This is a genomic window from Flavobacterium sp. HJ-32-4 (assembly GCF_022532105.1).
Taxonomy (GTDB): domain Bacteria; phylum Bacteroidota; class Bacteroidia; order Flavobacteriales; family Flavobacteriaceae; genus Flavobacterium.
In genome coordinates, this window is record NZ_CP092832.1 from 2,953,658 (window position 1) to 3,069,000 (window position 115,343).

The window sequence follows — 115,343 nt, forward strand, 5'->3', positions numbered from 1 at the left end:
GGGCGACAAAATAATCACCATTTATGAAACGAATCCTTTTTCTACTCGCGCTGTCTGCTACCCTCTTCTCTTTCAGGGCGTGGCTCAAGAATGAATTTACCATCACCGGAACCGCGACGGGTATAGCCGATGGAAAGAAAGTATACCTGCAGTTGCAGCAGCCGGAAAAAGGAACGGTCAGGATTGATTCGGCAAAGGTAACAGGAGGAAAATTCACGCTGAAAGGCGTGGCGACCGAACCTTCCATCCATTTTGTAGAAGTCGAAGGGATACAGGGGAAAGTGGCGTTCGTGCTGGAAGAAGGCGCGATCGAACTCACCCTCTACAAAGACAGTATAGGGAAAAGCCGCGTGGGTGGAACCAAAAGCAATGTGGAATTGCAGAAGTTCAACTCGACGGCGATGAAAATCCAGCGGAAAGCGATGGAGTTCCAGCAGGCGAACAATACCGTCTTCCAGGAAGCGCAATCGAAGAACGATACGGCGACGGTGAACGGACTCATTCGGAAATTCAACGGTTTCCAGCAGGAAATGATTACCCTTTCGACGACGTATCCGGCAAAAAACCCGACGTCTTTTTTGTCGCTGTTGCTTATTGACAACATGTTCAATAACCCCACCGTTGACATTGCGAAGATCAAAAGCGACTTTGCACTGCTCGATGCCAAATTGAAGAACACGAAACAAGGGCAGGCATTGCAAAAACGGATCAATGACTATCATTCGGTAAACGTGGGCGACCTCGCACCGGCCTTTTCGGCAGTTTCGCCAGATGGCAAACAAGTCTCGCTGAAGGAGTCGCTCGGTAAAGTCACGTTGGTGGACTTCTGGGCCTCGTGGTGTGGCCCTTGCCGGCGGGAGAACCCGAATGTCGTGAAGCTGTATGCTGATTACCATGCCAAAGGACTCAACATTATCAGCATCTCACTGGATCGTCCGGGACAGGACGCTGCGTGGAAAGGTGCCATCGAAAAAGACGGCCTCACCTGGACACATGTGTCAAACCTGATGTTTTGGGACGACCCGATTGCGAAAGACTACCATGTTCAGAGTATTCCGGCCACCTTCCTTTTGGACGAAAAAGGCACCATTATCGCGGTCAACCTGCGGGGCGAAGAGCTGCGTGCAAAGGTCGCGTCGCTGCTGGATAAGTAAATACCACACCTTTTTAATACGAAAATCCCCGTTTGGGGATTTTTTTATGCTTCATTGTGAAGCCATTAGAAAATAACTGGCATAAAAGCGCGATTTCCATTGGTGGAGACGGCTGCACTTTCTATATTTGCAGCCGTCGTTCGATACGGGAAGATACTCAAGCGGCCAACGAGGACGGACTGTAAATCCGTTGGGAAACCTTCGCAGGTTCGAATCCTGCTCTTCCCACAAACATAAAGCCTTTAAAAATGTCTGAGCTCGCTCAAGCATTTTTAAAGGCTTTATGTTTGGGTACATTTTCCCTACCAGGATCACGAAGTAATCCTGCCAATTGAAAGGAAAATGTACTTACAAATCCATCTGGGTTGGAGAGCTCCGAGTGAAAACTATTTTGCACATTTTCCCTACCAGGATCACGACCTAATCCTGCCAATTGAAAGGAAAATGTACTTACAAATCCATCTGGGTTGGAAAGCTCCGAGTGAAAACTATTTTGCACATTTTCCTTACCAGGATCACGCAGTAATCCTGCCAGTTGAAAGGAAAATGTACTTACAAATCCATCTAGGTTCGAAAGCTCCCCTAGCGAAAACTGTTTTGTACATTTTCCCTTACCAGGATCACGACCTAATCCTGCCAGTTGAAAGGAAAATGTACTTACAAATCCATCCAGGTTCGAAAGCTCCCCTAGCGAAAACTGTTTTATACATTTTCCCCTACCAGGATCACGACCTAATCCTGCCAATTAAAAGGAAAATGTACTTACAAATCCATCTAGCTTCGAAAGCTCTTCTGGGAAAACCGTTTTCGTACATTTTCCCCTTGGAGTGGAAGGTTCAGGGCTGAGGGTTTAAGATTCGATCATCCACTTTGCATCCCTCGAAGGATTGCCCACGCACCGCGCACCCGCTACATCGATTTCGAAAGCCGTGACTACGATTGGCGCCCTACCCGATGGAAGATTTAACAATAATTTCAAGCTTTCGTAGTAGGAATGCTCCGATGGAGTAGGTACTTTTGCCACACTATGACACACATTCGCCATAACATGACCCGCACCGCTTGCCGCATGACCTGCTGCATGTCACACCCGTGGTATGAAATGGCTTTTGGATAGGAAATGTAAATTTCAACATTCGATATAAAGCCTTTCATATTTGAAAGGCTTTTTTTATTTCACCCTAATTTTAAATACGATGAAAACGCAAGCACGTAGAAGTTTCGAAACAACCTGTATCCGAATGAACTGTTGTCATATGATGACCCGCGTCCATCGTTGCCGGAAGGTATCTTCTTAATTATCTCGTCTTATAATTACCAAGGTCCTTCCTCAACATCGAGCAAGGGCCTTTTTTATTTCATCTAAATAATTGTAATCATGTCTTTTCTTCAAAATAAAACCACCTTACTTGTTATTCTCGCTTTCGCGGGCATCTACGTCATCTGGGGCTCTACCTTTCTTGCCATCTCGTATGGCCTTGAGGGTTTTCCGCCCTTTATTCTCTCGGGCCTCCGATTCCTGATAGCCGGACTCCTTTTGCTGCTTTGGCGTAAAAGCAAAAAAGAATCGATTGGAACAGCCGTCGACTGGAAGAAAAATGCCATCACGGGCATCCTGATCCTTACCGGCGGAACCGGCCTCGTCGCCTGGGGCGAACAATATGTGACGTCTACGGAGGCCGCCATCGCCATCGCAACCGGCCCCTTCTGGTTCATCGCGCTCGACCGGCCGAACTGGAAGACCTATTTTTCCAACAAATGGATTACCCGGGGGTTGCTGATCGGGTTCGGAGGACTCGTGCTGTTCCTCCAGGGGAGTGTGCAACCGGGCGAAAACGAAACCAGCGGCGACCTGAAACTGCTGGCATTCTTCATCCTCGCGCTGAGTTCCATCTCGTGGGTCGTCGGCTCGCTGTATTCGAAGAACCACCCAGCGGGCAATTCGAGGTTCATGAATATCGCGCAACAGTTGATAATTGCCGGAACCGCCAGTCTTATCGTGGCCTTCTTCCGCGGCGAATGGGGGCTGCTCGACCTATCGAAGATACCCGTCTCTTCTCTTCTCGGCTTGCTGTTCCTGGTGTTGTTCGGTTCGATTGCCGCCTATGTATCGTACATCTGGCTATTGTCGGTTAAAGATCCGGTATTGGTAAGCACCCACACCTATATCAATCCGATCGTGGCGGTTATCATTGGATGGATGGTAGCCGGAGAAACCATCTCTTCGGCACAGTTCGCCGGATTGGGCATTATTCTATCAGGCGTGGCGCTCACCAATTTGTCGCGATACCCGTTTGAAAAACGTACGCAGGTCAAAATCCGCAGGTTCAACCAAGTGGTAGCACGAATCGTAAACCCATACAAATACATCACGTCTTAAATCATGCCAAGAAAATCAATTGCCTTATTGAAGCGCGAGGCCTCACAGACAGGCCAGGGAACGCTGAAGCGGAGCTTAGGAGCCGTTAACCTCGTAGCGATCGGCGTCGGTGTCATCATCGGCGCGGGATTGTTTTCTTTAACCGGTATTGCCGCCGCCAATAATGCGGGCCCGGCGGTGACACTATCGTTTGTCATTGCCGCGGTGGGCTGTGCCTTCAGCGCCTTGTGTTATGCCGAATTCGCCGCGATGGTGCCTGTTTCGGGTAGTGCCTATACCTATGCCTATGCCACATTGGGCGAACTGTTTGCCTGGATCATCGGCTGGGACCTGGTGTTGGAATATTCCGTAGGTGCCGCCACCGTTGGCATCAGTTGGTCGCAATACCTGGTGAAATTCCTCGATACCTTCCACATTCACCTGCCGCCCCAGTTGGTGCAATCGCCTTTTGAGTCGGTGACGTTGCAGGATGGTTCCGTCGTTAGTGGCATTGTCAACCTGCCCGCGATGCTCATCATTTTCCTGGTCACTTCGATCATCATTCGTGGAACCAAATCGTCGGCGCTCTTCAACGTGATCGTCGTAACACTTAAAGTAGGCGTTGTCCTGGCGTTTATCGGACTCGGATGGCAGTACATCGACCCGGCGAATTACCAGCCCTACATTCCGGACAACACAGGCACCTTTGGTGCGTTCGGCTGGAGTGGCATATTGCGGGGCGCCGGAGTGGTATTCTTCGTATTCATCGGGTTTGATATCGTGGCCACGATGGCGCAGGAAACCAAGAACCCGCAACGCAACATGCCCATCGGGATTTTGGGATCGCTTTTGGTATGTACGGTTTTGTTTGTGCTGTTTGGGTATGTGATGACCGGACTGGCGAATTACACAGAGTTCAAGGATAGTGCTGCCCCGGTGGCAGTTGCCATCGCCCACACGCCTTATCAATGGCTGTCGGTGGCGGTGATTCTTGCGATCTTAATCGGGTATACCTCGGTTATATTGGTCGACTTACTGGGACAATCGAGGGTGTTTTATGCCATGAGTAAAGACGGACTCTTGCCCGGCGTATTTTCAAAACTGCATCCGAAATTCCAAACGCCTTCTACGTCGAACGTGGTGTTGTGCCTTTTCATCAGCGCGTTCGCGGGGTTTGTGCCGATTAGCGTGGTGGGTGAAATGACAAGCATCGGTACCTTGTTGGCCTTTGTGATGGTATGCCTCGGTATATTGATCCTTCGGAAACGCCAGCCGGATGCGGAACGCCCTTTCAAGACACCCTTTGTTCCCCTGGTTCCCATTTTAGGTATCGCTACGTGCCTGGTCATGATGTTTGCGTTGCCGCTCGACACCTGGATCCGGTTGATTGTGTGGTTGCTGATTGGGTTCGTGATTTACTTCCTGTATGGACGAAAAAACAGCAAACTGCGACAGCAAGCCGAAGAGATGGAGCCGTGAAGTCACGACGGAACGTCCCGCTGCGAAGGAGTTGCGCGAGGGATCGCAGCGACTGTCTGAGCTCTTTTTGACGAGGTACGAGGCAAAAAAGCGAGTGCGGAGAGCCCGACCCGCAGGGGCGCGCACTTGTGAGTCGCAGTCGCAGTCGCAGTCTCAGTGACGGTCGCGGTGCAGTCGAAGTCGAAGTCACAGTTGCAGTCGCAGTGACGGACGCGGTGGCGATCCGTGGTACTTCGTTGTGTTACCTTCCGCGGCGACGGTTTCGTTCGGTTTTCAGGAGCATGAGCTCGCGGGAGGTTTGTCCGGCAACGGAGGTATTTTCTTCGGCGCGTCGGATCAGGTAAGGCATTACGTCACGAACGGGGCCGAATGGCAGGTATTTGGCGACGTTGTAGCCGGCTGCCGCAAGGTTGAAGCTGATGTTGTCGCTCATGCCGTAGAGTTGCCCGAACCAGATGCGTGGGTCTTTTTGGTCGATGCCATGCTGCGCCATGAGTGTCATGAGGCGGTACGAACTGTCTTCATTATGGGTGCCGGCGAAGATGGCCATGCGGTCAAGGTGCGTGACCATATAGGCGATGGCCTCGTCGTAGTTTTCGTCGGTGGCCTCTTTCGACGCGCAGATCGGCGTCGGATAGCCCAGTTCTTCGGCACGTTTGTGTTCTTTTTCCATGTAGGCGCCGCGCACGATCTTCATTCCGATATGGAATCCGTCCGCCTGCGCGCGTTGGTGCAGCGAACGGAGGTAGTCCATCCGGTCGTGGCGGTACATCTGTAAGGTGTTGAATACGATGGCGCGGTCGCGGTTGTAGGCGCGCATCATGGTTTCGACGAGGGCGTCGGCGGCGTCCTGCATCCAGGATTCTTCGGCGTCGATCAGCAGCGGCACGTTTTTATCATGTGCGGCCTTACAAACCGTATGGAAACGCGCTTCCACCCTGCTCCATTCGGCTTGTTCCCGCGGGTCAAGGGTTTCGTTTCGCCCAAGTTTTTCATACAGTTCGAAACGGCCAAAACCGGTGGGTTTGAAGACCGCGAACGGGATGGCCTGCTTTTCTTCGGCGAATTCGATGGTTTTGAGCGTCATGGCGAGGGCCGCGTCGAACTGGGCCTCTTCTTCCTTTCCTTCGACGGAGTAGTCGAGTACGGACGATACGCCGCCCTGGGCATACATCCGGTCGACCACCGGAAGGCAATCGGCCTCGGTTACGCCGCCACAAAAGTGGTCGAATACCGTCGCCCGGATCAACGATTCGACCGGCAGGTGTGCTTTGATGGCGAAGTTCGTCACCGCCGTCCCGATGCGCACCAGCGGCTCGCTGGCAATGAGTTTAAAGAGAAAATACGCCCGTTCGAGTTCGGTGTCGCTCTTGAGGGCAAAGGCGGTTTTGGTATCGTCGAAAATCCGGTGCATAAAAAACGATTTGGGCACAAAGATACAGCGAGGAGGGGCAGCACGAAAACGTTTTTTTAGGAAAAAATGAGGCAGCTCCCGACTGATTTTATTCGCCAAATACCACAATTTGAAATCGCAAACTCGCAATTGGCGACTATTCACCCGCAAATGGGCTCCATCTACCATTTTTAAGAATTATTCAACCTAAATTTCGGTTGTCTGGCACGGCACCGGACGGGGTTTGGTGCGCTACTGCGCGCGGTTATCCTTCCCGATGAAAACGTCTGGGTTTTTATACGGTATTCTGTTGTGCCGTCGGTAAAAAACACCGAATTTTGCAACCATTTCCATTCTATGCATCCCATACAGGCCAACGGCTACGACATACATTTCGGAGAGAGCGGCTACGAGGCGCTGAACCAGTTGCTGCGTAACAGCCATTTCACTACGCTGTTTGTGCTGGTCGACTCGAATACCAACGAGCACTGCCTCCCCTATTTCCTGTCGCTGGTCGAAACCGAACTGGCCATTGAAATCATTGAATTCGATGCGGGTGAGGATGTAAAGAACATCGACAGTTGCATTGAAATATGGAACGTGCTGACCGAATTGGGAGCCGACCGGAAAAGCCTCATACTAAACGTAGGCGGTGGGGTGGTGACCGACATGGGCGGCTTTGCGGCGGCGACCTTCAAAAGGGGTATTCCGTTTGTGAACGTGCCGACATCGTTACTGGCGATGGTAGATGCCTCGGTAGGCGGTAAAACCGGTATCGACCTGGGGCCGTTGAAAAACCAGATCGGGGTCGTTGCGACGCCTGCGATGGTGCTGATCGACACGGTCTTCCTGGATACGCTGCCCCAGCGCGAGATGCTGGCCGGACTGGCGGAAATGCTCAAGCACGGACTCATTGCGGATAAGTCGTATTGGGAGAAGTTCCTCGACCTCAAAAACCTCGATTCAGCCGATTTGGGCGGCCTGATCTATGAATCAATCGTCATCAAAAACCAAATCGTGTTGCAGGATCCGGGGGAACAAAACGTCCGGAAGGCGCTGAACTTCGGTCACACGCTGGGTCATGCCATCGAGAGCCTTTTCCTTGAAAATCCGGATCGCGGTCTTGTGTTGCACGGAGAAGCCGTGGCGGCCGGCATGCTAATGGAGAGCCACCTTTCGATGTCGATGCGGCTGTTGTCGGCAGAGGAATATTTCCAGATACGGTATGTGATAAAAGAGCTCTATGAAGATGTGCCGCTGGATGAAAACGACCTGGAACGGCTCATCGGGTTCATGGCCCACGACAAAAAAAGCGAGTTGGGAACGCCCCGCTTCACATTGCTGCGGGGAATCGGGCATTTTGAAATCAACCAAGTAGTTGACAACGAAAGAATTACAAATGCGATCAAGAGCTATCGCCCTTAGCGTTTTTTTAATGAGAGAGGTTAGTCTTACACATGCTATTTTTTTTACTTTTGCGGAATGAACAAACCCACTACCAGTGACCACACAGGCCGACGGGAAGGCGCTAACCGTAACTTCCCTCCCGGCAGCCGATGGCACTTCGTACCGGCAGGTCAACATGCCCTGGAGGTGCTTCCGGCGTTGTTCCATGAAAAGCTGCCGATCATTTACGCGAATATCCGGGTGTGATACCATACGATTAAACTTTTTCGACCCCTAAAAAATTTAATCCCACACTTTTACGCGAAATGAACACCAAATATATCGACCTTATCAACCAGACGTATTATTTCCCACAAGAGGAATTTTCGCTCAATAAGGACAACCATCTTCTCTTCCACGGCATCGACCTTATGAAACTGGTCGAACAGTATGGATCGCCGTTGAAATTCACCTACCTGCCCCAGATTTCGGCCAACATCAAGCGCGCCAAGAACTGGTTCCGGAACGCGATGGAGAAGAACAACTACGACGGCAAATACTATTATTGTTACTGCACGAAAAGTTCGCACTTCAGCTATGTGATGCACGAAGCGCTGAAGAACAACATCCATATCGAGACCTCATCGGCTTTCGACATCAATATTGTCGAGAACCTGTTGGAAACGGGTAAACTCGACAAAAAGGCCTTTATCCTTTGCAACGGTTTTAAGCGCGATGCGTATATCTCGAACATCGCCCGCCTGATCAACAACGGCCACAAGAATACCATTCCGATCATCGACAATTACGAAGAACTCGATTTGCTGACGGCGGAAATCAAAGGGAAATTCAAGATCGGCATCCGGATTGCGGCGGAAGAGGAACCGAAATTCGAGTTCTATACGTCGCGACTTGGGATCGGGTATAAAAACATCGTATCGTTCTATAAGCGCCAAATCCAGGAAAACAAAAACCTGGAGTTGAAGATGCTGCACTTTTTCATCAATACGGGCATCAACGACACAGCGTATTACTGGAACGAGTTGGTGAAGTGTATCAAGGTGTACATCCAACTTAAGAAGGAATGTCCGAGCCTTGACAGCCTCAACATCGGCGGTGGTTTCCCGATCAAGAACTCGCTGGCATTCGAATACGACTACCAGTATATGATCGACGAGATCATCAACCAAATCAAGATTGCCTGCGACGAAGCGGAAGTCGACGTGCCCAATATCTTCACCGAATTCGGTTCGTTTACGGTGGGTGAAAGCGGGGGCGCGATCTACCAGGTGCTGTACCAGAAGCAACAAAACGACCGGGAGGCGTGGAACATGATCGATTCGTCTTTCATCACTACCCTACCTGACACCTGGGCGATCAACAAACGCTTTATCATGCTGGCGATCAACCGTTGGAACGATCTGTATGAGCGGGTACTTTTGGGCGGCCTCACCTGTGACAGCGACGACTATTACAACTCGGAGCAGAACATGAACGCCATTTACCTGCCAAAATACAACCGGGAGAAGCCGCTTTATATCGGATTTTTCAACACCGGTGCCTACCAGGAAACAATCGGCGGATATGGCGGGTTGCACCACTGCCTGATTCCGCAGCCGAAGCACATCCTGATCGATCGGGATAAAAACGGCATCCTGGCCACGGAAGTGTTCTCGGAGCAACAGACATCCGATGATGTCATGAAGATCCTCGGATACGATAAAAAATGATAGATTTTCTAATGAGAATGTAAAATGCCCTGCACCCGGCGCAGTAACTTGTGCGCGGTTGTAAGGCCCAACCACCTAATATAACACACAATGAGTAAAGGACCTATCAGCCAGTTCATGCAGAAATATTACCTGCATTTCAATGCGGCCGCATTGGTAGACGCAGCGAAAGCCTACGAACAACAGTTGGAGGATGGCGCGAAGATGATGGTGACGCTGGCCGGCGCCATGAGTACGGCAGAATTGGGAAAAATATTCGCGGAAATGATCCGTCGCGACAAAGTGCAGATTATTTCCTGTACCGGCGCGAACCTCGAGGAAGACATCATGAACCTCGTGGCGCATTCGCATTACGAGCGGGTTCCGAATTACCGCGACCTGACGCCGCAACAGGAGTGGGACTTGCTTGAACGTGGACTCAACCGAGTGACCGATACCTGTATTCCAGAGCACGAGGCGTTCCGCAGGCTGCAGCAGCACATTTATAAGATATGGAAAGACGCCGACGACAAAGGTGAGCGGTATTTCCCGCATGAATTCATGTATAAAATGTTGTTGTCGGGCGTGCTGGAAGAGTATTATGAGATCGACCTGAAGGATTCGTGGATGTATGCCGCCGCCGAGAAAAACCTGCCGATTGTCGTGCCAGGATGGGAAGACAGTACGATGGGTAACATCTTCGCTTCCTACGTCATCAAAGGCGAACTGAAAGCGTCGACGATGAAGTCGGGTATCGAATACATGACGTTCCTGGCCGACTGGTACACCAAAAACAGTTCGAACGGCGTGGGCTTCTTCCAGATTGGAGGCGGCATCGCAGGCGACTTCCCGATCTGTGTGGTGCCGATGCTTTACCAGGATATGGAAATGCACGATGTGCCTTTCTGGAGCTATTTCTGCCAGATCTCCGATTCGACCACCAGCTACGGTTCCTATTCCGGTGCGGTACCGAATGAGAAGATCACCTGGGGGAAACTCGATATCAATACCCCAAAATTCATTATTGAATCGGATGCCACGATTGTAGCACCGTTGCTATTTGCTTATTTATTGGATTTATAATATAATTGCTGTATGAAAAGAGTAATTGTCGACTACGCGAAATTGACCAACGAGATCCTGAATCTCCTGATTGAGAAATTTCCCGATGGGTACGATGATTCCAACATCATCCGGTTCCGGAACGCCAAAAACGAGCTTGTAGAAGCCGTGGAAGTGCGCACGGAGGACACGATTTATTTGGTAAAAGTCAGCACGAAGCTCGCCACACGACTGGAGAACTTCGATGAGGATGAAATCGAGGATGTAGCGGAACCAATCGATACCATGAAGGAAATCGCCATTGAGGATGACGATGCGCCGTCGACGGAGGAAGAAGAGGAAGAAGATGACATCGACAAACCCGAATTCGATGACGAAGACGATGAGGACGGTGAGCGCGAACCTTCGGATAGTGACGAAGACGACGAGGAAGAAGACTATTGATTTCCGTTAGGAATACAAATAAAAAGTCCGGTTTGACCGGACTTTTTTTATTCGCGTACCTCCAGCAGGTTCCGCAGGAAGGTCTCTGATTTCTTTGCTTCCAGGTGGAAGGGCACATTGCAAATCAACGCCCCCGCCACGAGCATCACAAACGGGATGACTATCGCCGGCGAAACGTCCGGACCGCCGTCGTCCGTTGCTCCCGTAACGCCTACGATTGTTCCGACACAGGCTAAAAACACGAAGCCCATCCAAATTCCCATAAAAACCTGCACAATGGGAGCCATCTTCATGGTGACCTGGATCCGGCTACCCGAGCCCTCGCTTCGACATGTACCCTTGATAACAGGTAAAAACGAGTTCCGATATCCAATCACGCGACTGACGGTAAAACCTCCTGAAAAAACCATACCGGTATAGGCGGGCGGGCCACCGTTTACATCGGGGCGTACGGATCGCTCCATCCGTTCGGTAATCTCAGTTGTCGACAAAGAGCTGCGCCACTCGAAGCGGCGAATAGGCAACCACTTCATACCCGTTAGGAAAGATAGCGCTCGCGGTAGACTTTCTGGTGGTGCTTCTGGTGTCCCAATATCATGAAGCCCAAGGCCGCGGTTGTCACCGGATGGCCCGAAGCGGTGCCCCGGCGTTGCATCCGTTCCTCGCCGAAGCTGCGGAACAGGGACAGCGTCGCAAACCGAACTTCCGAAAACTCAGAAAGCAATTCGTTGATCGTGCGTTTGTGCGCCATGGCATCGTCAGCGTAGTCGTTTTCATCGAACCCGGCTAAGGGAGTCGTGTCGCCGCGACCGATACGCAATGCGCGATAGGCGAATACCCGCTCGGCATCGATCAGGTGTTGGATGATGTCTTTAATCGACCATTTCCCCGGCGCATAACGGTAATCGATAAGTTCCATCGGAATCTCACGCACCATACGGATAAAGGCGTGCAGGCTGATTTCCAGTTCTTCGAATAAATCGACGTTTTCGTCTATGGCGTCGATGTACGGACGGTAATACGGAGCGTAATCATTGAGGTGCAGGACCGTTTTTTTCATGTTTGTTTTGTTTAAGATCAGGCAGAGTTACGGGCGGCATTCGTATTCCCGAACAGCGAGCGTGTCACGAGCTTTTCATACACTGCCACCAGATCGTCATCACTATCGCCGTTTAACTCCTTTAACCGCAGTAGGGCATACTGCTGGATAGTCAGCAGCGGCCGCACGATTTTCTCACGAACGGCAATCGACGCCTTTCCATCCGGATAGTTTTCCATCAGTTCGGAATGACCGGCAATCTTCAGCAACACCCGCTTGGTTTCGTTGAACTCGGCTTCTATGATTCGCCAGAAATCCCCGAACTCCGGATCATCGGCGATATAGGCCGTCAATGGCAGGAAGGACTTCGCGAGTGACATCATACTGTTCTCGAGCAAGGTACGAAAAAAGAGGGAGGAGTGGTACAGGTCCTGCACCTCCTGCCAGCGTCCCGACGTTTCATACGCCTTCAGGGCCGTACCCACGCCAAAAAACCCGGGTACGTTGTGTTTGAGCTGGCTCCACGAACCGACAAAAGGAATTGCCCGTAAATCGGAAAGTTTCAGTTGGTCGGAGGCCGTTCGCTTCGAAGGTCGGCTACCGATATTCGTGCGGGAATAAAACCGCAGCGTACTCATCCTTTCCAGATACGGAATGAATTTCGGATGGTTTTTGAAATCAATATACTTCTCATACCCCAGTTGGGCCAGGTCGTCGAGCAACGCCTTATCCCGTTCTGACAGCGCATTATCGCCCTTTTGGAAGATATGGTTGGCCACGCCGGCGCTCAATAGGTTTTCCAGGTTGTAGCGACAGGAATCCACCGTCCCAAAATTCGAACTGATGGTTTGCCCCTGCACGGTGACCTGTATCTCCCGGCTTTCGATCTCGGGTCCGAGCGAGGCGTAGAATTTACTGGTTTTTCCTCCTCCGCGAGCCGGCGGACCGCCGCGTCCGTCGAAAAAGATGACCTGTATGCCATAGCGGCGCGACACTTCGGTAATGGCCTCTTTGGCGCGGTAGATACTCCAGTTGGCTCGCAGGTAACCGCCGTCTTTGGTACCATCGGAAAAGCCCAACATGACCGTCTGCTCGTTCTTGCGACGACTGAGATGCGTGCGGTAATGAGGCGTTTTATACAACCGTTCCATGACTTCCGGCGCACGGGCCAGGTCGTCAACCGATTCGAACAGCGGGACGATATCTACGGGGGGGTCGTTCCATCCGCATAAACCAAAGAACGCATAGGTTTCGAGCACATGCAGCGCGCCTTCGTTGTTGCTGATGATATACCGGTTGGCGCCTTTCTCGCCATTGTTCTCCTGTATGCGCCGCATCGCCTGCACCGAATCGAGCGTGATGCGGGAAGTTTCATCCATTATGTCATTCCAGTCCAATGTCTTTGTTAGGCTCGCAAGGGCGGCAATACGATCGGCTTCCGGAAGGTCAAGGTAGCCTTCGGGAAGCAAATCCGGGTATTGGTTTACGAGGGCCTGAAACACCGCATCGTGGATTTTGCTGTTCTGGCGGATGTCCAGCGTGGCGAAGTGGAAACCAAACAGCCGGATTTTGTTGAGTACGGAATGGATATCGTCCAGGTAGAGCGACTGGTGTTCGCGGATGACGATGTCGCGGATGACCTCCAGTTTCTCCGTCAATTCCGATTGGGTAATGAACAGTTCGCCTTTTGAGTAGAAGACTGATCGGTAGAGCTTCTCTTCAATTTCGGCCACCAAATCGCTGACGTGCCGGAAGGTGAGCTTGCGCTTGAGTTTGCGGATTTCGTTGTAATAGGCTTTGAGGATGCACGTTCGAAGCCGATCGGCCACTTTCAACGTGATTTCCGTGGTGACGAACGGGTTGCCGTCGCGGTCGCCGCCGGGCCAAAAACCCAACTGTATGACCGGGTTTTCCACACTTTCATTGCCAAAGACATTTTTGTGGATGTAGTCAATCATGTCGCCCGCGGTTGGATAGAAGACATTTTCAAGATACCATGTCAGGCTGACGGCCTCGTCGTACGGCGTCGGCTTTTCTTTTTTGATGAACGGGGTCTTGCCCAATTGCGCCAATAACTCCTTGATGGATAATAGGTCGTCATGGCGAATGGCTTTGGTAAGCTCTGTCATGATGCCCAATACCGAGCCGGGATAAAACTGGGTGGGATGCGCCGTCAATACAGGGCGTACGTTGAATTCCGACAGAAAAGCGCGCAGTTCCGGCAGTCGTTCCGTTGCTTCGGCCGTTTCCTTGATATCACGCAGCGAGCCTTTCCCCTCGAGGTTGTTGACACTGTCGAAGGCGGCATCTTCAATGGCATCGAAGAGCACCACCTGCCGCTCGACGTATTGGATGAAGCGGAACATCAGGTCGATCTTTTCCTGTTCGGTCGGTTGTTCCAGGTATTTGGCCGCAAACCGTTCGAAGATCTCTTTGGGATTAAGACGCTCCTGGTAGCCCTGCTCGCAAATATCGCTGAACAACGGCAACAGCGTACCGGTGTTGTCGATGGCATCGAACGGAAGGGTAATGAAGACGCTATTGTAGATATGGTAACGTGACAACACGTTTTGGTTGAAGCGTTCGAGCTTCGTGGGCGTATACATGGCAATGGGAATTTGTCCTAAGATAATAAAAAAACCCCGGCGTCAATTCCGGGGTTTTTACATATTTTTAAGCGTCGCTTACATGTTCTTGAAAATGGTATGCATCAGGCGTTTTTTGTCGTTGATGCTCTCTTCCAGTGAAATCATCGTCTCGGTGCGATAGACGCCTTCGATGTCGTCGATCATGAAGATGACATCCTTGGCATGTTTGGTGTCTTTCGCGCGGATCTTACAGAAAATGTTGAATTTACCGGTGGTTACATGGGCCACGGTAACGAACGGAATCTCGTTGATGCGCTCCAGGACGAATTTAGTCTGGGAAGTGTTATTAAGGAATACACCTACGTAAGCGATGAAGGAATACCCCAGTTTCTCGTAATCCAGTGTAAGGGAAGAACCCATGATGATGCCGGCGTCTTCCATTTTCTTCACGCGCACGTGCACCGTACCCGCGGAAATTAGGAGTTTCTTGGCGATATCCGTAAACGGTACCCTTGTATTGTCGATCAGCATGTCGAGGATCTGATGATCGACTTCATCTAAACGGAATTTGCTCATAACCAGTTTGTTTTTGACTTCGTTTATGTTCGTGCGTGTTATCCAATGCTTCCGTTCACGAAGTCAAGGTCGCCGATCCGAAAATCAGCCTTCTGGCCTACCTGTAAGGGCTGGCCTCCAGGTGTGGTGAGCAACGCACCCTGCGCGTCAAACTCGATGTGCCCGTGATACCCTTCAAGATTGTCGATTTTAACGATAAAAGCCTCAAAAACTACTTTATCTTCAATCAATCTCTCCGTGAACTGAGCAGCAAAAGTGGCGATTATTTCTGAATTATCATAATTAATAGCGACATTTTTGTATACAAAATCAAAAAAAACGGTCTTATTTTGAGGAATATCTACATATTTCTCCAAAACCCCCTCTACTATATCGATTTCGTGAATTGTTTGAATTGACGTCAATAATGCTAAAAAAATGCATTTTCGTGTTTTTTCTCGTTCGTAGTCTCCGGGAAAATGTCCGGCTTCCACCAATATCGTCGGCGTTCCCAGGTGCTGGAAGGTATCGCCTGCACAGTTCAGGTTGAAACCATCGTCGAACCGACCGATCTGTCCCGGAATGACGGCCTGCAAAGCGTCTGTCATCTTATTAATAATCGCCATTGCCTTCAGGCGGCATTCGTTAACCGAGCGTGCCTCGTCGAAGGCTGGGGCCAAAAACGATACCGTGGCGGGCTTTCCGCTATCGCCCGCACCAAAGATTGTGCGTTGGTCGTGTAGGTTAAAACACCAGTCGGGCGTGAACTCATCGTAGATTTTCCGCAGCAAGGTCGATTCCGGTTGGGTACACGTCTGCATGTCGCGATTGAGATCAACGCCGTTCGCATTTTCGCGGGTATACCGGCGCCCACCATCCGGATTGAGTAGGGGGACGAAACAAAAAGTATAATGTGAACGCGCCTCGACGGCCGAGGCCTCGTCTGAGGTGAGCCAGTTCAGGATATCGAACACCGCCTTGGTAGTGGTGCTTTCGTTGCCGTGCATCTGTGACCATAATAAGACGCGAACGGGTCCGTGCCCGACGACACACACCGATATCGGTTCTCCTTCCACCGAATGTCCCGCTACCTGAACCTTGGCCTTCCGTTGCAAGGCTTCCAATAGCGGCGTGATATGCGAGAGGGTAAGGTAGCGGCCCGAGAGCGCCGCCTCTTTATAGGTAGTAAAAAACGAGTGACTCATAGCGATACTATAGGTCCAAAGGTAGGCCGTTTTGTGTGTAGGTTGGTAAACAGTGAGTAATAATTACATTTGTAAACAACCTAAACATCCATTACTGTCATAATTATATAATTGATTTTTAATACATTCATATTCAGTATATAAAATACGTATATGTGAAGTTTGACAACATGTAAAAAACCATTAATTTATGTGTTTACATATGTAAATATCAATCGCCGAACTTAGTTGTTTACGATTGTAACCTCTACATTTGTAACATGTCGCAGGATCCTGATTTCGTTGCCCGGCTCGCCACACTCATGGCTCATTACCACCTCTCCGCCTCCGCCCTGGCCGACGCGATCGGCGTGCAGCGTTCGGGTATCTCGCATTTGGTTTCGGGGCGAAATAAACCCGGACTCGACTTTATCCTTAAACTCAGTGAACGCTTTCCGGAGGTGAACCTGTATTGGTTGTTGAAAGGAGAAGGGCCTTTTCTCAGAGAAGATGCCCAAAATACACCCACTACTATCCCCACTCCTGCCGTACCCACGCCCACAACAGCATTGGCGCCACAACCGACAGCCGATTCTCTCGCTGCATCCGACGAACTCCTCGTTTTATATCCTGACGGCACCTACCAACGCTACCGCCCTAAATAAGAAAACCCCGGTCGACTGACCAGGGCTTTCCGAACCAATAAAACAAACACAAAAATCTGCGTGTTTGTTTTCAATTATCGTGCCGCAAATCCTTCTTTTCAAAAGATTTAGACAACTTTAACTAATGCTCACGACGAGGTGCCGATCGCGCTTAAATAAGCGGAAATCCGGCATCGGGAAGCTTGCCTCTCACCCCTGCGTAGAGCGACTGCAAACGTGTCATATCCGCCTTTATGTCATCTGTAAGTGTCACATACGAAAACAACCGCACTTCCTTTTTTCGATAGTCAAACGCAATCGGCAGTATCGGAACGCCTGCGGCCTGGGCGATATAGTAAAACCCCGTCTTCCATTCATTTACTTTCTTTCGCGTGCCTTCCGGCGCGATGGCCAGGCGGAACACGTCGCGCTCGCGGAAAATCGCAGCAATCGCATCAACTGAGTTGCGGTTTCCGCTTCGATCGAGCGGCGCCCCACCCATCCAGCGGAAATAGAACCCGAACGGAAATCGAAACAGTTCTTTCTTCGCGACATAATGCATCTCAAGACCAATGATCCCGCGGGCGAATAGCCCGATGTAGAAATCGTGCCAACTGGTGTGGGGTGCGACGATCATGACGCATTTCCGCACGGCTGGATCGATGTCACCGGTTATACGCCAGCCCATCAGCCGGCAAAAAATCAATTTGTAGAAAGCGCGTTTCATCTGTAGCGGTTTGCGCAAATGTAGGATTATTGATGTACTTTTGCCGCCTATGTCTCGCTGGAAACGCCTCCTAAGCCACTTCTTCCCTCTCACCATTCACCGTCAGGCTTCGGCAATCAGCGGGTCGTTGGAGATTACGTGGGCCAATGGCCAGCTCGTACTCGATTCCCAAAACACCAATTATTCCTATGGTAGCCTGCAACGGGTGTTACGACTCGGACTCGAAGACATCGGTTTCGACACCATCCGCAAAATGGAGCACATCCTGGTGCTTGGGGTAGCCGGCGGTAGCGTCATCCATACCCTGACGGAAGAGGTGGGTTTCACGGGACGTATCACGGGAGTCGAAATCGACCAGGAAGTGCTGCAACTCGCCGAAAGGTATTTTGACCTCGGACGGATTCCGACGCTCGAACTGGTTTGCGATGATGCCTTTGAGTATGTACTGAAGACCAAACTGCTTTACGACTGCATTATCATCGATATTTTCCGCGATACAGACATGCCTAATTTTCTCTTCGAGCATTTCTTCATACAACGGATTGGAAGTATCACAAAGTCAAATGGTTTCATTATGTTCAATACGATGATATTGACATCTGTTGACAACGACCGGAACCGCGCCTATGCCCCTCAATGGGGAGAAGGGTTTACTGTCAAAAGCCTGCCCCGTCTGGAGCAGCACAATGAATTATTTGTGGTACGGAAAGAGACGTCCGGTACGTTTTAAAGCATCTGCCGGGCCCGCTCGAGGTCTTCGGGTGTATCGATACCAATACCTACATGGGTTGTTTCCACCATTCGGATACGGCGGCCAAATTCGAGGTAACGCAATTGTTCGAGCTTTTCGGCAGCTTCGAGTCCTTTCATGGGTAATTGGGCAAAATCCATCAACGCCTGTTTGCGAAAGGCATATACCCCAATATGACGGTAATACTCGGCCGTAGCACCGGGATCGCGCAGGAACGGAATTACGGAACGCGAGAAATAAAGGGCAAACCCGTTCTGGTCGGTGACCACCTTCACATTGTTGGGGTTATGGATATCCTCGGCGTCGGTAATCTTCAACATCAGGGAACCCACGTCGACCGTTTTGGCCTCATCGTTCCGGAATATGTCAATCAAAGCAGCCAACGGCGCAGCGTCGATAAAAGGTTCGTCTCCCTGCACGTTCACGACCACATCGACCTCCATATCGGCTACGGCTTCGGCAATGCGGTCACTCCCCGACTCGTGTTCCTTCCGGCTCATGACCGCCTTTCCGCCATGCGAGACAATCTCGTCGAAGATCAAACGCGAATCGGTCACCACGAACACTTCGTCAAAAAGACCCGTGGCTGCCGCGGCTTCGTAGGTGCGACGGATGACCGTCTTCCCTCCCAAATCCTGCATGAGCTTGGCCGGAAAGCGGGTGGAGGCGTAACGGGCGGGGATGACAGCGATGGTTTTCATATGGTTAGGAGTTCAGGGTTCATAGTTCATAGTTCACGGTTTACGGTTTACGGTTGAGAGTCAAAAAGCAAACGGTAAGCCGTTAAGCACAAAGTAGAAATAACGTGCAAGATACGAGCCTACAGGAATTTTCACAAGTCCGCAATGCGTCGCTGGGCGGAGTAAGATTCCGCCCCTCCTCTAATGAATAAGTTTCGAGCGTGAACCCTCAACCCTGAACCCTGAACTCTAAACCCTCAACCACCTCCAAAAAACTCCTCCCCAAACCCAATCAGATACAACCTGCGCTGGGCGCGTGTGACGGCCGTGTAGAGCCACCGCAGGTAATCGGCGTTGGGTCCTTCAGGCAGGTAGGGCTGTTCGATGAATACCGTGTCCCACTGGCCACCCTGGGCTTTGTGGCACGTGATCGCATACGAGAACTTAACCTGCAACGCGTTGAAATAGGGGTTTTGCTTTACTTTCTGGAGCTTGCGGTACTGTGCGCGTTCGTCTTCGTAATCTTCCAACACGGCCTGATACAGGCGGTTCGACTCATCGTAGGTCAGGGCCGGCGACTCGCTGCGGGTTGTATCGAGTAACAGGATGGTTTCGAGTGGCAGTTGGTCGGGATAATCGATCATCCGCACCTTGACCTTCGCGAAGGTGAAGCCGTAGAGTTCCTGTATGCGAAAAATCTCCAACACCTCTATGATGTCGCCATTCGCGATGAAGCCCGCCTGAGATTCGGCCGGAAGCCAGAAGTAGTTGTTTTTGACGACCATGAGGTAGTCACCCGTCGACAGTTCGCTTTCCTTGTCGAGAATGCGCATCCGGATTTGCTGGTTGTATTGGTTTGCGCGCTTGTTTGACCGGACGATGAAAGCCGTGTCTTCGATACTGTATTGCCCGTAGGCCTGCGTGATGGCATCCTGTATGTCGTAGCCATCGGTCAGCCGGATGACGTCCTTAAAACCGGAGAGTTGGAAACGTAATTCCTCATAGAATTCGGCTTCCAGTTGTTCGCGGAATTCCGTCGCGTTGTACAGAATCCCCGAGTCTTGAGCCTGCCGCATCACCTCATCGAGTTCGATGTGCTTTACGTCCATTCCATAACTCCGCTGTAACGAACGGATATCGAGTGCCGGTGACACCTCCATCCCCACCGGGGGCAACTGGGCCGTATCGCCCAATAACAAGAGCTTGCAACCGTCACCTGTGTAAACATATTCGACCAGGTCGTCGAGCAGGGAACCGCTGTTTTCGGTCCCAGCGTCGGAGATCATCGATGCCTCGTCGACGAAGAAAATGGTATTGACATGCGTGTTCGGCATCAGGGTAAACCGTACGCCCCCACTCGCGCCCTTCTTCGGGTAATAGATTTTTCGGTGAATGGTCTGCGCCGGTTGGCCCGAGTAATTCGCGATGACCTTAGCCGCACGACCCGTAGGGGCCAGTAGCACAAACCGTCGCCGGATGTGGGGCAGTGCTTCCACAAGGGCCGACACCAGTGTCGTTTTACCTGTTCCGGCGTAGCCTTTCAGTACGAAAATCTCCTCGCGGTCGGACGTAGCGAACTCCGCCATCATCTGGAAAAACAGGTCTTGTTTCACCGTCGGTTCAAAGGGGAACGTCTGTCGTAGCAGCCGGTAAAAATCACGGGATAGCATGGTGCAAAGGTGGGGTTTAATTTTGAAGATCGGAAGTCGGGGTTGGGAAGTAAAGAAGTTGGGGAGTTGGGAAGATGGGAAGTCCGAAAGTCAGGAAGTCGGGAAGACGGAAAGTTTAACGCCTTCCGCCAGGCTACCGCTGATGTTCAACGTTTCTTCCGCTGTGGTCTGAGCGATCCATTTTTTAACAAAATGTGTGGTTTTTCCGTACGGTCAGTTCCGCGGTTTTCGTTAAGGGATGCAGCCGCCCCTCCCCAATCCCAAGGTAGAGGTTCCCGCGGACATGGAGGTGTGGGAAAACCGCATATTTTGTTAAAAGTAGTTGGGGAGTTGGGAAGATCGGAAGATGGGAAGTAGAAAGGTCCAGAAGTCCGGAAGTCCGAAAGACGGGACGAAATGAAGTTCGGAAGATCGGGAGTTGGCGCGTGGGAAACGTCCATAGAATCGGACGCTGCAACTAAAAACTGTAACTGCGACGGTGACTGTGACTGCGACTTTACTACCTTTGCCCCATGTCTGACATCACCACCAAGACGTACCGGAAACTCGCGCTTCGTGTAGGCAACGACGGTTTTTCGTTTGCGGTGACCGATACCCTTTCGCGCCGGGTGACGGCCTTCGAGCGTGTCGATTTTCCTGCCTCAGCGGCTATTGGATCGCCTGAGAAAACCGAAGGCCATTATTGGGACGCGTTTGTGCGCCATCCGGAGTTGGTACGCCCGTATGACGAAGTGGTCGTACTGCATGATAATCCGTTGAATACCTTCGTGCCCGAACCGCTGTTCGACGAAGAAGCGGCCGCGGGGTACCTGCAATACGGCACCCGGGTGTTCGCGACCGATACCTTCGCCCATGACCTATTGCAGCCACAGGGCATGGTGAATGTCTACATCCCCTACGCGCATATTAACAACTACCTGCTCGATCAATTTGAGTCGTTCGACTACCGCCATTCGGCCAGTGTGCTCGTGCCGCGGTTGTTGGATTTGTCGCGTAATGACTACAGCCGGCAGGTATTCGCACACTTTTCAGAGGCCTTGGTCGAAATTGTCGTGGCACAGAACGGACAGTTGCTGTTTTACAACGTCTTCGACTTTGTCTCTCCCGAAGACTTTCTGTACTACCTTCTGTTCGCAGCCGAGCAGTTGTCGCTGAACCCCGAAGAATTCCAGCTACGTTTATTGGGCGATGTGACCGATGCCTCTCCCCTGTTTTCCATCGCCTACCGCTATGTACGGAATGTATCATTGCTCGACACTTCGCCCCTGTCTGATCTGACCGGCGTGGACGCTGCAGCGGCCCGTCGTCACTTTATCGTATTCCAGGCATGAGGATCATTTCCGGAAAATACCGCGGGCGACGGCTGACTGTGCCGAAAAACCTTCCGGTGCGGCCGACGACCGATATGAACCGGGAGACCCTGTTCAATATCCTTAATAATTATTACGATTTCCCCGGCTTGCGTGTACTCGACCTGTTTGCGGGCACCGGGGGCGTCAGCTATGAATTTGCCTCAAGGGGTGCCGAAATCATCACAGCAGTGGACCAAAACGCTGGCTGTGCGCGTTTCATCCGGCAAACGGCTTCCGAACTGGATGTGCCGATTGAGGTGGTGCAGGGCGACGCGTTTAAATTCCTTGAAAAAAGCCGACTGGAATACGATGTGATCTTTGCCGATCCGTTTTACGACCTCGCGCAGGACGACTTTGAGAAAATCCACCGCCTCATTTTTGAAAACGGACTGCTGTCGGCGGAAGGGATGTTCATCCTCGAACATTCCAAACAAACCTCGCTTGAACACCTCGACCATTTTTCCTTCAGTCGGAAGTATGGGAGTACCGTGTTTTCGTTCTTCGAATTCGAGGAAGAAGAGGAACTGAGTAATGGAGCAACTGAGTAACTGAGAAGTTGAGGCAGGTACTAGATAGGGTCGCTGGAACCCATGTCTAATCACCAACCACCAATAACCAACAACCAACTCCCATCTCCTATCCCCTAACTCAAAAAAAAAAAGCAGGCCTGTAAGCCGGATTCTGTACCCTTTCGGGCCCTTATCATTTATCTAGGCGAGCGGTTACCCGAACGCTCCATCCTCCTACCCTCCGGCTCGGACGGGCCGCCCTTAGCGCCGGTATACTTGGAGTTTCACCGCATAGAGTTTACCTGATTTCACTACAGCCGAACTGTACATCCTTTCTGTTGCACTTGTCCTTGCCCCGTTGCCGGGGCCGACGGGCGTTACCCGCTATGCTGCCCTTTGGTGTCCGGACTTTCCTCCAGCCGAAGCTGGCGATAAGGCGGCCTGCGGCGCAAAGATAGGAGTTTGAGAGGAAATGAACAGTGACCGATTAACAATAGGAGTAGCGAATTAGATAATGAGATGATTAGAAAATTAGATAATGGGTTGAAGACCATGTAAGGAGTCCGGATTATAGAATGAATTAATTAGAAAATCTGACGAGACCGAACTGGTTGACTGCTCCAACTGAGACTCAGACTTTGACTGCGACTGAGACTGAGACTGAGACTGAGACTCCGACTCCGACTACCACAACTCCTCACCCATCACCCATCAACCATCAACCATGAACCATGAACTATGAACTATCAACCCTCAACTCAACTACCCCTTTACAATTCTTTCCCAAAATTCTATAACCCCTTCCCCCACGCCTATCCGTAATTTTTCACTATCAAATTTACATACCCATGGACTCACAAATGTATCATTATGCCACGGTTTCGACGGCATTGAAAGAACTGAACGACAAAGGTTTCACTACCGATTTCAACCTCGAAGAGGAACGCATCAAAAACAACCCCGACGGATTTGAAATCGTACATATCTACCGCTACGAGGGCGAAAGCGACCCCGGCGACGAAGCTACCGTATATGGGATTAAGTCGAGCGAAGGTGAACTCGGCGTTTTTGTCGCCGGTGACCTTTCGATGGGCGAAAAAAGTGCCTCACGCGTGCTGCATGAACTCACCATCCGGGGACGGGAGAACCGTCCGCAACAAGAGGGTGCATGAACCGTCGGCCATCCCAACTTCTGAAAATCGGACGCGATGGGGTGCTGACAGCGCGTACGGTCGGACTCCGCTACGCCGGTTGTGGTGACCAGGGCATCTTTCGCAAGGGAACGCCCGGTGCCTTTCATTATGTCGACCACGACGGCCGCCGGATACGCGATACCGCCACCCTCGAACGCATCCGGCGACTGGTACTCCCTCCAGCCTGGCGGGACGTTTGGATCTCGCCCTTTGAGAACGGCCACCTGCAGGCGACGGGTATCGATTTGCGCGGCCGCAAACAATACCGCTACCATTCCGACTGGAACGCCGTCCGCAACGAATCGAAGTTTTTTCGGATCAGCCAGTTTGCCTCCTGCCTGCCTGCCCTGCGCGACCAGGTCGAACGCGACCTGAAGCGACACGGCATGCCTTATGAGAAAGTAGTGGCACTTGTAGTGAAACTCATGGAAACCACCCACATCCGCATTGGCAACAAAGCCTATAAACGGTTGTATGGCTCGTTCGGACTGACCACCCTTCACGACCGCCACGTGCGCACCGACGGCTCCGACATGACCTTCGCCTTCAACGGCAAAAAAGGCGTAAAGCACGAGATTGCACTCGACGACCCGCGGCTGATGCGACTGGTGGTAAAGTGCCGCGAAATTCCCGGACACGAACTGTTCCAATATTACGACCACGAAGGCCGACACCACTCAATCGGGTCGGCTGACGTGAACAACTATTTGAAACAAGTGACGGGCGAGGACTTCACCGCCAAGGACTTCCGTCTTTGGGCCGGTACCGTGCGGGCTCTGGAAGCCTTCCTCGAATGCGAGCCTCCCGCTTCTGAAGCCGATTGCAAGCGGAAAGTAGCCACCGTGCTCGAGCAGGTCGCCCGAAAGTTAGGAAATACGCGTACCGTTTGCCGGAAATACTACGTACACCCTACGGTAATCGCGTCATTCGAAAGCGGATCCATCGGGAAATACCGGCCAACGGCGCATACCGGACGCCTGGCACCTACCGAACGGGCGTTAGTTAAACTTCTGGATAACGAAGAAACCGCAGGTCGGAAAAAAAAAGAGAACATTCCTGGCAGCCATCGTCAACTACCACGACGCGTCTCAGACGCAGGCATCAATAGGGTGTAATCTCAATGTTGAGCCTCAGGTTCTGCGTACTGTCAGCAGCGTCCTCCTCTAAAAAAACGCTGAATGAATTAGCCGTAACATTATGGATAACGACAGGCCCCCACAAATTGTTATCCAAACCCGCCTGCGTAAAGTCGTTGGAGGCGGTAGAATTACTTTGCAGCTCTACATTGATAAACTGGGAAGCGGAAAGTCCAAGGTTGTGCGTCACCAAAACATCATTCCATTTGGGAGAGGGGCTGCTTAACGTTGCCGAAACCGCGAATCCGTCAACGGTCAAAGGTGTTATTACAGACAACGGTCGGATATCCCCTACCACTACACTCATTATATAGGTGGGGTTAAACGGCTGCCAGCTTGTACCATCGAAACAATAATAGCCGGGTATCTTTATAGCGGCTGTCTGACTCGTCGTTGTACTTATAATCGTTGTGACATACACCATAGCACCGGTTTGGGCGCTCGTATAGGTAAGTGCATTAAGTTCCGTTAGCGTCTTTCGGGGAACCATAATGCCATCTAAAGACGTACTTACGGCAGGGCTACCCACGACGTCAAGTGTAGCCTGTGGCGTACTTGTGTTAATTCCGGTTTGGGCTGTGGCAAAAAGTGTGCTGAATAGAAAACAAACAAGATACTTCATCTTAATAGGTACTTATTTCAAATACTATGGTTACGTTTTGTGGGGAACCTGCCGAATCTCGCGAAATAAAAGAAAAAGAGTTAGGCGTAATATTATAGGGAACCAAGTGCAAAAAATCGTTATCGCTGTTGTATTGCGCCATGTTAGAGTTTACATTGCTATACAGGCTCAGGCTGATAAACTGGTTACTTGTCAAATTCAGGTTGTGTGTGACCGTGTATATAACGTAGCTGGCTAAAACCTGTTTCGAGACCTGCGCCACCACACCTCCTACATTCGCACTAGGCGCTGTGTAGGTAACGGAAGGCGATCCCCCGAAAATATCACCATACAGCCCCCGACCATAATAGGTACGTCGTGAGTTCACTTTAATCCACTTGACGCCATTGAACCTGTAATAGGATACACTGTTTACCTCCACGGTTTGTGCGCTGGTCGTGGTCGGCACTGCCGTAACATACACTAAGGCTCCGGCTTGGGAGGCCGTGTAGGTTTTGGCAGCCAGTTGATTACCTGTGAGCCTGGGTGGGATAACGCCATCCAGATAACCGGCACCGACAGTGTTCACCTCAAGCGTCGTTAGTGGAGTAGCCGTACCAATCCCTACCTGACCATATCCTGTAATGACAAATAATAGCAACAAAAAACCAATAGAAAACCGCATGGACTTCAATAATTAGTTATTTTAAAGACGAAAGTGAGGTTCTGAACCGGTGCCGCAAAAGCCCATTCCTGCAAGATGAATCGAAACGAATTCGGGGTTACATCGTATACCACGATTTCCTTTATAGCCTGGGAATTATCTGCATCGTTTTGTGTGCCATAGCATACTGCGCTTACATTAACGCGCTGACTGCCTTGTAAATTAAGGTTGTGAACTATACTGACTTCAAAGTCCGCTCCACGCTGCGTTCTGGTAGCGGACACCACACAGCCGGTTATACCTGTAATCGACTGCGTGCCCGTAATCGGAACGATATCACCGTATGTGACACTACCGTAATAATTTTCATGGAAAGCCACCCAGCGGGTGCCGTTAAAAAAATACAATCCCGGCCTTTTGACTTCTCTGGTTTGAGTGGTTGTAGTGGTAGGCGCAGCGGTAACATATATCATAGCACCTACATTTTGGCTTGCGTAAGTTTTCGCCGTTAATTGATTTCCTGTCACGCGCGGAGGAATCAATCCGTCCATAATTGATGGCGTAGAGGCACTTCCAACAATATCAAGTGTACTGGCAGGATTGGTGGTTCCGATGCCCACCTGTGCGTGTGACGTAATTGAGAGTAACAGCAAAGGCACCAGTAAAAAGCCGAACCAGCGAGCCCTTTTAGTGGTAATCACAAATACTTTATCGTCCATACCGACTAGTAATTAACGTTTTTAAAAATGCGCTATCAAACGGCATAAATGCCATATATGTACCTGATTTATAATTATTTAAACAGACTCTATGGCGTGGTAAAATTAAGGCAGCTACAGACGTCGAACTAAAGAAAAGGGTACTTTGTCTGAATTCGGTTACTTTGGTGGCATAAGTGGTAGAAAAAATGGCGTATCCTGACAACTCCATTATTAGGTTGTCGACAGTCACGGAAGTGTAAGTCCTAAAAATCGCGTGAAAGATAAAAGCACACGCAAAAACCATATCCAAAATACTATCTTTGTGCCTCAATGGAACAGTTCATCGTATCAGCCCGGAAATACCGCCCGCAGACCTTCAAGGACGTGGTCGGACAACAGGCTATTACGAACACCCTACTGAACGCCATCGAAACCAACCACTTGGGTTCGGCCCTATTGTTTACGGGGCCACGGGGCGTCGGAAAAACCACCTGTGCGCGGATTCTGGCCCGGAAGATCAACCAACCGGGGTATGACGATCCGAACGAAGATTTCACCTTCAATGTATTCGAACTCGATGCCGCGTCGAACAACTCAGTCGACGACATCCGGAACCTGATCGACCAGGTACGCATCCCGCCGCAGACCGGACAATATAAAGTATACATCATCGACGAGGTGCACATGCTGTCGTCGGCCGCCTTCAACGCCTTTCTCAAAACACTGGAGGAACCGCCGAAACATGCCATCTTCATCCTGGCGACGACCGAGAAACACAAAATCCTGCCGACCATTTTGTCGCGCTGCCAGATCTTCGACTTCCGCCGTATCACCGTGCAGGATGCCAAAGAACACCTGGCGGATGTGGCGAAAAGCCAGGGCGTGACCTTCGAAGACGATGCCCTGCACATCATCGCCCAAAAGGCTGACGGTGCCATGCGCGATGCCCTCTCGATTTTTGACCGGGTGGTATCGTATTGCGGCAACCACTTAACGCGACAGGCGGTAGCGGAGAACCTCAACGTACTCGACTACGAAACCTATGTGCGGGTCACCGACCTTATCCTGGCCAACCGTATTCCTGACCTGCTGCTCGCCTATAACGACGTGCTGGCACGCGGGTTTGACGGACACCATTTCATCGCCGGACTCGCCTCGCATTTCCGCGACCTGTTGGTGTGCCAGACACCTTCTACCCTGCCGTTACTCGAAGCGGGTGAAGCGGCCCAACGCCTTTACGCGGCCCAATGCCAGAAAGCCGATGCACGCACCTGGCTGACCTTCATCGATATCGCGAATGATTGCGATCTCAAATACAAAACCTCACAAAACCAGCGCCTGCTGGTAGAACTTTGCCTCATGCAACTTGCCTCGGTCACTTTTGACGGAGAAAAAAAAAAGTTGACGGGTATATAATTCCGGCGGAAAGGCTGGGAGAAGTTGGCAAAGAAGAAGTCGAAAGTCGAAAGTCTGAAGTCGAAAGTGGCGTAGCTGTTTCCCTTGACGTAGATGTTCATTTTGAATTGAATGGCCCGGCATTGGAAGGAGTTGGCAGTGGACAGTTGGCAGTGGGCAGCGAAGAAGTGGGCAGTGACGTCGCTACTTCAATTGACGTAAATGTTCATTTTGAGGTAGATGGTCCAGCCACGGTGGAAGAAGTGGGCAGTGTACAGTCGGCAGTAGACCGTGAAGAAAATACCTCAGTTGACGTGGAAGTCCATTTTGAAGTGGACGGTCCGGCGACGATAGAAGAAGTGGGCAGTCGGAAGTCGGAAGTAGACAGTGAAGAAAGTACTTCCCTTGACGTGGATGGTTCTATTGAAACGGAGCTTCCGGAGGTGACGGGGAATGCTGCAAGGCCGGTAGCGCCAGTAAAACCGGAAATGGGCGCAGGGCCGACGGGTGAGGCGCGGATTTCGGCCTACTCGTTATCCGGACTCAAAGCGCGGAAGGAGTTGGAGAAACAACAGGCCGCGCGGCCGAGTTCCGACCAGCAGTTACCGACCGAGCCGTTCAACGAGACCGACCTCATGCTGCAATGGAACAAGTATGCCCAACGCCTGAGCGACAAAGGCCAAAAGATTATGGAATCACTGATGCTCATCAGTGACCCGAAACTCGACGGGGCGCGCATCATCCACGAATTGCCGAACGGCAGTGCCGCCGGGGAGTTCGAAGACGGCAAACTCGAATTATTGGGGTATTTGCGGGGGAAACTCCACAACCACGACATCACCATCGACGTCATCGTCAACGAAAAGATGGACAACCGCCGGGCCTTCACCGCCCAGGACAAATACAACCGCCTGAACGAAATCAACCCGAATCTGGATTTGTTGAGAAGGACTTTTGATTTGGATTTGCAGTAGAAGGAGTTAGGAGCGAGGGGCGAGTAGCAAGGAGCAAGAAGCAAAACCCACACTCCTGCCGTTCAACCAAACGACCAAAACATCAAGCGGGTGCGAAGCCAACCCAAAACTCAACACACTACCCCCAAAGATGCGGGCGTCTCGCCGGTACCTTTTCCTCGACTGAATTCCCAATCCGCAGCCATTGGAAAAATAAATCATACAGCATTTTACTGTAATTACTAACTTCCAACCGCAAAACCACTACCCTCCCTCCCATGACCATTCATTACACTTTAGAAGAAAACGACTTTATTACGTATCAGTTATACGTCGCTTCCGTTTCGAAACGTATGCAAGCAAAACGCAGCAGATCGAAGGTACGTGTATCACTCATATACCTTGCAGGCGGTCTCTGGTTAGCTGTCCTGGGCGTGTTGGTGATGGGCACCGTTTTCATGACAGCGGCAGTGGGTTGGTTTTTCCTCTACCCTATTTGGGAGCGTCGCCATTATCTCCGTCATTACACGGCATATGTAAAGGAGCATTTTGCGCCGCGTGTCGGGAAAGAAATCTCCCTTGAAATCACCGACGATTTTATGTATACGAAGACGGCCACCAGCGAGAGTAAAGTCCATACGTCAGAAATCGAACAACTGACGGAAATCCCCACGTTGTTCATCCTGCAATTAAAAGGGGGCCAAGCCTTTCTGCTCCCGAAATACAAAATGGCAGATAGGGAGGCCGTATCCGCACGACTGAAGTCGCTCGCCGGGCATTTGGGAGTGGAATACGTAGGTGTAGATAAATGGGAGTGGAAGTAGAAAATAATGAACAATGTACGATGTACGATGAACAATGAGCGGTTATCCCCAAATTATCAATTGTCAATTATCAATTATCAATTCCCCAAAAAGACCAAACGTCCAGCCCGTACAAACCCAACTCAAAACCCAAAACCCCTCTAGCGTAATTCTGACAAAACAAACAAACAAGGCATTGAAAATGAACTATATTTGCTAACCTTGTTGTTCGTTTCTTTTCTCCGGCATCATGTTGGAAAACAGCAAAACCGACTGCACATACCCAACAAAATAATAGGCCGAACAAAATGAAACATTTCGCCGCTCTCCTCCTGCTTTTTGCCCTGACATGCCACGGCCAAATCATCAACATACCCGACCCCGCGTTCAAGGCGAAACTCCTGGCAGCCGTTCCCGGGAATGGCATCGCCAAAAACGTCAATGGCAACTATATGACCATCGACGTCAACCAGGACGGTGAGATACAGCAATCGGAGGCCAACCAGGTGTATAAACTCTATGTGGTGAATTCGACCATCACCAGTCTGGAAGGCATACAGCAGTTCCACTCGCTACAATGGCTGGAATGTTATAACAATGCGATCACCACACTCGACCTGACCACGATGGAAACCCTTGAGTGGGTGGATTGTTCGAGCAACGTGTTGACGTATGTGCATATGCCCTACACTCTCTCCTACCTGAATTGCGCGTTCAACCAACTGACCACCATCGATGTCAGCAATACGCATTGGATTACCGACTTGGTATGCTCGTTCAACCCGCAGTTGCAGTCGATCTTTATTAAGAATGGCACCTACTGTGCCGTAACGCTTGTGGGAGACGATAACTTACAGTATATCTGTGCCGATCCGGACGAGTTTTATGCCCTTAACACCAACCTCGCCAATGCGGGTATTACGGGCTGCGAAGTGAACGCGTATTGCAGTTTCACGCCCGGCGGCAGTTTCGGCACGTTGGGCGGCACCGTTACTTTCGATGCGGATGGCAACGGCTGTGACGCGACCGACCCCGTACAGGCCAATGTTCGGTTGAACATCACCGATTTCACCACGCCTTTTTCGACCTACACCGGATTCGACGGAGCGTATGCGTTCTACGGAAGTCCGGGTTATTATGGTATTTCGGCGGCTGTTGAACACCCCGACTTTTTTACGGTATCTCCGCCTTCCGTCACCCTTCCTTTTATCCCTTCCAACACCCTCAACACGCAGGATTTCTGCATTACCGCCAACGGCACCCATTATGACCTTGAAACCGTCATCGTTCCCCTCACGCCGGCTATGCCCGGATTTTCAGCCAAGTACCTGCTCACCTACCGGAACAAGGGCAATCAGGTGATGTCATTGACCGATGGCATTGCGTTCACATTCGACGAGACGCGCATGGACTTCCTGTCGGCCAACATTTCGCCGAGTCTGCAAAGCGCCGGGACCTTGCATTGGAGTTATGACAACCTGATGCCGTTTGAGACCCGTAGTATATTGTTGACGATGCATGTCAATGCCCCAACCGACCCCAATCCGGTGAATTTGAATGACCAACTGCCTTTTTCCGCCAGCGTCGCGCCGCAGGACGTTGACGAGACGGCCGACGACAACCTGTTTTCGTTAAACCAAACCGTGGTCGGCTCGTTTGACCCGAATGACATCACCTGCCTGGAAGGCGACTATGTGAGTCCGGCGAAAATAGGCGACTACCTGCACTACAACATCAATTTTGAAAATACCGGCACGGCGGCGGCGCAGAACATCGTAGTGAAGGACGTGATCGACCTAACGAAATTTGATATGTCGAGCCTGCAGGTATTGTATGCCTCGCATACGATGACACCGCGGATTGCCAACGACAAGGTGGAGTTTATCTTTGAAAACATCCAGTTGGGCGCGGGTGAACATGGCAACGTGACCTTTAAAATCAAAACCAAAAACACCCTGGTAACGGGCAATTCCGTAGCGCAGAACGCCGGTATTTATTTTGATTACAATTTCCCGGTCATCACCAACACCGCGACCACGACCTTCCAAACGTTGGGTATTACGGATGTAAACCGTAGGCCGTTACGCATTTGGCCCAACCCATCCAAAGACATTTTCCACCTGGAAGCCCCTTCCGAACTCTCGTCTCTGGAAGTATTTGATGTGCAGGGCAGGCTACTAACGCATCGCACGCTGAACGGCACATCTGCGAGCGTTGATATGAAGGGCTTCTCTAAGGGAGTGTACGTGTTGAGGGTGATGTCGGCAGGTGGCGTTCAGTCGCAAAAGGTGGTGTTGGAGTAACAATGTACGATGAACAGGGAACAGGGAACAATGAGCGGTTAACGTTCAATTATGAATTGATAATTGATAATTGATAATTAGGTTAAAACAGCATAGCCATGCGCTGTGTCCGTTCATCAAAAAGATGCTATCACATCTCCAACTGATCAAAAGGGATTTAACTTGGTTGAAGACTATGAAACCAACAACCGTTCACTGTAAACCGTAAACGGTAAACCGTCAACCGTCAACCGTCAACTGTCAACTGTCAACTGTCAACCGTCAGACAAACGTCCATCCCGTACAAATCCAACTTAAAACCCGACACTCCTTAACAAAATACGTGGTTTTCCCGTAAAATGGTGTCGTCGGGAATACGTATTTTGCATTTGGGGAGGGGCGGATGCGGCCCTTACGAAAAGCCGAAAACCTGGCATTACGGGAAACCCGCACTAATTGTTAAAGTTTAACGTTAGAACAGCATCGGTCTCCGCTTTTGGGCGTCGCTTACTCTCCACATTACCAAAACGGATTTCACTCCGTTGGAGGCTATGAAGCTAGCAACCGTTCACTGTAAACTGTAAACCGTCAACCATCAACCGTCAACCAACAGACAAAACGTCTAGCGAGTAAAAACCAACTCAAAACTCAAAACTCAACACTCAAAACTTCAAACTTCCTCCTTGAAATATCCCCTCTCCCTCCTCCTCGCCTGCCTCACGCTCTTCGCCTGCCAGGAGCGCCCTGCCACAACGGCTCAGGCAGAACCGACCGCCACGACGTGTGCGGACGAACGACCTCCGTACAAAACATTCGTGAAGTCGGTACACAAATGGAAAAACGCCACCTACCAGGCAAAATCCGACTATCTTTTTCAGTTGGTGAACGACGACATTTATTGTTACTGGAAGGGCACGCCGTGGGATTTCTATGGGATGTCCCGACAGCCACAACAGGGGCAGATTGCCTGTGGCTATTTCGTAACCAATACCCTGTCGGACCTCGGGTTCCGGATCGAGCGCAGCCGGTTGGCACAGGTGGTGTCGGGCCAGATGATACGGGAATTGTGTACAAATATCAAAACGTTCAACCGCTTCGACCAACTTGAAACCTTCCTGAAATCACAACCGGACCGATCTGTTTTCATCATCGGACTCGATTTCCACACAGGATACATCGTCAAAGATGGGGAAAGCTATTTCCTTCATTCGAATTACATCGGAAGGGAAGGTGTCATCAAAGAGCCCATCCGGACGTCACGGGCTCTGGTGCACAACAAGTTCTTTATGATTGGCAGCCTTAGCCAAAATAAGGCGTTCGTTAACCGATGGTTTGAGGGATTAGGTGAATGAACAAGGAACGTTGTACAATGAACAGTGAACAAATAGTTGTTAACCGTGTATCGGTAACTGTACACTGTCAACTCTCAACCTCACCCCCCAAGCCTAACTTCCTATTTTCGCACTCTGAAAATGTACGGAAAAACCGTACTGTCATCCTAACGCGCTTTCCTACCTTCGAAGCAGGTGTGAGAGGATAATCTTCACCACTTCCTTATACCTTCCTCACTCGTTAAAAAGTGGTGAGAAGTTTCTTTTTTGTTACACTATTAGTTAACTTTGCAATGAAGCAAGTCCGGCAGATTATTTTCTACCAAGGCCATTTTCATGCATTTTACCATGCACAAAACAGAAAAGTCCAACGAAAAATCGATGAAGTTCTCTTTATGATTTCAATTTTGGAACGAGTACCATCCAAGTTCCTTGAACACCTAACCGGAACAGACGGCCTTTTTGAAATCAGAATTGAATGGAGTGGTTCTATATTCAGGGTTTTCTGTTGTTTTGACGAAGGCAGGTTGGTGGTGCTGTTCAATGGATTTCAAAAGAAAACCCAAAAAACACCGAAAACGGAAATTGATAAAGCCGAAAAACTGAAGGTAGCCTACTTTAAAGAAAAATATGATGGAAAAGCAACGTAACAGCACCACCACGTTTGAATCGCATCTAGACGCGCAGTATGGTAAGCCCGGATCCGTTGACAGGATGAACTTTGAAATAAAAGCCAAGGCGTTCGCGATCGGCGAACTTATTAAAGAGGAACGACGACTCGCACGCCTAACGCAACAGGAGCTTGCCGACAAAACCGGCACGAAAAAGAGTTTTATCTCCCGAATCGAGAATGGTCATACCGACATACAACTTTCCACTTTATATCGTTTACTCGAAATCGGACTTGGCAAGAAGGTGTTGATTTCGATTGTGTAGAAAAAGGAACCTCTCTTTCTAATCACTTTTTGCATGACACTCAACTGGCGCTCTTTTGCGAAACAAATAACCGGAACCTACATTGAGGGTTCATACGGCCGTTCCGACCGGGTAGAGCTACCGTATAGAAGTTGGACGATTCGATTCGATCATTACACCCATCACGCTCTTGCAGGAGGCGCTTCATATGAAAGTACGGTGACTCGCATTTGTGCCGAGGTCATGTCGCGCGATGGATTTCGCTTCCACCTACACAAACAGGATGTCTTGTCAACACTCGCTACTTTTTTCGGAGCCCAGGACTTGCAGGTTGGCGACTCCGACTTCGATGCTTACTATGTCATTAAAACCAACCATGAGCGCAAGATACGACAGTTGCTGACCACAGAAATCCGACAGGGTATACGGAGACTAAATTTGAAAAACCTCCAGACCAGTAGTCAAAAGGGCGTCTGGGAAGACGAACTGCCCGAAGGCCACTTCGACCTCGCCATCTATCTGGATGAAACTCCAACCAACATGGGATGTCTACTGAATATCGGTCTATTACTAGGCGACCTTCTCAACCGGTTATACGATATGGGGGCTATTGAAGGTAGCGTAGATTAGACATAGCGCATATTAACATTCAGTTCATGGAAACCGCGGTTTGAAGGCGGTGATTTCAGTATCTTTCCCATTCAAAAAGTATAACAATGCCTGCATCCGAAATTATCTCTTCCCGCCTTCTCCCCTTTCCCGTCGCGAAGGTATACGAAGCCTTTTCGAATCCTGAATTGCTGCAAAGATGGTGGGGCCCCGAAGGCTTTTCCAATACGATACATGAATTCGATCTCCGTCCGGGCGGACGCTGGCGGCTTACCATGCACGGACCTGACAAGGGTCATTATGAAAACGCCTCGACGTTTACCCTGGTGGAAGCCCCGTCACGGGTAGCATGGACCCGCCAATCACAGCCGTTATTCGACATGGAGATCCTGTTTACGGAAATAGATGTAGATAGGTCGACCATCACCTTTAGAATGTGTTTCGAAACCGAAGAAGCCTGCGCCAAAATCCGGCCGTTCGGCACGCCGAAGAACGAGGAAAATTTCGACCGGTTGGAAGCGCTGCTCCGCAATCTGTAATTTTTGTAAGAAAAAAGAACTTCCTGTGTTTGATAGGGTATATTTGTTATATTTACGAAACGATAGTAAACTATTCCCTAACCAAAACAAACACACATGATTGATCGTAAATTTTTCTTTGACAGTATTAAGCCCACGCTGTTTGCCGGGAAGTTCAACCAGAAACAAGTAGACGGTATGTCGGCCATCCTCGATGAATGGGATGCCAAGCACGCCACTTCCGACATCCGCTGGCTGGCGTATATGCTGGCCACGACCTACCATGAAACCGGACATACCATGCAACCGATCGAAGAATGGGGTAAAGGAAAAACCTATGCGTATGGCAGCCGCGTAAAAATGGCGAAAGACAAAGCCGGAAACCGTATTCCGTATACCGACACCACAGAAATCTTCTACGGACGCGGTTTCGTGCAACTCACCTGGTACGAAAACTACGATAAGGCAGGTAAGAAACTCGGACAGAACTTCCTGCACAATGCGGCAGGCGTGATGGACCTCAAAAACGCCACCAAAATCCTGTTCCTCGGAATGACGGAAGGTTGGTTCACCGCCAAGAAATTGTCGGACTATTTCAACGCCACGACGGAAGACTGGAAAAACGCCCGTAAAATCATTAACGGTCTCGACAAAGCCGAACAAATACAAGGTAATGCACTGGCATTCAAAGCCGCGATTCGAAAAGCGGCATAATAAAGTAAACGTAAAGGGAAGGTCGGTTTTTGCCGGCCTTTTTTTTTGAAGAAGTCCCTGAGCGCAGGAGCACCTTAGCACCCCAGCCTAACTCCTAACTCCTAACTCCTAATTCCTTTCCCCTTTCTCCCGCTCCCTCAACATCCGTTCAATCCGTTTATCCGGAATCAGCCACATAATCGCCACACTCACATAGAGTAATCCCGCCACTAACGGAATACCAATGTAAACCATCAGGATGGCAGTGAGGTAGATGATAACAGACGCCGTGCCTTTGAGATCATTACCTACCGCTTTCTTCAATAGGGAATTAGGCCCCTGGTCGGCAATAATCGTCTTTTCAAGTATGTAGTAGGCGACTCCCGACATCAGTAGCGTGAAACCGTAAAAAATGAGCGTGAAGTCATCAAAGTGTTTCTCGCCCATCCAGGCGGTCGAGAAGGGAACCAATGACAACCAGAACAATAAGTGTAGGTTGGCCCACAGGATGGCCCCATTGACACGGGTCATACTGTGGAGCATGTGGTGGTGGTTGTTCCAGTAAATCCCGATATAAATAAAACTGAGGATATAGCTCAGGAACACGTGGTAATGGCCGAGTAGGTTTTCCAACGTGGCATCACCCGGTACTTTTATTTCGAGTACCATAATCGTCAGGATGATGGCCAATACCCCATCGCTGAAGGCTTCGAGACGTCCTTTGTTCATCGGCTATTGAGATTTAAACATATACTCCATTCCTACATGCCTGGCAACATCCAATCAGATGCGACCGTAATACATCGCCTTTACGATACCATCCGAAAGTCCGATCTTCGGCACATAAATCTGCCGCGCCCCACTCCATTTCATCGCGTTCAGGTACACCTTAAGCGCCGGTATGATCACATCAGCCCGGTCGGCGTTGAGTCCGAGTTCATAGATCCGCTGCTCGTACGTCATCGCGTTCAATTGCGAGAACTGCGCATTGAGCCAGAGATATGATAAAGGCTTGTCTTGCAGTTTGCCCGACATCTTGAAGATCTTGTTGATGTTGCCGCCCGACCCGATCATCGTCACCGGTTCATGATCGACAACTGCCGCACGTATCCACTTTTCGATTTCCTGCCATACTACATCCGTCACCATATTGTGCAGCAATCGCACGGTGCCCACCTTAAACGAACGCGAGGCCACGATACTGCCGTTGGCAAAGAGCGAAAATTCGGTGCTGCCACCGCCCACGTCTACATACAGATACGATTGGTCGGTCTTGACCAAATGGTGCAGGTCGGTGGAAGCGATGATGGCTGCTTCGGTCTTGCCGTCGATGATCTTGATCTCGATATCGGCCTCACGCCGGATGCGGTCTACCACTTCCTGCCCGTTATACGCCTCACGCATGGCCGAGGTCGCACAGGCCATATAGCGCTCAACTTTATGCACCTTCATCAACAGTTTATACGCTTTCATGGCATCGATCATCCGGTCGATGGTCTCGTCACTGATCTCGCCCACCGTGAACGAGTCCTGCCCGAGGCGAATCGGCACCCGCACCAGCGAGCTTTTCGAGAATTGGGTTTCCTTTCCTTCCTCTTCAATGATGTTGGCGACCAAAAGTCGCATAGCGTTCGAGCCAATGTCGATGGCCGCGTATTTCCGGATGTTGAGCATGTATGGTGTTTCCTATTTTTCGATGGTATCCTGCGGAGCCTTCGCCGCCTTTTGGGCTTCATACTCTTCCAGCAGGTGTTGGTAATAGCGGTAGGTTTCGAGTTGCGCACGGAACACCGCATTGCTGCCCCGTGGCCGGTATTTGTTGTCGAGTTTATCCGAATGGAGACGTGCCTTTACGTTTCCTTTCCAACCCGTATCGAAATTACCGATGAGTTCTTTCTTGATGATCGGGTCGTAAATCGGACAGGTAACCTCTACCCTTCCGTCGAGGTTGCGCGTCAGGAAGTCGGCCGATGAAATAAATACTTCCGGATCGCCGCCGTTGGCAAAGATGAACACCCGCGAATGCTCGAGGTAGTTGTCAACGATACTGATCGCTTCGATATTCTCACTCATGCCCTTCACACCCGGAATCAGCGAACATATCCCGCGTATCTGCAACTGTATCTTCACTCCAGCCCGACTCGCCTCATACAGCTTGTCAATCATTTTGATATCGCCCAGGCTGTTCATCTTCAGCTTCATATAGGCGGGTTTGCCCAGCTTGGCAAACATGATTTCCTTCTCGATCAGTCGATAGATACGCGTGCGGGTGTAATGCGGCGACACGATCAGGTGCTTATAACGGTGGAGACGGTAGTTCACTTCAAAGAAATCAAACACTTTCGACACGTCTTTCAGGATTGACTGATGGGCCGTAAACAGCGTCACATCCGTATAGACCCGCGCGGTCGATTCGTTGAAATTTCCGGTCGAGATAAAACCGTAACGCCGCACTTTTCCTTTCTCCATCCGCTCGATCATACAGACCTTACTGTGCACTTTCAGTCCCTTGATACCAAATATCAACTGGATGCCTTCCTGCTGCATCTGCTCGGAATACGAGATGTTGGTCGCCTCGTCAAAACGGGCCTGTAGCTCGATCTGCACCACCACTTTCTTCCCGTTCTTCGCCGCGTTGATGAGGGAACTGATGACCTGTGAATTCTTTGCCAGTCGGTACAAGGTGATTTTGATGGATACCACCTGCGGATCGAGTGCGGCCTCCCGAAGGAATTTGATCAGGTAGGAAAACGACTGATACGGCGCGTTCATGATATAGTCGCGTTCGCGGATGCGCTGCAGGATGCTTCCTTCGAGCGTGAGTCCGGGAACGGGCAACGGCGGATTGGCCTTATATAACAGGTCATAGCGCCCGAGGTTCGGGAAATCCATATAATCGCGGCGGTTGTGGTAGCGTCCGCCCGGGATGATACTATCGGTCGATTCGATGTGCATCTTCTGCAGGAAAAAATGCAGCGTATCCTTGTCCATCGATTGGTCGTATACAAACCGCACCACATCCCCGATCCGGCGTTCCTTGACGCTGTCGGCGATCTTTTCCATCATGCTCTTGCTCAGGTCACTGTCGATCTCGAGCTGCGCATCGCGCGTGATCTTGATCATGTGGGCCGAGATGCTTTCATACTCGAAGATGTTGAAGATACTGTCGAGGTGGTAGCGGATGACGTCATCCAACAACATCACGAACTGCTTGCCGTCGGCCGGTGGCAATACGACAAAGCGGTTGATGGTGGTTGGAATTTCGATGACGGCATATCGCACTTCCGCTTTCGTCTTGCGGAAACCCAGCAACGACGGTTTTTCGGTCGCTTTCAACACCATTTTGACGGCCAGATAACCGGAAGTGTCTTTCAACAACGGAAATTCGGCCAGGTCGTTGAGGATGATGGTAACGAGCGCCGGACTCACCTTCTGTATGAAAAATTCGCGGATGAAGGCTTCCTGCTCTTCCGACAACTCGGTCTCGTCGACCATGAAGATGTTCTCTTTCTCGAGTTCGCGCTCGATGACGCTCAGGATGCGAAGACTCTCTGATTGCTGCCGGATGGCGGTCGTCGTGATGTCTTTCAAAAGTTGGAAGGAAGTCGAGCCGCCGAGGAGTTTCTCTCCGGCAATGCCCGAAATGGCAAGGCGGCGTACGGCCGAATACCGCACCCGGAAAAACTCGTCGGAATTATTGGAAAAGATGCCCAGAAAACGAAGGCGGTCTAACAGGGGCACGTTTTCGTCTCCGGCCTCCTGTAATACCCGGGCGTTAAAAGCCAACCAGCTTTTTTCCCGGTCGATGTACTGATTCTCAGGTATCATGTGATGTCGTGTTCTTTGGGGAAAATAGTCGTAATAGTGCGCCCTTTACGAAGCAGGCCCCAGTCGGTGATGGGCAGTTCAAGGTGCACGAAACCGGCGGTCGGGACGTTGACGATCAACCGGTCGCCGAAGGTATTGACCAGGTCGGTGATCGCTTCGTTATGTCCGAAAACCAGTAAGCTCTCTACCTCATCCGGACATTCGGAAATGGCGCTTTCCAACTCGCTGTCGTCAAAGGTATAAAGGTCTTCTTTTACCTGTATGCGTTTTTCCTCCCACCCCAACGTTGCGGCAAAGAGACGGGCTGTGGTGAGCGCACGGCGGGCCGGACTGCTCCATACAACCGTTCCCTCCGGGATGCGGTCGCGCACTAAGGCCGCCATACCGTATACCGTACGTTTGCCACGGTCGTTCAACGGACGCTCGCGGTCGGATTGCCCGGCGCTCCAGTCGGATTTCGCATGACGGATTAAGAGCAGTTGTTTCATTGCAACAGGTTTCGGCCCCTAAAATTAGGGTTTTCTGTTGGAAGGACGAGGATGTTTTTAGTGGAATTACCCTTATGGGGACAGACGACCCGATGTCCAACCGGATGCGGCGCGCACATACCGGATGCGGTCGTGCAGGCGATTCGGGCGGCCCTGCCAGAACTCGATTGAAACCGGACGCACCAAATACCCGCCCCAATGCTCAGGCCGCGGCACAGTCTTGCCTTCGTATTCGGCTTCCAGTTGGGAAAGACGCTCTTCCAACACCTGCCTCCCCGGTACCGCTTCACTTTGTCGCGACGCCCAGGCACCCAATTGGCTGCCAAACGGACGCGAGGCAAAATAGGCTTCCGAATCGGCGGCAGGCAATTTTTCAGCCGTTCCTTTAATGATCACCTGCCGCTCCTGCTGCTGCCAGAAGAACGAAAGGCTTACGTTGGGGTTCTGTGCGATATCCTGTCCTTTGTCGGACGCATAGTTGGTGAAGAAAACGAACCCGTCCGGATTGAATTCTTTTAATAACACGATCCGCCCTGAAGGATGCCCGTCTTGTGATACGGTTGACAACGTCATGGCATTCGCTTCACCTGCCCGCGCGGCATCGGCCTCGTCAAACCACGCCTCAAACAACGGCATGGGATCAGACGGCAGGCGGTCTTCGATCAGTTCGAACTGGTCGTAGGATTTCCGGTAGTCCCGAAGATCTTTCATGGTAATGGGATTTTAGTGTAAAGATAGTTGACAATGAACAATGGACAATTAACGATGAACAATGTACGATGAACCATGAAGAGTGGACGGCTAATAATGGATAATTTTATTTTCCGCACGCGAAACAATTATAGCTGGTGAATGTGACTTAGTGATCAAAGAAATAATCTATTTAGAAATGAACAACAACCAGTTATGAAGCGGTAACTCATACTATCTTGCTAGCTATATGGTTAGAGCAGTGGTTTTGAATTTTCCATTCCGAAAATGATTCGATTCGGCTCTTTAGGCTATCCTTCGATTGTATTTCGTTCCATCTTTTCGTCAGTTCACTGCTTCTAGGTGGCGATGTCTTATCCCAACTTATTTTACCATATCTTAGGAAATATAATGCATTTTCCTCGTCGGAGTTATCTGAGAGTATGCTAGCTATCCAAAGGCACGCATATCCCACATTTAAAATAGTATTTATGTGATCCTCGTTCATCAATAGTTTTAGCGAATAGTAGTAAAATACCAAGGCCTTTTCCCGCTCTCCCAAATACTCTAGACATTTCCCGATATTTCCATAATAGGCTCCACCAAATTCCTTGATTAACTGATGCTCAACCAGTGAGTCTATATTTTGTCCATTCGAAAAGTAATGCAGAGCTTTATGGACACTTTCATTTACTTTAGAATCTCTATGTGCAAGAGCCAGATTATGTCGCAAACTATAGCTATCGGCTAGACTTGACTCTTCGAGTAGTGCCACGCCCTCTTCGCCCATTTCAATGGCTTCACTGAATCTTCCCTGATACCAATATGAATAAACCTTTTCGCTACAGTATGCGAGATAATGTACGCTTTTTCCAGGAATTAGCTTCTTGTACTTTTCAAGTAAAATTTCTGCCTCAGAAAAGTTACCCATTTGAGTCAAATTTGAAGTAAGCCTGTTTAATTGTGAATGAAAATATGGATACTCATCTGATATGGCCGCCTCCCAGTTCAGAGAGTCAAATAAACGGTGAGCGACCCTTGCGTATTCTTCCGAGTATCCAGCGCTCAAAATAGAGTACGAAACTTCTTCTAAAGCGACCAGCGCGGGCTTTAAATCTCCCTGATTAATTTGAAGCTCAATTTTTAAAGTCCAATTTTGAAACTCTTGTAGAGAAAGTTTCGAATTAAGCCTTGGTTTTAGAATGTAAATAAACTGATCATAATATTTAACAAAAAGCGTTATAAATCTAACTCGTTCCGTTTTTGGATACTTAGTCAAAACAAACTCCTTAACTAAGGGGTGGAGTTCTATTTCTCCATCTTTTAAAGTTTCAATTAAATGAAGGTTTTTTAAAGTTCTAATAGATCTATGGAATTGATTAGGCTTTATTTCACTGTCTAAAATAACTTTCAAATTCTCCTCAGTTTCTGGCCGAACGGTTTCGGCAATTCCTCGAATAACATTTTTCTGCTTGTCATTCAGTGTCTGCCATACTGCGGTGAGAATTTTCTCAGAAAGAATTGAAGAAAAGTTATCCTCCTTAAATGTTGTTTTCCCCTCAATTTCCGTCATAAATTCGTTAACTGTATTTATGCCCCTTACAGCTTGGCCTGCTATAAGATTTAGCCAAAGAGGATGCCCTTTAGTAAGTTTATGCGCTCGATGTGCTAGATTTTCCAAACTGTCTTTACCAACTCCAATTTGATAATGCTTAAATAGACTAACACACTCGCTTTCTGATATGCCTGTTAGCTTTATCTGATAAAAATCTATGGTTGCCTCTCTTATGAAGGGCCGGCAGGTGAAAATAAATCGTGACTTGTGGTTCCGGCTGACAATCTGTTCATAAAAATACCCGAAACTTCCGCTTGGAACGAAAGAGACCAAATCAATATAATTGTCAATATTATCAAAAACGAAAATGATTTTTCTCTCTCCTAATACATGGAAAAATGTGTCTACTAAATCATTGTTATTAAGAGATTCAAAATTGATTTTAATTTCCGGCTCTAATCGTTTTATAATAGAAATAAGCTTGGTTTGAAAACGATTTGCCTCCTCTTTGAAATCTCGCCAGTCAGCGAACTCATAGGTTTCGGTATCAAAATAATTTCTAATATAGTGGGAAGCTAGCGCCGATTTTCCCTGCCCCCCAATACCCGTGATGAAAACAATTTTAAAAAAGGAAGTATCAATACTTTTCAGCTCTTTTTCTCGCCCAACCCAAAACTTATTAACTGGTGGAGAGTCATAATCGTTAGCTGAAGAGATACTCAAGATATTCAAATCAGACTTTGATTCTATGTCTTTTTTTATCTCGACCTGCGTCTCCACTGCATTTTTCCTTTCGGCAATTAGAGTATCTAAGAATGGTTCAAGTTCGCCGTAATCTTCTATAAATAAAGGATTTATTTTTTTTGGCCACTGCCTTCCCGTATCTGTTGTTATAATATAATGCTCGGGATTAAATCCAGAATATAATTTTTCTATAAACTCAAAAACGAAAGATATGTAAGGATCCGTCATTCCAAATCCAATGAAAAGGATTGACTTATCGGAAATTATCTTCTTTAATTCAAAAGTTGAGGACTTTTCCCCATCAGAGTACAACTTTTCATACTCTTTGGAAAACAAAACAAACTTATCGGGCTCTTGAATATCGCCGTGGATTTTAAAAATGTAGCTTTCGTAGTGTGAAAGATTTGCTACTTTGTATTTGTTGGAATAGGGGATTACTTCAAAACTCGGCAGTGCTTTCTCGATAAGATTATCATAGTTCGTCGTGATTAGATTGCTAGATAACTGCCCTATCTGGTGATGAACTCGCAAAGGCGTGCAACTGTCATACGATCTTAAGGTTTTCTCAACAATCGCAATTGCATCGTCTCGGTAATCGCTAATTTTCTGAAGAACTTCAATCGGTGTAAGGACTTCATCAATTAGAGCACTTTTAAACTTTTCACTTTTAGGCTCTTTTGAGGATATCCCGTCAAGAATAGTTTCCACTAGGCCATTCCAATTCGGAATTCCTGCATTAATAGAAAGTCCGGCGCCGACAAAAATTACGATCTCTTTTTGATTGATTTTATTAATTAAATCTTGTTTTATAGTTTTCATATTGATATGTCGTATCCTGGTAATTTAAGTGGCTTACTATTTACCAAACCTACGAAACCTTCGTCAAACCACCTAACGTTTCTCTATTATCCGAGAACTACTTTGTCTAGAGCAATTCGAATGCAACTTTCTCTATTGACATTTCTACTAAATCCAGCTTATGAAACTTTCTGCAGAAAAAATGAATTAACTCTTTAACTCGAAGATCTTTTGGAAGGAAATAGTATGTAATGCGAATCAAGTATTGAATGCAAAACGCTACCAGGAAAACTTCTGACTACCAATCAAACACCTTCCCGTCATCCGCCAACTGCGTATTGGGAAAAACTTCGGAGGCTTCTTCCCTAAACCGCTCGATGTTGTCATAGCGAGTAGAATAATGGCCAAGGATCAGTTGCCCGACACCTGCTTTCTGGGCAATCGCAGCGGCTTGCTTTGCGGTGCTGTGCATGGTGCGTTCCGCCAGCGCCGCCTCGGTTTCGAGGAAGGTGGCTTCATGGTAGAGCACATCAACGTCGCGTATGAGTTCCACGAAGGTTTCGGTATACACCGTATCGGAACAATAGGCGTAGGCCTTGGGCGGTACCGGATCAAACGTAAGCGCCACGTTCGGCACCACCGTTCCGTCGTCGAGCGTCACATCCTTGCCATCCTTGACATTCTGTAAATAGGCCGTATGTACGCCGTATCGTTGCACCGCCTCGGGGTTGATCCTGCGGTCGCCGATTTTTTCCCTGAAGAGGAAGCCGTTGGTGTAGACGCGATGCTGTAACGGAATCGTCGTGACGGTCACCTTCTCATCCTCAAAAATCAATTGGGATTCTTTGGTGTCGAGTTCATGAAAATACAGCCCGAATCCGGTATACGAATCGGCATACCGCAATTGCAAAAGGATGATTTCCTTAATGCCCTTAGGCCCATACACATGCAGGTCAGCGGTGCGGTTGAGCAGTGTCATCGATGAGATAAGTCCGACCAACCCAAAAAAATGGTCGCCGTGCAGGTGGGAAATGAAGATATGGTCGATACGCGAAAACTTGATCTTATTCCGGCGCAATTGCACCTGCGTACCCTCTGCACAGTCAATCAGGAAGAGACGGTTCTTGATTTCCAACACCTGTGAAGTCGGATTGCTGAACGTACGCGGCGTGGCGGCATAACACCCCAGGATCGTCAGTTGCATCAGAAACCGAGGTCGCGTTCGATTTCCTCCATCTCGATCAGGTCGTGCGCTTCCTGCCGCGTCGGAACCACATGCAACTGCGCGGGCGTTTTGTTGAAATCGACGTCGGGAATCACCACGACAAACGTCTTCTTTGCCTTTCGGTGCGCTTTCGCCAGGGGCAGGAAGGCTTTGAGTTCTGACACGCGAATGTCACTCCGGTCGGTGAGGTCGACCACTAGATGCTGCTTGTCAAAGGACGGGTATTCCTGCGTCAGTTGGTTGAGGAAGTCTTCAAGCGGTTCCCCTGTGTTGTATAAGATAGTGATAGGGCCTTCGGTTTCGAAACGCATGCCGTGAACTTTTAAGTCTAGTGTATTTTGGAGGCCAACAGGTAAATGACGGCCATCCGGATCGCGACGCCGTTCTCCACCTGCTCAAGAATCACCGATTGGTGCGAATCCGCCACATCCGATGTAATTTCCACACCTCGGTTGATCGGTCCGGGGTGCATGACCACGATTTCTTTGTTTAATGAATCGAGCAACGCCTTGTCGAGTCCGTATTGCTGGCTATACTCGCGTGTTGACGGGAAATAGCTCACATCCATCCGCTCGTTCTGCACCCGCAGCATGTTGGCTACGTCGCACCATTCGAGCGCTTTGCGAAGGTTCGGCTCGACGGCTACGCCCAGGCTTTCGATATAACGCGGGATGAGGGTCTTCGGACCACATACTTTCACCTCGGCACCCAGCATCCGCAGGGCGAAGATATTGGAGAGTGCCACGCGGGAGTGCAGGATGTCACCGACGATGACGACCTTCTTCCCTCCTACCTCACCCAGTTTCTCACGGATGGTATAGCTGTCGAGCAACGCCTGGGTCGGATGTTCATGCGCTCCGTCGCCGGCGTTGACGATGCTGGCTTTTACGTGTTGGGAAAGGAAGTGGGCGGCACCGGCACTCGAGTGGCGCATCACCACCATATCGACTTTCATCGACAGGATGTTGTTGACGGTATCGATGAGCGTTTCGCCTTTTTTCACTGAGGACTGCGCCGCCGAGAAACTGATTACGTCGGCCGAGAGGCGCTTTTGGGCGAGTTCGAACGAGAGTTTCGTGCGGGTACTGTTCTCGAAGAAGATGTTGGCGATGGTAATGTCGCGCAACGACGGTACTTTCTTGATCGGCCGGTTGATGACTTCTTTGAATTGGTCGGCAGTCTCAAAAATCAGGTCGATGTCGGATTTCTGGAGGTATTTGATCCCAAGCAGGTGCTGTACACTGAGTTCGGCCATTATGTCGTTGCAGTTGTTTTGTTGTTGACCAGGTATACCGCGTCTTCACCGTCTTTTGACGTCCAGCAGACACGTACTTTCTCATCGTTGATCGCATCGACCTGTCGCCCTCTGTAATCGGGTTGGATAGGAAGGTCGCGACTGAAACGGCGGTCGATCAGCACCAGTAATTCGATAGACGACGGGCGTCCGAATGACTGTATCGCCGTGAGGGCGGCCCGGATGCTGCGACCGGTATACAACACATCGTCGATGAAAATCACGTTCTTGTCCTCGACCAGGAAATCGATTCGGGTCTGGTTGGCCTCGAGCGGTTTCTCGTTTCGGCGAAAATCATCGCGGAAAAAGGTGATGTCGAGATAACCCAGTGCCGGCGCTTTTACACCATAATCACTTTCAAGAAGGGACTTGAGTCGTTCCGCCAGGAAAACGCCACGGGGTTGGATGCCGATCAGGACGCTATTGGAAAAATCAAGGTGTTTTTCGCGCAACTGGCAGGCCAAACGATGCAGTATGATATGGATCTCTTTCGAGCTGAGCAGGAGTTTCTGGCTCATACGACGCGTGTTTGGAGCGTAAAAGTACACAAAAAACGGCAGTCTGGAAAATAGATTTACCAACCCCGACGTTTTCATACCCGGGCGATTTTGCTATATTTGTTTAGGCCCTCCCAAATCCTCCCCTGCATGCTCCCCAAACGCTCGTATTCGATTACCCAACTCACGGTCGCCACCACCCTGTTACTTGTCGTTTCCGTGTTCTCGTATGTGAGCATCTATCGGATGCAGGAGTCACTCCGACAAATCAACCGATCTACTGTGGTAAAGCTCGAACTGCAACGGTTGCTGTCGGATTTCGCCAATGCCGCCACCGCCCACCGGAGTTACGTTTACAGTGGCGACCCCACATTCTACCGGCACTACCGCGAAGGCGTTGACACCATCCGGCAGCAACTGCGTAAAATCAAGACGTTAGTGCACGACTATCCCGACCAGAAACACAATATGTATGTTCTGGAAGCCTTCAGTGAACGCCGCATCGCCTACCTCGAAAGCCAGACTAAAAAACGGCAGGACATCCTGACGGAAAAGCAGTGGCGGCCGACCCGGCAATACTTCCTGCTGGTTAAAGGACAGACCGACCTCATGACAGCGGAGGAAGACCGCATGATGACGGAACGGATGGAGATGTTGAAACGACAGGAAAAACTGCTGCCGTTGTATGTGGTGTTGTTGGTAGTCGGATCGCTGATGACACTCGTTATCGGTGTCTATCTGCTTACAAAGGAAACGAAGCGATCGCGACGGCTGAAATCGCAATTGGAGGAGACGTCGGAAGAACTTGAACGCAGTCATCGGGAGTTGCAGATCGGACACATCAACCGCGGCCTGCTGAAAGAAGTAGCCGAAAAATTCTCCGATTACAAGCTCTACAATGAGTTTTTCCAGCTATTGGCACAGTATATATCGGATGTCGTAAAGGTTGACAGCGTGTTGATCGGAAAACTGATGAAAGACGACGGCGAGCCGCACATTCGGACGATCGCGGTATGCGTGCAGGGGCAAAAAGTCGATAACTTCACCTTCCAACTCAAAGGATCGCCTTCGGAAGTCGCGCTAAGGGACGGGCATTTCGTTTGCGAAAGCGGGTGTCAGACGGCCTTCCCTGATTCGTTGGTGTTGAAAATGCTTGAAGCCGAATCGTATGTAGGCGTGGCCTTGTATGCGATGGACGGCCAACCTGTGGGGATCATTTCGGCTATGCAATACGAACCGATTACCCAGTCCGATACCGTCCTTTCGATTTTACAGATTGCAGCCAAACGGGCGGAGCTGGAGCTATTGCGACTCGAAAACGAAGAGAAACTCTCACAGCAGAACGAATCGCTGGAACAGACCAACCGCTGGCTCTCGAAACTGAACAAAGAACTGGAAGCCTTCACCTATATTTCGAGCCACGATCTGCAGGAGCCTTTGCGGAAGATACAAATCTTCATTTCGCGTATCCTTGATAATGAAATGGACAGCCTGTCGGACAACGCGAAGAATTATATGATCCGAACGCAGGAAGCCGCCAACCGACTCCAGCGCCTGGTGCAAGACCTCCTCGCCTATTCCCGCCTCAAATCCGGATCGGTACCCACCGAAAGGCATAGCCTCAGGGAACTGGTCGACAGCCTGCGGAACGAACTGCATGAAGAACTTGAATCAAGGGGGGCACAGTTAATTGTAAGCGGTGCCGACGACATCCTCGTAGTGGAATCGCAATTCAAGCAGTTGCTGAATAACCTCATCTATAATTCGTTGAAGTTTTCGTCACCAGAACGTAGGCCCATTATCGAGATCCATAACAGTTTAATGAGCGGAAAGGAAGTGCCCGAAGAAGGCACAGATCCGAAGCGCCGGTACCATTGTATCAGCGTATCGGATAATGGTATCGGCTTCGATCCGCAATACCGCAAACGGATTTTTGAGTTGTTCCAGCGTGTGCATGAGGAAAGCAAGTTCAAGGGAACCGGCATCGGCCTGTCGATCGTGAAGAAAATCGTCGACAACCACAACGGTATCGTGACGGCCGACAGCACGGAAGGACTGGGCACGACGTTCACTATCTACCTCCCCGCCGAAAACGTGTAAACCTTGCTTTTGATCGTGTAAGACAAGCGGTAGTAGTATTGCGAACTTTATCGTAAAAACCTACCGATATGAACAAGCGTTATTTTTCCCTTGCATGTCTTTTGGCCGCTGTGCCACTTATCTCTGGCTGTGAACTGGCCGAAGGCATCTTCAAAGCCGGCGTTTGGGTCGGCGTTCTCGTAGTCGTGGGCATCATTGCCTTAATCGTTTGGATTATTGGGAAAGCGCGGTCGTGAAGTTTTGAGTGTTGGGTTTTGGGTTTTGGGTTTTGGGTTAGACTATTCTTGTGTTTAACGTTGCAACTTGCGCGAGGGCGCTGGGAAGCAATAGGTCAATTGCCTGGATAAAGCCTAGATAAAGCGTATATAAGGCGTATATAAAGCGTATATAAAGCGTTGATGGTGACAAATTGTAGTCGGGACTTCTTCGCGCTTTACACGCCGGGTACCTTACTTTCTATTTCAGGTTAGCTCGATAGAAGTAGGAAGTGATCAACTATAGAAAGGTGTTCGAACACACCACGCTACTTGGTTTTTGTGAATCCGACCTGAGAAAGTTCGGATCTTGATAAATCTACAGACGCTGACAAAAAACGTTTTTCGAACTCAGATTCATAACGCTTCCCACTAATTGCGTAACCGCGCATCAGCCTCGATCAAAGAAGACATTTCCAGCCAGGAACCGATCCACTCAAAACCCAAAACCCAAAACCCAAAACTCAACACTTCACGAGTACATTTTCTTCCGCAACTCCTGGATTTTCTCATCCTCGAAGTAATCGTCGAACGTCATGTAGCGGTCGATGACGCCTGATGGTGTCAGTTCCACCACGCGGTTACCCACCGTTTGGGCGAATTCGTGGTCATGGGTGGTGAAGATCACGGATCCTTTAAAGTTCTTGAGGGAATTGTTGAAAGCGGTAATCGATTCCAGGTCAAGGTGGTTCGTCGGTTCATCGAGCATGAGGATGTTCGCGCGCTGCATCATCATCCGCGACAGCATACAACGTACTTTCTCTCCTCCTGACAACACGCGGGCTGTTTTCAGCGCTTCTTCTCCCGAGAAGATCATCTTCCCGAGGAAACCGCGGATGTATACCTCATCGCGTTCTTCTTCTGTCTTGGCCCATTGGCGCAACCAGTCAACCAGTGTGAGGTCGTTGTCGAAGAAACTATGGTTGTCGACCGGCAAATAGGCCTGTGTCGTGGTAATGCCCCACTCGTACTTTCCGGCATCCGCGGCCTGGTTGCCGTTGATGATTTCATAGAACGCGCTGGTGGCACGGGAATCTTTTGAAAACAAGACGATTTTATCACCTTTCGCCATATTCAGGTCGACGTTGCGGAACAGCACTTCGCCTTCTACCGATGCGGCAAGTCCGGAGATATTCAGGATCTGGTCGCCCGCTTCGCGCTCCTGGTCAAAGATGATGGCCGGATAGCGACGGCTCGACGGTTTGATTTCGTCGACTTTCAGCTTTTCGATCATCTTCTTACGAGAAGTCGCCTGTTTTGATTTCGCTACGTTGGCCGAGAAACGGCGGATGAACTCTTCAAGTTCCGCTTTCTTCTCCTCTGCCTTCTTATTCTGTTGGGCCCGCTGGCGCGCCGCTAACTGCGACGATTCGTACCAGAAGGTATAGTTGCCTGAATAGTGGTTGATTTTTCCAAAGTCGATGTCGGAGATGTGCGTACACACGGCATCCAGAAAGTGACGGTCGTGGGATACGACGATCACGGTATTATCGTAATTCGCCAGGAAGTTCTCCAACCAGCCGATGGTTTCAAAGTCGAGGTCGTTCGTCGGTTCGTCCATGATCAACACATCCGGATTGCCGAAAAGCGCCTGTGCAAGGAGCACGCGTACTTTGAGTTTTCCGTCGAGATCGCCCATCATCGTGTAATGGTACTCTTCCGAAATACCAAGGTTGGAAAGCATGGCTGCGGCATCGGAATCGGCATTCCATCCGTTCATTTCCTCAAAAATCACCTGCAGCTCACCCACACGATCCGAATCCTTGTCGGAGAAATCCGGTTTCATGTAAATCTCGTCCATTTCCTTTTTAACGGCGAAGAGCGTTTTGTTGCCCATCATCACCGTTTCAAGTACGGTATGCTCGTCGAACATATTGTGGTTCTGGTTCAGTACCGACATCCGCTTACCCGGTTCAAGGAACACGTTTCCGGACGTCGGATCGAAATCCCCGGCCAGGATTTTAAGGAAGGTCGATTTACCGGCGCCGTTCGCCCCGATTACGCCGTAACAGTTGCCTTGCGTGAAGGTAGTATTGACTTCATCGAACAGGATACGTTTGCCGAATTGGACCGAAAGATTGTTAACTGTGAGCATCGTTTTTGTGGATTGTGAAAAACAGGATGCAAAAGTAGTGTTTTTTAACCGAAACGCCCACCAGACGCCTGACGGGTTGCCTGGCCCCTATAGTTTTAACGCGTTTTTAACAAGCGTATCCCATCCATTCGGATACATTTGTCTACAATCGTGAGACGATGCGCTATCAAAAGGTACTGAAACTACTATCCCCCTGCTGCTTACTACTTGCCCTGACGTCATGCAACAAACAGTTTGATAATGACGACTATACGGCCTGGTTTGGCGGCGAGGTTACCAATCCGGCCAACCGTTACGTGCTGTTCTGCAAAGACGGTGACGTGTTGGACAGCATCCCGCTGAAACCGGACAATACCTTCCTTTTCAAGTTTGATTCGTTGGCACCCGGACTTTACAGTTTCCGGCACGATCCGGAGTACCAGTATGTGTATTTCGACAAGAACGACAGCCTGATGGTGCGGATCAACGCGCAGGATTTCGATGAATCAATTGTTTTCTGCGGACGCGGTGAGGAAAAGAACAACTTCCTCATGGAATTATACCTGAAGAACGACCACGACCGCCAGCACCTGTTCGATGTATTTGCGTGGGAGGAACCGAAGTTTCGCAAGTATGTCGATTCGGCCTATGCAAGCAAGAAAAAGTTCTACGAACAACACAAGCAGAAAATCGGGTGGAGTGAGGATTTTGATACCTATGCCCTTGCCGGACTCGACTTTCCGCATTATTCTCAATACGAAATCTATCCGATCGTACAGAAAAAACGGCTGGCAAAAGACATGGAAGGTAAGCTTCCCAAGGATTATTACCACTACCGCCGGCAGATCGATTTCAACAATCCGAAACTCACCGCCTATTCGCCTTTCGTGAACTACCTCACCTATATGTTGAACAATGTGGCGATGGTGCACGAAAAACAACAACCGGATCCGCTTGATATCAGTGTGACGAAACTGACGATTGCCGATACGCTCTTCCGGAACCAGAAAATAAAAAATACGGTGTTGAACAACATCGCGTTCATGTATTTGCTCGAAGACCAGAACATGACCAACAACAAACGGTTTCTGGATAAGTATTACCAACTGTCGACCGACAAGAGCCAGCACAACGAAATACTGCGCATCGGCAAGGCCATACAAGCCTTGAATCCCGGGGGAAAACTGCCGCCTGTATCGCTGGTGGATGCTGAGGGCAAGGCCGTCGATATCAACACCGTCATCAAACGTCCGACGGTGCTGTTCTTCTGGACCAAGAACCGGGAGTCGCACTTATTGGCCGCCCACAAAAAAGCGTTGGAGTTGAAGAAGAAATTCCCTGCCTATGACTTCATCGCCGTCAATGTCGACAACGATCAGGGAAAATGGACGCAAAGCCTCCTGAACTACAAATTCGACGGCATCACCGAACTGCGCGCGACCGACTTTCACGACCTAAAAGACAAATGGGTCATCACCAAAATCCACCGCACGATGATCATCAGGGGTGATGGCACTATTGACAATGCGTTTGTGAGTTTGTTTGATGCGTATTTTGAGCAGAAGCTGAAGTAATTAGCGAATTAGCGAATGTGGGAATTAGCGAATTGCGCTTATGGGAAAGTACTTTCTTCTTTCAGTTTAAACGCCGTCTAGATTGCTATTTATAGTTCTTCGCCACTTACTGTCACTTCGCAATTAAGTGTCATAGAGATCGTGAACACGGTCTATCTCCTAATCAGGAAAATCACGCAGCTCGAACCGTCACTGTTGGCATTGCTTCGCTAGTAGGCTATCGCCTCGCAGCTCTAATTTACACATCTGCTCATCACCTTCTTCCAACAAAAAACCCGACAAAACGCCGGGTTCTTATTTCTGGTGCAGAAACTTTCATTCGCTAATTAGCTAATTCCCACATTCGCTAATTATTCCCCTTTTGGTAATCCGCAATAAACTGCGCCAAACCAATATCCGTAAGCGGATGTTTGAGTAGGCCCAGCATCGCAGAAAGCGGACCGGTCATGACGTCAGCACCGATTTTGGCGCAGTTGACGATGTGCATCGTGTGGCGTACGGAAGCGGCCAATATCTGGGTTTCGAAGCCGTAGTTGTCATAGATCTCGCGAATCTCTTCGATAAGCATCAGGCCGTCGGTCGACACGTCGTCGAGGCGTCCGATGAACGGAGACACGTAGGTGGCACCCGCTTTGGCCGCCAGTAAGGCTTGTCCGGCGGAGAACACCAGGGTTACGTTGGTTTTGATGCCTTTCTCAGAGAAATACTTGCATGCCTTGATACCGTCTTTGGTCAGCGGCAGTTTCACCACGATTTGTTCGTGCAGGTCAGCCAGCTCTTCTCCTTCGCGTATCATGCCATCGAAATCGGTGGCAATAACCTCGGCACTTACGTCGCCGTCGACGATGTTGCAGATGTCGACATAGTGTTTGAGGATGTTGTTCTTTCCGGTGATGCCTTCCTTTGCCATCAGCGAAGGGTTGGTCGTCACGCCGTCGAGCACGCCGAGTGCCTGTGCCTCGCGGATATCGTTCAGGTTTGCGGTGTCAATGAAAAATTTCATGGTATCTGGATTATGTTGTTTCAGAAGGACTACCCGCGCAATACGCAGGTTACCGGCGCGAAATTACGCTTTTTTGCGGCCTGTTGGAAGTTCTAGTTGGTAATGTTTCATCAGCATACGCTCGTACATCCTGTCGGGAAGCAGTCGTTTCAACACAATCGAAAACCGCGACAGGAACGGCCCGACTTTATAGTGTACGGCAGGCTGGCGCGTCTCCATGATTTTCTCGATGGTATGCGCCACCATGATCGGGTCATTTCCGCCGCTCACGTGTTGGTTGACGAGCGCCACCGTGCGACCATAGGTTTCGGCATAGGCGGAATCCGGCTGAAGCGCCGTGTTGTAGCGTCGGGAGGCGATGTCTGTGGCGAATTCTCCCGGGGCCAGGTTGCATACCTCGATACCAAAAGGCTTCACCTCCATCCGAAGCGCTTCCGAAATAAGTTCGAAGGCCCCTTTGGAAGCCGAGTACGGTCCGCGGAACGGGAGTCCCATATAACCTGCAATCGAGGTGATATTGATGATGAGTCCGGAACGCTTGTTTCGCATATGCGGCAGCACCGCCTTTATCACGTCAATAGGCCCGAAAAGATTGGTTTCGAAATGCGCACGAAGGGCGTCCGACGGAATTTCTTCCAATGGCCCGAGGATGCCGACTCCGGCGTTGTTGACCAACACATCGATGCGTCCGGCTTTTTCGATGACCGACGCCACACAGGCGGCAATTGTTTCGGGCCGGTTCAGGTCGAGTGGCACTAATGGGAAACGAGAATCGGTAATCGACGAGGGCTGGCGGCTGGTGCCGTAGACCGTGTGCCCGCGTGATGTGAGGTAATCGCCAACGGCTTTACCCAATCCGGAGGAAGCTCCGGTGATGAGAATGACTTTCATGGGTGTAAAATTAGGGAATTAGCGGCACGAGGCGAAAGCCTATTGGCGAAGCAATGAGATAATGGGCGGATTCGGCTCCTTCCGGGCAAATCAAAGTTCGGAGAAGTTTTGGTTGCCTTTTAAAAAATCGAAGTTAGAAAAACCGGCTTGAGGTGAAAGACACGTTTTCTGTAACAAAGATGTAATATATTTGAAATAAGTCCGTCTAACCCCTTCAAAAAACGCAACGATGCACAAACCGGTAGTAAGTGATGGCCTTGGAAATGAGATCCGCTTGTCGCGGGTTTCACAATTCGACGGATCCGCCACCTTCAAGGCTTTTTCCGCCAAGTACGTGGTGCAGGGATCAGAGTGGTACCAAATCGACGGGCGCCGGTATGAAGTGCGGGAAGGCGACTACATTATAGGGAATACCACCTCCAACGCGCATATCCTGATTGACAGTCCGAAGCCCGTATCCGGCGTATGCATCGACATCGATACCCAAAAATTACAGGAAATCATCGCCTACCAATACGGCGATAACGACAATTTCCGCTCGTTCCTGTTTGAGCAGGAAGGGATGGTCAACCGCTACAAAGCCCATCACACCCATCTGGGGTATGTCATCCAACAAATCGAACGGCACTTTGATGCACTGAGCGACGGTACACGGCTGTTGGGCGACGACATTTTTTACTCGATCGGGGAATGCATCGTCAAAGACCATGCACAATTGTTCCGTCAGTTCTGCAGTCTTGAGAGTGTTCGAAACGAAACCTCCCGCCGGCTGTTTGACTTTATCCGGGACGCCCGTCATTTCATCGACCATCATTTTACGGAAGACATCGGAATCGCTGCGATTGCGTCCGAGGCTAAACTTTCCGAATACCATTTCATACGGCTTTTCAAGAAAGTATGGAATGTGACGCCCTACCAATACGTTTTGCGTTGCCGACTTGAATTCGCGCATGCCCTTCTTCTTGACGGTATTTCCGCATCGGAAGCGGCGCATCGCTCAGGGTTTGCCGACAAATGCGCGTTCAGCAAAGCCTTCCGTAACAAGTTTGGCGTGCCGCCCTCCGCAATTCGCAATTTTTGACAACCTTTTCGTTTGAAGGGCCCGTACTTTTGAAGAAAAAAGATGAAAACGCCCTTCAACCGCTATCTGCACATCGCATTTGTCTTGATGGGATGGTTCTTTCTTTTGTATCGGGAAGAACCTGGCACGGCCCTCATCTATTTCGGACTTGCGCTGGCCTTCGATCCGTTTAACCCCGAGCAAACGTGGAAAGACCGGCCGTTTTGGCAGAAAGCCGTTTTGATTGCTGAGCTCATCGTCGTACTTATAAGTGGTATCCTCGAATGGCAGTCTTTATGAGAAAATCAGTTAGTCCCTTCCGTCTTACGTGCCGACATGCCGTGATTGCGCTGGCCTTACTCTGCACCACACTCAATCACGCCCAGACCTTGCCTCGAAAAGGCTGGTTCGGCGCGCGCATCGTACCCGATCCGGCGGGCATCCGGATAACAGAAGTGGTAGGAGGTACCTCCGCCAACGCAAAACTGCAAAAAGATGACATCGTCACGGCCATTGCCGGTCGTCCGGTTACCTCCCCGCAGGACGTGGTCGATACCATGGCGCGTTCCGGTGAAGGCGATAAAATCACCCTGGCCCTCCTCCGCGGAGGCAAGAAAACGACCGTATCCGCCAAAGTCGCCGGTCGCCCGCGCTCTACCGATCCGGCGGCCGAGGTGCTCTACGACCGTGTGGCGTTCAAGGGTGGTTACCTTAGCGTGATCATCAACAAACCAGCGGGGAACGGAACCTTTCCTGCCGTACTTTTTGTACCCGGATATACCTGCAGTTCGATTGACGGGCTTCCGGCCGACCATCCCTATGAACGCGTTGCCCGCGCCTTTAGCGCCGCCGGTTTTGTAGTGGTGCGGGTAGAGAAAAGTGGTCTGGGCGACAGCCGCGACACGCCTGATTGCCGGATGACCACACTTACCGACGAAGTGGAAAGTTTCAAAGCCGGGTTTGAAAAAATGAAGTCCCTCCCCTACGTGAACGCAGGCCAGCTCTTTATTTTCGGTCATTCGATGGGAGGCATTATAGCGCCCGCCATCAGCGCATCAGAAAATGTCAAAGGAGTAATCGTATATGGCACGACGGCGAAAAGCTGGTTCGAATACCAACTTGAGATGAACCGCCTTCAATTGAAACTCGCACATACCCCACCGCTGGAATACGAGTCCAAATGTCGAATTCAGGGTGAAATCGCCTACGACTACTTCATCGCGAAAAAACCACTGGAATCCATTGCGGCCGATCCGGCTAAGGCGGAGGTATTGAAAACCGACTGGCAGTATGACGGAAATAGCATGATTTTCGAGCGCAACCAGGAATACTGGCGGCAGATACAGGATTACCCGTTGCTCGAAAACTGGAAGAATACCAAAGCCCAGGTACTGGTGCTGTTTGGTGAATCTGACTTCCAGGCATTTTCGAAAGCCGACCACGAACAGATCGTTGACCTAGTCAATCATTACCATCCCGGCGGCGCGACCCTGGTCACCTTTCCGGAAACCGATCATTATCTGGCCCGTTCGGGGAGCATGCAGCAGGCGTTTGACCTGTTTAGCGGCGGACACATTAAGGAATTGTTCGAGGCCTTCAACCCTGAAGTGACACGAACATCCGTCGAATGGGCGCAAAAAATCCTCCGGTAATGTAACGGAACGATCCGAACCTACACTTCTTTAAAACGAAACACCATCAGCACTACACCTATGAAAACCATCGCCATTATCGTATTCCAATTGTTAGGCTTCCTGTCAGCCCAGGCACAAACCTGGCAAAAACTCACTACTGAACCTTATCAGGGCAAGCAGGACGACATCAGCTTCGTAGACCGCAACACCGGTTGGTATGTCAACGGATATGGCCGTATCTACCATACCACCGACGGCGGCCAGACCTGGACGAAGCAGTTGGAGCAAAAAGGATCCTTTTTCCGTACCATTGTATTTCTTGACAAAAATGTCGGGTTCGTCGGCACGGTCGGCACCGACTACTTCCCGAATGTTACGGATACCATTCCATTGTATGGCACCCGCGACGGAGGCGTTACCTGGAAACCGGTTCCGTATAAAGGCCCGTATGTGAAGGGATTGTGTGCTTTTGATGTTGTAAAGGAACAATACATCAACCACGGTAAGATTGATTACAAATACCATATTTATGGCGTCGGACGCGTTGGAAGTCCGGCCAACATCATGATTTCACACGACGGTGGAGAAACCTGGACCTCGCGTAGTATGCAATCCGATTGCAAGATGTTATTTGACATCCGGATGCTCGATAAAAACACCGGTTTTGCGTGCGCGGCGACAAGCGAAGACATCTCCCAATCGAATGCCCTTATCCTGAAAACGACCGATGGCGGGGCGACCTGGCGCAAAGTATTCCAATCGGCCCGCCCGTTTGAAACCACCTGGAAGGTGTCATTCCCGACCGCCAAAGTAGGATACGTGACCATCCAATCCTATAATCCCGAACCAAGTGTCGCACAACAACGCGTAGCTAAAACCACCGACGGCGGCGAAACCTGGACCGAAATTGATTTGGTGCAGGATGCCGGTGCACGCGAATTTGGTATCGGTTTCATCGATGAAAAACACGGCTACGTGGGTACGATGAACAGCGGCTTCGAAACGACTGATGGCGGCACCACGTGGACGAAGATCGACTTAGGAAGAGCGTGCAACAAAATCCGAATTTACACCGACGCTGATAAAAAAGTGTACGGTTATGCGATTGGGGTGAACGTGTTTAAGTTGCCGTAGGGAGGGTTGAGGGTTGATAGTTGATAGTTGACAGTTGACAGTTGACGGTTGACGGTTGACAGTTCACAGTTGACGGTTGACGGTTGACAGTTCACAGTTGACGGCCTTCCATCTGGCAGAAAATCCATGTCTGTGGCGTGCTGTAATGTCTGGTAATGGACATGGAATAGTCCATTGACTTGTACTCTATTCAAACTTTAACAATTGGTACGGACTTCCCGTAACGGTAGGTCGGCGGCATTTCATAAGGGACGCATCCGCCCCTCCCCTAACGCAAAATACCCTTTCCCGACGACATGGCAATACGGGAAATCCGCACATTTTGTCAATGGTTAGGACGAGTTGGGGACAGTTGGGGGTTGAGGGTTGACAGTTGATTGTTGATTGTTGATTGTTGATAGTTGACGGCCTTCCATCTGACAGAAAATCCATGTCCGTGGCGTGCTGTAATGTCGGGTGGATAAGGGGCATGGAATAGCCCATTGACTCGTACCAAATGCAAACTTTAACAATTAGTATGGATTTCCCGTAACCGTAAGTCGGCGGCTTTTCGTAAGGGACGCATCCGCCCCTCCCCTAACGTAAAATACCCTTTCCCGATGACATGACAGTACGGGAAATCCGCCTATTTTGTTAAAAGAGTAGAGAGGAATAAAGTGAGAAGTACGTGCCTTTTCTGAAACTTACGGGGCAAAAAAAATCTCCCCGAAGGAAGACAAAAAAAAGAAAAAAATGGCAAGCTTACTGCATCGCACCGCTACAACCACATACCCTTGCTATGTTCCCATCCTGGGGGATTCTGCAGGAGCTGGTCGTGCAGGACTTGCCGTTGCAAATATACGATTAATTCGTATTTTCGCAAGCGCCCGGGCCCAGAATTGACGCGGCCTGTGCTTTTTTCGAAATACATCCGACATGAAGACATCCAAACTGTTCGCGTTCACCTCGTTATGCCTGTTGGCGGTTTCCTGTGGCAAAGACGATCCGTTTGCCATCGATGAAAGTAACTTGCAGGCCTATTACAAAAACGGCGACAAACTCACTCTAGCAGTCGCCAATCCAGGGCAACGTGACATTGACAGTGTGGCCTGGTTTCTGGATGGAAAACGGGTAGCAGCGGGTGAAAAACTGGCATTTACCCTGTCGAATCTTCCCCTGGGCTATCGCGAGGTGACGGCAAAAGTCTATGCCGGCGACGTCAAACCAGAAGAGACGTCAAGCCGGGTGGAAATCGTAGCCTCCACTGAACCTGCGCCCCTCAGCTACACCGTGGTCAATACGTATCCGCATGATGTGGAGGCCTTTACGGAAGGACTGGAATTCTACCGCGATACGCTCATTGAAAGTACCGGACAAAAGGGCAAATCCTGGATCCGGAAATACGACTATAAAACGGGGAAAGTATTCCGCCAGCGGGACCTGTCAGGCGAGTATTTTGGTGAAGGCATCACTGTCATCGGAGGGAAACTCTACCAGTTGACCTGGCAGGAAAAAACCGGATTCATCTACAATGCCGATACCTGGAAACTTGAGAAGAAGTTCACCTACGACCAGAATATCGAAGGATGGGGTATGACCCACAATGATACCCATATCTTCCAATCCGACGGAACGGAGAAAATATGGAAAGTGGACCCGGCCACACAAAAAACACCTCTCCTTCGTTAATGTATACGCCGGAACCCGCAAGATCAAAGCCGTGAACGAACTCGAGTACGCCAATGGCAAAATCTACGGAAACGTCTGGCAGAAAGACCTTGTAGCCGTTATCGATCCGGCGACCGGAGTCGTTGAAAAAGTACTCGACTTCTCCAAACTCCGCAAGGGACTCAAATCCAGCACGGCCGAGGTATTGAACGGCATTGCCTACAATCCCAAAACGAAAACTTTCTTCATCACCGGCAAGAACTGGGATAAACTATTTGAGGTACGGCTTGCCGATTAAACGAAGCTACCTTACTCCACCACCTGCACGCCGAAACCACTAACGAGGCCGGCAAGTCCGTTACGCGAAAACAACGCCCGTTGCACCTTCGTACGCCCCGGATGCAACGTGTAGTTCCGGCTGCTGCTGAAATCACAACGCCGCGCGTCGGCTTTTTCGAATTCCGCCCGATACAGGTCGCATTGGTCGAATACCACATTCTGTAGGTCACATGCCATAAAGTCAACCGCCACCAGGCTGCATCGGGTGAAGGTTGCGGCATTCATCCGCAGGCCATAAAACTTGGCAAAGTCGAGGATGCAGTCGGTAAAGTGGACTTCAAAGATAAGCTTGTCCGACATCGCAAAATTACATCCCCCAAAACTGCACTCCTCAAAAAAAACGGTTCGATAGGCCGTGTGGTTCAGTTGTGCTCCGTCGAAACGGCAGTGTCGGAAGGTGCACGAAATGAAGGTCAATCCAATGCAATTAGTTGCGGTGAAATCGCAATCGGTAAAGACACACTCCTCGAATTCCGTGAGATTCAGGTCATCGCGACCGTACACAACACCCGAAAAAAACTTATCAAAAACATACGTCGTCATCGTCGGCAAAGTAGCGACATTATTTTCGATTTCCCCGTCTTTTCACCGCCTTATCGTTGTAGCCGCCGACACAACCGGGTGTTTTTTTTGATGAGATTGAAACTATCGTATCAATTCCAATACCCGTTTTCCGTTATTTTTACGCTCATGAGAACGGTTTTCTTTCTAATCACCTGCCTGTTGGGGGTTACCACTTTACACGCACAAACAAACCTTGAGACTGGCGGACGCGTGGCGCCCTTATCCGACAAGGGTATTCGACTAATCGGGGCGGCCTCCTTTGTTGCCTTCGAATTTGAAGGCACTGACTGCCAACTGACGCTCGCGTCGGTTGACGACTATCCCCACCACAATTACGTCAGCCTCGAACTCGACGGAACCTATCTGGGCCGCATCCGCATTGAACCCGGACGCCCTGCCCCCTATTCGGTTGCGGTCACTAAATCCGGTCGGCACCGACTGGTGGTCTACAAAGCGACCGAAGCCCAAAACGGGTTTGTCGATTTTCTGGGTACTACCGCAAAGATTGTAGCGCCGGGCAAAGCCAAAAAGCGCAAACGCATCGAATTCATTGGCGACAGCATTACCTGTGGCATGGGGAACGACGAAAGTGCGCTTCCGTGTGGGTCGGGAGAATGGTACGACCAACACAATGCCTATTGGTCGTATGCCCCAATCACCGCCCGCGCACTCCATGCCGACTTCCTGCTGAGCTCCGTGTCGGGAATGGGAATGTACCGCAACTGGAATACCGAAAATTCCGAATCGGAAATCATGCCCGAAGTCTACGGGAAATTAGCCTTACGTGAATCCGACACCCGTCCCTTCGACGCGACTTTCCAGCCGGATGTTGTGACTATTTGCCTCGGCACCAATGACCTCTCGGCCGGTGACGGGAAAAAGCCCCGCACACCGTTCGACGCCAAACAATTTACCGACAATTACATCGCCTTCATAAAGATGCTGCAACAACGCTACCCGAAGGCCCAGATCGTGTTGTTGTCGAGCCCCATGCTCAACGGCGAGCGCCACGCCACACTCATGGCTGCCCTTGATACCATACAGGCTGCCTTTCCAACCGGTACGCTTCGCCGCTTCACCTTCCAGCCGATGGAACCGAAGGGTTGTGGGTACCATCCAAGCAAGGAAGACGATCAAAAAATGGCGTCCGAACTGACACCTTTCCTAAAAAAACTACTGGATGAAAAGTAGGATCCTACCCCTCCTGACCTTTTTCGGCATCAGCCTGTTCGGACGCGCAAACGTATCACTGCCGTCGGTATTTTCCGATGGGATGGTGCTCCAGCGGAACAGCGAAGTGACCTTTTGGGGATACGCCAATCCGTCGGAAGAAATCGTCGTCACTACCTCGTGGGACGGCGCCGAATACAAGACCAAAGGAACGGCAATGGCCCACTTCTCGCTTACCTTAAAGACAGGCACTGCCGGTGGCCCCTACACCATCCGTATCAAAGGGTGGAACGAGCGCGTCATCCAGGATGTCTGGCTCGGTGAAGTCTGGCTGTGCTCGGGCCAATCGAATATGGAAATGACGCCGTCGTGGGGACTTGTCGATCGCGAAGCGGAAGTCGCACAAGCCAACGACCCGTTGATTCACATCGCGACTATTACCAAAAAAGCATCGCGCTTTCCTCAGGAAGACGTGCCGGTTACGTGGCAATCCATCACTCCGGAAGTCATGAAAAACAGCAGTTCGGTGGCGTACTTTTTTGCGAAACGACTGCGCGAAGAAATGCCCGACGTCCCGATTGGGCTGATCGTATCGGCCTGGGGCGGGAGTCCGGCTGAGATCTGGATTCCGGAAACCACCATCGCATCCGATGACTACCTAAAGCAGGCAGCCGCCGCGCTGACCGATAACCAATGGAGTCCACACCTGCCTGGTAACGCCTACAATGCCATGATCCATCCGTTGATACCCTATCGAATCGCGGGTGCACTTTGGTACCAGGGCGAATCAAACACGGGCGCGGCCCATTATGAAACGACACTTTTGGCCTTGATTTCCTCATGGCGTGCTGCCTGGGGCTACACGTTTCCCTTCTATTTCGTCCAGATTGCGCCTTACAAATACGAAAACAATGAGTTCGGGGCAGGCATCGTCCGGAACGCCCAGCGAAAAGTACTTTCGATGACCGAAAAAGTCGGGATGGTCGTGATCTCCGACGTATCGACCATCGACGACATCCATCCCCAAAATAAAAAACCGGTTGGGCGCCGACTGGCCGGACTGGCACTGGCGGATGTCTACGGCATCCAAAAAGGGGAAAACCAGGGACCACTCTATGAGGGATGGCATGCCGACGGTCGAAAAGCAATCGTTCAATTCCGCCATGCCGACGGTCTCCATTTTACCTCTAAAAAAACCACCCTTTTTGAAATAGCAGGTGCCGACGGCGTCTTCCACACCGCCGAAGCCCGCATTTCAGGCAACCAGGTCATCCTGTCGTGTCGTGATGTTACATCCCCTACCCGTGTACGCTATGCCCTGCGTAGCGACGCCGTCTCCGATTTGTTCAACTCCGCCGGGCTACCGGCCTCGACCTTCCAAACCGAATAACGATGAAAAAACCACTAGCAGCCGTGGCGCTCGCCACCTTTTTGTCCCCTATGATGAACGCGCAAACCAAACCGCACCTTGACCCGAAAAAGCCCATTGAAGAACGCATCACCCTGTTGATGCAGCAAATGACCCTTGAGGAAAAAATCGGCCAGATGAACCAATACAACGGTTTCTGGGATGTCACCGGTCCGGCTCCGCAAGGCGGTTCTGCCGAAAAGAAATACGAACACCTTCGCAAAGGATGGGTGGGTTCGATGTTGAACGTCCGCGGTGTCGAAAACGTCAGGGCCGTGCAGAAAATCGCCGTCGAGCAAACGCGGCTGGGTATTCCGTTGATCATTGGTTTTGACGTCATCCACGGATACAAAACCCTTAGTCCCATTCCCCTTGCCGAAGCGGCCAGTTGGGATCTCGACGCGATTCGCCGTTCCGCCAGTGTAGCTGCCGATGAAGCGTCTGCCGCCGGTATCGACTGGACATTTGGCCCGATGGTCGACATCTCGCGTGATGCCCGTTGGGGACGCGTGATGGAAGGCGCCGGGGAAGACCCGTACCTCGGAAGTAAAGTCGCCGCTGCCCGCGTGAAAGGATTCCAGGGAACGGATCTCACGTCACCCAGTTCCATCGCGGCCTGTGCCAAACACTTCGCGGCGTATGGATTTGCAGAAGGCGGTCGCGATTACAATACCGTCGATATCGGAAACGCTACCTTATACAACGTCGTATTGCCGCCGTTCGAAGCGGCACGAAATGCAGGCGTCCGTACGATGATGAATGCCTTCAACCTCCTGAACGGCATCCCGGCCACGGGCAACCACCTCCTGCAGCGCGACATCCTGAAAGGAAAATGGAAATTCGACGGATTTGTCGTCTCCGACTGGGCCTCAATAGGTGAGATGGTCACCCACGGCTACGCGGCTAACCTCGCGGAAGCGGCAGAAAAAGCGGCAGAAGCCGGATCTGATATGGACATGGAAGCCTCGGCTTATGTCACACACCTGGCACAATTGGTGCGGGAGGGCAAAGTGCAGGAATCGGTGATCGACGATGCCGTGCGGCGCATCCTGCGGGTGAAGTTTGAACTCGGACTGTTCGACAATCCCTACCGTCGCTGCGACGAAGCGCGCGAAAAGACCATCGGCAGCAAAGCACATCACGAGGCCGTTCTGGACATGGCGCGCAAATCGATTGTATTGTTGCGCAACGAAGGACAACTCCTGCCCCTTCCCAAACAAGGCAAAAAGATTGCCCTGATCGGGGCATTGGCCGCCGACGACAACAGTCCGCTGGGTAGCTGGCGAATCGCGTCTGACGACCACACCGCCGTGTCGGTGCTGGCTGGCATGAAGCGTTACGACGGCAACAAACTGGTGTATGAAAAAGGAGCCGACCTGGTCAAAGGCGAAACCGCTTTTACGAAAGAGTTGGTCTTCAACACGACCGATCGTTCGGGCTTCCCTTCCGCATTGAAAGCCGCAAAAGAGGCGGATGTAGTGGTAATGGTGCTGGGCGAACACGGGTTCCAGAGTGGCGAAGGGCGCAGCCGCACCGAATTAGGACTTCCGGGCCTGCAACAGGAATTGCTGGAAGAAGTATACAAAGTCAACCCGAATATCGTATTGGTACTGAACAACGGACGTCCGCTGGCGTTGCCGTGGGCTGCGGAACACATTCCCGCTATTGTAGAGGCCTGGCATTTGGGTACCGAAACCGGAAACGCCGTTGCCGAGGTATTGTACGGTGACTATAACCCGGGCGGAAAACTGCCGATGTCGTTCCCGCGCAATGTGGGGCAAGTCCCGATGTATTACGGGCAATTCAACACCGGACGGCCAGTCAACACCGACCAGAACGTCTTTTGGTCACACTACACCGATACCGAGAAAACCCCACTATTCGTCTTCGGCCACGGACTGAGCTACACCCAGTTCAGCTACCAAAAACTGGAGGTCGGACGCCAGCAGAAGAAAGGGCAACCGGTGAACGTATCGGTAACGGTAACCAACACGGGTAAACGCGCCGGACGTGAAGTCGTGCAATTATACATCCGTGACGTTGCCGCGAGCTTAACACGCCCGGTAAAGGAATTGAAAGGATTTGAGTTGGTCGACCTGCAGCCGGGCGAATCCAAAACGGTTCGTTTTGTGCTGACCGATAAAGAACTCGGTTTCTACGACAACAATGGAAATTACCTGGTGGAACCGGGCGTTTTCAACGTATTTGTAGGGGGTAGTTCCGCGACGAGCCTCGAATCAGCGTTCACACTCGAATAACCGTCTTACCTCTTTCGAAGCGCCTCGTTCCGGGTACGAATCAGGTCGAGCGTAGTGGCATCCGATGAAAAGACCGAGTTGAGTCCCTGTGGCTCCTGGGGCGGGTCGGCCGTATAGGCATCCCCTTTGTTCCATTTGCCTTTTTCATTGGCTGCCCTGCCTTCACCGCCATAGCCCCAGAAATTCACGCCCGCCAGCGCTTCGTGATTTGCCACACTGCGCTGAAGTCGGGTGAAGAACAGGTCATAGAATGTATTACGGCTTTCGACAGACGCATCTGCAGTGAGCGCTTCACCACGGCGCGGCAGACCGAATTCTTCCACCACGATCGGACGTTTGAGTTTTTCGGCTGACGCGATGTGACGCTCGAGGTATTCCGTCGCGTTCGCGACAGCCACCGGAAGGGTTTCCTGCTCCTTTGCATGGTCGAACCAACCCCAGTTTTTAGGCCAGATGTGCATCGTCAGGTAATCGATACGCGGATTCTGGTGGGTGCGCTCAAAAGCTGCCTGGTCGGCATTCGACCCGGCACTTCCCTCCGACCCGGTTGAAATCAGGTGGTTCGGATCGAGTTGGTCGATGAGATCCACCGTGGCATTCAACCATTCCGTAAAGGCCTTTTCATTCTCTACCGTAAAGATCCGGGGCTCATTGGCCACTTGCCACGCCATGATGGCCGGGTCTTCGGTATACTTCTTCTTCGTGTAGGCATTCTTTCGGCCAATGATGAAGCGGATGTGCTTCTCCAACGCGTCCTTACAAGGCGCGCAACTGTGGAACTGGGTCACATACGTCATAAACCCCGGCCACGTACCCCCGTTTAGATTCGGATTCGGAATCGGGCCATACCCATTCCATTCGAGGTATTGCGACATACCGCCCGACCATTCCCAATTGTTCGTAAGGTACAGCACCGCCGTCATGCCCCGTTTTCCCATTTCGGATAAGAGGTAGTCGAGTCCGTCGAGCAATGCGTCGTCATAAGTGCCCTGCTTCGGCTGCAGCGGTTCCCGGACGGTAAAGTCATAGCCTCCTCCATCGGCTCCCACCAAAATCCGAAGGTTGTCGATGCCGTTTGCTTTCATTTGGTCGAGTTCCCGGGTCAGGCGTTTGCGGTCGCCGTATTTTTTCGATCCCAGGATGGCGCCGTACCAATAGTTCGCGCCGATGTAATAGTAGGGTTTTCCGTTCTTGGTAAAGTGCGTACCGTCGACGCCTACAAAGGCCTTACGATCAACGTGCTGCGCCGTCATCACAGCCGCACACAGCAATAAAGGGAGGAGTTTTTTCATGTTATGGGAAAGTATACATAGAAGGAAGTTCAGAGGCCAAAATCGACCGCGACTTGTTGGTAAAGGTAACAAAATCAGTAGTATTGGTTTGACCGGACGGCGGCACGTAATACCCGTCCTGGTTGTTCGACCAAAACATCACATACGCAATCCGGACGTTGTTGTCGGTCAGGGCCGGATACAGGACGTCGGTAAACCAACCGGTCACCGGCGGCACAGAAGCCGTGACGCGGTAGCCTGTTTCGGTCAGCGCCGCCACCTTCACCCGTGATTCGGCCAACTGGGTGAGATACTGCAATTTCGCATTCGCCCGTCCGGACCCGGTAAGCCCCTGGTTGTTGAAATCGCCGTAGTTGTCCATGCCCAGGATATCCACATAGTCATCACCGGGATACCGCGACAAATAGCCGGTTTCGTTGGTGTAGGAGTTGTCTGGCGAGAACGCATATAATACGTTGTGTACATTCTTTGTATCGCGAAGATAGGTCACCGTGAACCGGAAGATGGTCTTGTATTCTTCCGCCGTGCAATAAGCCGCTCCCCACCAAAACCAATTGCCGTCAAATTCGTGGAAGGGACGGAATATAATAGGGATGGGTTTCCCGTTGCTGTCTTTGAGCGATGACAATACCTCAGCCACTTTATCCAACTTCGATTTGAACCACTCGTGATGGCTTCCGCCGGGAAGGATGCTTCGAAACGCGGTCGCCCGATCCGCTTCCGGCATGTCGTTCGCATAAAAGCTCGTTTCCTGGTTGGGCTCCCGAAGGTGCCAGCACAACGTATTGATCATCCCCTGGGCATAGGCCGCGCGGATATCGTCTTTGATGCTCTGCTCCTGTTGATGATACCAGTTACCCGAGGTACCGTCGTTGTTTTTGTCGGTGATGAACATGAAGTCGGAACCGAGCATTGCCGGATCGCTTCCGGTCGCTTTCTTCATATCGGATTGCGCCGCGTTGTCCTGGAAATACGTATAAAACGCATCGTGCTGGCCGACCGCAAAACGGGTCTTCGACAGCAGCCGCAAGTTGTAGAAAAGGGCCGCCGTTTCCGTTGTAGCGTTGGGGTCAACGAGGTAATCCGCTACATTTTGTGGAGTTACGACATCGGTTGGGGTCGGCGTTCCGTTGTTGTTATCGTCACTTGAGCCGGATGACGAACACGCCACGCAGACCGCCAGGGCCGCGCCAAGTAAAAAAGTGGTTTTCATAGCGTATAGTAGGGCCCTCGGGCCGATTGATTTCAGCGTCTATAACCGGCGCAATAACTCGATACAGGCACGTCCGTTGTGATACGGACACTTCCAAAAGCCGGCTTTGTCTTTTTCGATGGGCGAACCGTCGGCATACACCCCCCAGCGCCACTCCCCGTTCTGGTAATCAAAGAGCGTCGACTGCGTAAATGTCCAGTTTCGGTAGATGATGTCGAGGTAGTCTGACTTTTGCGTCAGCTCCCAGGCTTTGTGGAAACCCAGCCATAACTCGGCCTGGGGCCACCAATGCTTCTCGGCAATCAGACGGTTGTCAGCAGGGTCGTATTCGTACCAGAGTCCACCGTCAACATCAAGGCCTTCGCACGTAGCATCCGCCATGCGCACACAGTGGCGTTGGTAGCGTTTTATGAGCGCGTCATCCCCCATCTCTTCCGCACAGTCGAGCAGCAGCCAGGCCGCCTCGATGTCGTGTCCGTACGAAATCACATCCTTCTTCTCAACCCATTCTTCGTTGAAGAACAGCCGGAGGTGCCCGGTCGTTTCGTCTATGAAATAGCGGTCGATGGTCTGTAGCAAGTCCATTAGGTGGTCGCGTAGCTCTTTGTGGGGTGCCACCTTATACAAACAGGCATACGCCTCTGCGATGTGCAGGTGCGTATTCATGGTTTTCTTCTCATTGGCGTCCTTATCGCTCAGGCGCTGGTCTTCGATAGGTGCCCAGTCGCGGGTGAAGGCTTCGTAGTAGCCACCACGCTCGGTATCGCGACAATTTTCATCAAGGGTCCTCCACAACCCAACGGCATCCCCAAGGGCTGCCACATCGCCGAAGGCCGCGTAGTATTCCGCGCAGGCGTATAAGGCAAAGGCGAGCGCATAGACCTGTTTCTTGGTTTCTTTGGGTTGGCCGGTATAATCGAGGCTCCAATACACGCCGCCATACACCGGATCTAAAAAATACCGATGCAGGTACTGGTACGCGCGTTGGGCCTGTTCTTTCAGGCTGTCAGACGGACGAAGGCGATAGGCCGCCGAGAAGGTCCAAAGGATACGGGCATTCAACACCGCGCCCTTATCCGACTCCGGCTGCGGACGGTCTTGCCAGTCGATCGCACCCAAAAAGCCTCCGTTTGCGTAATCGGGCATCCGCTCCAGCCAAAAGCCAAGAATCCGGTCGAGTTCAACCGACAGCGCGTCGCGAAAACCCTGTTCGGTCATGGGCGGAGGGATTTGTTTCGCTCGACCATGTCGATAATGGTCTGCACCGATCCGGAGGAGGTAAAGGTATCCACTGGCGTGTTCATGACATAATCAACCAATTTGTCGAGGGTCGACACCGCCACGTGCATACGGGTATCCGACGACGCATAGTAAATGTACACCGTGCCGTCGTCATCGGCGATCCAGCCGTTTGAGAACACCACGTTCGATACGTCTCCGATGCGCTCTTCGTCGTGTGGTGCGATGAAATGCCCTGCGGGAACATGCGTCACACGTGAAATATCGTCAAGCGCCGTCATAAACATATAACAGGTATACCGGAGGCCGGCCGCTGTATTGCGCACGCCGTGGGCCAGGTGCAACCACCCCTTTTCGGTTTTAATCGGTGCGGGACCCAGGCCGTTTTTCAATTCATAAATGGTATGGTAGTTCTTTCCGAAGATGATCGATTCGTCTTCTACTACCGGATGCTTCATATCGGTGATATAGCCCAATCCAATACCACCGCCGGATCCCACATCGATGAAACCATCTTGCGGGCGGGTGTATACGGCGTACTTCCCATTGACAAACTCAGGGTGGAGCACGACATTGCGTTGTTGGCCGGCGTTACTCACCAGATCAGGAAGGCGTTCCCAGGTTTTGAGGTCTTTGGTGCGCACGATGCCGGCATTGGCTACGGCAGCACTGGTGTCAGACTTGGGTGCCTGTGGATCTTTGCGTTCCGTACAAAACACCCCGTAGATCCAGCCGTCTTCATGGGCGGTAAGGCGCATATCGTAGACATTGGTATCCGGGTTCTCGGTTTGTGGCAGTACGCAGGGCGTTTCCCAAAAGACGAAATTGTCGATGCCGTTCGGACTCTCCGCGATAGCGATGAACGATTTACGGTCGTTCCCTTCCACACGTACGGCCAACAGGTAGCGGTCGTTCCATTTCAGGGCGCCGGCATTGAAGGTGGCATTGATCCCGATGCGCTCAAGCCCAAACGGATTGGTGTGTGCGTTCAGGTCATAGCGCCACTCCAGCGGTGTGTGTTCCGCCGTAAGGATCGGGTATATATAACGGTCATAGATGCCGTTGCCCCCTTCCGCCGGTTGGTTAGGACGGGTAAGCAACGCCTGGTGCCGTTTTTTTAGCAGTTCGTAGTTAGCTATTCTCTCGATAGGTTGGGTTTGGTACATGATACTCTATTTGCTTTAATCAAAAATCGGATAGTCGCTTCCACCAGGTTTTTCGCATGGTTAGTACGATGACCAACAGTAAGGCTATCACTACAATAAGTTCGGTCCATTTAGACAGTATGAGGTACATCGGCAGGAGTGTCAGCAGGATTTGGCCCGTAATACCGAGCGCCACATTGAACATGTTGATCCGGAAGTTCGGATTCGCCACGATGTCGGGCTGCGTTTGGCGCGCCATGTCACGCACCGGTTTCCAGAGTCCCCACGGACGTACGGTGGTATAAAACGACACCAGTGTCTCCGAATCGGTAGGCGGTGCGGCATACGATCCTACTACGCAGGCGGTCAACTGGATGACAATGAATACGGGGAAGAAATACAATAGGCGGGTGCCGTCGAAATAGTCGGTTACGCCCGACACCGAAAGCGCCGGCGGGATGGCACTGGCAATGATACCGGCCAGCATACCCCAATAAAATCCGTTGGCATTGAAGCGCCACCAATACCATTTCAGTACGTTGGCACATACAAAACCGCCATACAATCCGGCTGTGATGATATTGAAAATCATGTTTACATCGCGGATCAGCAGTCCGAGTCCGACACCCAGCACCACCATAACAATCCCCGAAATGTATCCCATGTTGATCACGCTGCGGCGACTGGCATCCGGCCGGAAGAATTTGAGGTAGATATCATTTACGATATAGGCCTGACCGGCATTCAGCGTGCCGGAGAAGTTGCTCATGAAGGCCCCGAGGAACCCAGCGAGTACGAGTCCGACCAATCCCAACGGCAAATACGTATTGATAACCGCCGGCATGATGTTTTCGAAATTGACGCCATCGGCCGTGCGGTGTAGCGGCAGTTCTTTGAAGTAAAGGATCCCCAGTATACAAAGTCCCATCGTCATGAAATACCGTATGGGCAGTAGGATGATGGAAATGAAACCGCTCATTTTACTGGCTTCCTCCGGTGATTTTGTACTGAGGATTTTCTGGCAATCGTAGTTCGGCGCCGGACCCGCAAGGCTTTTCAACACGCCGGAGAAGAACATCATCCCCACAATGGCACCGAAGAAATGGTAACCGTCTTTTTCGAGTTTCGTGCCCGCTTCGGCCAGCAACCCTGACCAGTCGAGGCCGAGTTCACTGCCGAAAAACGGACTGTCCCATCCGAGTGGCAGGCGATCGGTCAGCACCACACCCGAATCGGCCAGGTGCGTCATGGCGATTACGCCCACGAACAACGAACAGACGATCATGATCATATACTTGATGAAATCCGCCAATACGATACCGTGCATACCGCCGACGATACTATAGAACATCGCGACGACACAAATACTGACGCCATAAAACTGGGCAGTCGTGCTTTTGGCAGCGATCAGGGCGGTTTCATAGGCCGGTGTACCCGGCGTCAAATGCTCAAGTCCGGCATCGAGGAACGGAAAGACGTGCTTCACCGATTCATAGGGGATGAAAATCTCGAGGAACTCCCCTACTCCTACAAACGCATACGCCATATAACCAATGCATAGCATCAGCGCGAATACCACGACGATCGCATGGCTCTGGCGTACCCCGCGACCGCTCAGTCCGAAGCGCGTGCCCAGCCATTCCGCACCAGTCGTCGCATTGCTTCTACGCAGCCATTTACTGAGAAAGACCATGAGAAATACCTGGTTGAAGACGGGCCACATCCATGGAATCCAGACACTTTTGAAACCGTATAGGAACGCCATACTCACGAGGAGCATCGTGCCCGAGATGTCAAACATGTCGCTGGCGTCGCTCAGTCCGAGCATATACCACGGCAACTTTTTGCCGCCCATCAGGTAGTTGTCTTTGCTTTTCCGCGCGCGGTTCTTCATGAACAGGCCAATGGCGATCATGAGCAGGAAGTAGGCGGCGATGATACAAAGGTCGAGGGTAGATAACTTCATCTTTAGTGTTTTTGGTAGAGCTTGGCCGCTGCGGCGTCTTTTTCAAACCAGGTGCGTTCGAGTGCCCGGAAGGCTTTGAAATCGGCTTCAGAAGCCTGTCCTCGGTAGGGCGCGTAATAGTGCATCCGCGGCGGGTTCATATACTCGTTCCAGCCGTGGTTGCGCCACACCAGTACATACGAAACCGGATAGTCGCCGATGGCCTCCATGAGGGTGCCCGTCCACCAGGCAGCATCAGGAACGGCTTCAAAACCCGTTTCCGCCAGCGCCATGGGAAGGTCTTCTTCTTTGGCGACATTCGACATCATGTCCAGTTGTTTTCGTACGACGTCTATAAACGCCTGCCGGCTGTTGGGACCTTCCATCTGGTAATGGTCGAAACTCAGCATATCCGCATAGGTACGGCCTGGATAGTAACGCCGAAACAATTCTTCTGAGTCGAAATTGCTGGTATTGTAGACGTATAACAGTTGGTGTACGCCTTTCTTGCGCAGGTAGTCAAAGGTGAATTTCCAAAGTTGTTGGAACTCTTCCGGCGAGCCGTTGTTGCGGCACCACCAGAACCAGTCGCCTGTCAATTCATGGAACGGGCGAAACAAAATAGGGATCGGACGACCGTTCTTATCGTTCAGCGTTTTCAGGTAATCGGCCGCATTATCCAGCCATGACACGTAGGTGGCATGTGCCGAACCTCCGGGAAGTGCCGACGCCAGTGAACCTTTGGTCGTATCCCAGGCGTTACCGCCGGTGAGCGGGTTGTTCATGTGCCAGCTGATGGTGATCACCCCACCCCTTTTGTGCGCGTCGATGATATACTGCCGCATGAGGTTGAACGGAATACCGTCGAGGTTTTTATCGGATTTTTTTTCGAGTCCGCCCAAATCCCAGCCATACACAGCCGGATAGTCGCCACATGCGTCTTTGACATCGCTTCGTCCGGCCTCATATTTCCAGGTGACCCCATAGGCAAGATCGTCCTGGTGCCCGAACATCAGGTGTTGCGTTTGGGCGCGGAGGTTCCCGCAAAGGATGACCGTTTCCGGCGTTGCATCCGCATCGGCCGTGCGGGTCGGTGATACCTGGGCGGTGGCGCACGATACCGGGCCAAGGCAGACGAGCAGTGCCGCAGCGGGCACGGCAAACCGTATGAAATGTCTAAAAATTGTGCGCATAAATAGTTGATTCTTAAAAAGGATGAAGGAGTTTTTACGAATTGTGCATCCTTTTTCCAAAGATACAGGCAGTACGGAAAGCGCCCTCAATATTATTTTGTCAATATAATATCATATTATTGCAGCCTAAACCAACCCCATCATGAGCCACTTTTACCGCGAAATCGCCCCATTATCGGCGGGCGACAGTTTTCTTGTATTTGACCGGGTGAAAGACAACTTCGATTTTCCGGTGCATTACCATCCCGAATATGAGATCAATTTCATCCATAACGGCCGCGGCGTCAAAAGGATCGTAGGCGACCACGTAGAGGAAATCGGCGATTATGAACTGGTGTTGATCGGGCCGAACCTGTATCATGGCTGGGAACTGCACCAATGTAAAAATAAACAGATACACGAGATCACCATACAATTCCACAACGATCTCTTCCATGATACGCTATTGTCACGTCGGATCATGAATCCGATACGCGACATGTTTCTGCGGTCGAACCACGGCATCCTGTTTTCGACTAAAACCACCCAGGACCTGGCAGCGCGTTTGGTAAAAATCTCCAAATTGGATGGCATCGATTACTTCCTTGAAATCATTTCCATCCTGTATGACATGGCGAATTCGCGCAACCAGCGCCTGCTATCAACCTACACAGTGGATTACGATACCTTCGAGGAATTCGACAAGATGAAGCTGGTGTATGAGTACGTCCAGAAACGCTTTTCAGAGAAACTCACCCTTGACGAAGTGGCCGCCGCGGCGAACATGAGTACGATTTCCTTCAACCGGTTCATCAAAAAACGGACGGGGAAAACCTTTGTCGACTACGTCAACAACATCCGGATCGGATATGCCGCCCGCTGGCTGGCAGAAAAAGACCTTAGCATCTCGGAAATCGCATTCCGGTCGGGCTTTAACAATATCGCGAATTTCAACCGGAATTTCAAGACCATCAAGAACTGCACACCGAGCCAATACCGCGAAAATTTCTCAGGACTCAAGCGGATTTTGTAGCGGAAATCGGCCTTTTTTCAGTTCCATTGCGGATTTTTAAATTCCAATACCCATAATAAAATAAGACTCCTGTTGGCAATCTGCTAATATATAGGTGTATTATTTGCTTTTTTCCGATCCGCAATCGTTATCAGGTCAAAATTTCATCATCAATTGATAGAAAAGTATTAACCTGTTTTGGGAGGCTGTTATAGTTTTGTTAAGGCAGGGAGGTTCTCTTTTTCGAGAGGCACCTGTCTGACTCAAACTTAATTTAACCACCAACAAATTATGAGAAAATTACAAACGCATTTTTCCGGAAGCAATGTCGTCCGACGGATGCTTTTCCTGTTGCTTCTTTTGGGTTCCGCGGGTACGTGGGCGCAAAAAACGGTAACGGGGACGGTTTCCGATCCGGACGGACTGACGCTGCCGGGTGTTACCGTGTCTGTTAAGGGCACTAACGAGGCCGTCGTGACCGATATCGATGGTCGTTACAGCATCAATGCGGCTGGCGACGCCACATTGGTCTTCTCCTTCGTGGGATTCGTCTCGCAGGAAGTCGCCGTCAATAACCAAAGCAAAGTAGACGTAAAGCTAAAAAGCAGTGTCGAAAGCCTTGACGAGGTTGTCGTAATTGGTTACGGCACCCAGAAAAAAGACGACGTGAACAGCGCCGTTTCGAGCGTCAAAGCCAAAGACATCGAAAATCTCAAGCAAACCACTGTTGACCAAATGCTTCAGGGCAAGGCGGCCGGTGTGACGCTGACCAACAACTCCGGACAACCGGGTAGTTCTGTATCTATCAAAATCCGCGGTGCCACGTCGATTACGGGAACCAACGAACCCCTTTACATCATTGACGGTGTGCCGGTTTCAGGTGACGCGACGGGCAAATCGATGAGCGGCCGCCCGATCGCCGGAAACGACTTTTCGTCAAACGGACAGGCGGGTAACAACGCCGTATCACCGCTTTCTATGCTGAACCCGAACGACATCGCGTCGATTGACATCCTCAAAGATGCCTCCGCTACCGCTATCTACGGGTCACGGGGTGCGAATGGGGTCATCATCATCACGACAAAATCGGGTAAGAAAGGAAATGGCAAAATCTCGTATGAGGGCTATACCTCCGCCGCTGCCATTTACAAAAAGCTCGATGTGCTAAACCTGCCACAGTATGCGGCACAACAAACCGCGTTGGCTACGATCTACAACCAGCCAGGCGCCATCCGCGATGAGTTCCTACACCCGGAATTGCTGGGGCCAGGTACCGATTGGCAGGATGAAGTGTACCGTACGGCGGTGACACAAAGCCACAACATCTCTTTTTCTGGCGCTACTGACCAGGTATATTACTACCTATCAGGCGGTTTTATGGATCAGGAAGGTGTGGTACTCGGGTCGGGCTATAAGCGCTACACGATGCGTACCAACGTAGATGGTAAAGTAAAAGAATGGCTTCGTGCGGGCGCCAACGTCAGCACCGGTATCACCAACGAACAACTGACCGTAAATCAAAGCTACAGCGGTTTGATCAGCGGTACGTTATTGCAGGCGCCGGATATCCCGGTACGTAATGCTGACGGAAGTTTCGCAGGCCCGCTGTCAAACGACCAGAACGCGACTTACTTCAACCCGGTGGCTGAAGCACTCGTGCGGGATAACAAACTCGTACGCAAGAACTTCCTTGGTAACCTGTATGCTGAAGCTACCCTCTTCAAAGGGCTCAAATACCGCGTCGAATTGGGTGCCAACACCGAATTCACTGACCAGCAGGATTTCCTTCCGACCTATTTCTGGGGCGTACAAACGCACACCGCGACCGAATTATGGAAACGCGGCTCGAACTGGTACTCTATTAACCTCAAGAACCTCCTCAGCTATGACCGCACGATCAAAAAACACAAGTTTACCGTGCTTTTGGGACAGGAGGCGAACGACAGCCACTGGGAAGGACTTAACGTCTATTCGGTAGGCGCGCAGGTCAACAACCCGGCCACTGTAAATCTTGGTTCGGATATCATCGTCACACAGAATGATTACTACAAAGGAAGCGCTTCCCTCTACTCACTCTTCGGACGGGTATTATACGACTTCGACGACCGTTTCAGCTTCTCGGCTTCCTACCGTGCTGACCGCTCGTCAAAATTCGACCCGGTAGCCGGTAAAAACCAGTGGGGCTACTTCCCGGCTGCTGCCGTTTCCTGGAAGCTTTCGAATGAGAAATTCATGGAAAGCACCAAGAAATACATCGACAACATCAAATTCCGTGTCGGCTACGGTGCCACCGGTAACCAGCAAATTCCGAACAACCGCTACACCGCGTTATTGCAGCCCGGTACATCCGGACTTGGGCCAGGCTACACCATCCAGAACATGCCGAACCCGAACCTTACGTGGGAATCGATGAAACAAACCAACATCGGACTCGATTTTACTATGCTTGACTCAAGGCTGAGTGCGAATATCGATTACTACATCAAAAAATCGGAAGGATTCCTCTTCCGCGTGCCGCTGCCAAGTTACCTGACGGGTCCTGGTTCGTACTATGGTGGTATCGATGCGCCTTACTCGAACATCGGTTCCATGGAGAACAAAGGTGTTGACATCACGCTGACGTATGCTACGAAGGGTACATCGTCCCTTTCATGGAATTCAACCTTCGTATTCTCCCACTACAAAAACGAATTGGTCGGCTTGCAGGACGGATTGATCCTGACCGAATCCATCAACACTAACGGATACATCCCGGTTGACGTTACCAACACCAAAGTAGGCCAACCAATTGGTATGTTCTACGGCTATGTGGCAGAAGGTATCTTCAACAGCCTCGACGAGCTGAATGCGGCTCCGATCCAGTTCGACCAATCGGTAGGCACCGGAGCAGGACAAACGTATCTTGGTGACATCAAATACAAAGACGTGAATGGTGACGGCGTTGTCAACGGTGCTGACCGTACGATTATCGGTAACCCACACCCTGACTTCACCTTCGGTTTCACCAACACCTTCAAATACAAAAACTTCGACCTGTCGGTATTCGTCCAAGGGTCTGTCGGCAACGACATCATGAACCTAACCTGGAGAAACGGCACCACCAACGCCCAGTTGTATGTTAACCAGTTGACCGACGCACTGAATTACTGGACGCCGGAAAACACCAATACCAACATCCCACGTCCGATTGGATCAACGTCTAACCCTAACATTTTGATCTCCAGCCGTTATGTAGAAGACGGATCGTATGCCCGTATCCAAAACCTGACACTGGGCTATACCCTACCGTCCGAACTGGCTTCTAAAATCAAAATGACGAGAGTCCGTGTGTATGGCAGCGCCCAAAACCTCCATACGTTCACCAAATACCGCGGCTACGATCCTGAAATCGGTTCGTTCAACCAGAACATCCTGTTGTCAGGTATTGATAACGGACGTTATCCACAGCCACGCGTATTTTCATTGGGCATCAACGTAGAATTCTAAAAAATTGAAAATGAAACAGAAAATAGTAACATTAGGAAAGCTTTGTTTAGGGCTCACCGTACTGGCATTGTCCATGGCTTCCTGCGAGTCTGATTTTACGAATCGCCCGCCTGAGGATGCCATCAGCCTTGACTCGTACTACAGCACCAATGAACAGGTAGCCTCCGCCACCAACGTTCTCTACTCGAGATCGTGGTTTTTATTCCAGACAAAATTCCTCTATGCGGTAAGCGAAGTCGGATCAGGCAACATGTACAGCGGCTCGTCCGACGTAAGTGCCATGGTGAACTTCTCGCTCAACGGCAGCGACCCGGAATTGAAAAACGGCTGGGATGCACTGTGGGGCAACATCGCACAGGCGAACGCCATCATCAACTTCCTTGAGGCCCGTACGGGTCCGGCAGTTGATCCGGAAGTACTCCAGAACACCATCGGAGAGGCGTATTTCCTCCGCGCGACGGCCTACTTCTATCTGGTGCGTCTGTGGGGACCTGTGCCGATCATCGAGAACAACCTCGACTACATCAACCAACCGCAATTGAGCACCAACCGCATCGAAGACATCTACACGCTGATCGAACGCGACTACCTCGCTGCTATCGACCGTCTATATGAGAAAAACCGTGGCAGTAACTATTCCGCTAATGGTCACGTATCAAAAGGATCGGCCAAGGCAATGCTGGCAAAAGTGTATCTCTATGAGAAGAAATACACCGAAGCCCGCCAAATGGCCGAAGACGTCATCAACAGCGGCGAGTTTAAGCTGTTAGGCGGTGCGCAATTGCCGGGTAAATCGTATTACGACCTGTTCACCTATCCGAACAACAACAACGAAGAGTCAATCTTCGCCCTGCAATGGCAATGGGACGGCACCTATGGTTCCGGCAATATCTGCAACACGCAATTCGGTATTTCCAGTGCCAACCTGACCACGTCAAACTGCTCGTATGGAGGCGTATTCGGTCCGTCACAAGACGTACTCAACCTATACAGCGATGGTGATGTACGGAAACACGCTACTCTGATGATTCCAGGCGACACCTACCCGGATATCAAAGTCCTCGTCAATGGCGGCCAAACAGCCCAGGTAGGCTTTACCGTGCCACCTGCCGACCAGATTGGAGGCCAGATGGCGGGTGCTGCTATCAAAAAGTACTGTATCGGTATCGAAAACGGCAACCTGACCGGCCCGACGCAAATCGGTGGTAACGGCGCAATGTCAAACAATACCTATATCATGCGCTATGCCGACCTTCTCCTAATCCATGCGGAAGCGGTTTTGGCCGGTGGTGCCAGCACATCGGATGCATCTGCCCTGGCTTCGTTCAACGCCGTACGCAACCGTGCCGGTCTTTCCAGCGTCTCGACTATAACATTCGATGACATCTTCCTTGAAAGAAGAAAAGAGCTTTGCTTCGAAGGTGATTTTTGGTTCGATCTCGGCCGTCTGCCGCGTGCACAGGCGATTGCCTTCATGGCTGCCCAAAACCGTGGTAACATGTTCGCTGCGCAGTATTTTACGCCAGACGAATCTGACTTCTACCTGGACTATCCAGATGCCGAAGTCGCCAAAAATCCTAAGCTTATGGAGGATCCGGTTCCTTATGAATTCAACTAAATAAATTGAATATGAAAAGAAAAACAATGATGAAAACGTTCGTCTACTTCCTCCTCGCAGGCAGCATGGCGATGGTGGGTACTTCCTGCTCCTCTGACAGTGAGGGCAGCGGTGGCGCACCAATGATTGAGAGTGTGGCGGCTGCGGCCGATGCCAACCTTGAACCGGTAACCGTCGGGTATGCCGCCAATATGTATGTCATACATGGCTCAGGCTTCGCTACGACGCAAAAGATCTATTTCAACGACACGGACACGTACTTTAATCCCGTTTTGGTGACTGACACGGATATCTTCGTGACGATCGATCGTGACACCCCATATGCCGATGTATCGAACAAGCTCCGTGTGGTCACTAAAAACGGAGAAGCCGAATTCGACTTTGTGGTCGCACCACCGGCACCGGGCGTACACAGTTTCAACCCGATTAATGCCGCCGACGGACAGGAAATTACCATCTACGGATCGTATTTCCTCAATCCGGTGGTAATGGTGGGGAACAACCAGGCACAGGTCGTATCGAGTACCCTGACGGAAATCCACGCGATCCTACCGGCGGGTTCACAGAACAAGAAGGTAACCGTGACCACCATTTCCGGCTCTGCTGAATACGGAACTGCTGTAGGTACTGCCATCTACGACGACGTTTTCTACAGCCCATGGAACATCGAAAGCTGGAACAACCACGAGTATGTGACCAACTTCGCACAGGCCGCGCAGGGCACCACCTTCATCAAGAAATCGATCGAAGGATGGGGCAACATCCAGGGGAACTGGAACTGGAACGACCAATTGTCGAACTACACCGGTATCCATTTCTTCCTTCGTTCGGATGACGCCGGAAAACTGGTATGGATTGTAAATGGCAACGGATGGGGTAACGCGGACCATGCGATCACCACGTCGAAAGACTGGAAAGAGGTGCGCTTAACGTGGGCACAGCTCGGAAACCCGGCCGCCCTTCAGAACATTTCGTTCCAAGAGTTTACAGGAAGTACACATAATTACTACATCGACAACATCGGCTTCACCGTCGACTAAGCGTTAGTATTGGTTGAGTTAGTTATTGAACGCATTCCCCGGATGGCTCCGGGGAATGTTTCATTAGATACCCTATGAAAAAAATCCTTTTAGCTACTACCCTGCTTGGCCTGACCGCCTACGCACAAACCGTCACCAAATTTGAAGGCCTGGCCCAGACGCCGCCCATGGGCTGGAATTCCTGGAACACCTTCGAAACACATATCAGCGAATCACTGGTCAAAGAAATGGCCGACCAACTCGTGGCTTCCGGCATGCGCGACGCCGGTTATACCTACATCGTGCTCGACGACGGCTGGATGGCACGGGAACGCGACGCCGACGGCAACCTCGTACCCGACCCGGAAAAATTCCCGTCGGGAATGAAGTCGTTGATCGACTACGTACACGCCAAAGGCCTGAAATTCGGACTCTACAACTGCGCGGGTACCAAAACCTGTGCGGGCTATCCGGGCACACGCGGATACGAATACCAGGACGCCCGATTCTACGCCAAACTCGGCATCGATTACCTCAAGTACGATTGGTGTAATACCAAAGGCATCTCGGCCCGTGAAGCCTATGCTACCATGAGCGACGCCCTGAAAACAGCCGGGCGTCCCATCGTATTCAGCCTGTGTGAATGGGGCGACAACCAACCATGGGAATGGGCCACGCCTATCGGCAACCTTTGGCGGATATCGGGTGATATCTATCCCTGCTTCGACTGCGAGTTCAAACACCCCGAAAACTGGTCGTCATGGGGCGTGATGCGGATTGTGGAAATGCGAAAAGACATCCGTAAATACGCGGGGCCCGACCACTGGAACGACTTCGACATGATGGAAGTCGGCAACGGGATGACACTAGCCGAAGACCGCAGCCACTTTACCCTGTGGTGCATGCTCGCCTCGCCGTTGATGGCCGGAAACGACCTTCGGGCCATGACCCCCGCCACACGCGACATCCTCACGAATACCGAACTCATCGCCGTCAACCAGGACCGGTTGGGTATACAGGGATTTCGGGCGGAAACCGATAACGGACTCGAAGTATGGGTAAAACCCCTATCGGATGGATGGGCGTTTACGTTCCTCAACCGTTCCGATACGCCCCGTACCCTGAACTATGATTGGACGAAACATACGATTATCGATCCAGACTTCGGCACTACCTTTGACGGTAAAACAGTATACACCATCCGCGACCTCTGGGCACACCGCGACAAAGGTACCACCCGGAAACCGCTCTCAATTACGCTGGCACCACATGATGTTACCACCCTTAAACTCTACAAAAAATGAAGAACTGGATTTTTTTCCTCCTATTACCACTCGTTGGGTTGGCGCAAACATCCCCACCCTACGGCGCGTTACATGTTGAAGGCACGCAACTCACGGGTGAAAACGGGCAACCCGCTGTCTTGCGCGGCACCAGCTTTGGTTGGCATTGCTTCTGGCCGCGTTTTTACGAATCGGCTACCGTATCGTGGCTGAAGAAAGACTTCGGGGCCACGGTGGTGCGTGCCGCCCTCGGTGTTGAACAGGGAAATGAAAAATCGTATTTGGCCAACCCTGAATTGGGCATGAAATGCATCGAAAATGTGATCGATGGTGCCTTAAAATCGGGCATCTATGTAATCGTCGACTGGCACAGCCATAACATCAACCAAGCGGAAGCAGAAGCGTTCTTCGACCTCATCTCGAAAAAATACGGGAAGCATCCCCATATCATCTACGAGGTGTTCAACGAGCCGGATGAGGAAACCTGGCCGGAGATAAAGAAGTATGCCGAAGCCGTGATCGCCGTGATCCGGAAGAACGATCCCGACAACATCATCCTGGTGGGTTCACCCCGTTGGGACCAGGAAGTACAGCTCCCCGCCGCTGACCCGATCAAAGGCTATTCCAACCTGATGTATACCATGCACTTCTATGCCGCTACCCACGGAAAATGGCTGCGCGACCGAACGGATCAGGCCCTATCGGCCGGACTCCCCATCTTCGTGTCAGAATGTGCCGGTATGGAAGCAACGGGCGACGGCCCCCTCGACACCACCGCATGGAACGACTATGTCGAATGGATGGAAAGCCGCAAAATCAGTTGGGTAATCTGGTCGGTGTCCGACAAAGACGAAACGTGTTCGATACTGCGTCCGTCAGCCTCCTCCACCGGAAAATGGCGGGAAATGGACATCAAGCCATGGGGCCTGTTGGCACGTGAGTCGATCAAAAAGTACAGCGGAAAACAACCGTAGGTGAATGTCGGGTGTAAAAGGAATCCCGTATTTTAGCATTGTCAAAAACTTCTGGCAGTGGCAAACATCAAATCGATCTATTCGATAAAAGACCTTGAAAACCTTTCGGGCGTAAAGGCCCACACCATACGAATCTGGGAACGGCGCTACCATTTGCTGGCCCCGATGCGCACCGAGAACAACATCCGGTATTACGATACCCACAACTTCCAGAAGCTCCTGAATGTCGTAGTCTTGCTTCGGTACGGTTTCAAAATATCCAAATTGTCGAAACTCACCGAAGCAGAACTACAGGCACGGGTCAACGAAATCCGTTCCCATAAATACGACCGCGACCACGTGGCCCACCAGTTCAAGCTGGCCATGATGACCTTCGACCAGCAACTGTTCATGGAAACCTATGATTCGTTGGTGCCCGATCGGTCGTTCCGTGAGATTTTCTTCGATTATTTCCTCCCCTTGTTCGATGACATCGGGGTGTTGTGGCAAACCAAGACCATCACGCCGGCCCATGAACATTTCATCAGCTACCTGGTGCGATTGAAGATACTGGCCAATACGAACGCGTCTATGGCAAACCCTGCTTCGCCTTCCGGACAGGTCTATGCCCTCTTCCTGCCCCATGGGGAAATACACGAACTGGGACTGCTGTATCTGAACTACGAACTGCTGTCCCGCGGGCATCATACCATCTACCTCGGCGAAAACCTGCCGGTTGATACGCTCGAAGGATTCAAGACCTTGTTTGACCAGGTTACCTACATCAGCTATACTACCGTAGCCCCGTCACCCGATGCCCTTGACGACTACATCCACGAAATGGCCACCAGTGTGCTGACCTCGAAGGACGCGTTTTGGCTTGTGGGTGGCCGGTTGTCTGACAAAACACCTCCTTCACCACACATCCGGTTTTTTGGGTCGCTGCGCGAGATTGTTGAGGCCCTGCCTGATTAATTGAAAATAAAAAAGGGAGACTCTCGTCTCCCCTTTCCTTGGCATAACCAAACCAAAACACATATTAAAGACTAGGCAATAGTACTTTATCCACTACATGTATCACACCATTTGAAGCCTGAACATCGGTCGCAGTAATGTTGCTGACACGATTACTGGCATCGGTAATTTTGGCACCACCCGTCAGGCCGATGGTGAAAGACTGACCTTGATAGGTTGTAACTGACATGTTATTTGTCAAAGAGGTAGACAGCACATTTGCACCCGCTACTACGTGGTATTTCAAGGTGTTCTCGAGGGTAGACTGAGAGATGTTAGCCAATCCGGCCACGTTCAACTCACCCAACAGATTGGTGAAGGCCGTGTTGGTAGGGGCAAAAACGGTAAACGGACTGTTAGCAGTTCCCGACAGGATGCCGGCAAAGTCAGGCTGGTCGTTGCGGGTCAGCGCCTGAACCAGTACCGAAAAGTTCGGGTTGGCAATCGCATGGTTCACGATGGTAGGCAGATCCAATACGTTGTCAACAATATGGATTACGCCGTTTTTAGCATCGATGTCCTCTGTAACAACAGTACCACCACCGTTAGAGGCACCACCGTTCAACACCACACCATTAGCAGTGTTTACGAACATGCTCAGTGTATTGGTTGTTGAAGCACCGCCTTTCGCAAGGGTTTTTACGTAGCCTGTAGTCAACTGGCCGGAAGTTACCTCGCCAGCGATCACGTGGTTGAGGAGGATTTCTTTCAGCGCTGCCTCTGGCACTGCCTCCAGTGAAGCAAACCCTTTGGCCTGAAGAAAGGCATTGAACTTGTCGTTGGTGGGTGCGAACACCGTGTATTTTGTTGTTCCGTCGAGTGTAGCGTCAAGTCCGGTGCGTTGTAGCGCGCTTACCAGTACACTCAGGTTGGCATTGCCTGCCGCAATTTCTGTGATGGTTTTGTTGGAGGTGCTGTTGTTGTCGTCGTCACTACTGCACGATCCCAGGGTTACAAGGCAAACTAGTAAAGCAATTTTTTTCAAGTGTGTTTTCATAGCTATTGGTTTTTTTTGTTGCTGTAAAAGTACCAACGAAATCGATTTGTTTAACGCTTTTACAAAAAGATTAAACAAAGTTCAACCAATATTTTTTGGGCTACAAACCCCATACACACCGCAATTAACTGTAAAAGTGATACTTACACAAATAAAAATGTTCAACCTAATTTGAACTTAGGTTGGACAAAATTGTGTTAAGGACAGATCGCTGGATCGGACGCGTGCCCGTGCGCAACTAGGCGAGACCTTTTTTACTGTTTAAGGAAGATGTATCCGCCTTTCTCTGCGCCCCACACCTGTTTGCCTTCGATGTCGAAGCCCTGGTCCCACGAGACGATCTTACCCGGCGATACGGTAACGGTGGATTTGGCGAAGCTGGCGCCGCGGAGTTCACTCGGACAAGTTTTGTCGCCGGTCTTTCCGGAATAGGTTCCTTTATCTGTTTTGTCTAATACCACCTCACAGCCCGCTTTCAACTCGATACCGTCCAATGGCAGGGCGTCAAGGGCTTCCGGCGTTTTCCAGCTACCGATCCATTTTTTCTCGTCTTTCAGCGTATACACCTCGCTCACATACTGCCCATTCCGCATCGAAAGGCGGTAAATGCGCACACGATACGGCTTGTCCTGCCGATTGGCCAACGCCTGCTCTACATATAAATAGTGACCGCGGTCTTTCCAGATCGGCACCATACGGAGGGAAATGTTGTAGTAATTGGCACTGTCGGCCTTCGCCTGTAGTTCAGACGAATAGGTGCCCGCCATCGCCCGCTGCAAGTCATCTAGCAGTTTGGTTTCTTTCTGGGCAAAAGAGGAAAACGATAACAGGAACAGACAAATAAGGGTGGCAAGGCGTTTCATGAATGTTTTTTTGCAAAGGTAGGAAGTTCCCCGATTCACCGGCACGCGGATTTAGCGTTTGCTGAACCCCTCAAAACCATAATTTCTGCGATATTGGCATCGCATCGGGTTTGCGGCAATAACGTCGATACGTAACCCTATCATAAGAACCTGATGCGCTGCTATATGACCGATTGCGCACTTATCCTACCCCCTCAATTATTTCGGCAACTTCCGTTTGCACCGATGCCGGTTTACCTCGTGGAAGAAGCCCTGTTCTTTCGCCAGTTCCGCTTCCATAAACAAAAAATTGCCTTCCACCGCGCCAGCATGAAAGCCTATGCCGATTACCTGGAGGCCAAAGGCTACGAGGTGCACTACATCGCTTCGACGGACGCAGAATCGGATATTCGCCTGTTATTGCAGCGGATTTGTGGGGATGTTGGAATGACGCTCCACTGCTACGACCCCGTCGACGACTGGATACAACGGCGGATTGAAAAGAACGCATCGTCGGTGGTATGGTACCGAAATCCGTCCTTCCTGCTTGACAAAGCCGACCTTCACGAGTACTTTGGTCGCGACCTGAAATCCTTCCACATGGCGGATTTCTATGCCCTGCAACGAAAAAAGTTCCGGATCTTGATGGACGGCAGCAAACCCATAGGCGGCAAATGGAGCTTTGATGCCGACAATCGGAAGCGCTATCCGGCGAAAGCCACCCCCCCACCGGTGCGGTATCCGGATGCCGATGCCTATTACCGGGAAGCCGTCGCCTACACGCTCAATCATTTCAGTGAAAACCCGGGCGCCCTGCCCGATACCCCGCTTTATCCCACGAATTTCAAAGACGCCGACCGCTGGCTCGACGATTTTCTCGAAAACCGCTTCCACGGGTTTGGTCCGTATGAAGACAGTATCGTCGCCAATGAGTCCATCCTGCACCATAGCGTATTGTCGCCTTTGCTCAACGCCGGATTGCTTGAACCCGGTCACGTACTGGAACGCATCCTTGCTTTCGCGGAACAGCACGACGTTCCATTAAACTCAACCGAAGGACTCGTTCGTCAACTCCTCGGCTGGCGCGAATTTGTGCGCGGGGTATACGAATACCGCGGACGCCAACAACGCACCTCGAACCGTCTCGGCCACACACGGGCGCTGCCCGCCTCCTTCTACGACGGCACCACGGGCATCCCACCTATCGACCAAACCATCCGGAAGCTGCTCAAAACCGGCTACGTGCACCACATCGAGCGGCTGATGGTGTTGTCGAGCTTCATGAACCTCTGTGGATTCCACCCCACCGCCGTCTACCAATGGTTTATGGAACTGTTCATCGATGCCTACGACTGGGTGATGGTGCCGAACGTCTATGGCATGGCGCTGTTTGCCGATGGTGGGATGATGAGCACAAAACCCTACGTAAGCGGCAGCAACTACATCCGGAAAATGAGCGACTACAAAACGGGTGACTGGGAAACTACCTGGGACGCACTGTTCTGGACTTTCATGGACCGCCACCGTCCGGTCTTTGGGAAAAACCCACGGTTAAGTGTGTTGATGTCGCATTGGGATAATATGGACCCCGAACGGAAGGCGATGTTAGTGGAGCAAGCGGAGGTTTTTTTGAGTAGGCAGGTTTAGTCGCAGTCGCAGTTTCAGTAGCCGTCACAGTCGCGGTCGCGGTTAACAATCAGTGAGAGGCGACACACTACGATCACAGGTATCCACTTTTTCCCGAAATTAGCATCCGATATACCCCTTTACGCCTACCGCGAGGAAGGAAGATATCCGATAAGACGGCCTCCCCATGTACGAACCCTTTCAATCCGATTACCACCGCCTCGGCGACCTGCTCGAAGCCGTGAAAAAACAGAGTCTGCAGTACCTGAGTGCATTACCCGACCGCCCTACCCGGGCCGGGGCACCGCCGCCAACTGAACCCGCTGCTTTACCCCTTGACGGACTTGGGGGCGAAGCGGCACTGCAACGGTTCAATGCGCGATGGGAGTCGCAGATGGTAGCCTCTTCCGGTCCGCGCTATTGGGGCTTTGTCACAGGCGGATCCACACCGGCTGCGCTTGCCGGCGACATGCTGACCTCCGTATACGACCAAAATACCCAAAGTGTCAACGGCCACGGCGACGTATCGGCCGCACTGGAACGGGAAACCATCGACCTGCTGCGCGACCTGTGGGGACTCCCCGCCCACTTTTTCGGAGGCTTCGTAACGGGTGCCACGATGTCGAACTTCACCTCACTGGCCGTCGCCCGTCAGTGGTGGGGCTGCCAAAAAGGGATTGACATCGCCAAAGACGGCATGACCGACGGTATACGCATTTTTTCCGCATCGGCGCATTCCTCCGTCATCAAATCGCTGTCAATGCTTGGCATCGGAAGCCGCAACCTCATCAAAGTCGCTACCCTGCCCGACAACCGCGAAGCGATGGACCTGCACGATCTAGACATCCAGCTCGCCCGACTCGCGCCCAACGAACCCTTTATTATCATCGCCAGTGCCGGTACCGTCAATAGTGTCGACTACGATGATTTCACGGGTATCGCCGCCCTTCGCAAACGCTACCCCAACGGTTGGCTGCACATCGACGCCGCCTTTGGGGCCTTTGCCGCCTGTTCACCCGCGCACCGGCACTACCTGGCGGGTTGGGAAACCGCCGACAGCATCACCGTCGATTGCCACAAATGGCTGAACGTGCCCTACGATAGCGCCGTCTTCCTGATCGACGACAAACACCGGATGCACCAAGTCGAAACCTTCCAGAACTCGAACGCTCCCTACCTCGGCGACCCGATGGAGACCTTCAACTACCTCAATTTCCTGCCCGAGAACTCGCGCCGCCTCCGTGCCCTACCTGCCTGGTTCTCCTTACAGGCCTACGGAAAAAGCGGTTACGAAGCGCTGGTAACCCGTTCGATCGCAAACGCCCAACAACTCGCGGCGCTGGTTGAGCAGAGTCCGTATTTTGAACTCCTGGCACCGGTGTGGCTCAACAACCTCGTCTTTACCCTACAACCCCAGAACGGCTGGACGGCCGACCGTTTTCTGCACGCCCTTACCCAAACCGGACGCGTCTTTATGACGCCCACCATCTGGAACGGCACCAAAGCCCTCCGGGCCTCGTTTGTCAATTGGATGACCCGACCGGAAGACGTAGAAGAAGCCTTTACCCTGATGGAACGACTGGCGGCGCATCCGATGCCGGAAGATGTATAACACCCACTTTAGACACCGTCCCGATGAAACTGCTTACCCTCTTTCTCACGATTTTTTCGCTTACCGCCGCCCAAGCCCAAACGCGGTTTCCCGACCGCTGCATCGGCGTCTGGAAAGGCACCATGACCATCCAGAACCAGGCGGGGAAGACCGTTGACAGTGTGCCGGTGGTGTTCACTGTCGCGAAACTGACAGCCGATACGTGGACGTGGAAAATGGAGTACAAATCGGAGAAATACCCCATCGTCAAAGATTACAAACTCGTAGCCGACCCGAAACAGGAGAACGTCTACCGCACCGACGAGAGCGACGGCATTGCCATCCGCGAACAGGTGTTCGGATCGCGGCTGATGTCGTTTTTCGAAACCGACAACATCCTGCTCACCGCCACCTACGAACTTCGCGACACCATGCTCTACTTTGAAGTGGTAGCCGCCAACAAAGGCGCTGTTGAAACGCATAACGGCGTGGGCAGCTATGCTATTACGAATGTGCAGCGTGTGGAGTTACGGAGAGAATAGTGCCTGAGGGCCTGAGCTCCTGAGTCCCTGAGTCCCTGAGCGACCAGCGACCAACCACCGACTACTTCTGTAAGTCCCTGAGCGCCTTAGTACCTGAGTTCCTTAGCGTCCAGCGACCAACTACCAACTACCAACTACTAACTACCAAAATCATCCATCACCTGGCCCAAATCGTCCATTTCCTATGCTAAGCTGCTGCCCCAACTTTGTGCTGTCAATAATGACATAACCTTAAACCATACAAAATGGCACAATTTCAGGTTCCCGGCAGAGGAGATGTATCTGCAAACAACCAGGCAATTTTTGACTCCCTTGAAAAAGGACTGGGCATGGTACCCAACCTTTACGCCGTGATGGCCCTTTCCGAAACGGCGCTTGGTAACTACCTGGCTTTCCAGAATGCCAAAACGTCGTTTACCAATAAAGAAAAGCAGGCGGTCAACCTTGTCGTTAGCCAGGTCAATGAGTGTCACTACTGTCAGTCGGCCCACACCCTGCTGGGTAAAATGAACGGACTTACGGAAGAGCAGACCATCGAGATCCGGAAAGGCGGCGCGTCGTTCGACCCTAAGTTGGATGCCCTGGTGACACTCGCAAAAGACATCACCGCCCACAAAGGGTTCGCATCCGCTGAACACATCGACGCCTTCCTGGCCGCGGGTTATACCAAAGGCCAGGTCATCGAACTGGTATTCCTCGTAGCCGAAAAGACCGCTATGAACTACGTGCACGCCCTTACGCAGGTGGCCATCGACTTTCCCCTTGCCCAAACCATCTAAATCCCCGGAGGCCGCTACGGTGGCCTCTTTTTTTATATCATGGAACACAAACGATTTCCCCTGCCGCCGTTTACATTCGAAACCGCCCTACAGAAAGTGCAGGCCGCTGAAGATGCCTGGAATACGAAAGACCCCGACCTCGTAAGCAAAGCCTATACGGAAAACACCGAATGGCGTAACCGCACCGAGTTTATCAACGGGCGGGAAGAAGTAAAGCGCTTCCTTACCCAAAAATGGGAAAAGGAACTCGACTATGTCCTGAAAAAAGAGCTATGGGGTTTCCGGGAAAACCGGATGGCGGTTCGTTTCGAATACGAATGGCACGATCACGTCGGACAATGGTACCGCAGCTACGGAAACGAGTTGTGGGAGTTCGATGAAAACGGCTACATGCAAAAACGCTATGCCAGCATCAACGACCTGCCGATACAGGAAAGCGAGCGACAACTAAAACACTACCTTTAGGCCATGGCAGAGAAGCGTGTTTTTACCCTGGTGGATCCCCACAACGGAAACCTGGCATTCAAAGTATCGTGGTTCGATGACAACCGGTATTTTGACCATATCCAGCGGAACAACTACTACACCCTGATTTGGCTGACAGAAGGCACCGGGCAGGTAAAGGCAGATTTTTCAGAATACCCTTTTGCTTCCGACTATCTCTTCGCCTTCTCGCCGTACCAACCTTTTATGGTGGCCGCTACCGGCCCGGTAAAAGGCATCAGCCTGCACTTCCACCCCGATTTCTTCTGCATCCACAAACACCACGCAGAGGTGGCCTGTAATGGCGTACTGTTCAATAACATCTACCAATCGCCTTTTGTGCAGGTAGACGAACCCGCTGCGGAAACCCTTAACATGCTTGCCGACCGCATGGCAGCAGAAATGGCGCAGCCCGCGTTGGCCCACCATGAGGTGCTGGTGTCCTATCTCAAGATCTTCCTGGTTACGGCGTCGCGACTAAAGGCGGCCCAGCCCCTGCAGGCGAATGAAAGGGCCGGGGCGCCAAAAGAGTCCGCTATTGTGCAAAATCTAAAAGAAGCGATTGAAAAACACTTCAAAACCAAGCATGCTCCCCGCGACTACGCTGAGATGCTCAACCTGTCGGCCGGCGCACTCGCACGCATCACCAAAACGCACTTTAATAAAACGCTGACCGATCTTATCGCCGAACGCATCGTCATCGAGGCCAAACGGGAACTCTATCTGACCAACAAAGCCATCAAACAGATCGCCTATGACCTGGGCTACCAGGACGAATACTACTTCAGCCGTTTCTTCAAGACCAATGCCGATGTCTCGCCCCAGATGTACCGGGAAACCGTGGGCGCCGGACGGGCAGAGAAAAAAGAGACGGGGCGGGCGTGAGTGACTTGGTCCCTTAGCACCTGAGTCCCTGAGCGCCTGAGCGTCAGACGACTAACTACTAACTACTGACTACTTCTGTAAGTCCCTGAGCACCTGAGTCCGTTAGCGTGCTCCGACCAACAACCAACTTACGAACCAAAGTTCCGTAGCCCTTATACTACTGACCACTGACTACTGACTACTGACCACCAACTACTTCTACTCAAAAAACCGCTCCCGCACGATTTTCCCCTTCTCCCAATCCTGGATCGCGACTTCGACTACCTTAAACGGATGTCCGTCTACGTCAAAATCAAACGACCATACTACGAAACTCCGGTTGTCTTTCACCACCCGGCCCACGCACGAAAAATCGCGTACGTTCGAGATCTTGGATGTAAACGCCCGGCCATTGGCGACATTTTCATGCCAGCCTTTTACAGGAACTCCGTCGAGGTCGGTTTTCTCGATCTGTGGGTCATAGAATTTTTCGAAGGCCTGTTCCCAGTTGCCTTCAAGCGCCAGGGCGATCAGTTCGTCGACCGAAGCCGTAATGTGTGCTGTACTCATGGTGTTATTGAATTTAAAGGATTATACAAATCGGGCGCCGCCGTCAATATGAACGACTTCACCATTCACCGAAGGGTTCGACATCAGGAACACCACCGCCGACGCCACTTCTTCCGCCGTGGCAATTTTTCCTGTCGGGATTTTGGAAGCGACTTCTGTTAAAACCGCCGTCTTGTTGTCGCCCAATACCGCATCCCAGAGCGGCGTATCGGTATAGCCGGGCGAGATGGCATTGAAACGGAGGTGTGGAAATTCGGGCACCAACACCTTCGCCAATTGTTCCGCAGACGCCGTACCCAAACCGGATACCCACGCCCCGGCAATAGGACGATCGGTCGAAATACCGCCCGTAAACACAAACGAACCACCGGGGTTCATTTTCGCGAGGGCCGCGCGCACCACCCGCAGACTTCCGGTAAAGCGGGTGTGAAAACGCAGAAGATGGTCGTCGAGGGCACCTTCGGTAAGGGCGCCCAATCCGGTTGTGCCCGCTGCCACATACACATGATCGATCGCCTCGAGTTGTTGGAAGAACGCGTTTACGTCCGCCTCGCTATCGACGTCCAACGCCCACCCCCTGACGCCGGGTCCTATTTCCTGCGCCACCCGTTCGGCCTTTTGGGCGTCACGACTGGTGAGGATGACCTCGTTTCCTGATTCGAACGCCAGCGCAGCCACGCTTTTACCAATGCCGGAGCTGCCTCCGATCACCACAATTTTCTGTTGGGTTAGTTTCATTTTACACTAAATTTTGTCATTATGCGGGAACAAAATTGCGGATTCCTATCTTTGCCTACAAAAGATAGGGTACCTACAATAAAGTGCGTGTAAAATGCGAAAGAAGACCTCCTCCAATTTCCTGAATGAACAATCGATCACGATCAATTGTCCGATTATGGCCACCCTGAAAATGGTGGGAGGTCGTTGGAAGCTGCACCTCCTCTGGAGCATGAAAGACAAGCCTATGCGTTATAAGGAACTGCACCGCGCCGTTCCGGATATCTCAGAAAAAATGCTGACCCAGCAGTTGGGTGCCCTGGTCAGGGAGGGATGGGTTATTAAAAAGGATTATAAGGAGATTCCGCCCCGAACCGAGTATTCCCTGTCGGAACTGGGCGCGTCGTTTGTACCCGTCCTGCAACAGATATACGAGTGGGGCCTATCCCATGACATTGTGGAGCTGGCGAACGCCGCCTATACAGAGGAGGTCACGGACTGATCGCCCGAGTATCCGTTTAAGTTTCTACATCCTATGACCGCTTCCCGTGTAACGCGATACACCGTGTTGTGAAGCGAGAGCCGCCTTTATCCTGAAAGACCTTGTGGGGTTGGGTGTATCGTTGCAGGTATTGGTGTCGGCATATAGAGAGTTGTTTTATGGGGTGGATTGATGTGCAGTATCTCGTTCAAAACCCAGCTCCGGCAAAACAATCAGCGTATCCTCGTCCATCCCTTCTTTTCGCCAATGTAAAATGGCATTAATCGACGCGGTTTTGAGTGTGTAGCCCCGTTCCTGTTGCTTTCGGATTTTCTCCTGGCAATGGGCGGAAAAGCTTAAAACGGGGACGCCATTCAGCGTTACGCAGTTTTTCTCCCTGACGACGAGTTTGTCGCCGGTTCGCAACTGTTCGATTGTAGACTGCTTATCAAGAAAAAAATCCAGCCATAAGTCTTTGTGTGTCGTCATCATACCCATCTCAAAGGGTTCCTCATACACGCTGGCGTCATGTATGTAGTCACAGTCGGTCGAGCCTATACTTTGCAGGATATCAGAATTCAAATGCACAGTAAGGGTCTTTTTTGCACGGGTGATTGCCACGTATAACTGTCGGTTACTTTCGCCTGTTTCGCCAGGGAAATCGACGATTGCCACAAACACATTGTCGAACTCCTTGCCCTTTGACTTGTGTATCGTGGAAACAAAAATGGTTTTCTTGTCCGGCGCGCTAAAATCTTCCAGTTTTGATTCACGGACGAAGGTATCGAAATCCGATTTATACTTCCTTTTACTGTAGATAACTTCAAAATCATGGATCATCGCCTCACAAATCGTAAAAAGCGGACTCATTTTGAATCGGTCGCTAAGGTGTTGCTTTGCCTTTTCCCATGTTTCGTCTGAGATAAAAGGCGTATCGGTTCCCTCACATACCAAATCCCGGAAAAATCGAACTTCTCTTAGGTCAAAGAATCGGAATGAGTCGTATTCCTGTATAAGGCGTGCGTTCATTCCTTCTTTGATCAGGAGTCCCGCCAACTGGGCAGCCTGAGCATTTGTATTGGTTAATACGGCAGTCGTTCCGGTTAGGCGAGAATGTATGATGTCGTGTACGACCGCGATCGCTATGGCGCGCCCTGGATGCCGGACGATTGTCACTTTTCCCGCTTCCTCTGACATGGCAACCCCAGGTCGGCTTTTCAACCGATTTGGTAATCGCTGTGCAAAACGTTCAGCAAAGGCTACCAGCGACGGTGCACTCCTGTAGTTTTGGTACAACTCATGTTTGCTGGCACCCGGCAACGTAGAAAAGGCCTTAAGGTACTCGGCGCTTGCCCTTCGGAAACCAAAAATTTCCTGGTCATCGTCGCCAACGGCAATGAGTCGCATTTCCTCATTTCTTTCCATTAACGATAAAATGAGCTCATACTCATCTTTGTTCATGTCCTGCGCTTCATCAATCACCAGTACCGTCCGCGTGACGCGGCTGGCTTCTACCTCATCAGCCTTTATTTTTCTGATGGCCTGTTGCACGACATTTTCCGAGCCTTCAAGGCTTCCCATTTTTCCCAACAGGTCGAAGCAGTAGGAATGAAAGGTTTTAATTTCCACAAAATGGGCCGCATTTCCAATCAACTCCAGCAGTCGTTTTTTGAATTCGGTGGCTGCGGCACGCGAAAACGTCAGCATCAGAAGTTGTTCATGCTTGACATCTTCCATGAGGAGGAGTGACGCCAATTTATGGACCAAGACTTTCGTCTTACCGCTTCCCGGACCGGCAAAGACTGTTATGTACTGCGATTCATCCTTGATAATGGCCTCCTGAACAGACGAAAGCGTACCGAATAGTTGGCGGTATTTCGAGGGCGTCATTTTCAGACGGAGGTCTTTGGCACGGGCGCCCGGAAAATATTGTCTTACGAAGTTCTGATAGTTGAGCGAAAAGTAATCGTTGACGAATTGCAGAGCCTCGTTTTCATTTTCCGCCATTTTTCTCGCATATTCGCCCACAATGTGAATTTGCTGGGCTTTGTTATCATAGTAACGATCGAGTTTTTGATAGTCGTCACGCGTATACGACTTCTTGTTATTCGTCTCAAGTCGTTCGAGTGAAAGCCGATTGTAAATAACCATAAATCCACCTTCAATCTTCAATGCGCCTATTCTTGACAAATAAAACAAGGTATCCTCTATGTCTGCAGTGGTTATCTCGCGGATAAACAACTGCCCGCCGGATTCATATGCCCGCTTTAGTTCTACGACTGAAAATTCCACCAGCACCTCTTCCTGACCCGACTGCGTATTGTCGGCGTTGGCACGCTCGTGAAGAAAAGCGATAAGAAACTGCGCCAGTTCATGTCGAAGGGACAGTTTTGATTTGAACTCGTCGATTGTCGTCAGGAAGCGCAAGCGCACGTAGTGTTTTGAGTATCCGTGCGGTCTTCGTTCGATCCATTTCTTTATGGCCCAAAGGTTTAATATGCTCTTGATGGCTGGTATTCCAACACCTTCACATCCATTGTTCTGAGCCGCTTCATTCAGGTGTTTGATATTGATATCCTGCTCATCTTCGCCTATTTGCGATAGAAGATATCGCTCCAATCGCGCAAAATCAGCGACGATGCTTGCTGACCGGGCGCCTTTATCCCCCCTTCGGACAAAAGCGGTAAGGTCTTTAAAGTCGGAAAGGATACCTTCTTCCCGTAACAAAGTAACAATCCGGATTACCTCTTCTTTTGGGATGCCCAGGTGATCGGAAATATAATCTATGCGTGATTCGGCGCCCTCGTCAGTAAGATGCCGTCGGCTTCGGCTTGAGAACAGTTTTTTGAGGATTCGCACCGCAGGCTCCTTTTGCTGCGTATCGAACCGCTGGGATGCCGTGATTCGGTCAATCGCTTCCTGCACACTTTTCGCTCTTATGCTGTTGGCAAACAGTCGCGTCCGGTTTTGCTTTCGGCGAATATACCCCGCGTCTTCCAAAGCAGCCACCGCTGTGGTAACACGTGTTTCTATTTCTTTGTCGACCTCCTCCCAGCCAGCCTGTCGTGCGATTTCCAATGCCGAGTGCGAACCGGTGGGCCGGTAACGCATCAGGTCTTTTACCGCTTTCCAGACCTGCTGGATCTCACGAATGGTGAGGCGTGTCTGGTTCAAAAGGATAAAATGCTTCGAAAGGTCGTCCTCGTTGTACAAGACATGGCAGTCCGCCACCATGTTTTCGTCCCTGCCCGCACGACCCGCCTCTTGAATATAGTTTTCGAGTGAGTCGGAGATTTCAAAATGTACGACAAGCCCGACGTCCTTCTTATCCACTCCCATTCCGAATGCGGAAGTGGCAACCATGATGTCTATATTTCCATTGATAAACCGCTCCTGGTTTTCCTTTTTTTCTTTTGCCTCCAATTTACCGTGGTACGCACGTGCCAGGAAACCGTCTTTGACCAGTTTTTCGGCCAATTGTTCTGCTTTTCGGGTGCGGGAGACATAAACAATTGTCGGACAATTCTTTGATTCGATTAGGTTGCGTAATGCCTGGTACTTCTCATCCTCATCGATTTTCTCTGACACCCTATAGGTGAGGTTCTTTCGCCCTACGGGTGATTCATACAAAAACAAATCAAGCTGAAGCGTCTTTTTGAAGTAGTCCCGGATGTCGTCGATCACATTCTGTTTTGCCGTCGCGGTGAAACAGGAAACCGGTATCGGTTCAGCACTGTTCTTTTTCTCCTGCAGCGACTTTATGAAAGGCCCTATATACAGATAGTCGACCCTGAAATCTTGTCCCCAGGACGAAAAACAATGTGCCTCATCGATGACAAATCGGGCGATCCTACGATCCAAGAGCAATCGTTCCATAGATACCGATCGCAACGACTCGGGCGAGACATACAATAAGCATGCATCACCGTTTTCGACCCTTTCATACGACTTCGCTCTTTCAACAGGATCCAAAAGTCCGTTTATTGTCACGGCAGAGGTAATACCTACCTTCTCCAGATTGTCAACCTGGTCTTTCATCAGCGATTGCAGTGGCGATATAACAACGGTCAGCGCGTTGACGTTTTCGCCTTCCATCAGGGCGGGCAATTGAAAGGTTACCGACTTCCCTCCCCCGGTTGGAAATATCGCCAAGATGGACTGGCCGTCGACCGCTGCCTTAACAGCCTTCTCCTGCAACGGAACACCGTCATATGAGCGGAAATGGTCAAAGTTAAAATGCCGTTTCAATGCCCTGTGAACATCGAGCTTGTCATTGCAATACAAACATCCCGATAAACAGGGCCTATTTCTCAGTCGTGTCAGTACGCTGGTGACATCGGGATAATTCTTCAAAACCCATGGAGCTGTGATGACACGTTTGGAAGTTTCATCTGATAAGGCGTTAATCAGTGAAAGGCTGTATGCCGTCGCAATCGGAGCACGAAACACGAAAGTAGACGGATCAACATTCGCACACAGTTTTCCGTCGAAATGGTCTTGAATAAGCGGTATGACAGTTGTCGCATCGGTTTGGAAGTTCAGATACCGAAAAAAGGACTGAAACTCGGGCTGCTTTCGCAGAAGCAGAAAGTAAATTTGTTGAAGCCGCACATCCAGGCTACGGAAATTCGCTACCTGTTCTTCGAAAAGCGACCTGGACTTGATTGCGTCATTCAATGGGTTGTTTCGTTCTTCGTCCTGTAGTTTCTCGTCTTTGGAAAGTGCGTGGGAGCGCTTTCTGGGAAAAAAAAGCGGAGACAGATAGAGTGTGTCAATATACTCCTCTATGCCCGCAGCGTCCAGCGTATTTTTTATGTATTGCATGTCGTGATGCACGAGGTTATGCCCACAGACGAACTTTATACCGCGCAAAAAATGTTGAAATTCCGTAGGGGATGATGTATGCACAAAACCACCGTCCGTTTTGATTCCCCCGAGATCCAAAATGACACCCGTGCGGGAGTCGATTTCCGTATCAACAAAAGCAACAGGAGGCAAAGTGTTTAGATTCATTGCACCTTATTTTGTGCAATGTAATAAAATATCGCTTTGGAGGTATGTATGTGGTATTAGGAAGAGACATTCTTCCGCAGAAATGCCAAAATATCCTGATTCTCCAATACCTCCTTCTCCGCTCCCTTCATCCCCACCAAAAACAACGCCTCCGCCAGTTGCTGCGACGTGACGCTATACCGGCGCCCCAGTAATCGGATAACCGGATACAACAATCGCATGAGGGTGTAGGCGAAATTGGGTTCCTTGCGCGGTTCGGTCGGGTAGATATAACCCGGCCGCAGCGTGAAGAATTGCAGGTTCAGGGCGGCGATCTGGTTTTCCGCCATGCCTTTATACAGCCCAAACGGCGTACGGCTCTTCTCGGATCGGTCGGCACCGGCACCGCTCAGCAGGCATACCCGTGCCCCCGGACTACCCGCCTCCAGCGCTTTCGCAAACGCCACGGCATAGTCGACGGTGATGGTCTTCAGTAGCTCGTTCGACACGCTTCCGGTATAGGCACCCAGACAGAAAAACGCGACATCACAGCCTTCAAACGCCTCCGCCTCCGGATGCGCAAAGTCCACCACGACATACTCCCGCAATTTCGCATGCACCTGCCCCGTCGGTCGGCGCACCAATGAACGCACTTCGATTATCGCCTCTGCCGCCAGACACAATTCCAGCACCTTCTTTCCCACCATACCGGTACCCCCGGCGATTACTATTTTCATTGACTTAGCTGCCTATTTGTTTTGGCGCGAAGGTACAAAAAGAACGTATGAGGAGAGGGGAGAGAGGTGAGAGGTGAGAGGTTCGCTCCTTGATACTTGCTCCTTGATACTTGACTTTGGAAAAGCAGGAAATTAGGATCGCGATAAGGGTGGATAAGGGGGAAAGGTAAGTTGTTATTTATAACACCAATTAATTGTATATTCGTGACTGTGGGGCATACATTGGGGCGGGCCTGACCGTGATGTTTGTACATTTCACGACTGGACAATCCGGTTGATGTATAAAAAATTTACTACTTTTCGTTTTCCGGCCAATTTAGACCTATCCGCTGATATTGGGATTATAGTATGGATTCTTCAGAGATATAAATGAGTTAGCAGAAATTGTTAAGCAAATCCCAAATTAAAGACAATAAATATTTAACAGAAAATTCCGTTATATAATATATAACCATTTAAAACTCAAAAAATGAAAAGCAAACTCACCTTTTTAATTCTACTCATTGGTTTTATCTCGTATTGCCAATCAAATAATGAAGCTAGAGACCCAATTAATCAACAAGACTTTGAATCTATGCTTACGTCAAACAACAGTTCTATTGTAATTTCAAAATATAAGTCTTCAACACTCACAGAAATCACTCTCATATTCAAAACAGAGACAGATGTTTGTGATAATTCTAATGGCATTCATCTAACACTTTTTACAGGTGAAAAACTTGATTTTGAAAATGCGAAAATTAGTTGCTCTGAATTGGGGGCCAAAAAATTTAAGCTTATGGGTAGTATAGTTCTAACTCCCGAATTGTACAAGAAATTATCTCAAACAGAAATTACAGATTTTAGATTAGGCAATACTAACGTCCCCGTAAACTTCAGAGAAAAGGGAGAAAATTTGATAGCATTATTTAAGTTTTCAGAAAATTATTAAACAACTACTGCTAACAGCCGTTTTGCGCAATGGCTGGTTTAGTTTTCAACAAAAAGTAATCTGGTAATTCAAATTTGTATATCTCTAGAACTGATTATTTAAAATCATCACCACTGCGCAAAGCGGCGTCACGTTCCGTTGCACAACACCCCCTGCGCATCATCTCTCACTAAATACGCTCCGCAAAGGTCTCCGACTTTGCGGCAATGCCCACCCTGGCGCGCGACAGCATCCGGGTAGAAGAATTTTGAATTGTAAATTTTGAATTCGGAATACCCGCCACTACTCGCCCCTATCTCCTTTCCCCTTTCCCCTCTCCTTCCAACATATCCCCTCAATTGTGTAACCCACTACCTCTCCTCCCACACTACATTTACCCCACATACTAAATACCGTATCATGAAAAAAGACAACGCGAAAGACCACAAGAAATCGCACAAAGCACCTACTACCAGCGCCAAAACCGATAGCACGGCTAAAGAAGCGCCGAAAACCGAAACGAAGGCGGCTCCGGCCAACGATAAATCAGGCGGCAAAAAATCGTCTAAATAGTCAGACATGTTTAACCGGAAAATAGAAAAAGTCACCGACCATTCTGACGATCCCCAAAACCCGCTGCCCGAACGACGGGGTGAGCGGGAAGACAACGAAGACGAAGACGATCCGATGATCAGCTACGACGACGAACCTGAAACCGAAGAAACACCTCCACCAAAGGAAGAACCTAAGTGGAGGGGACTATAGAAAAACCGGCCCAGAGCCGGTTTTTTTATGAAGATATGTTGCGGTAACCGTTCGTCCCACTTACGACGGATCACCATACAAATGCACATACCGCGAGAGTGTCGTATCGCGCCGTAGTCCGGTGAGCGTCATCACATAGTCGATATAAGCGGGTTCCGGCACGCGCTCTTTCTGTTCATCCAAATCCCACATACCGCATTGGCAATACGACGACAAGTCGTCCCAGTCGGGCCGGTCGGTGACGGGGTAGATGCAGAGTCCGAGCAGGTCGACACCGCCGGCTATGGCCCGTCGACACTCTTGCGCGACTTCTTCCAGCCATTCCACACGGCCGATACCGAAGTGCCCCGTTTCCGACAGCAGCATCGGCTTACCATACCGAAGATAGGCATTCGACAGCAGGGCCGACAGCGGTACGCGGCGGTTTTCAGTATCCGGCCAGGAAAGCGGTCCGTGGGAAACCGTCCATTGGCAGTTCCAGTAGTAATTGAACCCTAAGATGTCGGCCAGGTCGGGTGCACCGCCCAATTCGGGGCACATCGTTCCCAGGATGATGTCCATCGCCTGGTATTGGTCCTGGTTCTGTGACGGAAATAGTTCGTCACGGTCATCCGGATGGATCATCACCAACGGCTCCACCAGCAACACCGTACACGCCGGATCAATTTCCCGAAGCGCGCGTATCCCCACTATAGCCGCCTTGCACAGGTGGTATTTGATGTCCCAGCCGCTGTTTACTGCAAAGGGCACCGTTCCCCTCACATCGCCCGAGTGCCACGAAAGGAAACTGATTTCGTTTATCGGAACGACCAGCAAGGGCGTCGTGGCGTGCGCCTTATAAAACAACGCAAAGGCCTCGCACAACTGCACGAACCGGCTGCAAAAATGCGGGTGCGTCGGGTAAAGTCCGTCCGGATACCCAAAATGGATCAGGTCCCAGATGGGTTGCATGCCATACTGCGCCGCCGCCCGCATCCGGTTGAGCACTTCCGAGAAATCGAATACGCCGGGTGCCGTTTCCACCGCACTCCAGCAAATCCCTTCCCGCACCGTCCGGATGCCCGTAGCGGCCAGCATCCGGTAATCTTCCTCCACCCGAATGTCGTGTTGGGTTTCCTTCAGCAGGTTGACCCTGACACCCGAACGGTTGATATGGTCGGCACATTCGTAGCCTCCCATCATAAAGGTCTTGAAGACACTCATGACGCGGGTGCCAGTTCTGCCGTGCGTTGCAGCGACGCAAAGAGGTCGAGGGCGTTCTTGAAGGCCTGGTCCATGTTGAAGTACTTGTAATTGGCCAAGCGTCCGACGAAGTGCACATCCAGCAGGGCGTCCGCTTCTTCTTTGTACCGGGCGTAGATCTCCTGGTTGCGCGGATTCGGCACCGGATAATACGGTTCGCCCTCCGCCACGGTGTACTCCCGCACGACGGTTGTGCGCGGCGCCACCTGGTTGCCGAAATGCTTGTACTCGATGATACGGGTGAAGTCGACCTCGGTGCCGGGGTAGTTCACTACTGAATTCTCCTGGAAATATTCGGTGTCATACGTCTCGGTCACGAATTGTATCGAACGGTATTCGAGCTTCTCAACCAGGCTGTGCTTGAAATCGAAAAAGCGGTCAACCGGCCCGGTGTAAAACAGTTTTTCATAGCCCGAAAGCGTATCGGCGATGTCGAAATAGTCGGTGTTCAACAACACCTCGATGTTCTCGTGCAGCAATAAACTTTCAAACAGTTGCGTATAGCCGCCTTTCGGCAACGCCTGGTAGGTGTCGGAAAAGTAGCGGTCGTCGAAGTCGTGGCGCACCGGAATCCGGTTGAGCACCGAGGCATCCAGTTCTTCGGGGTATTTGTCCCATTGCTTTTTGGTGTAATGGCGGAACATCTTTTCATACAACGCCTCTCCCACCCGGTTCAGCACCGCTTCCCGCCCGTTGGCAGGCTCGGCAATGGCAACGCGGTTGTCCTCCAGCCAGGCCCGCATTTCGTCTTCTGTTTCAATCGTTTCGCCAAACAGCGTATTGACGGTCGTGATGTTCACCGGGATCGGGACGGTCTGCTCCCCTACCCGTGCCACGACTTTATGTTCCCACGGGTACCATTCGGAAAAACGGTTCACGTAGTCCCAAACGGTTTCGTCGTTGGTATGGAACAGGTGGGCGCCGTACTTCGACACCAGGATGCCGTTCTCGTCGATGAAGTCGAAACAGTTGCCGGCGATGTGGTTCCGCTTTTCGATTACGAGCACCTTCTTGCCGATCGACGCATAGCGCTCGGCTAACACCGCACCGGAGATACCGGCACCGATGATGATAATGTCGGCGGTTTTCATAAAGCGTAGGCGTTGATGCGCGATTGCATGTTGGCGGCAGTGGCATCCCACGAGGTTTTTGCCAGGATGCGGCGGTATTCGGCCGTACGCGAAAAATCGTCGGCGTCGTTGAGGAGATAGTCGATGGCCTGTCCGAATTCGTCCGGACTGTCGATCAGGGATATACACCCGGCATAATCGCGGACCACATCGGCGATGCGCGTTGAGATAATCGGTTTGCCTGCCGCCATGTATTCGAGCGTTTTGGTCGGACTGATATAGGTGGTGGCATCGTTCAGCGCGAACGGCATCATGGCGATGTCGAACGCCTTCAGGTAATGCGGCAGTTCGCCATAGGCTTTCATGCCCAGGTAATGGAGGTTGGCGGCGCGGGGCAGGTCGGATTCGTGGATTTTGGCCAACGGACCGATCATCACAAAAGAGATATCGGGATGGGAAGCGGCCGTGGCGCGGATCAGTTCAAGGTCGATGCGTTCGTCGATGACGCCGAAATAGCCGACGATAGGTCCTTTTATTGACGCGATGTCATCCGGCACCGCGATGCCGTTCAGCGCCTTGGCGAAATGGGGTTCGTCGACCGAGCTGGGGAAACAGTGCACGTTCGGGTGCAGGCGGTTCTTCGACTCGTAGAGCGACTTCCCTCCGGTGAATACGACGTCGGCTTTGGCCATAAGCGCTTTTTCCTGGTCGATCAGTTCCTGCGGGGCGCCTTTGAACAGCGAGAGTTCGTCCATGCAGTCGTAGATGGTGACGTCGAAATCGAGCGTCGGTTCCAATACGACGAAAGAAGGTGAGTAAAACCAGCCCATCGGCATACGGGTGTTGGCGATATAATCGGGCAGGATACCCGCGATGGAGGCAATGTCTTTCACCCGGGGTTGCAGCACGTGCAGGTTTTCGGAGACCTTTTTCAACACGGCGGTATGTTCCTCTTCAGGGGCAAAGCCGATGGGTTCTTCGATAAAAAGCACCCGTAGGGTTTCGGCGAAGCGACTGATCAGGTGTTGTGGGCGTTGGTACACGAAATCCCATCGGAGGTGGCAGAACACGACGAGATCATAGTAGAAGGGCGCGACTGTTTGGTCGGCTGTTTCACGCACTTGTGAGGGTGCGGCGGAGTGGTTTGTTCGCATAATGTATATGTATAGAATGTAGGATACGTACCCCATCAGCCGGTCTGCTGGGGCATGCGAAGGCATAAGAAAGGAATGGGGACTCTTTTTCAGGACTTAGCCCTGCAAAGGTAAAAGCGAGGATTTGGGGGGGTGTTACATAATTTTCCGATGGGGTTGTTTATGGCGGTAGGAAGCCATAGGTGGGGTGTTCACCCGTAAAGGAAAAGGGCGTTGGGAAAGGTTCGCTTAGTTGATTAGCGAAGGATAAATGGGGGTGTGGGCTAGTGGCGACGGAGTATGACCGCAGTTTTCAATGGTAATTACTTGCTGCCGATGTACTTGATAATTTGAGTTACAATCTTGTCTTTGACTTTTAACTTATCCTTTAAATCTTTACTCTTTTCGGTCCAAAATTCTTTTCTCCGGTCTGACGGGATTCTATTGTGTAACATCATAATCGTAGAGTTTGTTCTCATTTGGCTTCTTCCCGTTACCACCAAAAAGTGAACGATATCGGAAAGGCCATCCGTTAGCTTCTTTATGAGTTGACCGTCTTTTAATTTGTTCAATATTTTTTCTAAATCTTCGGCAACATCACCCTGACTTATTATAATTATCACTTTGCCATTAATAATTATAACGCCAATAAAATCGTATAAACCACCATCTTCATTATACTTTAGTTCTCTTATCTCGTTAAAACTTAAGCTAAAGAGTTTGGAATATTGAGCCGTCTTACTGAGCTGTTCATATAGATAACCACAGGTTGTCGTTTTACCTCCATTGACGCCGGCCCTTATAATGATGAACTCTTCCATAGTATTTGTTTTGATAATTATAGATCCTGTATACCAAATCTAACAGCCTTCCTAAGTCGGAGAGTATCTTTTGGACTATTTTGGAAGGCGTCTTATTTCTGGCTTAGTGAAGTAATCGTATTGGGCGTAAATCTCATCAAGAATTATATTCCTGACCGCTCCATATTTGTCTTTATTCAAGACCTTAACTAAAATTGCATTGATATCCACATCATCCGATTTCTTCAGTTCATCAAGTTCTGACTTCTTAATTTTGTCAAGACATACAACCAAGTTTGGGAGAAGGTCTTGAATTGCCATGAAATTTTGAGCTTTTCGATAATAGTCAATTGCCATAGCATAACTACGAGTTGCATCAAAGTAGTTTTTGTCATCCAATTGCCCATTACCCTGTACATAAAACAGACCACCTTCTGAATTACCATAAACTCGTTTGACCTTTCGACGTAGAGTCTGCTTAACCTTTTTAGATTTTTCGAGGATGATTGCTTCTATCTCTTGTCTTAGCTGATTTTTCGAATTTTCGATTTCCTTTCGCAAAGCATCGCGTAAGTTTTCCTCGCTTATCTTCAAAGTCCGTTTTTGATACCACTGAATAATCACAGGTGCAATTATCCCTACAATGCCTAAGGCAATTGTGCCGACAAGGACTAATTTATCCCATGCTGAATTGTAAAAACTGTCTACGTGTTCGAGGATATCACTACTATTCATAATTCTAACTTTCTCGTATTTGATGTTTCGACTTTAGACCATGGACAGCATCAATAAACTCTCTTTTACTTAGGGCACACCATGCGAATTCTCCTCTTCCGAAAGGTCCACCCAAATGCAATGAAATTTTCTCACTTGCTAAATAGAATACATAACCTCGCCAGTCAAAAAAGACGTGTGCTGTAGATTTCTTCCATTTTTCGATAAATTGTTTACTACGCCCACCCCAATTTGTTACAGTAAATTTACGTCCGTCATATTCACATTCTCGCGACATAAGTTCAAGTGAAATTCCAAAGTTAAATTCATTGAATGCCGTTTCGCTATGTATATGCACCAACCAAAACATTTGATGATTTTGTTGATAGAATATCTCTCGTGAAAGTCTTTCTTCTTCTGATATACTTGAATGTTGCAATTCAAGGACTGTTGCTAATTCTGTATTAGTTCTGCACAGAATGTCTGCACGATGCCTTTCACCCGTAACTGAATCTATTAAACAGATTTCTCTACAATTTAGGTCAAAATATTCTTTCCATTTAAGATGCCATTCGCCTTCTGGTTCACTCCAAGAATCACAATCTCCTGCTTTATGACGCCAATGCTTAACATTTTCCATAGGGATGACAGCGGTTAATACTCCCCCACAATCTTTGCAAATAGTCTTTTCTCCTTTTGCTATAGGCTGTCTCTTAACTCCGTCTATCCATGCGTATAACATACTTCAATCGCTTGATTTAGTGTAAGTAGTTATCCTCTGAAAACTAAAAGATTTTCGTTTTGCGTATCGAGCATCTTCTGCATACTTTGGATGTTGCGTTTTGTAACTTGCAATTCGAACAAATTTTGTTAAAGTTATCTGACAGACATGTCGTATTGATCACGCCATATCTATCATTTGCTGAAAGCTCAGATCTTCGTAAATCAACTTGTCGCCGTTTCCCTTAGCAATACATTGTCCTAAAAAATTGTGAACTTACGATGAGTTATTTTGAGCAGCCTTGAATTGGGTAGATTTTCTTTCTCTTCCCTTGATTCACGAGCAGGTCCGGACTTGGCGTTAAAAGTCTCTCGGTAGGTCGGATAGGCAATGACAAGAACGACTGTGGCAATTAGAGTGTCAATCATAATCGACTATGTCGAATGATTGGCGTTGAAAAGATACTGCGTAACTAAACGGAAAAAAATGAACACATTAATCGTAGTAGAACCGATAATCGTGGTTACCACCAAATCTGATAGTACAAAATATCCTGTACCGACACAAATGACAATGAATAGAATGCAAATGCACCAAACAGACGTAAAAACATAGATGCATTCTGCATAATGTTTTCGTTCTTGCATATTCTGGTCAAAATTGGCCAAAAGCAATTTCTCATAATCGGACGCATAAAATTTGTATTCTTGCGTATATGCACCCGTACCAGGAGCATTATTGGCCTGATTGACCAATAAGCTTTCATCTAATTCTAGATTTGCCCCTCCACCCTCTGCCATCATTCTGCCTTCTTGAGAAATTGTTTGAAATAGCGTTCCATCGAGTCTTTGGATATCACTCCATATCGATTATTAAATGCTTCGGACCACGGAGACCCATCAATATGTGTCCAATTAGATAATTGTACTGCATCAAGTTTTTTTGCAATATCAATAGCGAAGTCAATTGTAGAATTCTCGGTATTATCTAATTCAACTTTAGGTTTCAAAGTATATTGTAGAGGCAATGTAACAATATTAGCATTGCCATATTGTTTGAAAGCATGATAAACTTCTTTATACACCGGCCCATACGGCCAAGCTTCTGTTGGGTCGTTTAAGAGTAGTTGACCAGTTTGAGCGAGGTACAAACCATTAGCTATGTACAGTAATTTTTGGAGCTTCATGTTTGAAATTCCAACGCCCTGTTCTAAACCTCGCTTTAGAATTTCCCCTGCAATGTATAGTGCTGAATGTGGCATAGATAGAATTATATTTTGTCTTTGGCGTATAATTTCGCAACAGGCGAAAAATGAAATAGTTTCAGTATGAGTTGAACAAAAGTATTCATTTTTGGAATATGTATCACTTCCGTTAAGAAAATTGTTCATGTACCCGTGCTTATAAAATTTGTTTCATAATTAATACCTACTCATCTCATTAATACTGGTCCCAAATCCCGCCGCTAACGCGAGCATCTCGTTCGTCTCCAACAATCCCACCACCTTCAACCTAACAAGTCGCGTCTAACTCCCCGCGATAAGTCGAAAGTACAAATTAATTCGCAAACACAGCTTACCTCCTGCGGTTGTCTACTGAATTTTAAAAGGTTCTTTCCAAAAAGGTGACTGATTGATCGTAATGCCAAGGGGTACGTCTAAAAGAAGCTTGCACGCGGCCGGGAAAACGACAATTCCCGCCCAGACGATGCGATACCGTGTTTAGAATACGAGAGGCCACGCTCCCAACTCGACATCCCCTTCTCACAATGACAGGCCCACTTCTAAAGTACGCCTTTCCACTCGCAAAGTGTTATGTCCCGTCTGTGAGGTATTGTTTTCCCTTCTCAACATGAAAGGCCCCACTCTAAAGTAGCATTGCCCATTCTCACAACGCCATGCCTGCTTCCCAAGTAGGATGCACCACTCGCAAAATGCCATTTCTCACTTCCATTGTTTCTAATAAACCGCAATTTCTCTTTCTTCTTTCTTCTTGCCTCTTGCTTCTTGCCTCTTGCTTCTTGCCTCTCTCCCCTCTCCTCCCCTCTCCTCCCCCTCATTCCACCAACCTAATGCGCATAAATGAGAAAACAATAAAACGGATGGCAGAAGCAATCGTTTTATTGTTTTGAATGTAGTCCAAATCCGCTAGTTACCGACAGGGTGCACTAACTGAAAGGTAGAATTAAAAGCTTGTGCCACTTGGTTGGTACACGTATCTAAACGTAAAATATCGTGCTAATGCTGTTGCGTCAGGATTTGCCGGAGCATCTTTGTAATAACTAATGATTTCCATTTTAGCATATTTACCATCGTGTGTTTTTACGACAAATACTTTACCTGCAATTGGCGTAACCAAATTGTTTGTCGCATTGTAGTCATACCATCCATTTCCGCTTCCTGTCGGAATGGCATATGTGCCGGGGCCATCCTGGGTGAATGTTGACGCATTTGGAATCGCAGTTACCGCGCTTAATGTACTTGAAACAATGCTAACGGCTGCATTGCCTGTGCGGGTGGGTTCGTCGGTTATACCGATGGCTGTTCCACCATTTACCACTATTGTGGTTCCCCGAAAAGCGATATCCCACGAATCATCCGTAACGATTGCATTTTGCGAAAAACTGAACTTGGTAAAGACACCGCCAACAGGCTGTCCCTGTCCGCCAGTTTGTGGCGCGTATAAGTTTGAAATTGTTTTCGTTTCTAACGTTACCGGCGCTGGTGTCGTATCATCATCATCCGAACACGAGGCAAACAGACCAAAAACGGAAAGTACTAAAACTGATTTGAAAAAATGTGATTTGAACATAATAATGAAATGTATTGATTAGTATTCTAAAATTGATAGTATAACCTTGCGAAAACCTGTCTTCCGGCCAGATTCGGTATGTTGTTTTCATCTTTATAATCCAACAGGTTCAGTACGCCGACCTGGGCCGAAATTCGCTGTTTGAAATCTTTGTTTACGGTGAGGTTGGTTAGGAAATATCCTTTTACAAAATCGTCGTATTTGTCTAAAATAGCATTGTTGTTAGTGTCGAAAACGCCGTATTTGCTTCTGTAAAAAACGCGCGCGTCTACGGATGCTTTTATGGCAGGAATCAGGTAACTGATTTTACTGTTTGCCGTATGCGCAGAACGATTGTATAAACCGAAATAGTCGCTTGGCTTTAGTTGGAAAGATGACAAGGTAACCGGGTCTCTTGCAAATACCTCGCCTCGTTCAATCTTTTCCACAACGGTCTGGTCTTTGGCAATCAAATATTGATAACCTACTGATACAGAGAAATTGGAATTGGCTTTGTAGGTTGAGTTTACTTCTAAGCCGTAGGTAAAAATTCTGTCGATATTGAAATAGGAGAAAACGTTCTGACCATTCGTTTTTTGGGCAATTGCCCGGGTGTCTATAAGATTCTTTATGGTGTTGTAGAAAAAATTATAATCAAAAGACCATTTATCTTTTTCATAGTGACCGCCAAAATTGAAGTTAACGGAGCTTTCGGGTTTCAATGGATCAGAGAAAGAAAAACCATTGTTCACTAATATTTGTCCCTGACTTTGCAGTAATGCCAACTTTTCTTCTGCCACATTATAACCTAAAACGGTGTATCCAACCGCTGAATTTGTAAAATCGAAATACAATTGTCTTAAATCTGGCGCTTTATAGCCATAGCCTACAGACGCTTTCAAAGAAAAGTGATCATTCCATTTGTAATTTATCCCCATTTTCGGACTAAACTGCGATTGGTATTGGTGATGATGGTCGTACCGGAATCCTGCCAGAATATTCCACTTTTCTTTACCAAACCATTCAAATTGGCTAAAAATATACTCGGAAGTTAGGGTTGTCTTATTTTCAAAATAGGTTCTGTCTAACGTTTCATAGTTTAACCCAACTCCTGTGGATAACGTGTTTGTACCTACCTTATAGTGACTACGAATTTCCGGGCGGTAGTACCATTGATTGAACTTGCTTTCTTCGAAAGGCTGGTTATTTTGGCCGTTTAAATATTCGTGGGCTTTATAGTTGGTTGCATATAGATCGTACACTAATTTGAAATGATCTGAAATGGTCTGGTTTAACAAAATTGAATTGTTCCATTCATCTATTTTACTTTCGCCACTATATACGTCCGTTTCGATTTCTGCCTTGTAATTTTGGTTTTGTTTGTAAAGTCTCGAGTTTACGGAAAGGTTCATTCTGTCGGAAAAACTGATGGTTACTTTCGGTTGAACCGTTACGTTATGATAGGGTTCTACGGTTTGCAGAAAATCGTCATCCGAAAGATCATAACCGTCTGTTTTAAAATAATTTGCGAACAATTCAACACCCACTTTTTTCCTTCCGTAGCCAAAAGTTGCCGACACATCGTGTGTGTTAAAGGTTGCCAGTTTATAGTTGACGTTTCCTTGTATCTTATCGGCTACGGATGGATTTTTAGTGATGATATTTACCACCCCTGCCAAGGCTTCTGAACCATACAGAGAGGACGAGGCCCCTTTTACGATTTCAATTCTCTCGATGTTATTTATAGAAATTCGGCTCAAATCCAACGTTCCTGCACTTCTTCCCAACAAGGGTTGTCCGTCGATTAAAATCATCACGTAGGCAGCGTCCAAACCTTGCATTTGAATACCTTCGCCTCCACCAAAATCGGGAACGGTAAGTAAGCCGGTTTGCTCCTGAATGATTTCATTTAAACGGCTTAAACCTAATTTTTTAATACTGCCACCTGTTATGATTTGCGTTGGCAAAGGCAACGTCGCAATGGCTCTTTCGGTTCTTGTGCCGGTAACGATAACCTCTTGAAGTTCGTTGATTTCTATAGAATCTGTAGCTGCCTGAGCGATTGAAAGTTGTGAAAAAGAAATAAAAAATAATGCCCCAACGCTCTTTCTAAAGTTCATTATTTAGAAACTATAAAACTGTCAATTATTTTATTTATTTCTTCCTGGCTTGCATCCTTTTTTAATTGTAGCAAATGCATATACAAAGGTTTACCATCTACCTCTGCCCGTAATTGTAAGTCTTTATTTTTCGCAAACTCGGCCTCCCATCTTGTTCGAACTTTTTTCCAAAATTCTTTGTTCTCTTTCCACCATTTTTGAGCAGCTTCACATCTCGAATCATCAACTTTCGTGTAGGTATTATATCCTTTTTCCTGGGCCAGGAGATAATCGTTTCCGTCCTTATCCCTGATGATTTTGTCGTTATCCTGGTCGTGAATCCATCCGTTTTTTTACGATTTCGTGCACATTGGTCCTTCTTGTAATGTTGTAATCACTTCTTTGCGTATATTCTCTTCTCGGAAGTGGTGCATTGGCAGTATTTTCCCAAAATGTTCTGCCGTCAACGTGAACCCAGGTGGATGATCCCGTATATCTGGGTCTATCGTCTACTTCAAAGACACTTTGCGTCCATTGTCCGGCAACCCTGTTTTTTGAAACGGTTCTATACTTCCAATCTTCAAAGCCATTGTAGTCATAAAATTTCGTGTTTTCAAATACCCAATCCTGACGCCAATGTTTAACAATCATATCGTTTCCAACGATGAGTAAATGTTGGATAGACTTTTTTCCTGGTTCGTCTTCAATTAATTCCGCCCATTCTAACGCTGTTTCGTGTTTTACTTTAGACGCTTTGTAGTTTACAGTGTCTTTAGGATAGTTAAACGTTTCCGCAAAATTGAATTTGATTTCATAGCAACCGCACATTGCTTTAATGGCTTTTTCATCTTCCGTTTTTTGCGCATAGATTGAAACTGATAAGAACAAGACGGCAAGTACTAAATGATGCTTCACTTTTTTGTATTTTAAATTAGACTGATTCTAAACAGCGCGAATCTACATCATTATTTAGAACAACTCCAAATAATAATTGAATTATTTTTATCAATTCTAAATAGCAGAACATGCGTTCTTTTATAACCGGGTGATTTTTTCTACGCTCCGTGTAGCATTGGTCTTACCGCCAAGGCTTTGCCGTTTTACGAAGGCGGAAATTCGTACTACTGGCGTGTCGGCAGATGCCGCCAGTTTGTAAAAGCGTAGTACTTTAGTATAGCGCGCTTCTACTTTCGCAACTGTACGTTGGCGTCAATATTCTAACTCGATTAACGATTGTATTTACGTTCACCCTTTACCTGACAGTGCTGCACTTCGCTGATGCGATAACCCGATAGCGTGATTTTCAATCCGTGCCTACCCAACCGGAATTGGCTCGCAGCATCCCCCCAACCTCTTGCTTCTTGTTTCTTGTTTCTTGTTTCTTACCTCTTACCCCTTACCCCAAAAAAAAAGCCAATAGAAAGACCAAAGACCCTTCTACCAGCTCATTCCATCATTGCGGAAGCCTCCGTTTATCCCATCGAATGGAATCCCACTTTGTTTCCTTCGGTGTCGATAAAAAGGGCGATAAAGCCGTTGCCACCAATCGCCGTTTTGGGTAGGATGACTTTTCCGCCGGCACCTTCTACCCGGTTTAGGGGAACGGAAAGGTCGTCTCCGCCATCCAGGTAAATGGTGATGCCGGTAGTGGCCGGAACGAAGTTTTCGCCAAAACCGATGGCGCCACCGAATTCGCCCTTCTCCGGATTAGCCGGTAGATAGGCATAGTGCCGGTTAGGATCGTCATACAGTGCAGCATCCAGCACCGTGGCGTAAAATGCTTTTGCGCGTTCGAAGTCCGTTGCCGGGATTTCAAACCAATTGAGAGTCGTTACCATGTTCGTAAAGTTTGATTGTTGTTTTCTTGTTGTTACGGCATCCGCGCAGTTGTAGCTGCGCCGTTTCGTTACGGGTTAAAGTCGAATTGCGTTTGTATTAACTCGCCAGTTTCTGGAGTGGACGGACTTCCACTTTCCCGTCCTCATTAAAAATCGGACATCCTTTTGCGATCGCTACCGCTTCGTCGATGTCGTGCGCGTTGATGACGAGGTAACCGCCTACCATTTCCTGGGCTTCGACAAACGGGCCATCCGTCACGACCTTCTCTTTGCCATTTACCTGTTTGCCCGTGGTTTGAAGAGGTTCTCCCCCGGCGAGGATGCCCTTCTCACCCAGATCCTGCATCCAGGCCATCCATGATTGGATATAGGCCTTTTCTTCTTCGGAATCTTTCGCGGTGTGGACGTGCGTGTCGCCACCCCGGAATAAAAACATAAATCGTTCCATCTTGTATTGTTTACGGTTTTGAATACTTTGTTTTACATTTGTACTGCAAATATTCATAGTAAAATCACTTTACACAAGTAGGACAACAAACACCACTTAGTATGAAAAAAAATACTAATATTGATAATCAAGAAGATACAATAAATAAAAAACGGGTATTTGACGAAGAATCTTGTCCGATAGCGGCCACGATGCGGGTTTTGGGAGGAAAATGGAAGCCGATACTCATCAATGCCATCTACGAGACATCTCCGGCCCGGTTTGGGGAATTGAAGCGAAGTGTGACCGGGATCACCCAATCGATGCTCACATCGCAACTTCGGGAACTGGAAGACGATGGGATCATCAGCCGGAAGATCTATGCGGAAATTCCGCCAAGGGTGGAATACACCTTAACCGAGTTTGGACTTACCCTCTCGCCCATCATGCTGGCTATGGGCAAGTGGGGGGAAGAGTATCGATTGAAGAAGGCCACGCCGCAAGCCCAGTCTAAC

The 115,343-nt window shown here is 50.1% G+C and carries 108 protein-coding genes, 1 tRNA gene and 2 other RNA genes (2 of these 111 running past the window's edge); 56 read left to right on the forward strand and 55 right to left on the reverse strand.

The features are described from left to right. The 3 genes from MKO97_RS12620 to MKO97_RS12630 all read left to right on the forward strand — a co-directional run. Nucleotides 1-14: the final stretch of a TlpA disulfide reductase family protein gene (locus MKO97_RS12620; RefSeq protein ID WP_241103571.1), read on the forward strand. Its footprint begins 1,129 nt before the window's first position; only the last 14 of its 1,143 coding nucleotides appear in the window; its start codon lies off the left edge, out of view; the stop codon is at nucleotides 12-14. 9 nt (nucleotides 15-23) lie between these two features. Further along, on the forward strand, nucleotides 24-1,154 hold the full coding sequence (locus MKO97_RS12625) for a TlpA disulfide reductase family protein (RefSeq protein WP_241103572.1): 1,131 nt from the start codon (nucleotides 24-26) through the stop codon (nucleotides 1,152-1,154). Between the two features lie 147 nt (nucleotides 1,155-1,301). After that, nucleotides 1,302-1,382, forward strand: a tRNA-Tyr gene (locus MKO97_RS12630). 34 nt (nucleotides 1,383-1,416) lie between these two features. Here MKO97_RS12630 and MKO97_RS12635 read toward each other — a convergent pair. After that, nucleotides 1,417-1,899: a hypothetical protein gene (locus MKO97_RS12635; RefSeq protein ID WP_241103573.1), complete on the reverse strand. Its 483-nt coding sequence runs from the start codon at nucleotides 1,897-1,899 to the stop codon at nucleotides 1,417-1,419. Between the two features lie 633 nt (nucleotides 1,900-2,532). Between MKO97_RS12635 and MKO97_RS12640 the strand changes: the two genes are divergently transcribed. Continuing rightward, nucleotides 2,533-3,534: an EamA family transporter gene (locus tag MKO97_RS12640; protein ID WP_241103574.1), complete on the forward strand. Its 1,002-nt coding sequence runs from the start codon at nucleotides 2,533-2,535 to the stop codon at nucleotides 3,532-3,534. Between the two features lie 3 nt (nucleotides 3,535-3,537). Further along, entirely contained in the window at nucleotides 3,538-4,992 is a 1,455-nt protein-coding gene (locus tag MKO97_RS12645) for an amino acid permease (RefSeq protein ID WP_241103575.1), read from the forward strand. A gap of 241 nt (nucleotides 4,993-5,233) precedes the next feature. Here MKO97_RS12645 and MKO97_RS12650 read toward each other — a convergent pair whose 3' ends face one another. Then, nucleotides 5,234-6,406: a proline dehydrogenase family protein gene (locus tag MKO97_RS12650; RefSeq protein WP_241103576.1), complete on the reverse strand. Its 1,173-nt coding sequence runs from the start codon at nucleotides 6,404-6,406 to the stop codon at nucleotides 5,234-5,236. A gap of 336 nt (nucleotides 6,407-6,742) precedes the next feature. Between MKO97_RS12650 and aroB the strand changes: the two genes are divergently transcribed. The 5 genes from aroB to MKO97_RS12675 all read left to right on the forward strand — a co-directional run bounded on the left by aroB (nucleotide 6,743) and on the right by MKO97_RS12675 (nucleotide 10,986). After that, nucleotides 6,743-7,810 (forward strand): 3-dehydroquinate synthase, encoded by a 1,068-nt coding sequence (gene aroB, locus MKO97_RS12655; RefSeq protein ID WP_241103577.1) that lies wholly within the window; start codon nucleotides 6,743-6,745, stop codon nucleotides 7,808-7,810. Between the two features lie 57 nt (nucleotides 7,811-7,867). Beyond that, a complete protein-coding gene (locus tag MKO97_RS12660) occupies nucleotides 7,868-8,038 on the forward strand; it encodes a hypothetical protein (RefSeq protein WP_241103578.1) in 171 nt (56 codons plus the stop codon). A gap of 59 nt (nucleotides 8,039-8,097) precedes the next feature. Further along, nucleotides 8,098-9,501: an arginine decarboxylase gene (locus tag MKO97_RS12665; protein WP_241103579.1), complete on the forward strand. Its 1,404-nt coding sequence runs from the start codon at nucleotides 8,098-8,100 to the stop codon at nucleotides 9,499-9,501. Between the two features lie 90 nt (nucleotides 9,502-9,591). Continuing rightward, complete coding sequence (locus tag MKO97_RS12670; RefSeq protein ID WP_241103580.1) at nucleotides 9,592-10,563, forward strand: deoxyhypusine synthase family protein; 972 nt, start codon at nucleotides 9,592-9,594, stop codon at nucleotides 10,561-10,563. Between the two features lie 12 nt (nucleotides 10,564-10,575). After that, the gene (locus MKO97_RS12675) at nucleotides 10,576-10,986 is read left to right on the forward strand and encodes a DNA primase (protein WP_241103581.1); all 411 of its coding nucleotides are present in this window, start codon (nucleotides 10,576-10,578) and stop codon (nucleotides 10,984-10,986) included. A 47-nt stretch (nucleotides 10,987-11,033) separates the two neighbouring features. Here MKO97_RS12675 and MKO97_RS12680 read toward each other — a convergent pair whose 3' ends face one another. From MKO97_RS12680 to MKO97_RS12700, 5 genes are all read right to left on the reverse strand, one after another. Continuing rightward, nucleotides 11,034-11,519 carry a hypothetical protein gene (locus tag MKO97_RS12680; protein WP_241103582.1) on the reverse strand — a complete coding sequence of 162 codons (486 nt, stop codon included), beginning with the start codon at nucleotides 11,517-11,519 and terminating at the stop codon, nucleotides 11,034-11,036. Nucleotides 11,520-11,524: 5 nt separating this feature from the next. After that, nucleotides 11,525-12,046 (reverse strand): DinB family protein, encoded by a 522-nt coding sequence (locus tag MKO97_RS12685; RefSeq protein WP_241103583.1) that lies wholly within the window; start codon nucleotides 12,044-12,046, stop codon nucleotides 11,525-11,527. Between the two features lie 17 nt (nucleotides 12,047-12,063). Beyond that, entirely contained in the window at nucleotides 12,064-14,631 is a 2,568-nt protein-coding gene (locus tag MKO97_RS12690; protein WP_241103584.1) for a phosphoenolpyruvate carboxylase, read from the reverse strand. A 78-nt stretch (nucleotides 14,632-14,709) separates the two neighbouring features. Further along, a complete protein-coding gene (locus tag MKO97_RS12695) occupies nucleotides 14,710-15,189 on the reverse strand; it encodes an Lrp/AsnC family transcriptional regulator (RefSeq protein ID WP_091140893.1) in 480 nt (159 codons plus the stop codon). Between the two features lie 38 nt (nucleotides 15,190-15,227). After that, nucleotides 15,228-16,373, reverse strand: a complete 1,146-nt coding sequence (locus MKO97_RS12700) for a M14 metallopeptidase family protein (RefSeq protein ID WP_241103585.1) — start codon at nucleotides 16,371-16,373, stop codon at nucleotides 15,228-15,230. Between the two features lie 260 nt (nucleotides 16,374-16,633). On the opposite strand from MKO97_RS12700, the gene MKO97_RS12705 reads away from it, so the two are divergent. After that, a complete protein-coding gene (locus MKO97_RS12705; RefSeq protein ID WP_241103586.1) occupies nucleotides 16,634-17,017 on the forward strand; it encodes a helix-turn-helix domain-containing protein in 384 nt (127 codons plus the stop codon). Nucleotides 17,018-17,168: 151 nt separating this feature from the next. On the opposite strand, the gene MKO97_RS12710 is transcribed toward MKO97_RS12705, so the two are convergent. Then, entirely contained in the window at nucleotides 17,169-17,723 is a 555-nt protein-coding gene (locus MKO97_RS12710) for a 1-acyl-sn-glycerol-3-phosphate acyltransferase (protein WP_241103587.1), read from the reverse strand. Between the two features lie 49 nt (nucleotides 17,724-17,772). Between MKO97_RS12710 and MKO97_RS12715 the strand changes: the two genes are divergently transcribed. After that, entirely contained in the window at nucleotides 17,773-18,453 is a 681-nt protein-coding gene (locus MKO97_RS12715; RefSeq protein ID WP_241103588.1) for a spermidine synthase, read from the forward strand. Here MKO97_RS12715 and kdsB read toward each other — a convergent pair. After that, nucleotides 18,450-19,175, reverse strand: a complete 726-nt coding sequence (kdsB, locus tag MKO97_RS12720; RefSeq protein ID WP_241103589.1) for a 3-deoxy-manno-octulosonate cytidylyltransferase — start codon at nucleotides 19,173-19,175, stop codon at nucleotides 18,450-18,452. The genes MKO97_RS12715 and kdsB overlap by 4 nt on opposite strands. Before the next feature lie 236 nt (nucleotides 19,176-19,411). After that, nucleotides 19,412-20,824 carry an ATP-dependent RecD-like DNA helicase gene (locus MKO97_RS12725; RefSeq protein WP_241103590.1) on the reverse strand — a complete coding sequence of 471 codons (1,413 nt, stop codon included), beginning with the start codon at nucleotides 20,822-20,824 and terminating at the stop codon, nucleotides 19,412-19,414. 512 nt (nucleotides 20,825-21,336) lie between these two features. On the opposite strand from MKO97_RS12725, the gene MKO97_RS12730 reads away from it, so the two are divergent. Together MKO97_RS12730 and MKO97_RS12735 are read left to right on the forward strand one after the other, a co-directional pair. Beyond that, nucleotides 21,337-22,155 carry a DUF3822 family protein gene (locus MKO97_RS12730; protein ID WP_241103591.1) on the forward strand — a complete coding sequence of 273 codons (819 nt, stop codon included), beginning with the start codon at nucleotides 21,337-21,339 and terminating at the stop codon, nucleotides 22,153-22,155. Beyond that, complete coding sequence (locus MKO97_RS12735) at nucleotides 22,152-22,724, forward strand: RsmD family RNA methyltransferase (protein ID WP_241103592.1); 573 nt, start codon at nucleotides 22,152-22,154, stop codon at nucleotides 22,722-22,724. Before MKO97_RS12730 ends, MKO97_RS12735 begins: the two co-directional genes overlap by 4 nt. A gap of 106 nt (nucleotides 22,725-22,830) precedes the next feature. Here the strand turns inward: MKO97_RS12735 and rnpB are convergent. Then, nucleotides 22,831-23,133, reverse strand: an RNA gene (gene rnpB / locus MKO97_RS12740) — RNase P RNA component class A. Between the two features lie 400 nt (nucleotides 23,134-23,533). Here rnpB and MKO97_RS12745 point away from each other — a divergent pair. After that, entirely contained in the window at nucleotides 23,534-23,857 is a 324-nt protein-coding gene (locus tag MKO97_RS12745) for a hypothetical protein (protein ID WP_241103593.1), read from the forward strand. Then, nucleotides 23,854-24,993: a DNA topoisomerase IB gene (locus tag MKO97_RS12750; protein WP_241103594.1), complete on the forward strand. Its 1,140-nt coding sequence runs from the start codon at nucleotides 23,854-23,856 to the stop codon at nucleotides 24,991-24,993. The genes MKO97_RS12745 and MKO97_RS12750 overlap by 4 nt, the downstream gene beginning before the upstream one ends. Here MKO97_RS12750 and MKO97_RS12755 read toward each other — a convergent pair. The 3 genes from MKO97_RS12755 to MKO97_RS12765 are packed head-to-tail and all read right to left on the reverse strand — an operon-like array spanning nucleotide 24,980 to nucleotide 26,998. Next, entirely contained in the window at nucleotides 24,980-25,636 is a 657-nt protein-coding gene (locus tag MKO97_RS12755; RefSeq protein WP_241103595.1) for a hypothetical protein, read from the reverse strand. The genes MKO97_RS12750 and MKO97_RS12755 overlap by 14 nt on opposite strands. 1 nt (nucleotide 25,637) lies before the next feature. Further along, on the reverse strand, nucleotides 25,638-26,300 hold the full coding sequence (locus MKO97_RS12760; protein ID WP_241103596.1) for a hypothetical protein: 663 nt from the start codon (nucleotides 26,298-26,300) through the stop codon (nucleotides 25,638-25,640). Between the two features lie 5 nt (nucleotides 26,301-26,305). Beyond that, complete coding sequence (locus tag MKO97_RS12765) at nucleotides 26,306-26,998, reverse strand: hypothetical protein (RefSeq protein ID WP_241103597.1); 693 nt, start codon at nucleotides 26,996-26,998, stop codon at nucleotides 26,306-26,308. A 312-nt stretch (nucleotides 26,999-27,310) separates the two neighbouring features. On the opposite strand from MKO97_RS12765, the gene dnaX reads away from it, so the two are divergent. From dnaX to MKO97_RS12815, 10 genes are all read left to right on the forward strand, one after another. Further along, complete coding sequence (gene dnaX, locus MKO97_RS12770; RefSeq protein WP_241103598.1) at nucleotides 27,311-28,396, forward strand: DNA polymerase III subunit gamma/tau; 1,086 nt, start codon at nucleotides 27,311-27,313, stop codon at nucleotides 28,394-28,396. Nucleotides 28,397-28,518: 122 nt separating this feature from the next. After that, complete coding sequence (locus tag MKO97_RS12775) at nucleotides 28,519-29,349, forward strand: hypothetical protein (RefSeq protein ID WP_241103599.1); 831 nt, start codon at nucleotides 28,519-28,521, stop codon at nucleotides 29,347-29,349. Between the two features lie 257 nt (nucleotides 29,350-29,606). Next, nucleotides 29,607-30,152, forward strand: a complete 546-nt coding sequence (locus tag MKO97_RS12780; RefSeq protein WP_241103600.1) for a YcxB family protein — start codon at nucleotides 29,607-29,609, stop codon at nucleotides 30,150-30,152. A 287-nt stretch (nucleotides 30,153-30,439) separates the two neighbouring features. Then, complete coding sequence (locus tag MKO97_RS12785) at nucleotides 30,440-32,434, forward strand: T9SS type A sorting domain-containing protein (protein WP_241103601.1); 1,995 nt, start codon at nucleotides 30,440-30,442, stop codon at nucleotides 32,432-32,434. A 662-nt stretch (nucleotides 32,435-33,096) separates the two neighbouring features. After that, nucleotides 33,097-33,765 carry a hypothetical protein gene (locus tag MKO97_RS12790; RefSeq protein ID WP_241103602.1) on the forward strand — a complete coding sequence of 223 codons (669 nt, stop codon included), beginning with the start codon at nucleotides 33,097-33,099 and terminating at the stop codon, nucleotides 33,763-33,765. 272 nt (nucleotides 33,766-34,037) lie between these two features. After that, nucleotides 34,038-34,394, forward strand: coding sequence for a type II toxin-antitoxin system RelE/ParE family toxin (locus tag MKO97_RS12795; protein ID WP_241103603.1), 357 nt, complete (start codon nucleotides 34,038-34,040; stop codon nucleotides 34,392-34,394). Continuing rightward, on the forward strand, nucleotides 34,378-34,680 hold the full coding sequence (locus MKO97_RS12800) for a helix-turn-helix domain-containing protein (protein ID WP_241103604.1): 303 nt from the start codon (nucleotides 34,378-34,380) through the stop codon (nucleotides 34,678-34,680). The genes MKO97_RS12795 and MKO97_RS12800 overlap by 17 nt, the downstream gene beginning before the upstream one ends. Before the next feature lie 33 nt (nucleotides 34,681-34,713). Continuing rightward, nucleotides 34,714-35,289 carry a hypothetical protein gene (locus MKO97_RS12805; protein WP_241103605.1) on the forward strand — a complete coding sequence of 192 codons (576 nt, stop codon included), beginning with the start codon at nucleotides 34,714-34,716 and terminating at the stop codon, nucleotides 35,287-35,289. Between the two features lie 86 nt (nucleotides 35,290-35,375). Continuing rightward, nucleotides 35,376-35,807 carry an SRPBCC domain-containing protein gene (locus tag MKO97_RS12810; RefSeq protein ID WP_241103606.1) on the forward strand — a complete coding sequence of 144 codons (432 nt, stop codon included), beginning with the start codon at nucleotides 35,376-35,378 and terminating at the stop codon, nucleotides 35,805-35,807. Nucleotides 35,808-35,903: 96 nt separating this feature from the next. Next, nucleotides 35,904-36,500, forward strand: a complete 597-nt coding sequence (locus MKO97_RS12815) for a glycoside hydrolase family 19 protein (RefSeq protein WP_241103607.1) — start codon at nucleotides 35,904-35,906, stop codon at nucleotides 36,498-36,500. Nucleotides 36,501-36,608: 108 nt separating this feature from the next. Here the strand turns inward: MKO97_RS12815 and MKO97_RS12820 are convergent, their stop codons facing one another. The 10 genes from MKO97_RS12820 to pyrR form a co-directional block, all read right to left on the reverse strand. Then, entirely contained in the window at nucleotides 36,609-37,208 is a 600-nt protein-coding gene (locus MKO97_RS12820; RefSeq protein ID WP_241103608.1) for a TMEM175 family protein, read from the reverse strand. Nucleotides 37,209-37,262: 54 nt separating this feature from the next. After that, nucleotides 37,263-38,153 carry a Ppx/GppA phosphatase family protein gene (locus tag MKO97_RS12825; RefSeq protein WP_241103609.1) on the reverse strand — a complete coding sequence of 297 codons (891 nt, stop codon included), beginning with the start codon at nucleotides 38,151-38,153 and terminating at the stop codon, nucleotides 37,263-37,265. A 12-nt stretch (nucleotides 38,154-38,165) separates the two neighbouring features. Then, complete coding sequence (gene ppk1, locus MKO97_RS12830; protein WP_241103610.1) at nucleotides 38,166-40,307, reverse strand: polyphosphate kinase 1; 2,142 nt, start codon at nucleotides 40,305-40,307, stop codon at nucleotides 38,166-38,168. Beyond that, the gene (locus tag MKO97_RS12835; RefSeq protein ID WP_241103611.1) at nucleotides 40,304-40,795 is read right to left on the reverse strand and encodes a histidine phosphatase family protein; all 492 of its coding nucleotides are present in this window, start codon (nucleotides 40,793-40,795) and stop codon (nucleotides 40,304-40,306) included. The genes ppk1 and MKO97_RS12835 overlap by 4 nt, the downstream gene beginning before the upstream one ends. 72 nt (nucleotides 40,796-40,867) lie before the next feature. Beyond that, the gene (pdxH, locus tag MKO97_RS12840) at nucleotides 40,868-41,506 is read right to left on the reverse strand and encodes a pyridoxamine 5'-phosphate oxidase (RefSeq protein ID WP_241103612.1); all 639 of its coding nucleotides are present in this window, start codon (nucleotides 41,504-41,506) and stop codon (nucleotides 40,868-40,870) included. Nucleotides 41,507-41,714: 208 nt separating this feature from the next. After that, nucleotides 41,715-44,603, reverse strand: coding sequence for an SIR2 family protein (locus MKO97_RS12845; RefSeq protein ID WP_241103613.1), 2,889 nt, complete (start codon nucleotides 44,601-44,603; stop codon nucleotides 41,715-41,717). Between the two features lie 277 nt (nucleotides 44,604-44,880). Next, nucleotides 44,881-45,786, reverse strand: coding sequence for a ribonuclease Z (locus MKO97_RS12850; RefSeq protein WP_241103614.1), 906 nt, complete (start codon nucleotides 45,784-45,786; stop codon nucleotides 44,881-44,883). Further along, entirely contained in the window at nucleotides 45,786-46,118 is a 333-nt protein-coding gene (locus MKO97_RS12855; protein ID WP_241103615.1) for a ribonuclease Z, read from the reverse strand. The genes MKO97_RS12850 and MKO97_RS12855 overlap by 1 nt, the downstream gene beginning before the upstream one ends. A gap of 17 nt (nucleotides 46,119-46,135) precedes the next feature. Next, the gene (locus MKO97_RS12860) at nucleotides 46,136-47,062 is read right to left on the reverse strand and encodes an aspartate carbamoyltransferase catalytic subunit (RefSeq protein WP_241103616.1); all 927 of its coding nucleotides are present in this window, start codon (nucleotides 47,060-47,062) and stop codon (nucleotides 46,136-46,138) included. Continuing rightward, entirely contained in the window at nucleotides 47,062-47,619 is a 558-nt protein-coding gene (gene pyrR, locus MKO97_RS12865) for a bifunctional pyr operon transcriptional regulator/uracil phosphoribosyltransferase PyrR (RefSeq protein WP_241103617.1), read from the reverse strand. The genes MKO97_RS12860 and pyrR overlap by 1 nt, the downstream gene beginning before the upstream one ends. A 129-nt stretch (nucleotides 47,620-47,748) precedes the next feature. Here pyrR and MKO97_RS12870 point away from each other — a divergent pair, with 129 nt between their 5' ends. Beyond that, a complete protein-coding gene (locus tag MKO97_RS12870) occupies nucleotides 47,749-49,698 on the forward strand; it encodes a sensor histidine kinase (protein WP_241103618.1) in 1,950 nt (649 codons plus the stop codon). Nucleotides 49,699-49,766: 68 nt separating this feature from the next. Then, on the forward strand, nucleotides 49,767-49,934 hold the full coding sequence (locus MKO97_RS12875) for a phosphatidate cytidylyltransferase (protein ID WP_241103619.1): 168 nt from the start codon (nucleotides 49,767-49,769) through the stop codon (nucleotides 49,932-49,934). Between the two features lie 490 nt (nucleotides 49,935-50,424). Here the strand turns inward: MKO97_RS12875 and MKO97_RS12880 are convergent, their stop codons facing one another. Continuing rightward, nucleotides 50,425-52,047 carry an ABC-F family ATP-binding cassette domain-containing protein gene (locus MKO97_RS12880; RefSeq protein ID WP_241103620.1) on the reverse strand — a complete coding sequence of 541 codons (1,623 nt, stop codon included), beginning with the start codon at nucleotides 52,045-52,047 and terminating at the stop codon, nucleotides 50,425-50,427. 158 nt (nucleotides 52,048-52,205) lie between these two features. Here MKO97_RS12880 and MKO97_RS12885 point away from each other — a divergent pair, with 158 nt between their 5' ends. Beyond that, nucleotides 52,206-53,600 (forward strand): thioredoxin family protein, encoded by a 1,395-nt coding sequence (locus tag MKO97_RS12885; RefSeq protein WP_241103621.1) that lies wholly within the window; start codon nucleotides 52,206-52,208, stop codon nucleotides 53,598-53,600. Nucleotides 53,601-53,946: 346 nt separating this feature from the next. Here the strand turns inward: MKO97_RS12885 and fsa are convergent, their stop codons facing one another. Both fsa and MKO97_RS12895 read right to left on the reverse strand, forming a co-directional pair. Continuing rightward, entirely contained in the window at nucleotides 53,947-54,603 is a 657-nt protein-coding gene (gene fsa, locus MKO97_RS12890; protein ID WP_241103622.1) for a fructose-6-phosphate aldolase, read from the reverse strand. A 63-nt stretch (nucleotides 54,604-54,666) separates the two neighbouring features. Then, nucleotides 54,667-55,494: an SDR family oxidoreductase gene (locus tag MKO97_RS12895; protein WP_241103623.1), complete on the reverse strand. Its 828-nt coding sequence runs from the start codon at nucleotides 55,492-55,494 to the stop codon at nucleotides 54,667-54,669. 229 nt (nucleotides 55,495-55,723) lie between these two features. Between MKO97_RS12895 and MKO97_RS12900 the strand changes: the two genes are divergently transcribed. From MKO97_RS12900 to MKO97_RS12915, 4 genes are read left to right on the forward strand one after another with little or no spacing between them, the layout of a single operon-like run. Continuing rightward, complete coding sequence (locus MKO97_RS12900) at nucleotides 55,724-56,575, forward strand: helix-turn-helix domain-containing protein (RefSeq protein ID WP_241103624.1); 852 nt, start codon at nucleotides 55,724-55,726, stop codon at nucleotides 56,573-56,575. A gap of 42 nt (nucleotides 56,576-56,617) precedes the next feature. Then, nucleotides 56,618-56,854, forward strand: coding sequence for a hypothetical protein (locus tag MKO97_RS12905; protein ID WP_241103625.1), 237 nt, complete (start codon nucleotides 56,618-56,620; stop codon nucleotides 56,852-56,854). Next, complete coding sequence (locus MKO97_RS12910; protein ID WP_241103626.1) at nucleotides 56,851-58,206, forward strand: alpha/beta fold hydrolase; 1,356 nt, start codon at nucleotides 56,851-56,853, stop codon at nucleotides 58,204-58,206. Before MKO97_RS12905 ends, MKO97_RS12910 begins: the two co-directional genes overlap by 4 nt. A 60-nt stretch (nucleotides 58,207-58,266) precedes the next feature. Further along, complete coding sequence (locus MKO97_RS12915; RefSeq protein ID WP_241103627.1) at nucleotides 58,267-59,322, forward strand: hypothetical protein; 1,056 nt, start codon at nucleotides 58,267-58,269, stop codon at nucleotides 59,320-59,322. A gap of 730 nt (nucleotides 59,323-60,052) precedes the next feature. On the opposite strand, the gene ffs is transcribed toward MKO97_RS12915, so the two are convergent. Beyond that, an RNA gene (ffs, locus tag MKO97_RS12920) (signal recognition particle sRNA small type) lies at nucleotides 60,053-60,151 on the reverse strand. Nucleotides 60,152-60,237: 86 nt separating this feature from the next. On the opposite strand from ffs, the gene MKO97_RS12925 reads away from it, so the two are divergent. Next, nucleotides 60,238-60,990: a glutaminyl-peptide cyclotransferase gene (locus tag MKO97_RS12925; RefSeq protein WP_256463642.1), complete on the forward strand. Its 753-nt coding sequence runs from the start codon at nucleotides 60,238-60,240 to the stop codon at nucleotides 60,988-60,990. 31 nt (nucleotides 60,991-61,021) lie between these two features. Next, nucleotides 61,022-61,267: a glutaminyl-peptide cyclotransferase gene (locus MKO97_RS15075; protein ID WP_256463643.1), complete on the forward strand. Its 246-nt coding sequence runs from the start codon at nucleotides 61,022-61,024 to the stop codon at nucleotides 61,265-61,267. 11 nt (nucleotides 61,268-61,278) lie between these two features. Here the strand turns inward: MKO97_RS15075 and MKO97_RS12930 are convergent, their stop codons facing one another. Beyond that, a complete protein-coding gene (locus MKO97_RS12930; RefSeq protein WP_241103628.1) occupies nucleotides 61,279-61,851 on the reverse strand; it encodes a pentapeptide repeat-containing protein in 573 nt (190 codons plus the stop codon). A gap of 90 nt (nucleotides 61,852-61,941) precedes the next feature. Here MKO97_RS12930 and MKO97_RS12935 point away from each other — a divergent pair, with 90 nt between their 5' ends. From MKO97_RS12935 to bglX, 3 genes are read left to right on the forward strand one after another with little or no spacing between them, the layout of a single operon-like run. Next, nucleotides 61,942-63,063, forward strand: coding sequence for an SGNH/GDSL hydrolase family protein (locus MKO97_RS12935; RefSeq protein ID WP_241103629.1), 1,122 nt, complete (start codon nucleotides 61,942-61,944; stop codon nucleotides 63,061-63,063). Then, nucleotides 63,053-64,432: a sialate O-acetylesterase gene (locus MKO97_RS12940; RefSeq protein ID WP_241103630.1), complete on the forward strand. Its 1,380-nt coding sequence runs from the start codon at nucleotides 63,053-63,055 to the stop codon at nucleotides 64,430-64,432. Before MKO97_RS12935 ends, MKO97_RS12940 begins: the two co-directional genes overlap by 11 nt. Nucleotides 64,433-64,434: 2 nt before the next feature. Further along, entirely contained in the window at nucleotides 64,435-66,708 is a 2,274-nt protein-coding gene (gene bglX / locus MKO97_RS12945; protein WP_241103631.1) for a beta-glucosidase BglX, read from the forward strand. 5 nt (nucleotides 66,709-66,713) lie between these two features. Here the strand turns inward: bglX and MKO97_RS12950 are convergent, their stop codons facing one another. From MKO97_RS12950 to MKO97_RS12975, 6 genes are read right to left on the reverse strand one after another with little or no spacing between them, the layout of a single operon-like run. After that, nucleotides 66,714-68,000 carry a cellulase family glycosylhydrolase gene (locus MKO97_RS12950; protein ID WP_241103632.1) on the reverse strand — a complete coding sequence of 429 codons (1,287 nt, stop codon included), beginning with the start codon at nucleotides 67,998-68,000 and terminating at the stop codon, nucleotides 66,714-66,716. Nucleotide 68,001: 1 nt separating this feature from the next. Continuing rightward, a complete protein-coding gene (locus MKO97_RS12955) occupies nucleotides 68,002-69,213 on the reverse strand; it encodes a glycoside hydrolase family 26 protein (RefSeq protein WP_241103633.1) in 1,212 nt (403 codons plus the stop codon). A gap of 39 nt (nucleotides 69,214-69,252) precedes the next feature. Further along, the gene (locus MKO97_RS12960; protein ID WP_241103634.1) at nucleotides 69,253-70,431 is read right to left on the reverse strand and encodes an AGE family epimerase/isomerase; all 1,179 of its coding nucleotides are present in this window, start codon (nucleotides 70,429-70,431) and stop codon (nucleotides 69,253-69,255) included. Further along, nucleotides 70,428-71,618 carry a glycosidase gene (locus MKO97_RS12965; protein WP_241103635.1) on the reverse strand — a complete coding sequence of 397 codons (1,191 nt, stop codon included), beginning with the start codon at nucleotides 71,616-71,618 and terminating at the stop codon, nucleotides 70,428-70,430. The genes MKO97_RS12960 and MKO97_RS12965 overlap by 4 nt, the downstream gene beginning before the upstream one ends. 19 nt (nucleotides 71,619-71,637) lie before the next feature. Next, the gene (locus tag MKO97_RS12970; RefSeq protein WP_241103636.1) at nucleotides 71,638-73,563 is read right to left on the reverse strand and encodes a sodium:solute symporter family protein; all 1,926 of its coding nucleotides are present in this window, start codon (nucleotides 73,561-73,563) and stop codon (nucleotides 71,638-71,640) included. Nucleotides 73,564-73,565: 2 nt separating this feature from the next. Then, on the reverse strand, nucleotides 73,566-74,735 hold the full coding sequence (locus MKO97_RS12975) for a glycoside hydrolase family 26 protein (protein WP_241103637.1): 1,170 nt from the start codon (nucleotides 74,733-74,735) through the stop codon (nucleotides 73,566-73,568). A 142-nt stretch (nucleotides 74,736-74,877) separates the two neighbouring features. Here MKO97_RS12975 and MKO97_RS12980 point away from each other — a divergent pair, with 142 nt between their 5' ends. The 7 genes from MKO97_RS12980 to MKO97_RS13010 all read left to right on the forward strand — a co-directional run bounded on the left by MKO97_RS12980 (nucleotide 74,878) and on the right by MKO97_RS13010 (nucleotide 85,060). Then, a complete protein-coding gene (locus tag MKO97_RS12980; protein WP_241103638.1) occupies nucleotides 74,878-75,747 on the forward strand; it encodes an AraC family transcriptional regulator in 870 nt (289 codons plus the stop codon). A gap of 270 nt (nucleotides 75,748-76,017) precedes the next feature. Further along, on the forward strand, nucleotides 76,018-79,212 hold the full coding sequence (locus MKO97_RS12985) for a TonB-dependent receptor (RefSeq protein ID WP_241103639.1): 3,195 nt from the start codon (nucleotides 76,018-76,020) through the stop codon (nucleotides 79,210-79,212). 10 nt (nucleotides 79,213-79,222) lie between these two features. Then, nucleotides 79,223-80,830, forward strand: a complete 1,608-nt coding sequence (locus tag MKO97_RS12990) for a RagB/SusD family nutrient uptake outer membrane protein (RefSeq protein ID WP_241103640.1) — start codon at nucleotides 79,223-79,225, stop codon at nucleotides 80,828-80,830. A gap of 11 nt (nucleotides 80,831-80,841) precedes the next feature. Further along, on the forward strand, nucleotides 80,842-81,870 hold the full coding sequence (locus MKO97_RS12995) for an IPT/TIG domain-containing protein (RefSeq protein ID WP_241103641.1): 1,029 nt from the start codon (nucleotides 80,842-80,844) through the stop codon (nucleotides 81,868-81,870). A gap of 74 nt (nucleotides 81,871-81,944) precedes the next feature. After that, nucleotides 81,945-83,153: a glycoside hydrolase family 27 protein gene (locus MKO97_RS13000; RefSeq protein ID WP_241103642.1), complete on the forward strand. Its 1,209-nt coding sequence runs from the start codon at nucleotides 81,945-81,947 to the stop codon at nucleotides 83,151-83,153. Continuing rightward, nucleotides 83,150-84,106 carry a glycoside hydrolase family 5 protein gene (locus MKO97_RS13005; RefSeq protein ID WP_241103643.1) on the forward strand — a complete coding sequence of 319 codons (957 nt, stop codon included), beginning with the start codon at nucleotides 83,150-83,152 and terminating at the stop codon, nucleotides 84,104-84,106. Before MKO97_RS13000 ends, MKO97_RS13005 begins: the two co-directional genes overlap by 4 nt. Nucleotides 84,107-84,163: 57 nt before the next feature. Beyond that, nucleotides 84,164-85,060 (forward strand): MerR family transcriptional regulator, encoded by an 897-nt coding sequence (locus MKO97_RS13010; RefSeq protein WP_241103644.1) that lies wholly within the window; start codon nucleotides 84,164-84,166, stop codon nucleotides 85,058-85,060. A gap of 64 nt (nucleotides 85,061-85,124) precedes the next feature. Here MKO97_RS13010 and MKO97_RS13015 read toward each other — a convergent pair whose 3' ends face one another. Next, nucleotides 85,125-86,096: a fasciclin domain-containing protein gene (locus MKO97_RS13015; protein WP_241103645.1), complete on the reverse strand. Its 972-nt coding sequence runs from the start codon at nucleotides 86,094-86,096 to the stop codon at nucleotides 85,125-85,127. 254 nt (nucleotides 86,097-86,350) lie between these two features. After that, complete coding sequence (locus MKO97_RS13020; RefSeq protein ID WP_241103646.1) at nucleotides 86,351-86,959, reverse strand: chromophore lyase CpcT/CpeT; 609 nt, start codon at nucleotides 86,957-86,959, stop codon at nucleotides 86,351-86,353. 165 nt (nucleotides 86,960-87,124) lie between these two features. Here MKO97_RS13020 and MKO97_RS13025 point away from each other — a divergent pair, with 165 nt between their 5' ends. The 6 genes from MKO97_RS13025 (at nucleotide 87,125) to MKO97_RS13050 (ending at nucleotide 92,844) form a co-directional block, all read left to right on the forward strand. Further along, a complete protein-coding gene (locus tag MKO97_RS13025; protein WP_241103647.1) occupies nucleotides 87,125-88,585 on the forward strand; it encodes a cryptochrome/photolyase family protein in 1,461 nt (486 codons plus the stop codon). A gap of 166 nt (nucleotides 88,586-88,751) precedes the next feature. Further along, a complete protein-coding gene (locus MKO97_RS13030; RefSeq protein ID WP_241103648.1) occupies nucleotides 88,752-90,176 on the forward strand; it encodes a pyridoxal-dependent decarboxylase in 1,425 nt (474 codons plus the stop codon). Nucleotides 90,177-90,199: 23 nt separating this feature from the next. Continuing rightward, nucleotides 90,200-90,697 carry a hypothetical protein gene (locus MKO97_RS13035; protein WP_241103649.1) on the forward strand — a complete coding sequence of 166 codons (498 nt, stop codon included), beginning with the start codon at nucleotides 90,200-90,202 and terminating at the stop codon, nucleotides 90,695-90,697. A gap of 245 nt (nucleotides 90,698-90,942) precedes the next feature. Next, entirely contained in the window at nucleotides 90,943-91,476 is a 534-nt protein-coding gene (locus MKO97_RS13040) for a carboxymuconolactone decarboxylase family protein (RefSeq protein ID WP_241103650.1), read from the forward strand. Between the two features lie 39 nt (nucleotides 91,477-91,515). Further along, entirely contained in the window at nucleotides 91,516-91,941 is a 426-nt protein-coding gene (locus MKO97_RS13045) for a nuclear transport factor 2 family protein (RefSeq protein WP_241103651.1), read from the forward strand. A 3-nt stretch (nucleotides 91,942-91,944) separates the two neighbouring features. Next, the gene (locus tag MKO97_RS13050; RefSeq protein ID WP_241103652.1) at nucleotides 91,945-92,844 is read left to right on the forward strand and encodes a helix-turn-helix domain-containing protein; all 900 of its coding nucleotides are present in this window, start codon (nucleotides 91,945-91,947) and stop codon (nucleotides 92,842-92,844) included. Between the two features lie 198 nt (nucleotides 92,845-93,042). Here the strand turns inward: MKO97_RS13050 and MKO97_RS13055 are convergent, their stop codons facing one another. After that, entirely contained in the window at nucleotides 93,043-93,393 is a 351-nt protein-coding gene (locus MKO97_RS13055) for a SnoaL-like domain-containing protein (RefSeq protein ID WP_241103653.1), read from the reverse strand. Between the two features lie 21 nt (nucleotides 93,394-93,414). After that, nucleotides 93,415-94,131: an SDR family oxidoreductase gene (locus MKO97_RS13060; RefSeq protein WP_241103654.1), complete on the reverse strand. Its 717-nt coding sequence runs from the start codon at nucleotides 94,129-94,131 to the stop codon at nucleotides 93,415-93,417. A 94-nt stretch (nucleotides 94,132-94,225) separates the two neighbouring features. Here MKO97_RS13060 and MKO97_RS13065 point away from each other — a divergent pair, with 94 nt between their 5' ends. Next, a complete protein-coding gene (locus MKO97_RS13065; RefSeq protein ID WP_241103655.1) occupies nucleotides 94,226-94,612 on the forward strand; it encodes a helix-turn-helix domain-containing protein in 387 nt (128 codons plus the stop codon). Nucleotides 94,613-94,768: 156 nt separating this feature from the next. Here MKO97_RS13065 and MKO97_RS13070 read toward each other — a convergent pair whose 3' ends face one another. Both MKO97_RS13070 and MKO97_RS13075 read right to left on the reverse strand, forming a co-directional pair. Next, the gene (locus tag MKO97_RS13070; protein ID WP_241103656.1) at nucleotides 94,769-99,415 is read right to left on the reverse strand and encodes a RecQ family ATP-dependent DNA helicase; all 4,647 of its coding nucleotides are present in this window, start codon (nucleotides 99,413-99,415) and stop codon (nucleotides 94,769-94,771) included. Nucleotides 99,416-99,660: 245 nt separating this feature from the next. Then, on the reverse strand, nucleotides 99,661-100,320 hold the full coding sequence (locus MKO97_RS13075; RefSeq protein WP_241103657.1) for an NAD(P)H-binding protein: 660 nt from the start codon (nucleotides 100,318-100,320) through the stop codon (nucleotides 99,661-99,663). 469 nt (nucleotides 100,321-100,789) lie between these two features. Between MKO97_RS13075 and MKO97_RS13080 the strand changes: the two genes are divergently transcribed. From MKO97_RS13080 to MKO97_RS13090, 3 genes are all read left to right on the forward strand, one after another. Then, a complete protein-coding gene (locus MKO97_RS13080) occupies nucleotides 100,790-101,251 on the forward strand; it encodes a hypothetical protein (RefSeq protein ID WP_241103658.1) in 462 nt (153 codons plus the stop codon). 399 nt (nucleotides 101,252-101,650) lie between these two features. Further along, nucleotides 101,651-101,803, forward strand: coding sequence for a hypothetical protein (locus tag MKO97_RS13085; protein WP_241103659.1), 153 nt, complete (start codon nucleotides 101,651-101,653; stop codon nucleotides 101,801-101,803). Nucleotides 101,804-101,809: 6 nt separating this feature from the next. Beyond that, nucleotides 101,810-101,995 (forward strand): hypothetical protein, encoded by a 186-nt coding sequence (locus MKO97_RS13090; protein WP_241103660.1) that lies wholly within the window; start codon nucleotides 101,810-101,812, stop codon nucleotides 101,993-101,995. Nucleotides 101,996-102,055: 60 nt separating this feature from the next. Here MKO97_RS13090 and MKO97_RS13095 read toward each other — a convergent pair whose 3' ends face one another. From MKO97_RS13095 to MKO97_RS13155, 14 genes are all read right to left on the reverse strand, one after another. After that, nucleotides 102,056-103,198, reverse strand: a complete 1,143-nt coding sequence (locus MKO97_RS13095; RefSeq protein WP_241103661.1) for a hypothetical protein — start codon at nucleotides 103,196-103,198, stop codon at nucleotides 102,056-102,058. Further along, nucleotides 103,195-104,328, reverse strand: coding sequence for a UDP-galactopyranose mutase (glf, locus tag MKO97_RS13100; RefSeq protein ID WP_241103662.1), 1,134 nt, complete (start codon nucleotides 104,326-104,328; stop codon nucleotides 103,195-103,197). Before glf ends, MKO97_RS13095 begins: the two co-directional genes overlap by 4 nt. After that, entirely contained in the window at nucleotides 104,325-105,461 is a 1,137-nt protein-coding gene (locus MKO97_RS13105; protein WP_241103663.1) for a glycosyltransferase, read from the reverse strand. Before MKO97_RS13105 ends, glf begins: the two co-directional genes overlap by 4 nt. A 302-nt stretch (nucleotides 105,462-105,763) precedes the next feature. Next, complete coding sequence (locus MKO97_RS13110) at nucleotides 105,764-106,261, reverse strand: hypothetical protein (protein WP_241103664.1); 498 nt, start codon at nucleotides 106,259-106,261, stop codon at nucleotides 105,764-105,766. A gap of 75 nt (nucleotides 106,262-106,336) precedes the next feature. Next, a complete protein-coding gene (locus tag MKO97_RS13115) occupies nucleotides 106,337-106,975 on the reverse strand; it encodes a hypothetical protein (protein WP_241103665.1) in 639 nt (212 codons plus the stop codon). Between the two features lie 4 nt (nucleotides 106,976-106,979). Continuing rightward, nucleotides 106,980-107,696, reverse strand: coding sequence for a hypothetical protein (locus tag MKO97_RS13120; RefSeq protein ID WP_241103666.1), 717 nt, complete (start codon nucleotides 107,694-107,696; stop codon nucleotides 106,980-106,982). 413 nt (nucleotides 107,697-108,109) lie between these two features. Further along, nucleotides 108,110-108,478, reverse strand: coding sequence for a hypothetical protein (locus tag MKO97_RS13125; protein WP_241103667.1), 369 nt, complete (start codon nucleotides 108,476-108,478; stop codon nucleotides 108,110-108,112). Further along, nucleotides 108,475-108,936 carry a Panacea domain-containing protein gene (locus tag MKO97_RS13130; RefSeq protein WP_241103668.1) on the reverse strand — a complete coding sequence of 154 codons (462 nt, stop codon included), beginning with the start codon at nucleotides 108,934-108,936 and terminating at the stop codon, nucleotides 108,475-108,477. The genes MKO97_RS13125 and MKO97_RS13130 overlap by 4 nt, the downstream gene beginning before the upstream one ends. 922 nt (nucleotides 108,937-109,858) lie before the next feature. After that, complete coding sequence (locus MKO97_RS13135; protein ID WP_241103669.1) at nucleotides 109,859-110,485, reverse strand: HmuY family protein; 627 nt, start codon at nucleotides 110,483-110,485, stop codon at nucleotides 109,859-109,861. Nucleotides 110,486-110,511: 26 nt separating this feature from the next. Next, nucleotides 110,512-112,584, reverse strand: coding sequence for a TonB-dependent siderophore receptor (locus tag MKO97_RS13140; RefSeq protein WP_241103670.1), 2,073 nt, complete (start codon nucleotides 112,582-112,584; stop codon nucleotides 110,512-110,514). Further along, on the reverse strand, nucleotides 112,584-112,904 hold the full coding sequence (locus MKO97_RS15175) for a DUF6607 family protein (protein ID WP_371820456.1): 321 nt from the start codon (nucleotides 112,902-112,904) through the stop codon (nucleotides 112,584-112,586). The genes MKO97_RS13140 and MKO97_RS15175 overlap by 1 nt, the downstream gene beginning before the upstream one ends. Continuing rightward, nucleotides 112,888-113,478, reverse strand: coding sequence for a DUF6607 family protein (locus MKO97_RS13145; RefSeq protein ID WP_319800053.1), 591 nt, complete (start codon nucleotides 113,476-113,478; stop codon nucleotides 112,888-112,890). Before MKO97_RS13145 ends, MKO97_RS15175 begins: the two co-directional genes overlap by 17 nt. Nucleotides 113,479-114,035: 557 nt before the next feature. Continuing rightward, nucleotides 114,036-114,401 carry a VOC family protein gene (locus tag MKO97_RS13150; RefSeq protein ID WP_241103671.1) on the reverse strand — a complete coding sequence of 122 codons (366 nt, stop codon included), beginning with the start codon at nucleotides 114,399-114,401 and terminating at the stop codon, nucleotides 114,036-114,038. Nucleotides 114,402-114,498: 97 nt separating this feature from the next. Next, nucleotides 114,499-114,849, reverse strand: a complete 351-nt coding sequence (locus tag MKO97_RS13155) for a YciI family protein (protein ID WP_241103672.1) — start codon at nucleotides 114,847-114,849, stop codon at nucleotides 114,499-114,501. A 101-nt stretch (nucleotides 114,850-114,950) separates the two neighbouring features. Between MKO97_RS13155 and MKO97_RS13160 the strand changes: the two genes are divergently transcribed. Next, on the forward strand, nucleotides 114,951-115,343 hold the 5' portion of the coding sequence (locus tag MKO97_RS13160) for a helix-turn-helix domain-containing protein (RefSeq protein ID WP_241103673.1). The gene runs 6 nt beyond the window's last position; 393 of the gene's 399 nt are visible here — the first part of the coding sequence; it begins with the start codon at nucleotides 114,951-114,953; its stop codon lies off the right edge, out of view.

Coding starts and splice junctions, on each gene's coding strand:
- MKO97_RS12925 (WP_256463642.1), top strand. CDS start 60,238: ATGAAGACATCCAAACTGTTCGCGTTCACCTCGTTATGCCTGTTGGCG.
- MKO97_RS12750 (WP_241103594.1), top strand. CDS start 23,854: ATGAACCGTCGGCCATCCCAACTTCTGAAAATCGGACGCGATGGGGTG.
- MKO97_RS12895 (WP_241103623.1), bottom strand. CDS start 55,494: ATGAAAGTCATTCTCATCACCGGAGCTTCCTCCGGATTGGGTAAAGCC.
- MKO97_RS13065 (WP_241103655.1), top strand. CDS start 94,226: ATGCGAAAGAAGACCTCCTCCAATTTCCTGAATGAACAATCGATCACG.
- MKO97_RS12965 (WP_241103635.1), bottom strand. CDS start 71,618: ATGTACCAAACCCAACCTATCGAGAGAATAGCTAACTACGAACTGCTA.
- MKO97_RS12970 (WP_241103636.1), bottom strand. CDS start 73,563: ATGAAGTTATCTACCCTCGACCTTTGTATCATCGCCGCCTACTTCCTG.
- MKO97_RS13075 (WP_241103657.1), bottom strand. CDS start 100,320: ATGAAAATAGTAATCGCCGGGGGTACCGGTATGGTGGGAAAGAAGGTG.
- MKO97_RS12900 (WP_241103624.1), top strand. CDS start 55,724: ATGCACAAACCGGTAGTAAGTGATGGCCTTGGAAATGAGATCCGCTTG.
- MKO97_RS12795 (WP_241103603.1), top strand. CDS start 34,038: ATGAAGCAAGTCCGGCAGATTATTTTCTACCAAGGCCATTTTCATGCA.
- MKO97_RS12665 (WP_241103579.1), top strand. CDS start 8,098: ATGAACACCAAATATATCGACCTTATCAACCAGACGTATTATTTCCCA.
- pyrR (WP_241103617.1), bottom strand. CDS start 47,619: ATGAGCCAGAAACTCCTGCTCAGCTCGAAAGAGATCCATATCATACTG.
- MKO97_RS12875 (WP_241103619.1), top strand. CDS start 49,767: ATGAACAAGCGTTATTTTTCCCTTGCATGTCTTTTGGCCGCTGTGCCA.
- MKO97_RS12935 (WP_241103629.1), top strand. CDS start 61,942: ATGAGATTGAAACTATCGTATCAATTCCAATACCCGTTTTCCGTTATT.
- MKO97_RS13020 (WP_241103646.1), bottom strand. CDS start 86,959: ATGAAACGCCTTGCCACCCTTATTTGTCTGTTCCTGTTATCGTTTTCC.
- MKO97_RS13080 (WP_241103658.1), top strand. CDS start 100,790: ATGAAAAGCAAACTCACCTTTTTAATTCTACTCATTGGTTTTATCTCG.
- MKO97_RS12995 (WP_241103641.1), top strand. CDS start 80,842: ATGAAAAGAAAAACAATGATGAAAACGTTCGTCTACTTCCTCCTCGCA.
- MKO97_RS12860 (WP_241103616.1), bottom strand. CDS start 47,062: ATGGCCGAACTCAGTGTACAGCACCTGCTTGGGATCAAATACCTCCAG.
- MKO97_RS12930 (WP_241103628.1), bottom strand. CDS start 61,851: ATGACGACGTATGTTTTTGATAAGTTTTTTTCGGGTGTTGTGTACGGT.
- MKO97_RS12950 (WP_241103632.1), bottom strand. CDS start 68,000: ATGAAAAAACTCCTCCCTTTATTGCTGTGTGCGGCTGTGATGACGGCG.
- MKO97_RS12805 (WP_241103605.1), top strand. CDS start 34,714: ATGACACTCAACTGGCGCTCTTTTGCGAAACAAATAACCGGAACCTAC.
- MKO97_RS13140 (WP_241103670.1), bottom strand. CDS start 112,584: ATGAACTTTAGAAAGAGCGTTGGGGCATTATTTTTTATTTCTTTTTCA.
- MKO97_RS12885 (WP_241103621.1), top strand. CDS start 52,206: ATGCGCTATCAAAAGGTACTGAAACTACTATCCCCCTGCTGCTTACTA.
- MKO97_RS12645 (WP_241103575.1), top strand. CDS start 3,538: ATGCCAAGAAAATCAATTGCCTTATTGAAGCGCGAGGCCTCACAGACA.
- MKO97_RS13060 (WP_241103654.1), bottom strand. CDS start 94,131: ATGAAACTAACCCAACAGAAAATTGTGGTGATCGGAGGCAGCTCCGGC.
- MKO97_RS12910 (WP_241103626.1), top strand. CDS start 56,851: ATGAGAAAATCAGTTAGTCCCTTCCGTCTTACGTGCCGACATGCCGTG.
- MKO97_RS12700 (WP_241103585.1), bottom strand. CDS start 16,373: ATGAGTCACTCGTTTTTTACTACCTATAAAGAGGCGGCGCTCTCGGGC.
- MKO97_RS13135 (WP_241103669.1), bottom strand. CDS start 110,485: ATGTTCAAATCACATTTTTTCAAATCAGTTTTAGTACTTTCCGTTTTT.
- ppk1 (WP_241103610.1), bottom strand. CDS start 40,307: ATGATACCTGAGAATCAGTACATCGACCGGGAAAAAAGCTGGTTGGCT.
- MKO97_RS12725 (WP_241103590.1), bottom strand. CDS start 20,824: ATGCTATCCCGTGATTTTTACCGGCTGCTACGACAGACGTTCCCCTTT.
- MKO97_RS13125 (WP_241103667.1), bottom strand. CDS start 108,478: ATGATGGCAGAGGGTGGAGGGGCAAATCTAGAATTAGATGAAAGCTTA.
- MKO97_RS12835 (WP_241103611.1), bottom strand. CDS start 40,795: ATGAAACAACTGCTCTTAATCCGTCATGCGAAATCCGACTGGAGCGCC.
- glf (WP_241103662.1), bottom strand. CDS start 104,328: ATGAAAACCGCCGACATTATCATCATCGGTGCCGGTATCTCCGGTGCG.
- MKO97_RS12760 (WP_241103596.1), bottom strand. CDS start 26,300: ATGCGGTTTTCTATTGGTTTTTTGTTGCTATTATTTGTCATTACAGGA.
- MKO97_RS13110 (WP_241103664.1), bottom strand. CDS start 106,261: ATGGAAGAGTTCATCATTATAAGGGCCGGCGTCAATGGAGGTAAAACG.
- MKO97_RS12710 (WP_241103587.1), bottom strand. CDS start 17,723: ATGAAACGCGCTTTCTACAAATTGATTTTTTGCCGGCTGATGGGCTGG.
- MKO97_RS12745 (WP_241103593.1), top strand. CDS start 23,534: ATGGACTCACAAATGTATCATTATGCCACGGTTTCGACGGCATTGAAA.
- MKO97_RS13120 (WP_241103666.1), bottom strand. CDS start 107,696: ATGTTATACGCATGGATAGACGGAGTTAAGAGACAGCCTATAGCAAAA.
- MKO97_RS13130 (WP_241103668.1), bottom strand. CDS start 108,936: ATGCCACATTCAGCACTATACATTGCAGGGGAAATTCTAAAGCGAGGT.
- MKO97_RS12680 (WP_241103582.1), bottom strand. CDS start 11,519: ATGAAGTGGTTGCCTATTCGCCGCTTCGAGTGGCGCAGCTCTTTGTCG.
- MKO97_RS12975 (WP_241103637.1), bottom strand. CDS start 74,735: ATGCGCACAATTTTTAGACATTTCATACGGTTTGCCGTGCCCGCTGCG.
- MKO97_RS13050 (WP_241103652.1), top strand. CDS start 91,945: ATGGCAGAGAAGCGTGTTTTTACCCTGGTGGATCCCCACAACGGAAAC.
- MKO97_RS13105 (WP_241103663.1), bottom strand. CDS start 105,461: ATGCGAACAAACCACTCCGCCGCACCCTCACAAGTGCGTGAAACAGCC.
- MKO97_RS12670 (WP_241103580.1), top strand. CDS start 9,592: ATGAGTAAAGGACCTATCAGCCAGTTCATGCAGAAATATTACCTGCAT.
- MKO97_RS12870 (WP_241103618.1), top strand. CDS start 47,749: ATGCTCCCCAAACGCTCGTATTCGATTACCCAACTCACGGTCGCCACC.
- MKO97_RS12905 (WP_241103625.1), top strand. CDS start 56,618: ATGAAAACGCCCTTCAACCGCTATCTGCACATCGCATTTGTCTTGATG.
- MKO97_RS13025 (WP_241103647.1), top strand. CDS start 87,125: ATGACCGATTGCGCACTTATCCTACCCCCTCAATTATTTCGGCAACTT.
- MKO97_RS12990 (WP_241103640.1), top strand. CDS start 79,223: ATGAAACAGAAAATAGTAACATTAGGAAAGCTTTGTTTAGGGCTCACC.
- MKO97_RS12675 (WP_241103581.1), top strand. CDS start 10,576: ATGAAAAGAGTAATTGTCGACTACGCGAAATTGACCAACGAGATCCTG.
- MKO97_RS12960 (WP_241103634.1), bottom strand. CDS start 70,431: ATGACCGAACAGGGTTTTCGCGACGCGCTGTCGGTTGAACTCGACCGG.
- MKO97_RS13070 (WP_241103656.1), bottom strand. CDS start 99,415: ATGCAATACATAAAAAATACGCTGGACGCTGCGGGCATAGAGGAGTAT.
- MKO97_RS12640 (WP_241103574.1), top strand. CDS start 2,533: ATGTCTTTTCTTCAAAATAAAACCACCTTACTTGTTATTCTCGCTTTC.
- MKO97_RS12815 (WP_241103607.1), top strand. CDS start 35,904: ATGATTGATCGTAAATTTTTCTTTGACAGTATTAAGCCCACGCTGTTT.
- MKO97_RS12810 (WP_241103606.1), top strand. CDS start 35,376: ATGCCTGCATCCGAAATTATCTCTTCCCGCCTTCTCCCCTTTCCCGTC.
- MKO97_RS13115 (WP_241103665.1), bottom strand. CDS start 106,975: ATGAATAGTAGTGATATCCTCGAACACGTAGACAGTTTTTACAATTCA.
- MKO97_RS12735 (WP_241103592.1), top strand. CDS start 22,152: ATGAGGATCATTTCCGGAAAATACCGCGGGCGACGGCTGACTGTGCCG.
- MKO97_RS13085 (WP_241103659.1), top strand. CDS start 101,651: ATGAAAAAAGACAACGCGAAAGACCACAAGAAATCGCACAAAGCACCT.
- aroB (WP_241103577.1), top strand. CDS start 6,743: ATGCATCCCATACAGGCCAACGGCTACGACATACATTTCGGAGAGAGC.
- MKO97_RS12715 (WP_241103588.1), top strand. CDS start 17,773: ATGTCTCGCTGGAAACGCCTCCTAAGCCACTTCTTCCCTCTCACCATT.
- MKO97_RS12855 (WP_241103615.1), bottom strand. CDS start 46,118: ATGCGTTTCGAAACCGAAGGCCCTATCACTATCTTATACAACACAGGG.
- MKO97_RS12690 (WP_241103584.1), bottom strand. CDS start 14,631: ATGTATACGCCCACGAAGCTCGAACGCTTCAACCAAAACGTGTTGTCA.
- MKO97_RS13035 (WP_241103649.1), top strand. CDS start 90,200: ATGAAACTGCTTACCCTCTTTCTCACGATTTTTTCGCTTACCGCCGCC.
- bglX (WP_241103631.1), top strand. CDS start 64,435: ATGAAAAAACCACTAGCAGCCGTGGCGCTCGCCACCTTTTTGTCCCCT.
- MKO97_RS12940 (WP_241103630.1), top strand. CDS start 63,053: ATGAAAAGTAGGATCCTACCCCTCCTGACCTTTTTCGGCATCAGCCTG.
- MKO97_RS12705 (WP_241103586.1), top strand. CDS start 16,634: ATGTCGCAGGATCCTGATTTCGTTGCCCGGCTCGCCACACTCATGGCT.
- MKO97_RS13090 (WP_241103660.1), top strand. CDS start 101,810: ATGTTTAACCGGAAAATAGAAAAAGTCACCGACCATTCTGACGATCCC.
- MKO97_RS12800 (WP_241103604.1), top strand. CDS start 34,378: ATGGAAAAGCAACGTAACAGCACCACCACGTTTGAATCGCATCTAGAC.
- MKO97_RS13045 (WP_241103651.1), top strand. CDS start 91,516: ATGGAACACAAACGATTTCCCCTGCCGCCGTTTACATTCGAAACCGCC.
- MKO97_RS12985 (WP_241103639.1), top strand. CDS start 76,018: ATGAGAAAATTACAAACGCATTTTTCCGGAAGCAATGTCGTCCGACGG.
- MKO97_RS12780 (WP_241103600.1), top strand. CDS start 29,607: ATGACCATTCATTACACTTTAGAAGAAAACGACTTTATTACGTATCAG.
- MKO97_RS12650 (WP_241103576.1), bottom strand. CDS start 6,406: ATGCACCGGATTTTCGACGATACCAAAACCGCCTTTGCCCTCAAGAGC.
- MKO97_RS12915 (WP_241103627.1), top strand. CDS start 58,267: ATGAAAACCATCGCCATTATCGTATTCCAATTGTTAGGCTTCCTGTCA.
- MKO97_RS12820 (WP_241103608.1), bottom strand. CDS start 37,208: ATGAACAAAGGACGTCTCGAAGCCTTCAGCGATGGGGTATTGGCCATC.
- MKO97_RS12695 (WP_091140893.1), bottom strand. CDS start 15,189: ATGAGCAAATTCCGTTTAGATGAAGTCGATCATCAGATCCTCGACATG.
- MKO97_RS12730 (WP_241103591.1), top strand. CDS start 21,337: ATGTCTGACATCACCACCAAGACGTACCGGAAACTCGCGCTTCGTGTA.
- MKO97_RS12955 (WP_241103633.1), bottom strand. CDS start 69,213: ATGAAAACCACTTTTTTACTTGGCGCGGCCCTGGCGGTCTGCGTGGCG.
- MKO97_RS12980 (WP_241103638.1), top strand. CDS start 74,878: ATGAGCCACTTTTACCGCGAAATCGCCCCATTATCGGCGGGCGACAGT.
- dnaX (WP_241103598.1), top strand. CDS start 27,311: ATGGAACAGTTCATCGTATCAGCCCGGAAATACCGCCCGCAGACCTTC.
- MKO97_RS12845 (WP_241103613.1), bottom strand. CDS start 44,603: ATGAAAACTATAAAACAAGATTTAATTAATAAAATCAATCAAAAAGAG.
- MKO97_RS13000 (WP_241103642.1), top strand. CDS start 81,945: ATGAAAAAAATCCTTTTAGCTACTACCCTGCTTGGCCTGACCGCCTAC.
- MKO97_RS13095 (WP_241103661.1), bottom strand. CDS start 103,198: ATGAGTGTCTTCAAGACCTTTATGATGGGAGGCTACGAATGTGCCGAC.
- pdxH (WP_241103612.1), bottom strand. CDS start 41,506: ATGAAAGATCTTCGGGACTACCGGAAATCCTACGACCAGTTCGAACTG.
- MKO97_RS12785 (WP_241103601.1), top strand. CDS start 30,440: ATGAAACATTTCGCCGCTCTCCTCCTGCTTTTTGCCCTGACATGCCAC.
- kdsB (WP_241103589.1), bottom strand. CDS start 19,175: ATGAAAACCATCGCTGTCATCCCCGCCCGTTACGCCTCCACCCGCTTT.
- MKO97_RS12755 (WP_241103595.1), bottom strand. CDS start 25,636: ATGAAGTATCTTGTTTGTTTTCTATTCAGCACACTTTTTGCCACAGCC.
- MKO97_RS13015 (WP_241103645.1), bottom strand. CDS start 86,096: ATGAAAACACACTTGAAAAAAATTGCTTTACTAGTTTGCCTTGTAACC.
- MKO97_RS13005 (WP_241103643.1), top strand. CDS start 83,150: ATGAAGAACTGGATTTTTTTCCTCCTATTACCACTCGTTGGGTTGGCG.
- MKO97_RS13055 (WP_241103653.1), bottom strand. CDS start 93,393: ATGAGTACAGCACACATTACGGCTTCGGTCGACGAACTGATCGCCCTG.
- MKO97_RS13155 (WP_241103672.1), bottom strand. CDS start 114,849: ATGGAACGATTTATGTTTTTATTCCGGGGTGGCGACACGCACGTCCAC.
- MKO97_RS13040 (WP_241103650.1), top strand. CDS start 90,943: ATGGCACAATTTCAGGTTCCCGGCAGAGGAGATGTATCTGCAAACAAC.
- MKO97_RS12880 (WP_241103620.1), bottom strand. CDS start 52,047: ATGCTCACAGTTAACAATCTTTCGGTCCAATTCGGCAAACGTATCCTG.
- MKO97_RS13150 (WP_241103671.1), bottom strand. CDS start 114,401: ATGGTAACGACTCTCAATTGGTTTGAAATCCCGGCAACGGACTTCGAA.
- MKO97_RS13030 (WP_241103648.1), top strand. CDS start 88,752: ATGTACGAACCCTTTCAATCCGATTACCACCGCCTCGGCGACCTGCTC.
- MKO97_RS12825 (WP_241103609.1), bottom strand. CDS start 38,153: ATGCTCAACATCCGGAAATACGCGGCCATCGACATTGGCTCGAACGCT.
- MKO97_RS12685 (WP_241103583.1), bottom strand. CDS start 12,046: ATGAAAAAAACGGTCCTGCACCTCAATGATTACGCTCCGTATTACCGT.
- MKO97_RS12850 (WP_241103614.1), bottom strand. CDS start 45,786: ATGCAACTGACGATCCTGGGGTGTTATGCCGCCACGCCGCGTACGTTC.
- MKO97_RS12765 (WP_241103597.1), bottom strand. CDS start 26,998: ATGGACGATAAAGTATTTGTGATTACCACTAAAAGGGCTCGCTGGTTC.
- MKO97_RS12660 (WP_241103578.1), top strand. CDS start 7,868: ATGAACAAACCCACTACCAGTGACCACACAGGCCGACGGGAAGGCGCT.
- fsa (WP_241103622.1), bottom strand. CDS start 54,603: ATGAAATTTTTCATTGACACCGCAAACCTGAACGATATCCGCGAGGCA.
- MKO97_RS12625 (WP_241103572.1), top strand. CDS start 24: ATGAAACGAATCCTTTTTCTACTCGCGCTGTCTGCTACCCTCTTCTCT.